At 61.4% G+C, this 115,343-nt stretch carries 99 protein-coding genes and 2 pseudogenes (2 of these 101 running past the window's edge); 43 read left to right on the top strand and 58 right to left on the bottom strand.

Going from position 1 to position 115,343, the window contains the following annotated elements:
• Positions 1–443, bottom strand: the 5' portion of a protein-coding gene (locus tag KFE19_11275) for a peptide chain release factor 3 (GenBank protein ID QUO36987.1). The gene continues 1,138 nt to the left of window position 1, outside the view; only the first 443 of its 1,581 coding nucleotides appear in the window; its start codon is at positions 441–443; its stop codon lies beyond the left edge, outside the window.
• A gap of 227 nt (positions 444–670) precedes the next feature.
• On the opposite strand from KFE19_11275, the gene KFE19_11270 reads away from it, so the two are divergent.
• Complete coding sequence (locus KFE19_11270) at positions 671–859, top strand: hypothetical protein (GenBank protein ID QUO36986.1); 189 nt, start codon at positions 671–673, stop codon at positions 857–859.
• Between the two features lie 55 nt (positions 860–914).
• Here the strand turns inward: KFE19_11270 and KFE19_11265 are convergent, their stop codons facing one another.
• A complete protein-coding gene (locus KFE19_11265) occupies positions 915–1,586 on the bottom strand; it encodes a P-II family nitrogen regulator (GenBank protein QUO36985.1) in 672 nt (223 codons plus the stop codon).
• A gap of 25 nt (positions 1,587–1,611) precedes the next feature.
• Positions 1,612–3,135 (bottom strand): DUF1538 domain-containing protein, encoded by a 1,524-nt coding sequence (locus KFE19_11260; protein ID QUO39607.1) that lies wholly within the window; start codon positions 3,133–3,135, stop codon positions 1,612–1,614.
• Positions 3,136–3,344: 209 nt separating this feature from the next.
• On the opposite strand from KFE19_11260, the gene KFE19_11255 reads away from it, so the two are divergent.
• The 7 genes from KFE19_11255 (at position 3,345) to KFE19_11225 (ending at position 11,182) form a co-directional block, all read left to right on the top strand.
• Positions 3,345–4,211, top strand: a complete 867-nt coding sequence (locus tag KFE19_11255) for a patatin family protein (GenBank protein ID QUO36984.1) — start codon at positions 3,345–3,347, stop codon at positions 4,209–4,211.
• Positions 4,212–4,439: 228 nt separating this feature from the next.
• Positions 4,440–6,191 carry a Na/Pi cotransporter family protein gene (locus KFE19_11250; GenBank protein QUO36983.1) on the top strand — a complete coding sequence of 584 codons (1,752 nt, stop codon included), beginning with the start codon at positions 4,440–4,442 and terminating at the stop codon, positions 6,189–6,191.
• 116 nt (positions 6,192–6,307) lie between these two features.
• Entirely contained in the window at positions 6,308–6,919 is a 612-nt protein-coding gene (locus KFE19_11245) for a rubrerythrin family protein (GenBank protein ID QUO36982.1), read from the top strand.
• A gap of 278 nt (positions 6,920–7,197) precedes the next feature.
• Positions 7,198–8,034: an amino acid ABC transporter substrate-binding protein gene (locus KFE19_11240; GenBank protein ID QUO36981.1), complete on the top strand. Its 837-nt coding sequence runs from the start codon at positions 7,198–7,200 to the stop codon at positions 8,032–8,034.
• Positions 8,035–8,128: 94 nt separating this feature from the next.
• Positions 8,129–8,896, top strand: coding sequence for an amino acid ABC transporter permease (locus KFE19_11235; GenBank protein QUO39606.1), 768 nt, complete (start codon positions 8,129–8,131; stop codon positions 8,894–8,896).
• Entirely contained in the window at positions 8,883–9,605 is a 723-nt protein-coding gene (locus KFE19_11230) for an amino acid ABC transporter ATP-binding protein (protein QUO36980.1), read from the top strand. Before KFE19_11235 ends, KFE19_11230 begins: the two co-directional genes overlap by 14 nt.
• Before the next feature lie 218 nt (positions 9,606–9,823).
• Positions 9,824–11,182, top strand: a complete 1,359-nt coding sequence (locus KFE19_11225; protein ID QUO36979.1) for a purine permease — start codon at positions 9,824–9,826, stop codon at positions 11,180–11,182.
• Positions 11,183–11,250: 68 nt separating this feature from the next.
• Here the strand turns inward: KFE19_11225 and KFE19_11220 are convergent, their stop codons facing one another.
• Both KFE19_11220 and KFE19_11215 read right to left on the bottom strand, forming a co-directional pair.
• Entirely contained in the window at positions 11,251–12,633 is a 1,383-nt protein-coding gene (locus KFE19_11220; GenBank protein QUO36978.1) for an MATE family efflux transporter, read from the bottom strand.
• Positions 12,633–13,082: a MarR family transcriptional regulator gene (locus KFE19_11215; GenBank protein QUO36977.1), complete on the bottom strand. Its 450-nt coding sequence runs from the start codon at positions 13,080–13,082 to the stop codon at positions 12,633–12,635. Before KFE19_11215 ends, KFE19_11220 begins: the two co-directional genes overlap by 1 nt.
• 171 nt (positions 13,083–13,253) lie before the next feature.
• On the opposite strand from KFE19_11215, the gene KFE19_11210 reads away from it, so the two are divergent.
• The 4 genes from KFE19_11210 to KFE19_11195 all read left to right on the top strand — a co-directional run bounded on the left by KFE19_11210 (position 13,254) and on the right by KFE19_11195 (position 18,404).
• Positions 13,254–14,099, top strand: coding sequence for a DegV family protein (locus tag KFE19_11210; protein ID QUO36976.1), 846 nt, complete (start codon positions 13,254–13,256; stop codon positions 14,097–14,099).
• A gap of 161 nt (positions 14,100–14,260) precedes the next feature.
• The gene (arcA, locus tag KFE19_11205) at positions 14,261–15,484 is read left to right on the top strand and encodes an arginine deiminase (protein QUO36975.1); all 1,224 of its coding nucleotides are present in this window, start codon (positions 14,261–14,263) and stop codon (positions 15,482–15,484) included.
• Between the two features lie 520 nt (positions 15,485–16,004).
• Positions 16,005–17,003 carry an ornithine carbamoyltransferase gene (gene argF / locus KFE19_11200; protein ID QUO36974.1) on the top strand — a complete coding sequence of 333 codons (999 nt, stop codon included), beginning with the start codon at positions 16,005–16,007 and terminating at the stop codon, positions 17,001–17,003.
• Between the two features lie 12 nt (positions 17,004–17,015).
• Positions 17,016–18,404, top strand: coding sequence for a YfcC family protein (locus KFE19_11195; protein ID QUO36973.1), 1,389 nt, complete (start codon positions 17,016–17,018; stop codon positions 18,402–18,404).
• 1,048 nt (positions 18,405–19,452) lie between these two features.
• On the opposite strand, the gene KFE19_11190 is transcribed toward KFE19_11195, so the two are convergent.
• A complete protein-coding gene (locus KFE19_11190; GenBank protein QUO36972.1) occupies positions 19,453–19,602 on the bottom strand; it encodes a hypothetical protein in 150 nt (49 codons plus the stop codon).
• A gap of 136 nt (positions 19,603–19,738) precedes the next feature.
• Here KFE19_11190 and KFE19_11185 point away from each other — a divergent pair, with 136 nt between their 5' ends.
• Positions 19,739–19,987: a helix-turn-helix transcriptional regulator gene (locus tag KFE19_11185; protein ID QUO36971.1), complete on the top strand. Its 249-nt coding sequence runs from the start codon at positions 19,739–19,741 to the stop codon at positions 19,985–19,987.
• A gap of 62 nt (positions 19,988–20,049) precedes the next feature.
• On the opposite strand, the gene KFE19_11180 is transcribed toward KFE19_11185, so the two are convergent.
• The 12 genes from KFE19_11180 to KFE19_11125 form a co-directional block, all read right to left on the bottom strand.
• A complete protein-coding gene (locus tag KFE19_11180; protein QUO36970.1) occupies positions 20,050–20,763 on the bottom strand; it encodes an ABC transporter ATP-binding protein in 714 nt (237 codons plus the stop codon).
• Complete coding sequence (locus tag KFE19_11175) at positions 20,756–21,598, bottom strand: ABC transporter ATP-binding protein (GenBank protein QUO36969.1); 843 nt, start codon at positions 21,596–21,598, stop codon at positions 20,756–20,758. Before KFE19_11175 ends, KFE19_11180 begins: the two co-directional genes overlap by 8 nt.
• On the bottom strand, positions 21,591–22,835 hold the full coding sequence (locus KFE19_11170; GenBank protein QUO39605.1) for a branched-chain amino acid ABC transporter permease: 1,245 nt from the start codon (positions 22,833–22,835) through the stop codon (positions 21,591–21,593). The genes KFE19_11175 and KFE19_11170 overlap by 8 nt, the downstream gene beginning before the upstream one ends.
• 107 nt (positions 22,836–22,942) lie before the next feature.
• Positions 22,943–23,818 carry a branched-chain amino acid ABC transporter permease gene (locus tag KFE19_11165; GenBank protein ID QUO36968.1) on the bottom strand — a complete coding sequence of 292 codons (876 nt, stop codon included), beginning with the start codon at positions 23,816–23,818 and terminating at the stop codon, positions 22,943–22,945.
• Positions 23,819–23,966: 148 nt separating this feature from the next.
• The gene (locus tag KFE19_11160; GenBank protein QUO36967.1) at positions 23,967–25,187 is read right to left on the bottom strand and encodes an ABC transporter substrate-binding protein; all 1,221 of its coding nucleotides are present in this window, start codon (positions 25,185–25,187) and stop codon (positions 23,967–23,969) included.
• 373 nt (positions 25,188–25,560) lie between these two features.
• A complete protein-coding gene (gene ftsH / locus KFE19_11155) occupies positions 25,561–27,426 on the bottom strand; it encodes an ATP-dependent zinc metalloprotease FtsH (protein ID QUO36966.1) in 1,866 nt (621 codons plus the stop codon).
• 65 nt (positions 27,427–27,491) lie between these two features.
• Entirely contained in the window at positions 27,492–28,046 is a 555-nt protein-coding gene (gene hpt / locus KFE19_11150) for a hypoxanthine phosphoribosyltransferase (protein ID QUO36965.1), read from the bottom strand.
• Positions 28,036–29,397, bottom strand: a complete 1,362-nt coding sequence (tilS, locus tag KFE19_11145; GenBank protein QUO36964.1) for a tRNA lysidine(34) synthetase TilS — start codon at positions 29,395–29,397, stop codon at positions 28,036–28,038. Before tilS ends, hpt begins: the two co-directional genes overlap by 11 nt.
• Positions 29,381–30,733: a replicative DNA helicase gene (gene dnaB, locus KFE19_11140; GenBank protein QUO36963.1), complete on the bottom strand. Its 1,353-nt coding sequence runs from the start codon at positions 30,731–30,733 to the stop codon at positions 29,381–29,383. Before dnaB ends, tilS begins: the two co-directional genes overlap by 17 nt.
• A 47-nt stretch (positions 30,734–30,780) precedes the next feature.
• Positions 30,781–31,230 carry a 50S ribosomal protein L9 gene (gene rplI / locus KFE19_11135; GenBank protein ID QUO36962.1) on the bottom strand — a complete coding sequence of 150 codons (450 nt, stop codon included), beginning with the start codon at positions 31,228–31,230 and terminating at the stop codon, positions 30,781–30,783.
• A 31-nt stretch (positions 31,231–31,261) separates the two neighbouring features.
• Entirely contained in the window at positions 31,262–33,256 is a 1,995-nt protein-coding gene (locus KFE19_11130) for a DHH family phosphoesterase (GenBank protein ID QUO36961.1), read from the bottom strand.
• Between the two features lie 135 nt (positions 33,257–33,391).
• Positions 33,392–34,417, bottom strand: a complete 1,026-nt coding sequence (locus KFE19_11125) for a substrate-binding domain-containing protein (protein QUO36960.1) — start codon at positions 34,415–34,417, stop codon at positions 33,392–33,394.
• Between the two features lie 432 nt (positions 34,418–34,849).
• On the opposite strand from KFE19_11125, the gene KFE19_11120 reads away from it, so the two are divergent.
• Positions 34,850–36,508 carry a ribonuclease J gene (locus KFE19_11120; GenBank protein ID QUO36959.1) on the top strand — a complete coding sequence of 553 codons (1,659 nt, stop codon included), beginning with the start codon at positions 34,850–34,852 and terminating at the stop codon, positions 36,506–36,508.
• A gap of 90 nt (positions 36,509–36,598) precedes the next feature.
• Positions 36,599–36,898, top strand: coding sequence for a hypothetical protein (locus KFE19_11115; GenBank protein QUO36958.1), 300 nt, complete (start codon positions 36,599–36,601; stop codon positions 36,896–36,898).
• A 42-nt stretch (positions 36,899–36,940) separates the two neighbouring features.
• On the opposite strand, the gene KFE19_11110 is transcribed toward KFE19_11115, so the two are convergent.
• From KFE19_11110 to KFE19_11095, 4 genes are all read right to left on the bottom strand, one after another.
• A complete protein-coding gene (locus KFE19_11110; GenBank protein QUO36957.1) occupies positions 36,941–37,918 on the bottom strand; it encodes an XRE family transcriptional regulator in 978 nt (325 codons plus the stop codon).
• Between the two features lie 178 nt (positions 37,919–38,096).
• Complete coding sequence (locus tag KFE19_11105; GenBank protein ID QUO36956.1) at positions 38,097–38,915, bottom strand: polysaccharide deacetylase family protein; 819 nt, start codon at positions 38,913–38,915, stop codon at positions 38,097–38,099.
• A gap of 202 nt (positions 38,916–39,117) precedes the next feature.
• Positions 39,118–40,068, bottom strand: coding sequence for an SPFH/Band 7/PHB domain protein (locus KFE19_11100; GenBank protein QUO39604.1), 951 nt, complete (start codon positions 40,066–40,068; stop codon positions 39,118–39,120).
• A gap of 2 nt (positions 40,069–40,070) precedes the next feature.
• Positions 40,071–40,520 (bottom strand): NfeD family protein, encoded by a 450-nt coding sequence (locus KFE19_11095; protein QUO39603.1) that lies wholly within the window; start codon positions 40,518–40,520, stop codon positions 40,071–40,073.
• Between the two features lie 219 nt (positions 40,521–40,739).
• Here KFE19_11095 and KFE19_11090 point away from each other — a divergent pair, with 219 nt between their 5' ends.
• The 4 genes from KFE19_11090 (at position 40,740) to groL (ending at position 45,171) form a co-directional block, all read left to right on the top strand.
• On the top strand, positions 40,740–41,849 hold the full coding sequence (locus KFE19_11090) for a class I SAM-dependent RNA methyltransferase (protein ID QUO36955.1): 1,110 nt from the start codon (positions 40,740–40,742) through the stop codon (positions 41,847–41,849).
• Positions 41,850–41,918: 69 nt separating this feature from the next.
• The gene (locus KFE19_11085; protein ID QUO36954.1) at positions 41,919–42,845 is read left to right on the top strand and encodes a BmrU protein; all 927 of its coding nucleotides are present in this window, start codon (positions 41,919–41,921) and stop codon (positions 42,843–42,845) included.
• Positions 42,846–43,007: 162 nt separating this feature from the next.
• Positions 43,008–43,292, top strand: a complete 285-nt coding sequence (locus KFE19_11080; GenBank protein QUO36953.1) for a co-chaperone GroES — start codon at positions 43,008–43,010, stop codon at positions 43,290–43,292.
• A gap of 253 nt (positions 43,293–43,545) precedes the next feature.
• Positions 43,546–45,171: a chaperonin GroEL gene (gene groL, locus KFE19_11075; protein QUO36952.1), complete on the top strand. Its 1,626-nt coding sequence runs from the start codon at positions 43,546–43,548 to the stop codon at positions 45,169–45,171.
• A 122-nt stretch (positions 45,172–45,293) separates the two neighbouring features.
• Here the strand turns inward: groL and KFE19_11070 are convergent, their stop codons facing one another.
• From KFE19_11070 to KFE19_11040, 7 genes are all read right to left on the bottom strand, one after another.
• Positions 45,294–46,517: a PatB family C-S lyase gene (locus KFE19_11070; protein ID QUO36951.1), complete on the bottom strand. Its 1,224-nt coding sequence runs from the start codon at positions 46,515–46,517 to the stop codon at positions 45,294–45,296.
• A 157-nt stretch (positions 46,518–46,674) separates the two neighbouring features.
• Complete coding sequence (locus KFE19_11065; GenBank protein ID QUO36950.1) at positions 46,675–47,562, bottom strand: prephenate dehydrogenase/arogenate dehydrogenase family protein; 888 nt, start codon at positions 47,560–47,562, stop codon at positions 46,675–46,677.
• Positions 47,563–47,598: 36 nt separating this feature from the next.
• Positions 47,599–49,326, bottom strand: coding sequence for a dihydrolipoyl dehydrogenase (lpdA, locus tag KFE19_11060; protein ID QUO36949.1), 1,728 nt, complete (start codon positions 49,324–49,326; stop codon positions 47,599–47,601).
• Between the two features lie 15 nt (positions 49,327–49,341).
• A complete protein-coding gene (locus KFE19_11055) occupies positions 49,342–50,571 on the bottom strand; it encodes a 2-oxo acid dehydrogenase subunit E2 (protein QUO36948.1) in 1,230 nt (409 codons plus the stop codon).
• 13 nt (positions 50,572–50,584) lie between these two features.
• The gene (locus tag KFE19_11050; GenBank protein ID QUO36947.1) at positions 50,585–51,565 is read right to left on the bottom strand and encodes an alpha-ketoacid dehydrogenase subunit beta; all 981 of its coding nucleotides are present in this window, start codon (positions 51,563–51,565) and stop codon (positions 50,585–50,587) included.
• Positions 51,562–52,524: a pyruvate dehydrogenase (acetyl-transferring) E1 component subunit alpha gene (locus KFE19_11045; protein ID QUO39602.1), complete on the bottom strand. Its 963-nt coding sequence runs from the start codon at positions 52,522–52,524 to the stop codon at positions 51,562–51,564. The genes KFE19_11050 and KFE19_11045 overlap by 4 nt, the downstream gene beginning before the upstream one ends.
• Before the next feature lie 53 nt (positions 52,525–52,577).
• Complete coding sequence (locus KFE19_11040) at positions 52,578–53,894, bottom strand: GntP family permease (protein ID QUO36946.1); 1,317 nt, start codon at positions 53,892–53,894, stop codon at positions 52,578–52,580.
• Between the two features lie 265 nt (positions 53,895–54,159).
• Here KFE19_11040 and KFE19_11035 point away from each other — a divergent pair, with 265 nt between their 5' ends.
• From KFE19_11035 to KFE19_11010, 6 genes are all read left to right on the top strand, one after another.
• A complete protein-coding gene (locus KFE19_11035; GenBank protein QUO36945.1) occupies positions 54,160–55,077 on the top strand; it encodes a LysR family transcriptional regulator in 918 nt (305 codons plus the stop codon).
• Positions 55,078–55,369: 292 nt separating this feature from the next.
• Positions 55,370–56,365: a LacI family DNA-binding transcriptional regulator gene (locus KFE19_11030; protein QUO36944.1), complete on the top strand. Its 996-nt coding sequence runs from the start codon at positions 55,370–55,372 to the stop codon at positions 56,363–56,365.
• 62 nt (positions 56,366–56,427) lie between these two features.
• Positions 56,428–57,411, top strand: a complete 984-nt coding sequence (locus tag KFE19_11025; GenBank protein QUO36943.1) for an MBL fold metallo-hydrolase — start codon at positions 56,428–56,430, stop codon at positions 57,409–57,411.
• A 37-nt stretch (positions 57,412–57,448) separates the two neighbouring features.
• Positions 57,449–58,441: a tripartite tricarboxylate transporter substrate binding protein gene (locus KFE19_11020; GenBank protein ID QUO39601.1), complete on the top strand. Its 993-nt coding sequence runs from the start codon at positions 57,449–57,451 to the stop codon at positions 58,439–58,441.
• Positions 58,442–58,508: 67 nt separating this feature from the next.
• Positions 58,509–58,973, top strand: coding sequence for a tripartite tricarboxylate transporter TctB family protein (locus tag KFE19_11015; GenBank protein ID QUO36942.1), 465 nt, complete (start codon positions 58,509–58,511; stop codon positions 58,971–58,973).
• Positions 58,974–58,991: 18 nt separating this feature from the next.
• Complete coding sequence (locus tag KFE19_11010; GenBank protein QUO36941.1) at positions 58,992–60,488, top strand: tripartite tricarboxylate transporter permease; 1,497 nt, start codon at positions 58,992–58,994, stop codon at positions 60,486–60,488.
• Between the two features lie 216 nt (positions 60,489–60,704).
• Here the strand turns inward: KFE19_11010 and KFE19_11005 are convergent, their stop codons facing one another.
• The 4 genes from KFE19_11005 to KFE19_10990 form a co-directional block, all read right to left on the bottom strand.
• Positions 60,705–61,820 (bottom strand): ABC transporter ATP-binding protein, encoded by a 1,116-nt coding sequence (locus tag KFE19_11005; GenBank protein ID QUO36940.1) that lies wholly within the window; start codon positions 61,818–61,820, stop codon positions 60,705–60,707.
• The gene (locus tag KFE19_11000; GenBank protein QUO36939.1) at positions 61,817–63,565 is read right to left on the bottom strand and encodes an iron ABC transporter permease; all 1,749 of its coding nucleotides are present in this window, start codon (positions 63,563–63,565) and stop codon (positions 61,817–61,819) included. The genes KFE19_11005 and KFE19_11000 overlap by 4 nt, the downstream gene beginning before the upstream one ends.
• 277 nt (positions 63,566–63,842) lie before the next feature.
• Entirely contained in the window at positions 63,843–64,922 is a 1,080-nt protein-coding gene (locus tag KFE19_10995) for an ABC transporter substrate-binding protein (protein QUO36938.1), read from the bottom strand.
• Positions 64,923–65,163: 241 nt separating this feature from the next.
• Complete coding sequence (locus KFE19_10990) at positions 65,164–65,319, bottom strand: hypothetical protein (protein QUO36937.1); 156 nt, start codon at positions 65,317–65,319, stop codon at positions 65,164–65,166.
• Positions 65,320–65,536: 217 nt separating this feature from the next.
• On the opposite strand from KFE19_10990, the gene KFE19_10985 reads away from it, so the two are divergent.
• From KFE19_10985 to ftsH (KFE19_10975), 3 genes are read left to right on the top strand one after another with little or no spacing between them, the layout of a single operon-like run.
• Positions 65,537–66,160 (top strand): TetR family transcriptional regulator, encoded by a 624-nt coding sequence (locus KFE19_10985; GenBank protein ID QUO36936.1) that lies wholly within the window; start codon positions 65,537–65,539, stop codon positions 66,158–66,160.
• On the top strand, positions 66,063–66,536 hold the full coding sequence (locus KFE19_10980; protein QUO36935.1) for a hypothetical protein: 474 nt from the start codon (positions 66,063–66,065) through the stop codon (positions 66,534–66,536). The genes KFE19_10985 and KFE19_10980 overlap by 98 nt, the downstream gene beginning before the upstream one ends.
• Entirely contained in the window at positions 66,533–68,344 is a 1,812-nt protein-coding gene (gene ftsH, locus KFE19_10975; protein QUO36934.1) for an ATP-dependent zinc metalloprotease FtsH, read from the top strand. The genes KFE19_10980 and ftsH (KFE19_10975) overlap by 4 nt, the downstream gene beginning before the upstream one ends.
• 68 nt (positions 68,345–68,412) lie before the next feature.
• On the opposite strand, the gene KFE19_10970 is transcribed toward ftsH (KFE19_10975), so the two are convergent.
• The 5 genes and pseudogenes from KFE19_10970 to KFE19_10950 form a co-directional block, all read right to left on the bottom strand.
• Positions 68,413–68,553 (bottom strand): hypothetical protein, encoded by a 141-nt coding sequence (locus tag KFE19_10970; protein ID QUO36933.1) that lies wholly within the window; start codon positions 68,551–68,553, stop codon positions 68,413–68,415.
• On the bottom strand, positions 68,553–69,395 hold the full coding sequence (locus KFE19_10965; GenBank protein ID QUO36932.1) for a TRAP transporter large permease subunit: 843 nt from the start codon (positions 69,393–69,395) through the stop codon (positions 68,553–68,555). The genes KFE19_10970 and KFE19_10965 overlap by 1 nt, the downstream gene beginning before the upstream one ends.
• A complete protein-coding gene (locus KFE19_10960; protein ID QUO36931.1) occupies positions 69,392–69,844 on the bottom strand; it encodes a GntP family permease in 453 nt (150 codons plus the stop codon). The genes KFE19_10965 and KFE19_10960 overlap by 4 nt, the downstream gene beginning before the upstream one ends.
• A 244-nt stretch (positions 69,845–70,088) precedes the next feature.
• Entirely contained in the window at positions 70,089–70,676 is a 588-nt protein-coding gene (locus KFE19_10955) for an acyclic terpene utilization AtuA family protein (GenBank protein QUO36930.1), read from the bottom strand.
• Positions 70,677–70,695: 19 nt separating this feature from the next.
• A pseudogene (locus tag KFE19_10950) lies at positions 70,696–71,109 on the bottom strand (SAM-dependent methyltransferase).
• A 406-nt stretch (positions 71,110–71,515) separates the two neighbouring features.
• On the opposite strand from KFE19_10950, the gene KFE19_10945 reads away from it, so the two are divergent.
• The 5 genes from KFE19_10945 to KFE19_10925 all read left to right on the top strand — a co-directional run bounded on the left by KFE19_10945 (position 71,516) and on the right by KFE19_10925 (position 75,201).
• Positions 71,516–71,812, top strand: a complete 297-nt coding sequence (locus tag KFE19_10945) for a hypothetical protein (protein QUO36929.1) — start codon at positions 71,516–71,518, stop codon at positions 71,810–71,812.
• A gap of 126 nt (positions 71,813–71,938) precedes the next feature.
• Positions 71,939–72,964, top strand: a complete 1,026-nt coding sequence (locus tag KFE19_10940; GenBank protein ID QUO36928.1) for a zinc ABC transporter substrate-binding protein — start codon at positions 71,939–71,941, stop codon at positions 72,962–72,964.
• 10 nt (positions 72,965–72,974) lie between these two features.
• Positions 72,975–73,697: an ABC transporter ATP-binding protein gene (locus KFE19_10935; GenBank protein ID QUO36927.1), complete on the top strand. Its 723-nt coding sequence runs from the start codon at positions 72,975–72,977 to the stop codon at positions 73,695–73,697.
• Positions 73,681–74,526, top strand: coding sequence for a metal ABC transporter permease (locus KFE19_10930; protein QUO36926.1), 846 nt, complete (start codon positions 73,681–73,683; stop codon positions 74,524–74,526). Before KFE19_10935 ends, KFE19_10930 begins: the two co-directional genes overlap by 17 nt.
• A gap of 3 nt (positions 74,527–74,529) precedes the next feature.
• Entirely contained in the window at positions 74,530–75,201 is a 672-nt protein-coding gene (locus KFE19_10925; GenBank protein ID QUO36925.1) for a hypothetical protein, read from the top strand.
• Between the two features lie 469 nt (positions 75,202–75,670).
• On the opposite strand, the gene KFE19_10920 is transcribed toward KFE19_10925, so the two are convergent.
• The 3 genes from KFE19_10920 to KFE19_10910 form a co-directional block, all read right to left on the bottom strand.
• Positions 75,671–79,108: a hypothetical protein gene (locus KFE19_10920; GenBank protein ID QUO36924.1), complete on the bottom strand. Its 3,438-nt coding sequence runs from the start codon at positions 79,106–79,108 to the stop codon at positions 75,671–75,673.
• Positions 79,095–81,524, bottom strand: coding sequence for an MMPL family transporter (locus tag KFE19_10915; protein QUO39600.1), 2,430 nt, complete (start codon positions 81,522–81,524; stop codon positions 79,095–79,097). Before KFE19_10915 ends, KFE19_10920 begins: the two co-directional genes overlap by 14 nt.
• 92 nt (positions 81,525–81,616) lie before the next feature.
• Complete coding sequence (locus tag KFE19_10910) at positions 81,617–81,970, bottom strand: hypothetical protein (GenBank protein QUO36923.1); 354 nt, start codon at positions 81,968–81,970, stop codon at positions 81,617–81,619.
• Positions 81,971–82,248: 278 nt separating this feature from the next.
• On the opposite strand from KFE19_10910, the gene KFE19_10905 reads away from it, so the two are divergent.
• Positions 82,249–82,896 (top strand): TetR/AcrR family transcriptional regulator C-terminal domain-containing protein, encoded by a 648-nt coding sequence (locus KFE19_10905; protein ID QUO36922.1) that lies wholly within the window; start codon positions 82,249–82,251, stop codon positions 82,894–82,896.
• 234 nt (positions 82,897–83,130) lie between these two features.
• Here KFE19_10905 and KFE19_10900 read toward each other — a convergent pair whose 3' ends face one another.
• The 11 genes and pseudogenes from KFE19_10900 to KFE19_10850 form a co-directional block, all read right to left on the bottom strand.
• A complete protein-coding gene (locus tag KFE19_10900) occupies positions 83,131–84,102 on the bottom strand; it encodes a polysaccharide biosynthesis C-terminal domain-containing protein (GenBank protein QUO36921.1) in 972 nt (323 codons plus the stop codon).
• Between the two features lie 16 nt (positions 84,103–84,118).
• Positions 84,119–84,400, bottom strand: a pseudogene (locus tag KFE19_10895) (MATE family efflux transporter).
• Between the two features lie 789 nt (positions 84,401–85,189).
• Positions 85,190–86,539 (bottom strand): NADP-specific glutamate dehydrogenase, encoded by a 1,350-nt coding sequence (gdhA, locus tag KFE19_10890; protein QUO36920.1) that lies wholly within the window; start codon positions 86,537–86,539, stop codon positions 85,190–85,192.
• Between the two features lie 15 nt (positions 86,540–86,554).
• Positions 86,555–87,739 carry a pyridoxal phosphate-dependent aminotransferase gene (locus tag KFE19_10885; protein QUO36919.1) on the bottom strand — a complete coding sequence of 395 codons (1,185 nt, stop codon included), beginning with the start codon at positions 87,737–87,739 and terminating at the stop codon, positions 86,555–86,557.
• A gap of 39 nt (positions 87,740–87,778) precedes the next feature.
• Complete coding sequence (locus KFE19_10880; GenBank protein ID QUO36918.1) at positions 87,779–89,113, bottom strand: butyryl-CoA:acetate CoA-transferase; 1,335 nt, start codon at positions 89,111–89,113, stop codon at positions 87,779–87,781.
• Between the two features lie 12 nt (positions 89,114–89,125).
• Positions 89,126–89,701 (bottom strand): indolepyruvate oxidoreductase subunit beta, encoded by a 576-nt coding sequence (locus KFE19_10875; protein QUO36917.1) that lies wholly within the window; start codon positions 89,699–89,701, stop codon positions 89,126–89,128.
• Between the two features lie 2 nt (positions 89,702–89,703).
• Positions 89,704–91,455, bottom strand: coding sequence for an indolepyruvate ferredoxin oxidoreductase subunit alpha (gene iorA, locus KFE19_10870; GenBank protein QUO36916.1), 1,752 nt, complete (start codon positions 91,453–91,455; stop codon positions 89,704–89,706).
• Between the two features lie 173 nt (positions 91,456–91,628).
• Positions 91,629–93,077 (bottom strand): aminoacyl-histidine dipeptidase, encoded by a 1,449-nt coding sequence (locus tag KFE19_10865; protein ID QUO36915.1) that lies wholly within the window; start codon positions 93,075–93,077, stop codon positions 91,629–91,631.
• Between the two features lie 35 nt (positions 93,078–93,112).
• A complete protein-coding gene (locus KFE19_10860) occupies positions 93,113–94,222 on the bottom strand; it encodes a DUF917 family protein (GenBank protein ID QUO36914.1) in 1,110 nt (369 codons plus the stop codon).
• 61 nt (positions 94,223–94,283) lie between these two features.
• On the bottom strand, positions 94,284–95,594 hold the full coding sequence (locus KFE19_10855) for a cytosine permease (protein QUO36913.1): 1,311 nt from the start codon (positions 95,592–95,594) through the stop codon (positions 94,284–94,286).
• A 166-nt stretch (positions 95,595–95,760) separates the two neighbouring features.
• Complete coding sequence (locus KFE19_10850) at positions 95,761–97,350, bottom strand: PucR family transcriptional regulator ligand-binding domain-containing protein (protein QUO36912.1); 1,590 nt, start codon at positions 97,348–97,350, stop codon at positions 95,761–95,763.
• 325 nt (positions 97,351–97,675) lie between these two features.
• Here KFE19_10850 and KFE19_10845 point away from each other — a divergent pair, with 325 nt between their 5' ends.
• The 9 genes from KFE19_10845 to KFE19_10805 all read left to right on the top strand — a co-directional run bounded on the left by KFE19_10845 (position 97,676) and on the right by KFE19_10805 (position 108,123).
• Positions 97,676–99,313 (top strand): tryptophanase, encoded by a 1,638-nt coding sequence (locus KFE19_10845; GenBank protein QUO36911.1) that lies wholly within the window; start codon positions 97,676–97,678, stop codon positions 99,311–99,313.
• A 783-nt stretch (positions 99,314–100,096) separates the two neighbouring features.
• Positions 100,097–100,522, top strand: a complete 426-nt coding sequence (locus KFE19_10840) for a hypothetical protein (protein QUO36910.1) — start codon at positions 100,097–100,099, stop codon at positions 100,520–100,522.
• 1 nt (position 100,523) lies between these two features.
• The gene (locus KFE19_10835) at positions 100,524–102,374 is read left to right on the top strand and encodes a protein kinase (GenBank protein QUO36909.1); all 1,851 of its coding nucleotides are present in this window, start codon (positions 100,524–100,526) and stop codon (positions 102,372–102,374) included.
• 262 nt (positions 102,375–102,636) lie between these two features.
• Positions 102,637–104,760 carry a right-handed parallel beta-helix repeat-containing protein gene (locus KFE19_10830; GenBank protein QUO36908.1) on the top strand — a complete coding sequence of 708 codons (2,124 nt, stop codon included), beginning with the start codon at positions 102,637–102,639 and terminating at the stop codon, positions 104,758–104,760.
• A gap of 92 nt (positions 104,761–104,852) precedes the next feature.
• Positions 104,853–105,248 (top strand): hypothetical protein, encoded by a 396-nt coding sequence (locus KFE19_10825; GenBank protein ID QUO36907.1) that lies wholly within the window; start codon positions 104,853–104,855, stop codon positions 105,246–105,248.
• A 30-nt stretch (positions 105,249–105,278) separates the two neighbouring features.
• Entirely contained in the window at positions 105,279–106,547 is a 1,269-nt protein-coding gene (locus KFE19_10820; protein QUO36906.1) for a hypothetical protein, read from the top strand.
• Between the two features lie 35 nt (positions 106,548–106,582).
• The gene (locus tag KFE19_10815) at positions 106,583–107,239 is read left to right on the top strand and encodes a hypothetical protein (GenBank protein QUO36905.1); all 657 of its coding nucleotides are present in this window, start codon (positions 106,583–106,585) and stop codon (positions 107,237–107,239) included.
• Between the two features lie 129 nt (positions 107,240–107,368).
• Positions 107,369–107,629 (top strand): hypothetical protein, encoded by a 261-nt coding sequence (locus tag KFE19_10810; GenBank protein ID QUO36904.1) that lies wholly within the window; start codon positions 107,369–107,371, stop codon positions 107,627–107,629.
• A gap of 98 nt (positions 107,630–107,727) precedes the next feature.
• Positions 107,728–108,123, top strand: coding sequence for a hypothetical protein (locus KFE19_10805; GenBank protein ID QUO36903.1), 396 nt, complete (start codon positions 107,728–107,730; stop codon positions 108,121–108,123).
• A gap of 350 nt (positions 108,124–108,473) precedes the next feature.
• Here KFE19_10805 and KFE19_10800 read toward each other — a convergent pair whose 3' ends face one another.
• The 6 genes from KFE19_10800 to KFE19_10775 form a co-directional block, all read right to left on the bottom strand.
• Entirely contained in the window at positions 108,474–110,705 is a 2,232-nt protein-coding gene (locus KFE19_10800; protein ID QUO36902.1) for a hypothetical protein, read from the bottom strand.
• Positions 110,706–110,715: 10 nt separating this feature from the next.
• A complete protein-coding gene (locus KFE19_10795) occupies positions 110,716–111,168 on the bottom strand; it encodes an RNA polymerase subunit sigma-24 (GenBank protein ID QUO36901.1) in 453 nt (150 codons plus the stop codon).
• Positions 111,169–111,271: 103 nt separating this feature from the next.
• Positions 111,272–111,685 (bottom strand): sigma-70 family RNA polymerase sigma factor, encoded by a 414-nt coding sequence (locus KFE19_10790; protein ID QUO36900.1) that lies wholly within the window; start codon positions 111,683–111,685, stop codon positions 111,272–111,274.
• Between the two features lie 477 nt (positions 111,686–112,162).
• Positions 112,163–112,534 carry a metal-dependent transcriptional regulator gene (locus KFE19_10785; GenBank protein QUO36899.1) on the bottom strand — a complete coding sequence of 124 codons (372 nt, stop codon included), beginning with the start codon at positions 112,532–112,534 and terminating at the stop codon, positions 112,163–112,165.
• A 20-nt stretch (positions 112,535–112,554) separates the two neighbouring features.
• Positions 112,555–114,303, bottom strand: coding sequence for an ABC transporter ATP-binding protein (locus KFE19_10780; protein ID QUO36898.1), 1,749 nt, complete (start codon positions 114,301–114,303; stop codon positions 112,555–112,557).
• Positions 114,296–115,343, bottom strand: the 3' portion of a protein-coding gene (locus KFE19_10775) for an ABC transporter ATP-binding protein (protein ID QUO39599.1). It continues 761 nt past the right edge of the window; 1,048 of the gene's 1,809 nt are visible here — the last part of the coding sequence; the start codon falls outside the window, past its right edge — the gene reads right to left on this strand; its stop codon occupies positions 114,296–114,298. Before KFE19_10775 ends, KFE19_10780 begins: the two co-directional genes overlap by 8 nt.

Raw genomic sequence — 115,343 nt, 5'->3', positions numbered from 1 at the left:
GGGTCCCGGGTCTCCCGGTCCATCTTGTTGATGAAGGTGAAGATGGGGATGTGCCGCAGGGCGCAGACCTTGAAGAGCTTGCGGGTCTGGGGCTCCACGCCCTTGGCCCCGTCGATGACCATGACGGCGCTGTCCGCCGCCATGAGGGTGCGGTAGGTGTCCTCGGAGAAGTCCTGGTGGCCGGGGGTATCCAGGATGTTGACGCAGAAGCCGTCGTGCTGGAACTGCAGTACCGAGGACGTGACGGAGATGCCGCGCTGCTTCTCGATCTCCATCCAGTCCGACGTGGCGGCCCGGGCCCGCTTGCCCTTGACCTCGCCGGCCTGGGCGATGGCCCCGCCGTACAGCAGGAATTTTTCCGTCAGGGTGGTCTTGCCGGCGTCGGGGTGGGAGATGATGGCGAAGGTCCGCCGCCGGGTGATCTCTTCATTCAGGGTGGGCATATGTTTCCTCCTCTTTCTCAGGAACCCGCTTTCACCGGCAGGGAAGACCCCGGGCGTTCCCTGCCCGTGAACACGGGTTCTCGACTGTTCAATGTATCATACTCCGCGGCGGTTTGCAAGATTTTCCCGTCTGTTCGGCATTGGAACAAAAAAACGGTGTTTTCATCTTCCCCACCCGGCCTCCCGGTGATACACTGGAAGCAGAATCGGAAAAAGGAGGACTGTACATGGCTTGCGACAACACCCGTCCCTGCCCCTGCACCTACAACTGCCCCCGGCACGGCAAGTGCTGTGAGTGCGTGGCCCACCATCGGGACCACGGCGAGGGGGTCCCCGGCTGCTTCTTCTCTCCGGAGGCGGAGGCCACCTACGACCGCAGCGTGGAGGCTCTGGCCCGGGACCGGGGGCTGCTGTGAAAAACGCGCTCCTGACGCAAGACCGGCCCGCCGCTGAAAGCGGCGGGCCGGTCTTTTATTCCTCCGTATCCAGGGTCCGCAGGCCGGCCAGTCCGCTGACCGGCAGGGAGAACACCAGGGACTGGGCCTTGCTGTTCATGCCTGCCTGGTCCATGACGGCCTTCATGATGGGCTTTTTGTCCTCCACCCGGGCCAGGATGAAGATCAACTCCCGCTCCGAGGCGATGGACACCCCGAAAAACCGCTTGGCCAGCTCCGTGCCGGTGCCCTTGGCGTGAACGGCGGTGCCGCCGGTGGCCCCGGCGGCCCTGGCAGCATCCATGACCTGGTCCGTATAGCCCTGATTGGTAATGACCACGATCAACTCGTGGGTTTTCTCTTGCTCCGTCATGGGGGACTCTCCCTCCTGCTGATGCAGCAGATATTCCTTGGCGGTCCGCCCGCCGATGCTGTCCACCGGCACCGCCATCAGTACGCCGTTGCCCGGCACGTCCAGCCACAGCTCCCGCGCCGCCCGGCGGATCAGGCGGGGGGACCGGGGCGCCACGCACAGCAGCACGGCCTTCTCTGAATCCTCCAGCCCCAGGCAGTCCAGGATCTCCGTGGTAGCGGTGCCCCGGCCCAGCGCCGTCAGCACCAGGGGAATGTCCTGGCTGCAAAACCAGGCGGTGAAGTCCTCGCACCGGTCCCGGTCGGTGATGGTGATGATGAGATCCACTCCCTGCATAGGCGTCCCTCCTCTCTTAAGGTTCTCACAGATCGATGATCTCCTCGTCCTGGACCTGCGCCTGGGCCTCCGCCCGGCGGAGCTTGCTCTGATACAGCAGGCCCAGCATCTGAATGGTCAGCAGCGGCGTCATAGCCACCATGGCCACCACGCCGAAGGCGTCGGTGACTACGTTGCCGCCCAGGGCCTCACAGGCGCCCATGGCAAAGGGCAGCAGGAAGGTGGCGGTCATGGGACCGGAGGCCACGCCGCCGGAGTCGAAGGCGATGGCCGTGAAGATCCGGGGCACGAAAAACGACATGACGATGGCCGCCAGATATCCCGGCACCAAAAAGGCGTAAATGGACACGCCGGTCATGACCCGCACCATGGCAAGGCCGATGGACACGGCCACGCCCACGGACAGGCTGGTGCTCATGGCCTTTCCGGGGATAGCACCGGAGGTGATCTCCTCCACCTGCTTGTTGAGCACATGGACCGCGGGCTCCGCCTGGACAATGAACCAGCCCATCAGCATGCCGATGGGCACAAGGATCCAGTTGTAGGGCAGGCCGGCGATCTGGCGGCCCAGATAGCTGCCCGCCGGCATGAAGCCCACGTTGACGCCGGTGAGAAACAGTACCAGCCCCAGATCAGTATATAGGATGCCCACGACGATTTTCAACACCTTTTTCCGCTTCAGCTTCAGGGCAAACACCTGAAACAGGGCGAAAAAGGCAGCAATGGGGGCAAGGCACACGGCCACCTCTTCCAGATAGGCGGGGAACCCCTCCTCAAACAGGCGCCACAGCGCCCGGCTGTCCGCCGCGTCGGGCAGGGCCACCGGGGTATAGGTCCCGGCAGCGGGATAGATCATGGCCAGGATCAGCACGGCCAAAATGGGACCGATGGAACACAGGGCCACCAGGCCGAAGCTGTCCTGCGAGGCATTCTCGTCGCTGCGGATGGAGGATACGCCCAGGCCCAGGGCCATGATGAAGGGCACGGTCATGGGGCCTGTGGTCACGCCGCCGGAGTCAAAGGCGATAGCCAGGAAATCCTCGGGCACCAGCAGCGTCAGACCGAACACCGCAATGTAAAACACGATCAGGATGCGGCTGAGGGGAATGCGGAAAAGGATGCGCAGCAGGGCGATCACCAAAAACACACCCACGCCCAGGGCCACGGCGCCGACCAGCAGGGCGTTGGGTACGCCGGGCACCTGGGTGGCCAGCACCTGCAGGTCCGGCTCCGACACGGTGACGATAACGCCGATCAAAAAGCCCACCAGGACCACCACCCACAGCTTCCGGGACCGGGTCATGTGGGCGCCCACCCGCTCGCCGATGGGGGTCATGGCGGTGTCCGCACCCAGGGTGAACAGCCCCATGCCCACGATCAGCAGCGCCGCGCCGACCAGAAAAGCCAGCAGCGTGGCCGTGGGAAGAGGGGCCACGGTAAAACTCAGCACCAGCACAATGGCGGTAATGGGCACCACGGAGGCCAGAGCCTCCCGAATCTTTTCCCCCAGGATGGTCCGGTTGCGGTCCAGCCGCTCCCGCCAGATCATTTTTTTCTTCCAGGGCAGCGCCATCGCCTCCTTTCCAGGTCTTAGAAAGTTTATTATACCGAACGCTTCACCCGCGTGGCAAGAAGAGAATCGCACCTTTCAAAATTTTTTACAGTTTCTTGGCAAGGTTTTCTTTCGGACCGACTCGTGCTATAATAGTTTTATTCCGGCGGAGGCCGGAAAGTCTCCATACAGGGAAGTGACCTCTCATGAAAACCGCTCTGGTGCTGGAGGGCGGCGCCTTCCGCACCATTTTCTCCTCCGGCGTGTGCGACGCCTTTCTGGACGCGGGACTGCCCATGCCCGACTATACGGTGGGCGTCTCCGCCGGCATGGCCTACGGCGTCAGCTACCTCTCCCGGCAAAAGCGCCGGAATCTGAAGCTGCTGATGCACTATGCCAACGACCGCCGCTACATGGGTCTGCGGAACTGGATCAACCCCCGCAACCGCTGCTACTTTGGCCTGGAATTCGCCTATGAGACCATTCCCAACCGGCTGGTACCCTTTGATTACGACACCTTCGCCGCCTATCCGGGCCTGGCGGAGGCCGTGGTCACAGACTTGACCTCCGGCCGGGCGGCCTATCTGCAGGTGCCCCGGCGGGATGATAAATTCCTGCTGCTCCAGGCCACCTGCGCCATCCCGCTGCTGTTTCCGCCCATCGTCATCGACGGCGTGCCCTACCTGGACGGCGGCTGCGCCGACGCCATCCCCTGGCGCCGGGCCCTGGAGCTGGGCTGCGACCGGCTGGTGGTAGTGCTGACCCGGGAGCGCGGCTACCGCAAGCAGCCGGACCATGCGGGGGCGGTGATGGAGCGCGCCTTCCGGAAGTACCCGGCGTTCCTCCACACCCTGTCCGACCGGGCGGAGCGATACAACCGGTGCCGGGAGGAGCTCTTTGCCCTGGAAAAGGCGGGGAAGGCGCTGGTGATTGCCCCCAAGAGCACCCAGGGCTTCTCCCGTATGGAACGGGACACCCGGAAGATCCTGGCGCTGTGGCAGGACGGCTATTTTGCCGGCCGGGACGCCGCCGGCGCGGTCCGGCAGCTATGGACCAGCGACTCCTCTGTTTGAACAGTTTTCCGAGACAGCACCTCCGCCAGGAGGTGCTGCTTCTCTTTTGCACAAATGCAAACGGTTTCGTTGTGCACTCTGCCGATCATTTTACGCAAATTTTGCGAAATCTTGTCCACCCCCCTTCCCAGCAGGTTTTTTTACATATATAATGGTGGCGCGCCATACATAGAATGGATCACCGCCGCCCCCCCTTGGGCGGCGCGAAAAACGGAGAGGATCGACGACATGGACATTTTTTCCATCTTTACCCTCTGCGGCGGCCTGGCTTTCTTCCTCTACGGCATGACCACCATGTCCAAGAGTCTGGAGAAGATGGCCGGCGGCAAGCTGGAGCGGATGCTCAAGCGCATGACCTCCAACCCCTTCAAAAGCCTGCTGCTGGGAGCGGGCATCACCATCGCCATCCAGTCCTCCTCGGCCATGACGGTGATGCTGGTGGGCCTGGTGAATTCCGGCGTCATGGAGCTGGGTCAGACCATCGGGGTCATCATGGGGTCCAACATCGGCACCACACTCACCGCCTGGATCCTGGCCCTGACGGGGATCGAGAGCGAGAATGTCTTTGTGAATCTCCTGAAGCCGGAGAACTTCTCCCCCCTGCTGGCTCTGGCGGGCATCATCCTCATCATGGGCTCCAAGAAGCAACGCCGCCGGGACATCGGACGGATCCTGGTGGGCTTCGCCATTTTGATGTACGGCATGGAGCTGATGAAGCAGGCCGTCAGTCCCCTGGCGGATATGCCGGAGTTCTCCAGCCTCCTCACCGCCTTCAACAATCCCCTTCTGGGCGTGGCCGTGGGCGCCGTCTTTACCGGCGTCATCCAGTCCTCCGCTGCCTCCGTGGGCATCTTGCAGGCCCTGGCCCTGACCGGCTCCATCACCTACGGCATGGCCATTCCCATCATCATGGGCCAGAACATCGGCACCTGCGTCACCGCCCTTTTGAGCTCCATCGGCGTCAACCGCAACGCCAAGCAGGTGGCCGTCATCCACATCTCCTTTAATATTATCGGCACCGTGGTGTGTCTGATCCTCTTTTACGGCGGCAATCTGCTGCTGGACTTCGCCTTCATGGACGCCGCTGTGGGTGCCGTGGGCATCGCCTTCTGCCACACCGTATTCAATGTGTTCACCACCCTCATTTTGCTGCCCTTCTCCCGCCAGCTGGAACAGCTGGCGCGGAGGGTGGTCCGCAGCGAACGCGCCGGCGAGCAGTTTGCCTTCCTGGATCCCCTGCTGCTGCGCACCCCCGGCGTGGCCATCAATGAGAGCGTGGCCATGGCCAACCGGATGGGCCAGCTGGCCCACGAAAACCTGCTGCTGGCTCTGGAACAGCTGGACCGCTGGAGCGAGGAGCGGGAGGCTCTGATTGTGGAAAATGAGGACAAGCTGGACATTTACGAGGACCACATCAGCAACTACCTGGTGGAGGTGTCCCAGCACGGCGTGTCCATGGACGACATCCGCACGGTCTCCCGGCTGCTCCACGCAGTGGGCGACTTTGAGCGTATCGGCGACCACGCCCTGAACATCCAGGACTCCGCCCGGGAGCTCCACGACAAGGACCTGGCCTTCTCCGGCAGCGCCGAGGCCGAGCTGGGCGTGCTGATCGCCGCCCTGCGGGATATCTTGGACAATGCCTTCCACTGTTTCCAGGCCGACGATCCTGCAGATGCCGCGGCGGTGGAGCCCCTGGAGGAAACCATCGACCAGCTGATCGAGGCCATCCGGGACCGGCATATCCGCCGGCTCCAGTCCGGTCAGTGTACCATTCAGATGGGCTTTGTGCTCAACGACCTGCTGACCAACTGCGAGCGCGTCTCCGACCACTGCTCCAACATCGCCGTGTCCGTGATTCAGGAGCACGACGGCGGTCTGGACAGCCATACCTATCTCCACAGCGTCAAAACCGGCAGCTCCTTCGACGAGGATCTGCGCAGGGATCTGCGCAAATACCGCCTGCCGGAGGAATCCTGACGGACAAGCCTCCGCGCCCCCGGTGAAAGCCGGGGGCGTCTTTTTGTTCGGCGCGCATAAAACCGTCCCCTCCGGCGGAAACTGTTCCCAACCAATTTGTACGGGAGGGAACCGCTATGTCTGTGGATTTCGCAAACAGCGAGACGCTGAAAAACCTTATGCGGGCCTTTGCCGGCGAGAGCCAGGCCCGCAACCGCTACACCTTCGCCGCCGCCCAGTGCCGCGCCCAGGGTCTGCATGTGCTGGAGGCGGTGTTTCAGTTCACCGCTCACCAGGAGAAGGAGCATGCGGAGATCTTCTACCGGCACATGAAGCCCTTTGCCGGAGGCACCGTCCACATTGACGGCGGCTATCCGGTGGACCTGACTGAGGACCCGGTGGTCCTGCTGCGCCGTGCCCGCCACGGAGAGTATCAGGAGCATCAGGAGATCTACCCGGCCTTCGCCGAAACCGCCCGGCAGGAGGGCTTTGACCGGATCGCCGCTTCTTTTCAGCTGATCGCCGCCATCGAACAGTCCCACGGTGACCGCTTCGGCGCCCTGGCCGATCTCCTGGAGCAGGGGAAGCTGTTCTCCGGCGGCGCGGGGCAGGGCTGGCTGTGTCTCAACTGCGGCCACATCCACCAGGGTCCCGCCGCTCCCGGCGCTTGCCCGGTCTGCGGACACAACCAGGGATTCTTTCTGCGGCTGGAGGCAGCCCCTTTCGGAAGTCCCGGCGGGGTGCAGTAAGTGCCCCGCGCCTGTATATTCACTCAAATATTCACGTTTTCCTCCCTTCTCTCTGCGGCTTGCTGCGGAGAGAAGGGCATTTTTGCCACTTTTTTTCAAATTCTCTTCCAGGTTTTTGGACTATTTCAAATATTTATTCACTTTTCTGTGAGAAAGTATTGACAAGCCCATAGGGAAGTGATAAGGTATGCGTGTTCCGAAGGCGGACCTGTCCCGCTCCGGTCCCATTGGAAAACGCCCCGCTCACCGCGGGAGCACATGAAAAGAAGGAAGATATCATGAAGAAGTTATTTGCTCTGCTGCTGACGCTGGCCATGGTCCTGAGCCTGGCTGCCTGCGGCGGCGACAGCACCGAGACCACCGAGGAGACCACTGAGGACACCCAGACCGAGGAGACCACCGACTCCACCGGTACTGCGGATTTCACCACCGTCGAAGAGGGGAAGCTCATCATGAGCACCAACGCCGCCTTCCCTCCCTATGAGATGACCGACGACTCCGGCGCCGTGGTGGGCATCGACGCCGACATTGCCGCCGCCATCGCTGAGAAGCTGGGCCTGGAGCTGCAGATCGACGACATGGACTTTGACTCCGCCCTCCTGGCCGTCCAGCAGGGCAAGAGCGACATCGTCATGGCCGGCGTGTCCATCACCGACGACCGCCTGCTGGTCATGGACTTCACCGACAGCTATGCCACCGGCGTGCAGGTGGTCATCGTCAAGGAGGGCTCCGACGTGACCATGGACAACCTGGGCGAGAAGATGATCGGCACCCAGCGCGGCACCACCGGCTACATCTATGCCTCCGACACCCCGGAGAACGGCGGTTACGGCGAGGACCATGTGGTGGCCTATGACAACGGCATCACCGCCGTCCAGGCCCTGATGAACGGCCAGGTGGACTGCGTCATCATTGACAACGGCCCCGCTCAGGAGTTTGTGGCTGCCAACGCCGGATTGACCATCCTGGAGACCCCCTGGGTGGAGGAGCAGTACTCCATCGGTGTCAACAAGGGCAACACCGCCCTGCTGGATGCCGTGAACGGCGCCCTCAATGAGCTGATCGCCGACGGCACCGTCCAGTCCATCATCGACAGCTATATCACCGCCGAGTAATCGGTCCCCGGCAAACCAAAAAGGGCGGCTCCTGCCGCCCTTTTTTCGGCATATCCCCAACCAAACAGAAAGAGAGAGGTGATCCCCTGTGGATCTGGCAGCCTATTACGAGCTGTGGAAGCCCATGCTGGCCGGCGGCGCGGACCTGGCCTGGTGGCAGGAGTTCTTTGTCAAGTTCTATCAGGCATTTTTGGAAGCGGACCGCTGGAAGCAGTACATCGGCGGCGTGGGCACCACCCTGGTGACGACCGCCCTGGCCCTTGCCATCGGCATCGCCCTGGGCGTGCTGGTGGCCATGATCCGCACTGCCCACGACCAGCAGCGCCCCGGTATCCACAATCCCACCCTGGGTGCGGCCAATGTCGTGGCAAAGGTATATGTCACCATCATCCGCGGCACTCCCATGATGGTACAGCTGCTCATCATGGGCCTGGTCATCTTCAAGTCCAGCCGGAACTTTACCGCCGTGGGCGCCCTGACCCTGGGCATCAACTCCGGCGCCTACGTGGCGGAGATTATCCGGGGCGGCCTCATGAGCCTGGACCCCGGCCAGAGCGAGGCGGGCCGGTCCCTGGGCCTCGGGTATCTGGACACCATGCGCTTTATCGTCATTCCCCAGGCCTTCAAGGCCATTCTGCCGGCCCTGGGCAATGAGTTCATCATCCTGCTCAAGGACACCTCTCTCATCACCTGCATCGGCGGCAAGGAACTGCTCTATGCCGCCCAGGGCATCTACGGCCGGACTTATGAGGCCATGTTCCCCCTGATCGGCACCGCCTGCATCTACCTGGTGCTGGTCATGGTGTTCTCCTGGCTGCAGGGCAAGCTGGAAAGGAGGCTGCGTCAAAGTGATCGACGTTAAAAACCTCAGCAAGTCCTTTGGGGACCACCTGGTACTGGACAACCTGAGCCAGCACATCTACCCCGGCGAGAAGGTAGTGGTCATCGGGCCCTCCGGCTCCGGCAAGTCCACCTTCCTGCGGTGTCTGAACCTGCTGGAGATCCCCACTGCCGGCACCATTACCTTCGACGGCCACGAGATCACCGACCCCAAGGCCGACATCGACAAGCTGCGCCAGCAGATGGGCATGGTGTTCCAGCACTTCAACCTGTTCCCCAACATGACCATCCGGAAGAACATCACCCTGGCCCCGGTGCGCACCAAGCTCATGACCCAGGCCGAGGCGGACGATACCGCCACCGCCCTGCTCAAACGGGTGGGCCTGGAGGAGAAGGCCGACGCCTACCCTGCCCAGCTCTCCGGCGGCCAGAAGCAGCGCATCGCCATCGTCCGTGCCCTGGCCATGAAACCCAAGGTCATGCTCTTTGACGAGCCCACCTCCGCCCTGGACCCCGAGATGGTGGGCGAGGTGCTGGACGTGATGAAGGAGCTGGCCCGGGACGGCATGACCATGGTGGTGGTCACCCACGAGATGGGCTTTGCCCGGGAGGTGGCCAGCCGGGTACTGTTTATGGACGAGGGCCATATTCTGGAAGAAGCTCCCCCGGAGCAGATCTTCTCCCATCCCCAAAATCCCAGACTGCAGGACTTCCTCAGCAAGGTGCTGTAACCCCTGGAGGACGCGCAGATATGCGCGTCCTCTTTTTTTGCGTGGTTTTTGCGTGAAGTTTGCCTGGAGTTTGCGCTGTGGCAGATGTTTCCATTTTAAAACAGCTAAAAATTTTTCTTCTTTCCAAAATTTTTGTTTGCTTTTATTAAAATACATGTTATGATAGAATCAACTTTAGAAAACCTCACAGTTCTGCCTGCCCGAAAGGAGTCCTGACTATGGATCGCCCCGCCACCGGCCGGGAGCTGCTTTTCCAGTTCCACGGCGTCCCTCCCATCGGCACCTCCGTTTCCCTGGCATTACAGCATCTGGTCGCCATGATCGTGGGCTGCGTCACGCCCCCTATCATGATCGCCAGCGCCATCGGACTGTCTTTATCGGATCAGGTCCTGCTGATCCAGGCGTCTCTGGTGATGTCCGCTGTATGTACGCTGCTGCAGCTCTACCCCATCGGCGGGCGGTTCGGCTCCGGCCTGCCGGTGATTTTGGGCGTCAGCTTTGCCTACGTGCCCAGCATGCAGGCCATTGCCGCCAGCGGCGGCGGCGTCGCGGCCATTGCCGGCGCCATGATCGTGGGCGGCATCGTTGCCGTCCTGGTTGGCCTTTTCGTCAAGAAGATCCGGCTGCTGTTCCCGCCGGTGATCACCGGCACGGTGGTATTCACCATCGGTCTGTCCCTGTATCCCACCGCCATCAACTACATGGCTGGCGGAACCGCCAACACCCTGGAGTCCGTCACCGCCAAGGGGCTGCCGGAGGCGCTGGCCTACGGCTCCTGGCAGAACTGGCTGATCGCCGCGCTGACCCTGGCGGCGGTGCTGATTCTCAACAACAAGGCCAAGGGCCTGTGCCGTCTGGCCTCCATTTTGATCGGCATGCTCTTCGGCTATGTGGTGGCTCTGTGCTTCGGCATGGTGAGCTTTGCCGACGTGGGCGGCGCTGCCTGGTTCTCCCTGCCCCGGTTCATGCACTTCGGCGTTTCCTTCGACCTGTCCTCCTGCGTGGCCATCGGGCTGCTGTTCGCCATCAACTCCATCCAGGCCATCGGCGACTTCACCGCTACCACCGTGGGCGGCATGAACCGGGAGCCCACCGACAAGGAGCTCCAGGGCGGCATCGTGGCCTACGGCGTCAGCAACATCCTGACCGCCCTCTTCGGCGGCCTGCCCACCGCTACATACTCCCAGAACGTGGGCATCGTCACCACCAATAAGGTGGTCAACCGGACCGTCTTTGCCCTGACCGGCGCCTTTTTGCTGCTGGCAGGCCTGTCTCCCAAGTTCGCCGCCGTGCTGACCACCATTCCCCAGTGCGTGCTGGGCGGCGCCACCATCACCGTGTTCTCCACCATTGCCATGACCGGCATGAAGCTGATCGCCTCCCAGGACCTGACGGCCCGGAACACCACCATCGTGGGCCTGTCTGCCGCTCTGGGCGTGGGCATCTCCCAGGCCAGCGCATCCCTGAGCCAGTTCCCCGACAGCTTCACCATGATCTTCGGCAAGTCCCCGGTGGTCATCGCCACCATCATGGCGGTGCTGCTGAACCTGATTCTGCCCAAGGATGGGAAACACTGAACCGCCGCATCTGCATATGCAAAACAACGCCGCCCTCTGGGCGGCGTTGTTCTATTCACCAGACTTCCTTATGTCCGCGGCGGCGTTTCCAGGGCCGCCATACTTTTCCGGAACTGCACGGAGAACATGACGGCGGTGGTGCAGACCGCCAGCAGATCCGCCACCGGCTCCGCCAAGAACACAGCGAATGCCTTGTCGGCGAAGAAATTGGGGAGAATGTAGATCAGGGGGATCAGCAGGATGATCTTGCGCAGCACGGCCAGAAACAGCGAGATCTTGGCGCTGCCCAGAGCCACGAACGTCTGCTGGCAGGCGATCTGGATACCGAAGATGCCGGTGGCCGCCATGTAGATGCGCAATGCCCATGCAGCATAGTCCACCAGGGCCGGGGAGTTGTTGAAGATCAGCACGAACATCTCCGGGAAGAGCTGCACCAGCACCCACAGTGTCAGCGAGTAGACCAGGCAGGCCTTCAGCAGACAGCGAAAGGCGGCCCGGACCCGGTCCGAATTCCGGGCGCCGTAATTATAGCTGATGATGGGCTGCGCTCCCTGCGTCAGGCCCTGGAGAGGCATCATGGCAAACTGCATGATACTGGTCAATACCGTCATGGCGCCTACGGCGGTATCGCCGCCGTACTTGAGCAGGGAGGAATTGAAGCACACGGCGATCAAACTCTCCGTGGACTGCATGATAAAGGGTGACAAGCCCAGCGCCAGACTGGGCAGCACCACCTTGGCCCGGGGCCGCAGGCAGTCCCTGCGCAGACGCCATTTGGTCTTGGGCCCCGTCAGGAACCGCAGCACCCAGGCGGCGCTGACCGCCTGGGACAAGATGGTAGCCAGGGCTGCACCCCGGACACCCATGCCGAAGGCGAAAATGAACACCGGATCCAGCACCGTGTTGAGCCCGGCGCCGATCAGCACGGTTTTCATGCCCACCACCGTGAAGCCCTGGGCGGTGATGAAGGCGTTCATGCCCAGTGTCACCTGGACGAAGATGGTCCCCAGGCAGTAGATCCGCATATAGTCCAAGGCGTAGCCGATGGTGTTGTCGCTGGCGCCGAAGATGCGAAGCATGGGCTCCGCAAACGCCATGAATACCGCCGTCAGCACCAGCGCCGCCGCCGCCAGCAGCGTGAAGCTGTTGCCCATGATCCGCTCGGAACCGGGCACGTTCCCCCGCCCCTCCTCAATGGAGGCCCGGGGCGCACCGCCCATGGCCATCAGGGCCGCAAAGGCGGAGATCACCATGATGATGGGCAGGCACACGCCCACGCCGGTCAGCGCCAGTTTTCCCACGGTCTCCACCGGCTGCATATGGCCGATATAGACTCGGTCCACCAAATTGTACAGCATATTGACAATTTGAGACGTAATAGTGGGCAGTGCCAGAGAAAACAGCAGCTTTCCTACCTTGCCGCTGCCAAGATCCACACCTTGTCGATTCATTACTCTACTCCTTCCCGCAATGTGCTTTCCGCACCCTTCAGAACTTTTTCCAGCAGGGCTTGAAATTGTTCGGCTTCCGCTGCCGTCAGCGGAGCAAACACCGCCTGCGCGCAGGCCGCCTGGATCTCCTGTGCCTCCCGTCCCAGAATGGTTCCGGACTCCGTCAATATCAAATGCACCACCCGCCGGTCCGCTTGGTCCGGCAGCCGCCGCAGAAGTCCCCGGGCCGCCAGCAGCTCCACCGCCCCGGAGACCTGGGATTTGGGAAGTCCCCGCAGCTCCGCCACATCCCGGGCTGTATCTCGGCCCGGATTATTGGCCAGAAACAGCAGCACGTGGAGATCTCGCATGGTCAGGGCTTCTCGGTCCAGGAAAGCAGAGAAGCACGCCTCGTAATACCGCTTGAACTGGCGGGAGACCTTCAGCAGCTGGGAACTGGTGATCGCCATAGTTGCCTCCCCTTTATTTGTTCTTTTTTTAATTGTTCTTTTCAGAACTTTTTGAGAATACCACTTTTCCGTCTGTTTGTCAACTTTTACGGGATTCTTCATTGACAAACCGGAGCAGGTATATTATGATAACTTATGTGATATCGAAAACCATATTTCGAGGTGTTTCGTATGATTTGGAATATTGTCAGCGACAGCAGCTGCGACCTGCGAACCTCCGCTTTCCACAGTGACCGCGTTCTGTTCCACTCTGTTCCCCTGCGCATCCAGGTGGGCGATCAGGAGTTTGTGGACAACGACGATCTTTCGGTGCCAGAGATGCTGCGGGCCATGGCAGCGGAGAAGTCCGCCTCCTCCTCCGCCTGCCCCTCTCCGGCGGATTTTGCCAAGGCCTTTGAGGCAGGGGACTGCACCGTCTGCTTCACCATCTCCTCCAATCTCTCCGGAACCTATAACTCCGCCATCATGGCCAGAGACATGGTGCTGGAGGAGTATCCCGAAAAGCGTGTCTGCGTCATTGATTCCCGTGCCACCGCCGGGGCCATGGTGCTGCTGATCCGCCGGGCCAAGGAGCTGATGGAGGCCGATGAGACCGGGGATTTCGACGGCATCTGCGCCCAGCTGCGGCTGTATCAGGCAGCGCTGCGGACCTGCTTCACCCTGGAGAATTTCGACAATCTCATCAAAAACGGCCGGATGCGGCCTCTGGTGGGCACATTGCTTCACTCTCTGGGCATCCACGTCATTGCCGACGCCACGCCCCAGGGCACCATTCATGTGGCCGACAAGGCCCGGGGAGAGGCCAAGACCTTCCGGTCCATTACTGCCCTCATGCGCGCCAGCAAGGAGTGCGACGGCGCGGAGGTGGTGATCTCCCACTGTGAAAATCTGGAGGGCGCCATGAAGCTCAAACAGCAGATCCTGGAGGACCTGCCGGTCAAGCAGGTGGAGATTATTTCCTGTCGGGGTCTCACCAGTTTTTATGCCATGGAAAAGGGTCTGATCGTGGGATACTGATTTCCAAACACAAATCAATATCAGCAAGAACGCCGGCGAGATCTCGCCGGCGTTCTTTTTTTGCAAAAAACAGGCTTTGCGGCGCATGAAACGAAAAAAAACAGGGACCCTAACAAAGAACGAATCCCCTGATCCTTTCAACCCAAAAAGGAGTGAGCGTTTTGGAAAGCGGAATTCACAACACCTCCGAAATCGGACGACTTCGGAAGGTGATGCTCCACCGCCCCGGCGGCGAACTGGAGAATCTGATGCCGGAATACCTGGAGCGGCTGTTGTTTGACGACATCCCCTATCTGCGGGAGGCCCAGCGGGAGCACGACTCCTTTGCCGCGTGCCTGCGGAGCCAAGGGGTGGAAGTCGTATACCTGGCGGATCTGGTGGTCCAGTCTCTCACCGACGGGCAGGTCCGGGAAGAGCTGATCCGCCAGTTTCTGGAGGAATCCGGCGTCAAGGACGACCGGACCCGGGAGAGCCTGGAGGACTTCTTCACCGCCCTGCCGGACAAGGAGATGGTCCAGGCCATGATGGCCGGCGTCCGCAAGAGCCAGCTGCGTGCCTCCAGCGCCCGGCTGGGAGACTATCTCTCCGCCGCCGGCGACGACTATCCCTTCGCAGTGGATCCCCTGCCCAACCTGTATTTCACCCGGGACCCCTTTGCCACCATCGGCACCGGCGTGTCCATCCACAAGATGCACACCGCCACCCGGAACCGGGAGACCCTCTTCGGCAAATTCATCTTCGAGCACCACCCCGACTACCGCACCGCCCCCCGCTGGTACGACCGGGGCGAGACCTCCTCCCTGGAGGGCGGCGACATCCTGATCCTCTCGCCCCAGGTGCTGGCGGTGGGCATCTCCCAGCGCACCCAGGAGGACTCCATCGACCAGCTGGCGGAGACGGTGCTCTCCCAGAGCAAGACCTTCCGCAAGCTCCTGGCTTTCGACATCCCCAAGACCCGCTCCTTCATGCACTTGGATACAGTGTTCACCATGGTGGACTATGACAAGTTCACCGTCCACCCCAACATCCTCCAGCAAATCACCGTATTCGTCATGGAGCTGGACGAGAACCGCCGCATGACCATCCGCCAGGAGGACGGCCGTCTGGAGGATATCCTCAAGGAGCACCTGGAGCTGGACCGGGTCCAGCTGATCCCCTGCGGCCAGGGCAGCGAGATCGACGCCGCCCGGGAGCAGTGGAGCGACGGGTCCAACACCCTGGCCATCGCCCCCGGCGAGGTGGTGGTCTACTCCCGGAACTACGTCACCAACCGCTCCCTGGAGGAGGCGGGCATCCGGGTCCACACCATCCCCAGCGCGGAGCTGAGCCGGGGCCGGGGCGGTCCCCGCTGTATGTCCATGCCCCTGTGGCGGGACGATCCCTGAGCGGCTGGGGCCGGAGCGAACCGCCCCACTATCCGCCGTTGGCGGGAGGACACGCATCTCCCGCTCCGCCGACCGGCAGAAACGGGCGCATACAGGATCCGCCCCTACGGGCATAACGGCCATCCGCGTATGCCAGGGCAGCGCCCAGCGACCATGCAGGTCATCAAGCGCCGGTTGACAGGCCTTCGGCATCTGCCAGACAAGCGGCAGCGAAAAGGGACGCTGGTCGATCCGTTGACCTCCCCGTGTATTCGCCGCAGTCGTCATGCGGGGACCAGATTCTTCAAGCACCGGGGTAAGGCGCAGGGACAACGGGGTTTCCGATGCCCGCTGCACCGATCCGCACGACCCCCGTATCTGCCAAACCTTGCGCCGACGGCGCAAGGTTTGGCACAGAGCGTTTTTTCTCTTCCACCGGGCGCGGCGCATTCTCTTTTTGACGCTTCAAAAAGAGAATGGGGGGCGCATCCCGCGGGGGACTCCCCGCACCATCCTGCAAACAAAAAAGGAGAATGACATTATGGCAGTCAATCTGAAAGGCCGCAGCTTCCTGACCCTGGAGGACTTCACTCCCGGGGAGATCCGCTATCTTCTGGACCTGGGCCACGACCTGAAGGCCAAGCGCCGCGCCGGTATCCCCGGCCGGGCCCTGGAGGGCAAGCACATCGTGCTGCTGTTTGAAAAGACCTCCACCCGCACCCGCTGCTCGTTCGAGGTGGCGGCCACCCAGGAGGGCGGCCACGTCACCTACCTGGACGCCGGCAGCTCTCAGATGGGCAAAAAGGAGTCCCTGGAGGACTCCGCCAAGGTCCTGGGCCGCTTCTTCGACGGCATCGAGTACCGGGGCTATGAGCAGAAGGTGGTGGAGGACCTGGCAAAATTTGCCGGCGTCCCTGTGTGGAACGGCCTGACCGACGCCGACCACCCCACCCAGATCCTGGCGGACATGATGACCATTGAGGAGCACTGCCCCAAGCCCCTGAACCGGGTAAAGGTGGTGTTCCCCGGCGACGTGCGCAACAACATGTGCTACGCCTGGATGATCGGCGCCGCCAAGATGGGCATGCACTTTGTGGGCCTCGGGCCCCAGGAGCTGGTCCGAGAGATGGACAAGGCCCTGGTGGACCGGGTCATGGCTATCGCCCGGGGCACCGGCGCCGTCATCGAGATCACCGATGACCGCAGCTCCCTCAAGGGCGCCGATGTGATCTACGGCGACATCTGGGCCTCCATGGGCGAGGAGGATCTGATCCCCAAGCGTGCGGAGCTGCTCTCCCCCTTCCGGGTGACGGAGGAGACCATCAAAGCCACCGGCAACCCCGCCGTGCTGTACCTCCACTGCCTGCCCTCCTTCCACGACTTTGAGACGAAGCTGGCCAAGGAGTGGCAGGGCAAGGGCGTGGACATCCGGGAGGTCACCGATGAGGTGTTCCGCAGCCGCCACAGTGTAGTCTTTGACGAGGCGGAGAACCGGATGCACTCCATCAAGGCCGTGCTGGTGGCCACAATCGGAAAATAAGGAGCTGATGGCGTGGATAAACCCAGATTCCGGATGCCCACGGCCTACACCATCCTCTTCCTGCTGATCGTGCTGGTGGCCCTGGCCACCTGGCTGATCCCGGCGGGCAGCTACGAGTACGCGGACGGCGTGCCGGTGGCGGGCACCTACCACGCCGTCCCGGCCAATCCCCGGGGCGTGGGCGACGTGCTCAAGGCGTCCTTCTCCGGCTTCTATGACGCCGTGGACGTGTGTCTGTTCATTCTGACGGTGGGCGGCTTTCTGGGCGTGGTCATGAAAACCGGCGCCATCGATGCCGGAGTGGCCGGGGTCATCCGGCTGCTGGGCGGCCGGGAGAAGTGGCTGATCCCCATTCTCATGATCTTCTTCGGCCTGGGCGGCACCACCTACGGGATGTGGGAGGAGACCATGGCCTTCTATCCCCTGCTGATCCCGGTGTTCCTGGCAGCGGGCTACGACGCGGTGGTGGGCATCAGCGTGATCCTGCTGGGAGCCGGGGCCGGCGTCATCGCCTCCACGGTGAATCCCTTCGCCACCGGCATCGCCGCGGGCTTTGCGGGAGTGTCCCTGGGAGACGGCATTTTGCTGCGGCTTTTGCAGTGGATCGTCTTTGAGGGCGCCGCCATCTGGTTCGTCTCCGCCTACGCCGCCCGGGTCAAGCGGGACCCCTCCCGGTCCGTGGTGGGCGTGGGCGCGGGCAAGCTCCAGGTCAGCATGGAGGCTCCGCCGCCCCTCACCGCCCGCCGCAAGGCCATCCTGGTCGTGTTCGCCCTGGTGTTCCTGACCATGACCTACGGCGTGATTCCCTTTGACGAGATGGGGCTGCCGTTGCCGTCTCTCGGCTGGTGGTTCCCGGAACTCAGCGCGCTGTTCCTGGTGGGCGGCGTGATCGTGGGGCTCATGGACCGCATGAGCGAGGAGACCCTGGTGGAGACCTTCGTGGCCGGCTGCGCGGACCTTTTAGGCGTGGCCTTCATCATCGGCATCAGCCGGGGCATCACCGTACTGATGAACGACGGCAACATCACCGACACGGTGCTCCACTGGGGCGAGACGGCCCTCAGCGGCGCCGGGCCCGTCAGCTTCGTGCTGCTGGTGTTTTTGATCTACCTGCCCCTGACCATCCTGATCCCCTCCTCCTCGGGGCTGGCCACGCTGTCCATCCCCATCATCGCGCCCCTGGGCCGGTTTGCCGGCGTGGGCGGCGACCTGGTGGTGACGGCTTTCCAGTCCGCCAGCGGCCTGGTGAACATCATCACCCCCACGGCGGCGGTGGTCATGGGCGCCCTGGCCCTGGGGCACGTGCCCTACGACCGGTGGGTCAAGTATGTGTGGAAGCTGATCCTTTACTTTCTGCTGTTGACCCTGGCGTTTTTGGTGCTGGGAGTCTGGCTGGGGTGATTGTCCCACGGAGCCCGTCCCCTCCGGGGAAGTCGGCATTTGTACCGCAAATCACGGATGAGGAGCCGCTTGCACCTCCCCGCCTTTTTCCGGCAGGCAGGGAAGGACCGCGGGTTCCCTGCAGGGATCCGCCCCCATTTTCTTTTGCTGGCGGCAAAAGAAAACGGCCGCGGCCGGTCAAAAGAAAACCGCTTGGACGAAAGGGCGGCCCTTTTGGGCCGCCCTTTCGTGTAACGGGGGTCGTGCGAATCGGTCCGGCAGGCGTCGGTGGCCCCGCCGTCCCTGCGCCGGACCCGTCCCGCGAAGAACTGCATCCCCGCATAACGGCCTTGGGTGGGCGGACGGGACGCAAAACCGAATTGGCGTATTTCTACTCCCGCGCGTTCCGCTCCGCTACGCGCTGCCCCGGTGGTCGCGGTGAGCTGTTCACGGCAGGCACAGGACCTGCCGCTGAGGCGGATGGGATGGAGAACCAAATTGGCGCAATTCTGCTCCCGCGCGTTCCGCTTCGCTGCGCGCTGCCCCGGCGGTCGCAGTGAGCCGTCCCCGTGGGGACGGGACCTGCCGTGAAAGCGGCAGCCGCTTTGGACCGCAGTCGTTTTCTCCCCTCGCAAAAACCGGCGCTTTATTTCCATCGAAAACGCCCACGGCAGCCGCCCAACCGGCGGCTTCTCCCCAAATGCCCCGGCAGTGCGCAGCGGAACGGAACGCGCGGAAAGAGAAGCAGAGGCAAATGCGTTCAGCACCCCAACGATCCGGCCAGGATGGTTATGTGGGAGCCAGGCTCTTCAACTGCCGGGGCGGGACGCAGGGACGCCGGGGCCGGCGGGGATAACCCGACCGATCCGCACGCCCCCGTCGTCACGAACAGGAGGGCCCGGCGGCCCTCCTGTTCGTCCCGGCGTTTTTCTCTTACACCGGGCGCGGCGCGGAAGGTGAATTGTCCCGAAGGGACAAGAGAAGCCCCTCTGGAGGGTTCTCTTTTGCCGCGGCAAAAGAGAATGGGGGCGCATCCCCGCAGGGAAGCTGCGTCCCCGGGACGGCGCCCTCACTTCCGCGCCCGCTCCATGGCCCCCGCGGCGGCCTCTCCGGCAAACCGGAACAGGGCGTCGGCCATGACCTGCTCGGTGCTCCGCCCGGCCTGCGCCGCCACTTTCTCGTAAAAGGCGTACAGGTACTCCTCCACGTTTAACTCCACAGTTTTCAAAAACCCACCCGCTTTCTGTTTTGATATCCACATTATATCTGCTATTTACATATATTTCAATGATTATAGCATATAAAAATTCTTTTCTGTCCATGATACCATGGAAAGCACAAAAGGTGGTGATTGGATGCGGACGAGCGAGAACAAAGAGGAATTCCGGGAACAATACCGGCTGCTGGGCCTGCGGATCGCCTATTATCGAAAGAGAAAGGGCTGGACTCAGGAGCAGCTGGCCGATGAGGTCGGATGCAGTTGGAGTTTTCTCAGTCAGTTGGAATCCAACAACAGCGACCGCATCCATGCGCCCTCTCTCTACATGCTGTTCAAGATCGCCCAGGTTCTGGACGTCCCCGCCTCCAAACTCTTTGAAGAATAACACCCGTTTGACAAATGAAACCCGCCCGGCCCCCTGTGGGACCGGGCGGGTCTTTGCGTTTCTCAGTTCCGGTGCTTGCCCAGATACGCTTCTTTCACTTTCTCGTTGGCAAGCAGCTCCGCGCCGGTGCCGGACATGGTGATGTGTCCCGTCTCCAGCACGTAGGCCAGGTCCGCGATCTTCAGCGCCATGTTGGCGTTCTGCTCGATCAGCAGCACGGTGACGCCCTGGCGGTTGATCTCCCGGATGATAGAGAAGATGTCCTGCACCACCAGGGGCGCAAGGCCCAGGGAGGGCTCATCCAGCATCATCAGCTTGGGGCGGGACATCAGCGCCCGGCCCACGGCCAGCATCTGCTGCTCGCCGCCGGAGAGGGTGCCGGCCAGCTGCCAGCTGCGCTCCTCCAGACGGGGGAACAGCTCGTAGACCCACTTGAGGTCCTTCTCGATCTCCGCCTTGTCCTTGCGGAGGTATGCGCCGATCTTCAGGTTCTCCACCACCGTCAGGTCCGCAAAGACCCGGCGCCCCTCGGGGCTCATGGCGATGCCGGCAGAGACGATCTTGTCGATGGGCTTGCCCAGCAGCTCCTGGCCGTTCCAGAGGATGGACCCGGCGCTGGCCTTCACCAGGCCGGTGATGGTGCGCAGGGTGGTGGACTTGCCGGCGCCGTTGGCGCCGATCAGCGTGACGATCTTGCCGTCGGGCACCTCCAGAGAGATGCCCCGGAGGGCCTGGATGCCGCCGTAGCTGACGTGGAGGTTTTCGATTTTAAGCATCTTCCGCCACCCCCAGATACGCGTCGATGACGCGCTGATTGTTCTGGATCTCCGCCGGCGTGCCCTCGGCGATCAGCTTGCCGAAGTCCAGCACGTAGATGCGGTCGGAGATGTCCATGACCAGATCCATGTGGTGCTCGATCAGGAACACCGTCAGGCCGAACTGATCCCGGATCTGGCCGATGAAGGCCGTCAGCTCGTCGGTCTCCTGGGGGTTCATGCCCGCCGCCGGCTCATCCAGCAGCAGCAGCTTCGGCTCCGCCGCCAGGGCCCGGGCGATCTCCAGCCGCCGCTGCTTGCCGTAGGGCAGGGAGGTGGCCAGTTCGTCCTTCACGTCCAGCAGTCCCACGGTCTCCAGCAGCTGCTCCACGTTCCGGCGCTGCTCCGCCTCCTCCTTCCGGTTGAGGCGGAAGGTGGCGGAGAGGAAGTTGGTGTGAGTGCAGCAGTGCTTGGCGATCAGGACGTTATCGAACACGGTCTGGGACTTCCACAGCCGGATGTTCTGGAAGGTCCGGGCCATGCCCAGCTGGGTGATCTTGTCGGGGGTAGGGGCGATGACGTGGGTGTACTCCCCGGCGTGCTCCCCCTTGTACATGGCGCGCATCTTGCCCTGGGGGTGATTCTCCACGATCTTCTCCCCCTGGAACCAGACGGCGCCGTTGGTGGGCTGGTATACGCCGGTGACCACGTTGAAGGCGGTGGTCTTGCCGGCGCCGTTGGGCCCGATCAATGCCACGATCTCCCCCTTGTCGATGGAGAGGTTCATATTGTCCACGGCCACCACGCCGCCGAACTGCATGGTGACATTTTCTACTTTCAGCACGTTCTCAGCCATTGGCGCCGCCTCCCTTCACCGCTTTGGCGGGTCTTTTTCTGCGGAACAGGTCCGGCAGCTCCTTGTCTCCCATGAGGCCGCGGCGGAAGAACAGCACCACCACCATGATGACCAGGGAGAACACCACCATGCGGAAGCCGTTGCGCAGGAAGGGCATGGTCATGGAACCGCCGGCCAGGTACATGGCGAGCCAGCCCATGAGGGCCAGGGCCACCACGCCTGTGACGATCTCCTTCCACAAAACCTTCTCGCCCCTGCGGTCCCGGAGGATCAGCAGCACGGCGCCGCCCACCACCACGATGGCATAGATGGCAATGAAGGCGATGCGCCGGGGATCGGCGGGAGAGGTGAAGGTGACGCTGGTGTCCAAAAACCGCAGCCACCACTCGCTGGCGGCCACGTACAGGAAGGCGGCGATGCAGCTGCCGGAGATGGAGCCGATGCCGCCGATGACCACGATCAGCAAAATCTCGTAGGTCATGGCCGTGGTGAAGGTCTTGGCCTGGGCCTGGTTGGCGAACATGGCGAACATGCCGCCGCCCACCCCGGCGAAGAAGGAGCTGATGCAGAAGGCCAGCCGCTTGTGGCGGGAGAGGTTGATGCCCATGGCCTCGGCGGCCACCTCATCGTCCCGGATGGCCTTGAAGGCCCGGCCGTAGGTGGAGTTGATGAGCAGCAGGATGCCGCCGATGCACAGCGCCCCCAGCAGGAAGGGCACGAAGGTGGACAGGCGCAGGGCGAAGCCCGGCAGCTCGATGTTGAAGCTGGAGAAGGTGGGGAAGCTCTTGAGGGCGTTGGCGCCGTTGGTGACGGGGCCCAGTTTGTCCCACTGGAAGATGGCCCGGATGATCTCGCCGAAGCCCAGGGTGGCGATGGCCAGATAGTCGGACTTCAGCCGCAGCACCGGCAAGCCGATCAGCCACGCCACGGCGGCCGCCACGATGCCGGAGAGGATCAGAGCCAGCAGCACGCCGATCACAAGGCCCACGGCGCCGCCGCCGAAGAGCTCCGGCAGGGAGAAGTTGATGGCGGAGCCCTGGTAGATATAGTACACACTCTCCCGGGCCGCCACAGGGATGGTCAGGATGGCGTAGGTGTAGGCGCCCAGCAGCATGAAGCCGGACTGGCCCAGAGAGAACAGGCCGGTAAAGCCGTTGAGCAGGTTCATGGAGGAAGCCACCACCGCGTATACCGCGCCCTTTTTCAGCACGGTGAAGAGCATGTGGGTGGACTTCATGGTGTTCTCCAGCAGGATCACCAGGGCCAGCAAGGCCACGGTGCACAGAAGGACCACCAGCGTGCCCCGCTTGCTTTTCTTTTCTTGCAGCACAGTTGATCCCTCCCTTACACTTTGTCGGTGATCTTCTCACCGAACAATCCGGTGGGCTTCACCACCAGAATGATGATCAGCAGCGCGAAGGTGAACGCATCGGAGAACACGGACCAGTCGGAGCCCTTGATGACGCTCTCGGAAATGCCGATCAGGAAGGCGCCCACCACGGCGCCGGGGATGGAGCCGATGCCGCCGAACACCGCCGCCACGAAGGCCCGCAGGCCCGGCAGGGCGCCGGACAGAGGCACGATGGACTGGTAGTTGGTGAAATACAGCATGGAGCCCACCGCCGCCAGGAAGGACCCGATAACGAAGGTGAAGGAGATCACGGAGTTGATCTTGATGCCCATGAGCTGCGCCGTCTCAAAGTCCCGGGAGGCCGCCCGCATGGCCATGCCGATCTTGGTGTGGTTGATGAGCTGGGTCAGGGCGATGACCAGCACCACCACCAGCACCGGGGTAACCACGGTGACCCACTTGGTGGACACGCCCGCGATGGTGACCTGGCCGGAGAGGCCGGGAATGGAGGGGTACATCTGGGGAAGGCCGCCGGTGATATAGGTAGCAAAGTTCTGGAGCAGATAGCTCACTCCGATGGCAGAGATCATGACGCTCATCCGGGGCGCGGTGCGCAGGGGCTTGTAGGCCGCCCGCTCGATGAAGAAGCCCAGGGCCACCACCAGCACGATCATCAGCGGCGCGGACACGGCCAGGGGCATGCTGGCGCTGAGATACACCATCATAAGGCCCGCGGCCATGAACACGTCGCCGTGGGCGAAGTTGATCAGGCGCAGGATGCCGTACACCAGCGTGTATCCAATGGCGATCAGGGCGTACTGGCCTCCCAGCGAAATGCCGGAGAGCAGGATGGAGATGCCGTATTGCACGGAAAATCCTCCCCTTTCTTTTTATCAGTTTACAAGTCAGGACCGTCTCGAAAAGGGCCGGGGAACACTCGGCTGCTTTCGAGGCGGCCCCAGCAAAGCAAGAACCGCCTGGCGGGGGCGCGCCCCCGCCAGGCGTCGGGTTCAGGGATCAGCCGGCAACGGTCTGCACCGTCTCCAGCGTCCAGGCCACATTGGCATTGTCCGCGGTCTTGATATAGGCGGTGTCGCGGATGGCGTCGCCGATCTCATCGAAGGCGATGGCGCCGGACACGCCGGTATAGGTGACGGAAGGCAGAGCGGCCTTCACGGCGGCGGGATCGGTGGAACCGGCGGCCTTCAGAGCCTCCAGCGCCACATAGTAGGCGTCATAGCCCATGGCGGTGACGGCGGCGATGGTGTCGTTGCCGCCGTTGTTGGTCATGGCGGTGGAATCCTCGTTCAGCCAGGCCTTGATGCCCTCGTCGAACTCAGGAGAACCGCCCTCCTGGTAGAAGGTGGAGCAGTAGATCTGCACGTTGGAATCGGCGGCGGCCTCCAGGACCATGTTGCTGTCCAGGGTGTCGGAGCCCAGAATGGGGATCTCCAGGTTCATGGACTTGGCCAGCGCCACGATCTGGGTGGAGTAGGCAATGGACACGGGGCAGAAGATGACCTCGCAGCCCTCGCTCTTGGCCTTGTTGAGATAGGTGGTGAAGTCAGAGGTGTTGGTGGGGAAGGAATCCTTCACCACGGAGCCGCCGGCGGCGGTAAAGGCCTGCTCGAAGTAGGTGATGAGGCCCTGGTCATACTCGTTGCCCAGCTCGCCCAGCAGATACGCCTTCTTGGCGGAGAACTTCTCCTGGGCGAAGTTGGCGAGGACGGTGCCCTGGAAGGGATCCAGGAAGCAGATGCGGAAGTAGTAGTCGTTGCCCGCGGTCACCTGGGGGTTGGTGCAGGTGACGCCGATGGCGGCCAGGCCCGCCTCGTCAAAGGTGGGACCGGCGGCGATGGACACGCCGGAGCCATAGGAGCCCAGGACCAGGGAAACGTCCTTGCTCACCAGCTCGGAAGCGGCGGTGATGGCCTTGGAAGAGTCGGAGCCGTTGTCGGCGTAGACCAGCTCGACCGTATAGGTCTCGCCGCCGATGTCCACGGTGGGGGTCTCCTTGTTGGCGTACTGCATGCCCAGCATCTCCTGCTTGCCGCCGGGGCCGGAGTCGCCGGTAGCGGGCTCGAACACGCCGATGCGGACAACCTTGTCGCCGGTGGCGGTCTCGCCGCTCTGGGCAGCATCGTCACTGGCAGCGGAATCGCCGGAAGTGCCGCCGCAGCCGGCCAGCAGACCCAGGACCATGGCCAGCGTCAGCAGCAGCGCAAAGATCTTTTTCATTCTTTTCATCCTCCTGTTTTTGGGTTGCGCGGGACTTCTCCCACAGCATGGGTATCATTTTACGAGGTTTTTCCATGCAATGCAAGATGAATAATCACCAGAAAGAAGCCGTCGCTTTTCCAAAAAACGGCTGATTTTCTCCGTCCAAGCCGTTCATTTGTCCCCGTACGGGAGACAGCCGCGAACTGGCAGGAAAAATCGGCGGTCAGCTGTCCGCGTATCAGAGACAGGCGTTTTGGTGATTCTGCCGGTCGGCCCCTTTTAAAAAAGATGGTTTTTTCCCGGTCTCTAGTCTTTTCCTTTGTTGTAGCCCTTATTCCGCAGGGAGCGCAAAAGCGCCGCCGGAAACTTCCGGCGGCGCTCTTATTCCTTCTTACCGTGTGCTTTCCGGCAGGGGCTTGGGCGTCTCACCAAAGACGGCCAGGAAGTCCTCCTGCTCCATGGTCTCATGCTCCAGCAGATACGACGCCACCGCCTCCAGCTTGTCGCGGCTGGCCTCCAGGATCTCCTGGCACCGGGCGTAGGCCTTGGCCACCAAGGCCTTGACCTCCTCGTCGATCTGAGCGGCCACCGCCTCGGAGTAGCTGCGGCCCTGGGTCATGGTGCGGCCGATGAACACCTCGTCGTGTCCGGACTCGAAGGAGACCGTGCCGATCTTGTCGCTCATGCCGTAGGAGGCCACCATCTTCCGGGCGATCTGGCTGGCCCGCTGGATGTCGTTGCTGGCTCCGGTGGAGATATCCCCCAGGCACAGCTTTTCGGCCACCCGGCCGCCCAGCAGCGCCACGATCTGGTCCTCCATATACCGCTTGGAGAGGTAGGACCGGTCCTCCTCCGGCAGGGAAATGGTCATGCCGCCGGCCTGCCCTCTGGGAACGATGCTGATTTGGGTGACGGGGTCGTGGTCCGGCAGGGCGTGCATGACCACGGCGTGGCCCGCCTCGTGATAGGCGGTCAGCTCCCGCTCGTGCTGGGGAATCACCCGGCTCTTCTTCTCCGGGCCGGCGATGACCTTGATCTCCGCCTCTTTCAGGTCCCCCATGGTGATGAATTTCCGCTTGCGGCGGGCGGCCAGCAGCGCGCCCTCATTGATGAGGTTCTCCAGGTCCGCACCGGTGAAGCCCGGCGTGCCCTGAGCCAGCTTGCGCAGGTCCACGTCCTCCGCCAGGGGCTTGCCCTTGGCGTGGACCTTCAGGATCTCCTCCCGTCCCTTGATGTCCGGCAGACCCACGTAGATCTGCCGGTCGAAGCGGCCGGGCCGCAGCAGCGCCGGGTCCAGCACGTCAGCGCGGTTGGTGGCCGCCAGGACCACCACGCCCTCGTTGGCGGCAAAGCCGTCCATCTCCACCAGCAGCTGGTTGAGGGTCTGCTCCCGCTCGTCGTGGCCGCCGCCCAGGCCCGTGCCTCTCTGGCGGCCCACGGCGTCGATTTCGTCGATGAACACGATGGCCGGGGCGGTCTTTTTGGCCTGGTCAAACAGGTCCCGGACGCGGCTGGCGCCCACGCCCACGTACAGCTCCACGAAGTCGGAGCCGGAGATGGACAAAAAGCCCACGCCGGCCTCTCCCGCCACGGCCTTGGCCAGCAGGGTCTTGCCGGTGCCCGGAGGGCCCACCAGCAGCACGCCCTTGGGGATCCGGGCCCCCAGTGCGATGAAGCGCTTGGGGTCCTTCAAAAACTCCACGATCTCCTGGAGCTCTTCCTTCTCCTCGTTGGCGCCGGCCACGTCCTCGAAGGTGACCTTCTTGTCCTTGTCCGTCAGGGTCCGGGTCCGGGCGGAGCCGAATTTGGCCATCTTGTCCGGCCCCATGCCCCCCTGAGCCCGGGCCATCATGAAGTACCAGAACACCGCCAGCACCGCCGCCACCAGCACATAGGGCAGCAGCAGAGCCAGCCAGTTGGTGCTCTCCGGGTCCGGGTAGTCGTAGGCGGTGATGACGCCCTTGGCGTATTGCTCCTGAACCAGATCGTTGAAGTCATCATAGAACAGCTGGAAGTCGTAGAGCTGGTAGCGGACGATCTCGCTGCCGTCCACCGCCTGACGCAGCTGCATGGTCAGCATGCCGCCGCTGTCGATGGTAAACGCCTCCACCTTCTCCTGCAAAAACAGCTGGCGCATCTGGGAGTAATCGACCTGCTGCTCCCGCATGTCCGCCTGCCACAGCCAGCTGACGCACAGCAAAATCACCAGCGCCAGCAGGGCGAAGCTCAGGTTGGAGCGCTTGTATTGTCTCGTCACAAATAATCCCCCTTTTCCTGCCGGCCCGTGCCGGCCGGAAAATCCGTTCCCTCTGCTGGAGCGGATCAGTGGTTGGAGTAGACCTCCGGTTTCAAAACGCCGATATAGGGCACGTTCCGGTACTGCTGGCAGTAATCCAGCCCATAGCCCACCACGAATTCGTCCGGCACCGTGAAGCCGGCCAGATCCGCGGTGATGGCCTTGGTGCGGCGGGAGGGCTTATCCAGCAGCGTCACGATGGTGATAGAGGCGGCACCCTTGGTCAGGAAGTAGTCCTTCAAAAAGGCCAGGGTGTTGCCGGAGTCCAGAATGTCCTCCACGATGATCAGATGGCGGCCGGTGATGTCCTGCTGGAGATCATGGGTGATCTGCACCCGGCCGGAGGACACGGTGGCGTTCTGATAGGAGCTGACGGCGATGAACTCCACGTCGCTTTTGACCTGGCAGGCCCGGACCAGATCCGCCATAAACACGAACGACCCCTTCAAGACACCCAAAAACAGCGGATCGCGGTCGTGGAACTGTTCGTACAGCGTCTCGCCCATCTCGGCAATACGGGCTTTGATCTCCTCCTCCGTGACCAGCACCTTCAGGATATCCTTCTCCATCTCACTTCTCATGGCTGTTCTCCTCTGTATGTTTCAAAATTTGAATGAACCGGCAGGGGCCCTCCCCCTCCGGCAGAAATTCCGTATCCACACCCAGCCGCCACACGGCGGCAAGCCGGTCTCCCGCGTAGACGGCGGGCAGCCGGTCCCGCTCCGCCAGGGAGATCCCCCGGTCCAGGCACAGCCGCTTCACCGTGCGGCCGCCGCCATGGGTCTCCGGCAGGGTCAGCCGCGCCCCACCGTCGCAGGGGCCCACGGCCACCCGCTCCGGCCCGGGCCGCAGGGGCAGTCCCGCCCCGGCTCTCCGGTCCAGCAGAGTCAGCGTGTAATCGCCCCATCGCAGGGGACAGCCCTCCACCAGCTCCGCCCGGGAAGGGGGCGGCGGCAGCGTCTCCAGGATCAGCCGGGAGGCTGCCAGGCGGGCTGTAACGCCGTGGGGCAGACTGATGCGGGCGTCGTTGCCATGGCTGTTCCACAGCGCCTGCAGCGCCTCCAGGTGGACGGCGCCGATGTCCTTCCGCCCCGCGCCCAGCAGGTCGAACAGCCCCAGCAGCACCTTCGGCCGCAGAAAGTCCGGCACCTCCGCCAGCTTTCCCAGGGGGACCGTCACCCGTCCCGGCTGGACCGAGGCGGCGCGCAGGTATCGCTCCGTCAGATCCGTCAGTCCCCCGTCCGTCTCCCGCAGGAGCGCGGCGGTGCGGGCCATATGGGCCTCGGCCCGGGGATTGAGCTGCCGCAGCAGCGGCAGCACCTTCAGCCGCAGCAGGTTCCGGGCGGCGGCGTCCGGGTCGGCGTTGGTCTCGTCCTCCACATGGGGGATGCCGTGGGCGGCGGCGTAGGCGGCCAGCTCCTCCCGGTTCAGGCCCAGAAAGGGCCGCAGGATGATGTCCCGCTCCGGCGGGATGCCGCAAAGGCCCTTGAGGCCCGTGCCCCGGATCAGGTTCAGTAGCATGGTCTCGGCGTTGTCGCCGGCGTGGTGGGCGGTGAGGACGGCTGAAAAGCCCTCCCGCTCCGCCGTCTTCCGCAGGAAGTCATACCGCAGCTTCCGCCCGGCCTCCTCCAGAGAGAGGCCCAGGTTTTCAGCCAGGCCGCGGACTTGGCCGGAACCATCGTAAAACGGGATGCTCCGCCCGGCGCACCAGTCCCGGACAAAGTCCTCGTCCCGGTCCGCGGCGGGCCGCAGGCGGTGGTTGAAGTGGGCGGCGCCCACGGAAAAGCCGTGCCGCCGTCCCCAGGTATCCAAATAGTGCAGCAGGCACATGGAGTCCAGCCCGCCGGAGACGGCGCACAGCACCCGCCCCCCCGCAGGCATCCGCTCCGCCAGGAAGGCCCCGGCAGCGGAGAGCTCACTCCTCGTCGTCATATCTCGTATCCAATGTGGAGAAGGTGGTATACTCCGGCATCCACCGCAGCTCCACCTTGCCGGTCTCGCCGTGGCGGTTCTTTGCCACGATGCACTCGGCAATATTATGCTTCTCCGAGTCCTCGTTATAATAGTCGTCCCGGTACAAAAACAGAACGATGTCCGCGTCCTGCTCGATGGCGCCGGACTCGCGCAGATCCGACAGCATGGGCCGCTTGTCCTCCCGCTTCTCGTTGGCACGGGAGAGCTGGCTCAGGCAGATCACGGGGACGTTGAGCTCCTTGGCCATGATCTTGAGCATTCGGGAGATATCGGAGACCACCTGCTGGCGGTTCTCGCCGCTGTATCCCCGGCCGCCGGCGGAGGTCATCAGCTGCAAATAGTCGATGACCACCAGGGCCAGGTTGTCCAGCCGCCGGCACTTGGCGTTCATGTCCGCCACCGACAGCATGGGGTTGTCGTCGATCCGGATGTCCACCCGGTTCAGCACCGTAGCGGCGCCGGCGATCTTCTCCCAGTCGGTCTCCCGCAGGGAGCCGGTCCGCAGGCGGTTGTTCTCCACCAGGGCCTCGGCGCTTAAAAGCCGCATGGCCAGCTGCTCCCGGGACATCTCCAGGGAGAACACCGCCACCGTCCGGTGGGTGCTCTTGGCCACGTTCAGCGCCATGTTCAGCGCCATGGAGGTCTTGCCCATGCCGGGCCGGGCGGCCAGCAGAATGAGGTCCGACTTGTTCAGGCCCGTGATCTTCTGGTCCACGGCGGACATACCGGTGGAAAGGCCGGGCAGGCGGGAGTCGCTCTCGCTCATCTCGCCCAGGCGGTCCAGCACCTCCGGCAGCACCTGCCGCAGGGGGACCATGTCCTGGGCGCTCTGGCCCCGGCGGACGGCGTAGACCTTCTGCTCCGCCGCCTCCAGGATCTCCCCGGCGCCGCCCACGCCCTCCTGCACCAGGGCTGTGATCTCCGCCGCCGCCTGGGCAACGCCCCGCAGCAGGGCCTTGTCCCGGACGATGGCCACGTACTCCATGACGTTGGCGCTGGTGGGGGTGATCTCCATCAGCTGGGCCAGATACGAGCGGGTGGTCTGGGGGTCGTAGGTGCCCAGCCGCTGCATCTCCTCGCAGACGGTGATGCCGTCGATGGGCTTGGCATAGGAGAACATGGAGTAGATGGTCTCAAAGATCTCCCGGTTCTGCCGCAGGTAGAAGTCGTCCGGCCGCAGCTTGTCCATGACGTCCTTGACGCAGCCGGCGTCGATCAGCATGGAGCCCAGGACCGCCTGCTCGCCCTCCAGGGAGTGGGGCATCTGCCGCAGCAGCAGATCTTCATTGGCCATGGACGTTCACCTCCCGGTATGGTCGTTCAGGGGCCCTGCGCCCCCGCTCACTTCTCCTCGAACACGGAGACGTACACCGTCCCCGTCACCTCAAAGCCCAGCTTGGCCTTCACCTGATAGCTGCCGAAGGACTTGATGGGGTCCTCCAGCACCAGCTTCTGCTTGGGGATGTCCAGTCCGAACTGGGCCTTGAGCCCGTCGGAGATCTCCTTGGTGGTGACGGCGCCGAAGAGCCGTCCGCCGCTGCCGGCCTTGGCGGTGAGCTTCACCATGCACTCCTTGAGCTTTTCAGCGGTGGCCTCCGCCTCCGCCTTCTGGCGGGCCTCCTCGGCCTTGCGGGCCTTCTCCTTGAGGTTCATGGTGTTGATGGCGTCCGTGGTGGCGGCGATGGCCAGCTTCCGGGGCAGAAGGAAGTTCCGGGCATAGCCCTCGGAGACCTCCACCATCTGGCCCTTCTTGCCCTGGCCCTTCACATCCTGCTGTAAAATCACTTTCATACTACTGTCTCCTTACCGTGATCCGGCCGGATCACTTCTCAAAATACGCGTCGATGGCCTCCGTCAGCTTTTCCCGGGCGGTGAGGACATCGCAGTTTTCCGCCTTGCCTCCGGCGGTGGTGGAATTTCCGCCGCCGCCCAGGGCCTCCAGGATCACCTGGACATTGATCTCACCCAAAGACCGGGCGGACATCTGCACATTGGGGCCGCTCTTGAACAGCACGAAGGAGGCCTTGACCCCCTTGAGGCCCAGCAGCTCGTCCGCCGCCTGGGCCGCCGCGACGCGGTCCACCCCGTCCTGGGGGATGACGGCGATGGCGAAGCTGTCCCGGTACATCTCCGCCCGGCGGATGATGTCGTAGCGGGAGACCATCTCGCTCAGGTCGTTCTGGAACAGGCGCTGGACATCGGTGGTGTCGGCGCCGGCCCGCCGCAGGAAGGCCGCCGCCTCAAAGGTGCGTCCGCCGGTGCGGAGCGTAAAGTGCTTGGTGTCCAGCACGATGCCGGCCAGCAGGCTCTCCGCCTCCTCCCGCAGCAGGTCTGTGGCGTCTACCAGATATTGCAGCAGCTCCGTCACCAGTTCCGAGGCGGAGGAGGCATAGGGCTCATGGAAGCTGAAGGCCGCGTTTTCAATGTAGGTGGCCGCCCGGCGGTGGTGGTCGATGACCGCCACCCGGTTGCAGGACTCCAGCAGCTGGGGATCCTCCACCAAATCGGGGCGGTTGGTATCCACCACGATCAGAAGGGCCCCGGGCTGCATCTTCAAAAAGGCGTCGCCGCCGGTGGTGAACACATTCTCATACTCCGGCAGGGCCCGCAGCTTCTGCAGAACCGGCTTGGCGGCGTTGCGCTCCAGATCGATGACCACCTGGGCCCGCTTGCCCCGCTTCCGGGCGATGCAGCAAAGGCCCGCCGCGGCGCCCACGGCGTCCATGTCCGCAAAGCTGTGACCCATGATATAGATTTGAGTGGCATCGGCGATCAGCTCGCTGAGGGCGTTGGCCATGACCCGGGACTTGACCTTGGTGCGCTTCTCCGTGGCCTTGCTGCGGCCGCCGTAGAACTCAAAGTCCACCTTGCCGCGGACCACCGCCTGGTCGCCGCCGCGGCTGAGGGCCATCTCCAGGGACAAGTTGGCGTTTTTGTACAGCTCCTCCATGCTCTCGGCGCTGCGGCCGATGCCGATGGAGAGGGTGGGGTGGACGCCCTCGCCCACCTTGATATCCCGGATGGCATCCAGAATGGAGAATTTCTCCTCCACGAAATGCTGATAGTGCTGCTCCTCGAAGAGGAACAGATACCGGTCCCGCTCGGTTTTCAGCAGCAGCCCCTGTCCGGCGGCGGCCCAGCTGTTGAGCTTTTCGTCGATCTGGGCCAGAACGGCGCTGCGGGCGGTGTCGGCGCAGGCCTTCATCAGGTCCTCGTAGTTGTCCAGCATCAAAATCGCCGCCACGGTCCGGGTGGCCGCGTACTTTTCCTGGATGGCGTCGGCCTCGGTGGTATCCACCCAGTAGGTGGTGGCCACCAGGTTCTGCTCTTCGCCCCGGCCCTTGGCCCGGACCAGGCTGCCGTAGACCCGGAAGCGGCGGCTGTTCATGTACACCCGCACCGGGCACTCCTGCTTGCCCTCCAGCAGCCACTGGACGGAGAAGTCCGGCACCGCGTCCTCCACCTTCATCTCAAAGAGGTGCTCCCGGACGCCGGCCAGCTGGAGGAAGTTCTCATTGCTCCAGATGACCTCCCCGGTGTCCGGCCGGAACACCATGATGGGCAGAGGAGAGTTGATGAGAGTGGACTTGCTGGCGGTGTCCACGCTGCCGGTCAGGTTATCAATGTACTGTATGATCCCCTGGCGGCGCTTTTTGCTGCTGCTGGTGAAATACAGGTACAGTCCGCCGATGGCGCACAGCTGGATCAGGCCCAGCAGCACATGCACCCAAGCGGTGGCGATGGCAAAGATCACCATACACAGAAAATACAGCTTCAGATTGGGCTCCAGCAGGCGGGAGAGCTTTTTGTTTGTCATAAGAGATTCTCCTTTGCCGCAAAAGCATATTTATAGATATATCAGTATATCAGTTTTCCCCGGAAGGTGCAACTGTTAAAACCGCCCGCTCCCGGGCGCGCAAAGCCCCGGAGAGCAGTGCCCTCCGGGGAAGGTTCAGCAGTTTTCTGCGGTGAGGATGGGACTGTCGGGATAGTAGCTGTCCTTTTGGGGACGCTTGTGCTCCAGCACGGCGTCGAACAGCACCGACAGGGCCTTCCGGGTCTGATAGGACAGGTTCTGATCGATGGTGAAATCCAACACGCCCTCCCGCAGCAGCGCCCGGATCTCCGGGCTGTTGTCGTGGGCCAGCAATCGCACCTTTCCGGCCAGGCCCGCCCGGCGCAGGGCCTCGGCGCAGGCGGTGACGCTGCGGTTGGCCATGTAGATGCACCGCAGCCCCGGGTCCTCCGCCAGGGCGGCGCTCACCGCCGCCAGCGTCTCATCATAGTCCTCGTGGGTGGCGGCGATCCGTACGCCCGCCCGGGGAAAGCCCAGCTCCCCCAACCGGTCCAAAAACCCGTCCGCCCGGCCCTTGTGGCCGGCGTACTCCGGCCCGGCGTAGACCAGCAGCACCCGGTCCTCCGGCCCCAGGAATTTGGAGGCGATCTCCCCGGCCAGGCGGCCGGCCCGGTGGGCGTTTTCCCCCACGAAGCACAGCCGCTCCGCCCCGGCGATATCAGAGTTGAAGGTCACCACCGGGATCCGCCGGCGGGACAGGTCCGCCAGCGCCTGGCGGACAGCGGGACAGTCCGAGGCGCACAGCGCGATGCCCTGAACGCCCTCTGCCGCCAGTTCCTCCAAATGCCGCAGGCACTCCGCCGTCCGGCCCTGGCGGTAGGTCCGCACCGCCACGGAGAGGTTGTAGTCCCGCCGCTCCTCCCGGAATTTACTGATGCCGGCGGCAATGGCGTCGCCCACGTAGCCTTCCCAAGCGGGCTGGACCACCGCGAAGCGGCGGCTGGTACCGCTGAGGGCCAGAGCGCTGGCCATACGGTTAGGGCGGTAGTCCAGCTCCTCCATCACCTGGAGGACCCGCTCCCGCACCTCCGGCTTCACATAAGGCCGGTTATGGAGCACCCGGTCCACGGTGCCGATGGAGACACCGGCCTGCTCCGCGATCATTTTGATGGTGGCGCGCATCCGGCCGCCTCCTCTCTCCGCAGGGAAAAACCGCTTCAAAAAATGATGTATACAAATTCGGTTTCCTGTGGTATAATAGTGCAAAGTATCATGTGGAAGCTCTTTCCTGCCGTTGGCAAAAGGCCCCGTCAGACGTGAGCGCCACACCTGACAGCATATCAAATTTCGCGTCGAGAAGCAACCGCTTTTCCGCACTTTTTCCGTATTTCACTGAAGCGGAGCGGACCTCTGCATCAGTTAAATAAAACCTCCATATGGAACGACTGCATGACGTGACCGAACCCCTGGCGGCGAAACGGGGCCGCACAGGCAACGGGCGTCTCTTCTTTGCGTGCGCCTTTTTGGCGTCTGCAGGGCGGATCGCGCCCACATGTCCGCGTACCAGGGAGGATATCTACATATTTTGTATTTCAAAGGAGTATTATCAACACTATGGCAGAAAAACTGAAAATCATTCCCCTGGGCGGTCTGGACGAGATTGGCAAGAACATGACCGCCTATGAGTACGGCGGCGAGATCATCGTGGTGGACTGCGGCATGGCCTTCCCCGGGGACGACATGTACGGCATCGACTGCATCATCCCCGACGTCACCTATCTCATCAAAAACCGCGCCCGGATCCGTGGTCTCTTCATCACCCACGGCCACGAGGACCATGTGGGCGCCATCCCCTACGTGCTCAAGCAGATCAACCTGCCCATCTACTGCACCCGTTTCACGGCAGGCCTCATCAAGCTGAAGCTGGAGGAGCACGGCCTGGTCAAATCCACCAAGCTCATCACCGTGGAGCCCGGCAAGACCGTCCGGGCCGGCAAGTTCAACGTGGAGTTCATCCATGTGAACCACTCCATCGCCGACTCCGTGGCCTTCGCCATCCACACCAAGATGGGCACCGTGGTCCACACCGGCGACTTCAAGATCGACTCCACCCCCATCGACGGGGAGGTCATCGATCTGGCCCGCCTGGGCGAACTGGGCAAGGAGGGCGTGCTGTGCCTGTGCGCCGACTCCACCAACGTGGAGCGGCCCGGCTTCACCCCCTCGGAAAAGACCGTGGGCGCCACCTTCGCCCGCCAGTTCCAGAACTGCGAGGAGCGGATCATCGTCACCACCTTCGCCTCCAACGTCCACCGGATCCAGCAGGTGCTGGACGCCGCCGCCGCCTGCGGCCGGAAGGTGGCCGTGACGGGCCGGTCCATGGAGAACATGATGAAGGTCTCCACGGAACTGGGCTACATGAAGGTGCCCAAAAACACCCTCATGGACATCAACAAGATCAAGGGTCTGCCCAAGAACAAGCAGGTCATCGTCACCACCGGCTCCCAGGGCGAGGAGATGAGCGCCCTGTACCGCATGGCCTTCTCTACCCACAAGCAGGTGGAGCTGGGCGCCGGGGACAAGGTCATCATCTCCGCCTCCGCCATCCCCGGCAACGAGGTCACCGTGGGCCGGGTCATCAACGAGCTGTTCCGCAAGGGCGTGAAGGTCATCTACGACCGGGCCGACATGCTCCATGTCTCCGGCCACGCCTGCCAGGAGGAGCTGAAGATCATCCACGCCCTGACGAAGCCCCGTTTCTTCGTCCCCCTCCACGGCGAGCAGCGGATGCTGCAGATCCACTCCCAGGTGGCCCAGCAGATGGGCATGGACCGCAACCACATCGCCATCGCGGAGAACGGCTCCGTCATCGAGATCACCGGCAAGACCATGAAGCTGGGCGGCACCGTTCCCGCCGGCGAGGTGTATGTGGACGGCTCCGGCGTGGGCGACGTGGGCGCCGTGGTCATGCGGGACCGCAAGCGCCTGGCCGAGGACGGCATGGTGGTGGTCGTGATGCCCGTCTCCAGCCACGACGGCGCGCTGCTGAGCCAGCCGGAGATCATCACCCGGGGCTTCATCTATGTCAAGGAGTCCGGGGACCTGATGAAGGAGCTGCAAAATGTGGCCATGGACGCCGCCGAGGGCGTGACCCGCAAGCGCAGCCGGGACGACGGGGAGCTCAAGGGCGCAGTGAAGTCCGCGGTCAGCAGCTACCTCTTCAAAACTACCAAGCGCAATCCTATGGTCATCCCCGTGGTGACCCGCCTGTAAGCAAACGCACCCTCCGGGGGCGCCCTCCGGCGCCCCCGGTTTTTCCGTACATCCGCTTACCGATCCGAATTTCGAAAGGAGCTGTTTGTTATGGCATTGGAGGCCGCGTTTCTTTTTCTGGCGGGCGACGCCGGTCCGGACACCCGGGCCGTGGTCCCCACCGGAAGCGTGAACCTCAACGTGGTGGGCTGCCGCAATTATGACGAGGCGGAAGCCGCCGCCCGGCAGCTGGCGGCCGCGGGCGTCACCGCCATCGAGCTGTGCGCCGGGTTCGGCAACGAGGGCATCGCCCGCATCCAGCGGGCCGTGGGGCCCCAGGTGGCCGTGGGCGCGGTGAAGTTCGACTTCCACCCGGGCCTGGGCTTCCAGAGCGGCGACCGGGTCTTTTGAGCCGGGCAAAAAAGCGGAGGGACTTTCGTCCCTCCGCTTTTCTCATGCCTTTGGCCGCCAGCGCGCCGTCAGGCCGGCATACTCCGGCAGTTCCCTCAGAAAGGCGCAGTCCGGGTCCGCCTCGATCTGCTCCAGCAGGCAGGGGATCAGAGCGCCCCGTCCCTCTCCGGCGTCCTCCTTGGTGTTCAGGTGGCGGTACAGCAGGGACCCGCTCAGGTCCCAGGGCGCCGTCAGGCTGCAAAAGAGCCGTTCCAGCAGGGCAAGGACCCGAGTGCCGTCCCGCTCCGCCACAGCCAGCTGAAAGGGCGCAGACACCACCGCGTAGTCCGACAGGTCCAGCACCGCTCCGGCCCGCTCCGCCGTATCCGTCAGCCCCTGGGCCCGGTCCCGATCGCCCTCCGCCATGGCCCAGTCCGCCATGGTCAGCAGGATGCTCTCGATGGCGTGGGCCCGGTCGAACAGCTCCCGCTCCAGCAGTGTCCAGCCCTCCTCCGTCCGCCCCTGTTTCCGCCGCAGGGACGCCAGGGCCTCCCGCTTGGACCGGTGGGTGTCGGACAGGCCGCTCAGCAGCTCCTCCGCCCGGTCCAGCTCTCCCTGGCCCATGCACCGGTTGGCCGCCGTGTAAGCGGCCCACTCCCGAAGCCGGGCGTCGGCGCTGTGGAGGACGCGGTCATAGAGGGCGTCGATCTTCCCCTGCCAGACGGTCCGCTCCGCCTCGTCCCCGCCGGGGTACAGGGCCAGAATGCCCGCCAGCAGCCCGGCTGCGCTGTACGCCAGGCGGTCGCTGCCGGGAAATTCCCGGAGCTTTTCCTCCGCCAGGGCAAAGGCGGCGCAGCCCCGCTGCCGCCCCTCCTGGTGGAGGCGGCACAGAAATTCTCCGATCTCCCGCTCCGTCAGATCCTCCTGAAAGGACAGCAGGGTGTTGAGATCCACTCCCAGGGTCCGGGCCAGTACCGGCAGCAGCGTGATATCAGGGTAAGAATTGCCCCGCTCCCACTTGTTGACCGCCGGGGCCGACACCCCCAGCTTTCCCGCCAGCTACTCCTGGGTCAGGCCCAGGGCCTGCCGCCGGGTACGGATGATCTGGTGAATCTTCATGCGGTAGCCCTCCTCTTCCGGATGGCTCCATCATAGCAGGCCCAAGCGCCCCCGGCAACCGACGGCTGTTCAACCCCTGCGGGCATTTCTTAACCTGGGGTTAAGTTCTCTTGAGCAGCTTCTCCAGCGGCGTGTCCATGGTCACCGTCAGCCGAAGCATCTGGCGGGTTCCCTTCCGCAGATCTGTGATACCGGGGCGGGTGACCGCCGTCACCGGGAAGAGTTCCGCAACCAGCTCCTCCGCCTCCGGCTCGACCACGCCGAAGGGATAGGCGAAAAAGGAGGGCCGCCCCACCTCCCAGGTAATGCGGTCGTAGCTTTTCTGGATATCATCCAGGACCCGGGCGCGGAACTCTTCGTCGCTCTCCGCCGGGTCCCGCTGGATGCCGTTGATCCCGTCCGGGTCGAAGCAGCCGCCCCGGTCTCCCAAATTGTGCAGGTGATTGGTATGGGAGCCGATCTCCACCAGGCCGGAATCGGTCATCTCCCGGCACATGTCCCAGGAGAGGAAATTGTCGGCAGGCAGGTCCGGCATGCAGGTGATAATGGAAATCACAGCCTTCATCCGGTATTTTTCCAACAGCGGGTAAAGCAGCTGATAGTTGCTGCGGTAGCCGTCGTCAAAGGTCAGCAGCACCGCCTTTTTCGGCGGGTCCTCCCCATCGGCCAGTTCCCGCGGCAGCACTGTGTGATATCCGTTGTCCCGGAGCCACTTGAGATCCTCCTCCATGCGGCCCGCGGTGACGGTCACATCGTTGCAAGGTTCCCCGTCCGCCACCAGATGATGGTACATCAGGACCGGCAGGGCGTATTTTGCCGGCACCGGCGCCTGGCGCAGGGCGGCGCTCCAGAAGGCCGCCGAAGCCAGCAGCAGCGCCGTCATCACCAGCGCCGCCCGCCGTGTTCCCTGTCTTTTCATGGCTGATCTCCTCTCCGAACCCGCCCCGCCGGGCGTGTTTTTTCGCCGCCGGTGCACTGGACGCGCCGGCGGATTTGCCTCATCATAGCCTGCCCCTTTTTTTCTTTCATGAACCAACTGTGAACAATTCCCCTATGCCGCCTCACGAGGTCTGCAAAAAAAGGCCGCCCCGCATGGGGCGGCCCTTTGCTGCCGGATGGATTCACTGTGCCTTGGGCTCCTCGCTTTCAAACACGGCCTTGGCGCTGGCGGCAAGGCCCGCCAGTCCCTGGAGCTCGCTGGGAATGATGATCTTGGTGGCCTTGCCGTCGGCCATCTTCTGCATGGTCTCCAGGGCTTTCAGCTTGACTACCTGATTGTTGGGGGCGGCCTCGTTCAGCAGCTTCAGGGAGTCGGCCAGGGCCTGCTGGACCTGCATGATGGCCTGGGCCTCGGCCTCGGCGGCCATGATGCGGGCCTCCTTCTCGCCCTGGGCCTTCAGGATGGCGGCCTGCTTGGCGGCGTCGGCCTTCAAAATGGCGGACTGCTTTTCACCCTCGGCCACCAGGATCTGGGACTGCTTGGTGCCCTCAGCCTGGAGGATGGACTCGCGGCGCTCCCGCTCCGCCTTCATCTGCTTCTCCATGGCGTTCTGGATCTCCTTGGGCGGGATGATGTTCTTCAGCTCCACCCGGTTGACCTTGATGCCCCAGGGGTCCGTGGCCTCGTCCAGGATGGCCCGCATCCGGGTGTTGATGGTGTCGCGGCTGGTCAGGGACTGGTCCAGCTCCATGTCGCCGATGATGTTGCGCAGGGTGGTGGCGGTCAGGTTCTCAATGGCGTTCATGGGGTGCTCCACGCCGTAGGTATACAGCTTGGGGTCCGTGATCTGGAAGTAGATGACGGTGTCGATCTGCATGGTGACGTTGTCCTTGGTGATGACCGGCTGGGGAGCAAAGTCCGCCACCTGTTCCTTCAAGGACACCTTCTTGGCCACCCGCATGATAAAGGGCACCTTGAAGTGAAGGCCCACGTTCCACACTGTGTGGAAGGCACCCAGGCGCTCCACCACATAGGCCCGGGACTGCTGGACGATGTGGATGTTGCTGATCAGCAGCACCAGCACCAGCAGCACCAGGATCACGACTACCGCGACGCTGATGAGATTTCCCATGTTCATACCTTCGCACCCTCCGTCTTTTCACATAATTTCACAAAGAGCTTCACGCCCTCCATGGCCGTTACCTCCACCCGCTCTCCGGCATGGATCACGCTGCCGTCGGCGCTGCGGGCGGTCCAGGTCTTGCCGTCCACATAGACGGCGCCCCGGGAGTTTTCATTGTCGATGGTCTCCGTCACCTTGGCGGCGGCGCCCAGCACACGGTCGGCGTTGGTGGCCACGGCCTTTCCGGCGGTCATGCGCCGCACCAGGGGCCGGGTGGCAGCCAGGGCCGCGGCGGACACCACGGCAAACACCACCACCTGCACCAGGATGCCGGCGCCGAACAGGCCCGCCAGCAGCGCCGCCAGGGCGCCCACGGCGAACCAGATGCACACCAGTCCCGCCGTGGCGGCCTCCACCACCGCGAACACCACCAGCGCGATCAGCCACAGCCACACCGGCAGGTCAATACTCTGCAAAAATCCGCTCAAAAAAACGCCTCCTCTCGTCCCGCGGTCCGCGGGCAATCCTTGTGTTTGGCAACAGTGTACCACAGCGCCGCCGCAAAAGCTATTTCATTTTGGTAACAATCCCTGGTCGATCATATGTGCATTGCGCCGGGGCGTTTTTCCTGCTATACTGCTCCTATATGAAATCGTTTCTTTAGGAAGGAGGCGGGCGCCATGACGTTGACGGTCCCGTGTCTTTTGGGGCTGGAGAGCCTGGTGGCGGAGGAAATGCGGCGGATGGGCCTTGCGGAGGTCCGGGCGGAGAACGGCCGGGTCCACTGCACCGGCACCATGGCCGACATCGCCCGGCTGAACATCGGCCTGCGCTGCGGCGCGCGGGTGCTGATGGAGCTGGGGTCCTTCCCGGCCCCGGACTTCGAGGCGCTGTTCCAGGGGACGGCCGCCCTGCCCTGGGAGGACTTCATCCCCCGGGACGGGGAGTTCCCAGTGAAGGGCTACTCCCTGAACTCCACTCTCCACTCGGTGCCCGCCTGCCAGGCCATCGTGAAGAAGGCCGCCGCCAGGCGGCTGGGCGGCGCCTACGGGCTGGAGACCCTGCCGGAGACCGGCAGCCGCTATCAGATCCAGTTCTCCATCATCAAGGACACCGCCACGCTGTATCTGGACACCTCCGGCGAGGGGCTGTACAAGCGGGGCTACCGGGCCAGGAACATGGGCGCGCCCCTGCGGGAGACCCTGGCGGCGGCGCTGGTGCTGCTGTCCCGCTACCGGGGGAAGGACCCCTTCTGCGACCCCTTCTGCGGAAGCGGCACCATCCCCATCGAGGCGGCGCTGATTGCCAAGAACCGGGCCCCGGGCCTGGACCGGCGCTTCGCCGCCCAGAAGTGGAAGAACATGGACAGCAGGCTCTGGATGGACGCCGCCGACGAGGCTCAGGACAAGGAGTTCCACGGCACCTACGACATCTGGGGCGGGGACATCGACCCGGCGGCGGTGGAGCTGTCTGGCCACAACGCGGCCCTGGCCGGGGTGGACGACTGCATCCGCTTTGAGGTGGCCGACGCCGCCAAATTCCACCGCGACAGCGAATACGGCCAGCTGGTGACCAACCCGCCCTACGGCGAGCGGCTGCTGGAAAAGCAGGAGGCCGGGGAGCTGTACCGGGCGTTCGGCCGGTCCATGGCCCAGATGCCGCCCAAATGGCGCATCCTGATCCTCTCGTCCCACACGGAGTTCGAGCAGTGCTTTGGCCGCGCCGCGGACAAGAAGCGCAAGCTCTACAACGGCATGATCAAGTGCGACCTGTTCATGTACGGCAAATAACCGCGAAACAGGCAGAGAGGGACGTTCTCTCCACGCATGACTCCTAACCTGAAAAAAGGTGGTGTATCCATGCGCCACATCTTCATCATCAACCCCGCCGCCGGAAAACGCGACCAGACCACCCGGATCTACGCCATGGCGGACCGGCTGCGGACAGCCCACGGCCTGGAGTGCCAGTGCCTGCTGACGGACCGGCCCGGCGGCGCAACGGAGATGGCCCGCCGTCTGGCGGAGAGCGGGGAGCCCCTGCGCTTTTATGCCTGCGGCGGCGACGGCACCATCCACGAGGTTGCCAACGGCCTGGCGGGCTTTTCCAACGCCGCCATGACCTGCATCCCCGCCGGCACCGGTAACGACTTTCTCAAGAACTTCGGCGCCAACATGACCAAGTTCGCCGACGCGGAAAACCTCTGGGACGGGGACCAGTTTCCCCTGGACCTCATCGACTGCAACGGCCGGTACTGCCTGACCATCGCCTGCAACGGCATCGACGCCCAGGTGGCCGAGAGCGTCCACCAGCTGGGGTCCTCCCCCCTGCTCAGCGGCCGGGGCAGCTACCTGGTTTCCGTGGCGGTGAACTTCCTGTTCCGCCGGCTCGGCCACCGCTGGACGGTCTTTCTGGACCAGGAGCGGCTGGAGGGGGACTACGCCCTGATCTCCATGTGCAACGGCCGGTACTACGGCGGCGGTTCCACCCCCGTCCCCGTTGCCCGGATGGACGACGGCAAGCTCCACACCATTTTGGTCCGCAGCGTCAGCCGCGCCACCTTTGCCCGGCTCTTCGGGGCCTACTCCGCCGGAAACGCCGACCGGCTGCCCCGGCTGGCCCGGATCTCCGACGCCCGGGAGGTGCGCATCCTGTCCCCCGGAGCGGACATCGTCACGTGCCTGGACGGGGAGTGCTTCCGGTCCCGGGAGGTGACCATGCGCCTGGCGGACAAACGGCTGAACTTCTTCGGCCCCAAGGGCTGCGATCCCAACGCCACCGCCCGGTGAGCCTCCTTTGGGAGGATTTACAAATTCTTCATAACTTTTGTGAATTTTCCCCTTTACAAACCGGATAGACTGTACTATGATAACAGCGTTAGCACTCGAGAGAGTTGAGTGCTAACGCTGAATTTCGTTTAACTTTTTGATAACTATAAGGAGGAACCCAACATGAAACTCACTCCGCTTGCAGACCGTGTCATCCTGAAGATGGTGGAGACCGAGGAGACCACCAAGGGCGGCATCATCCTCACCGGCTCCGCCAAGGAAAAGCCCTCCGTGGCCGAAGTCATCTCCGTGGGCCCCGGCGGTAACGTGGACGGCAAGGACGTGGTCATGACCGTGAAGCCCGGCGACAAGGTCATCACCAGCCAGTACGCCGGCACCAAGGTCACCCTGGAGGACGTGGAGTACGTGGTCGTCCGTCAGAACGACATTCTGGCCATCGTCGAATGACCTTCGGTCTTAAAGAGGGGACTGCGTCCCCCCTTTAAATCCCCCCTCACCAGTGACGTCGGTCACTGGTGTGCGCGTCCCCCGGACGCGCGGGTCGGGGTATTTTCGCCAGGTACACGCCCCGGCGAAAATGATCTCATTTTCTTGATTTGCCTCCGGCAAATCAACCGGGGAAACCGGAGGTTGCCCCTGGCCCTCTTCCGGGGGCCGCTGTAAAACGTAAACTCATCTTCAAATTGGAGGTTTGATTATCATGTCTAAGCTCATCAAGCGCGGCGACGAGGCCCGCAAGGCTCTGGAAGCCGGCGTCAACTCTCTGGCCGATACCGTCAAGATCACCCTGGGCCCCAAGGGCCGCAACGTGGTCCTGGACAAGAAGTACGGCGCTCCCCTGATCACCAACGACGGCGTGACCATCGCCAAGGAGATCGAACTGGACGATCCCTTTGAGAACATGGGCGCCCAGCTGGTGAAGGAAGTCTCCACCAAGACCAACGACGTGGCCGGCGACGGCACCACCACCGCCACCCTGCTGGCCCAGGCCATGATCCACGAGGGTCTGAAGAACCTGGCCGCCGGTGCCAATCCCATCGTGGTGAAGAAGGGCATGGCCAAGGCCGTGGAGGCCGCCGTGGCCGAGGTCAAGAAGCAGGCCAAGACCGTGGACGGTTCCAAGGACATCGCCCGTGTCGGCGCCGTCTCCAGCGGTGATGAGGCCATCGGCACCCTGATCGCCGACGCCATGGAGAAGGTCAGCGCCGACGGTGTCATCACCATCGAGGAGTCCAAGACCGCCGAGACCTATTCCGAGGTCGTCGAGGGCATGCAGTTCGACCGGGGCTACATCACCCCCTACATGGTCACCGACACTGAGAAGATGGAGGCCGTTCTGGACGATCCCTATATCCTGATCACCGACAAGAAGATCTCCGTCATCTCCGACATCCTGCCCATCCTGGAGCAGCTGGTCCAGGCCGGCAAGAAGCTGATGATCATTGCCGAGGATGTGGAGGGCGAGGCCCTCAGCACCCTGATCGTCAACCGTCTGCGCGGCACCCTGACCGTGGTGTGCGTCAAGGCCCCCGGCTTCGGCGACCGCCGCAAGGAGATGCTGCAGGATATCGCCACCCTGACCGGCGGCACCGTCATCAGCGAGGAGGTCGGTCTGGAGCTCAAGACCGCCACCATCGACATGCTGGGCCGTGCCCGTCAGGTGAAGGTCACCAAGGAGAACACCACCATCGTCGACGGCGCCGGCGATTCCCAGGCCATCAAGGACCGGGTCGCTCAGATCCGCTCCCAGATCGCCGTCACCACCAGCGACTACGACAAGGAGAAGCTGCAGGAGCGCCTGGCCAAGCTGGCCGGCGGTGTGGCCGTCATCAAGGTCGGCGCCGCTACCGAGACCGAGATGAAGGAGAAGAAGCTGCGCATCGAGGACGCCCTGAACGCCACCCGCGCCGCTGTTGAGGAGGGCGTTGTCGCCGGCGGCGGCACCATCTTCGTCAACGTGATCCCCGCCGTGGAGGCTCTGCTGAGCACCGTGGAGGGCGACGAGAAGACCGGCGTCCAGATCATCGCCAAGGCCCTGGAGGCCCCCATCCGTCAGATCGCCGCCAACGCCGGCCTGGACGGCTCCGTGATCCTGGAGAAGGTCCGCTCCTCCGGCAAGAACGGCTACGGCTTCGACGCCTACAAGGAGGAGTACTGCGACATGGTGTCCTCCGGCATCATCGACCCCGCCAAGGTGACCCGCAGCGCCCTGGAGAACGCCGCCAGCGTCTCCGCCATGGTGCTGACCACCGAGTCCCTGGTGGCCGACAAGCCCGAGCCCCCCGCACCCGCTCCCGCTGCTCCCGACATGGGCGGCATGTACTAAGCAAGTACTTTCCATTCCCCGCAGGCCAATGGCCTGCGGGGAATTTTTTGACCAGACAGCAAGGCCCGGCGCCCCATTGTGGGGCGCCGGGCCTTGTTCCGTAATATGACGGCCGGAACCGCTCATGCCTTGCGCAGGTACGGCTCCCGGTGCCTGGTGTTGACCGCCTCGCAGATGCGGCGCAGGCCCTCCTCCAGAATGGAGCGGGGGCAGGCCAGGTTCAGCCGGATGAAGCAGTCGGAGTTCTGGACGAACATGTTCCCGCCCTCCAGCAGCACCCCCGCCTCGTAGGCGAAGAACATGGTCAGGGACTCCTCCGGCCGGAAGTACGCACTCAGGTCCACCCAGGCCAGATACGTGGCCTCGGAGATCCGGTATCCGGCCCGGGGCAGGTGCTCCGCCAGGTACTTCCCGGTGAAGACGAAGTTTTCGTCCAGATAGGCCTGGAGTTCCTTCAGCCAGGGCTCCCCCTCCTCGTAGGCCGCCTGGGCGGCGGCGATGCTGAGGGGGTTGTCAAAGTTGTAGTGGCGGCTGAGCCACTTGGCCCGGAGGCCCTCGTCCCGGATGAGGACGTTGGAGATCATGAGGCCCGCCATGTTGAAGGTCTTGCTGGGGGCCATACAGGTGACGAGCCGCCCGTAGTCGGCCATGACCTTGCCCATGGGCGTGTGGGTCAGGTGGGACCGGGTCAGGTCGCAGTGGATCTCGTCGGAGATCACCCACAGGCCGTACCGCTCCGCGATGGCGGCGATCCGCTCCAGCTCCTCCCGCCGCCAGACCCGGCCGGTGGGGTTGTGGGGATTGCAGAAGATGAACAGCGTGGTCCTGGGATCCGCGGCCTTTCGCTCCAGATCGTCAAAGTCCACGGCATAACTGCCGTCCTCTGCCCGGACCAGGTCGCAGCACACGCAGCTGCGGTGGTTGTGGTCGGCAGCGTACTTGAAATAGGCGTAGGAGGGCGTCAGGAACAGCACCTGCTCGTCCGGCGCGCTGATGTACTCCACCAGCTCATACAGCGCCGGGATGATGCCGTTGGACATGACCAGCTGCTCCCTGGGGAAGTCCCAGCCGTAGCGGCGGCGGCACCAGGCGGCGAATGCCTGGTAATAGGCGTCCTCAAACACCCGGGTGTAGCCGAAGATCCGCCGGTCCAGACGGCGGCGGATGCCGTCGATCACCACGTCCGGAGTGGCGAACTCCATGTCGGCCACCCACATGCGGATGAACTCCTCGTCCTTGTAGGGGAAGGTCATGGAGTCGTCGGCGTGGAAGATGTAGTCCCGGAAGCCGTCGGTATTCAGGGCATTGGTGTGGCGGCGGTCGATGATCTCGTCAAAATCATACATGGTGCGGTCCCTCCCATCGCGGTCTGTCCGCGTGTTTTTTCTCTATTGATTGTACCAGCGGCGGCGTCATCCGTCAAACGGTCCGGCCCCGCCGGGGCAAAAAATCGCCCCGCCTGCCGGGCGCGGGGCCTGACAGGCGGGGCGGTTGCTGATCAGATCACCGGTCGGACCGGATCTCCACGCCCATGGCGTCCTCGTAGTACTTCACCAGGGCGCACTGATCCTCGTCGATCATGCCGTGGGCATCCATCCAGTCCATCTGCTCCTTGACGATTTTGGTCATGGGCAGATCCACGCCCAGATGGCCGGCCAGCTCCATGGCGTTGTTCACGTCCTTGAGGTGGACGGCGATGCGGGCGCTGGCGGAGAAGTCCCGGCTGAGGGTCTTGGGCACCTTCACGTCCATAACGGCGCTCTGGGCAAAGCCGCCCTTGATGGCGTCGAAGAGGGTCTGGGGATCCAGGCCCGCCTTCTTGGCAAAGGCGAAGGCCTCGCCCATGGCCAGCAGGTGGATGCCCACCATCATGTTGTTGGCCACCTTGGCGGTGCTGCCGCAGCCGGAGGGCCCCATGTAGGTCACGGTCTTGCCCATCATCTGCAAATAGGGCTTCACGGTCTCAAAGACCTCCCGCTCGCCGCCGCACATGATGACCAGGGAGCCGCCGTTGGCGCCGATCTCGCCGCCGCTGACGGGGGAGTCCAGCAGATGGAACCCCTTTTCCAGAGCGGTCTTGTGCAGGTCCTGGATCACGTAGGGAGAGGTGGAGCCCATGTCCACCAGAATGGTCCCGGGTCGGGCGATCTCCATGATCTCCGTGATGGTGGCCTTGACGATGGCGTTGGTGGGCAGGCACATGAAGATGATGTCGCAGGTCTCATAGAGGGTCCGGGCCTGGTCCAGGGCCTTGCCGCCCCGGGCGGCGAACCGCTCCCGCAGGGCGGGCACCGGGTCGTAGCCATAGACATCGCCGCCGCTCTTATCGATCAGGTTGGACGTCATGCCGTAGCCCATGACGCCCAGGCCCAGATATCCGATGGTTTTCATGCTCGCGTTCCTCCTGTTGTCAAGATAATGGGGCTCTTATTTCTTCTTCCGGGGCGGGATGTGGACCGCCCGGCCCAGGGCGTCCAGGGCGCACTCCCGCATGGTCTCGGTGACGGTGGGGTGGGAGTGGATGGTGGCGATGATCTCGTCCAGGGTCATCTCTCCGCCGATGGCCAGGGCGCCCTCGGCGATGAGATCCGTGGCCCGGGGCCCGATGATGTGCATGCCCAAAACCTCGCCGTACTCCGCCCCGGCGATGATCTTCACCAGGCCCTCGCCGCCGTTGAGGATCAGGGCCTTGCCGTTGGCGCTCATGGGGAACTTGCCCACCTTGTAGTCGATGCCCTTGGCCTTGGCCTGCTCCTCGGTGAGGCCCACGGAGGCGGCCTCCGGCTCGATGTACACGCAGGTGGGGTTGGTGGACTCGTCGTACTTGGCATCCATGCCCATAATGTTCTCAGCGGCCACCTCGCCCATGGCGCTGGCGGTGTGGGCCAGCTGGGCGCGGCCGAACACGCAGTCGCCGATGGCGTACACGCCGGGGACGTTGGTCTCCATCCTGTCGTTGACCAGGATGCGGCCGCGGTCGTTGTTCAGCCCGCCGGCCTCCAGGTTCAGGCTGGCGGTGTTGGCCTTGCGGCCGATGGCCACCAGGACCTTCTCCGCCTCAAAGCTGACGGTCTCGCCGGCCTTGTTCCGGCAAGTGACCTTGGCGCCCACAGGGGAGGCCTCCACGGACTGCACGGGGCACTCCAGGTTGAACTCCATGCCCATCTTCTTCATGTGGGCCACACCGATCTTGGTAAGCTCCCCGTCCAGCATGGGCAGCATGTGGTCCATGGCCTCCACCACCGTGATCTTGGTGCCGAAGGCGGCGTAGGCGCAGGCCAGCTCCAGGCCGATGACGCCGCCGCCGATGACCACCATGGACTTGGGCAGGGCCTCCAGGCTCAGGGCGCCGGTGGAGTCGATGCAGTTGGGGTTTTCCTTGATGCCGGGGATGGGAGGCACGGCGTTGACGGAGCCGGTAGCCACGATGATGGCGTCGGCGGTCATGGCCTCCACGGTGCCGTCGGCCTTCTTCACGGACAGTTTACCCGGGGCGGTGAAGCTGGCCTCGCCGTCGATCTTCGCCACCTTGTTGGCCTTCAGCAGGGCGGCAATGCCGCCGGTCAGCTGCTTGGAGACGGCGTTCTTGTGGGCGATGACCTGGGGGAAGTTCACCTTCACACCCTCCACCTCAATGCCGATCTCCCTGCCCTGGGTCCGGATGTCCTCCATCAGCTCGGCGCTGTGGAGCAGGCACTTGGTGGGGATGCAGCCGATGTTCAAACAGGTGCCGCCCAGGTGCTCCTTCTCCACCACGGTGACGGAGGCGCCCAGCTGGGCGGCGCGGATGGCGGCCACGTAGCCGCCGGGGCCGCCGCCCACCACGATGACGGTCTTGGGTCCTGCCGCGGCAGAGACCGCAGCGGGCGCAGGGGCCGCCGCAGAAGCGGCAGGCGCGGCGCCGGGCACGGCCTCGCCGCTCTGGCCGATCCAGCCCAGGGTGCCCTTTACGGGCACGTCGTCGCCCTCCCGGGCCACGATCTTCAAAAGGACGCCGCTCTGCTCGCTGGCGACCTCGTTGGTCAGCTTGTCGGTGGTGATCTCCAGGACGGCCTCCCCGGCCGCCACGGCGTCGCCCTCCCGCTTGAGCCACTTGGAGACGGTGCCCTCCTCCATGGTCAGCCCCAGCTGGGGCATTTTCAGTTCATAAGCCATTGCACGCGCCCTCCGTCACAGCAGGATCCGCATGGGCGCCTGCAGCAGGTCCCGCAGGTCCAGGGCGAACTTGGCCGCCACGGCGCCGTCGATCAGCCGGTGGTCAAAGGTGAAGGACACCCGCATGACCTGGTGCTTGGAGATGGTCCCCTCGTCGTCCATGACCAGCTCGTCCTCCACGGCGCACACGCCCAGGATCCCGGCGTCCGGCTGGTTGATGATGGGCGTGAAGCTCTCCACGCCGAACATACCCAGGTTGGAGACGGTGAAGGTGGAGCCCTTGTACTCGTCCGCCGTGAGATGGTTGTTCTTGGCCCGCTCCGCCAGGTCCCGGGCGGCGGCGGACAGGGCGTCCAGGCTCAGCCGGTCGGCGTCCCGGATCACGGGGACGATGAGCCCCGCGTCCAGGGCCACGGCCATGCCCAAATTCACATGGGCCCGCTGGATCATCTGGCCGCCGTCGTAGCTGACCAGGATCTCCGGGTGCTGGCGCAGGACCTTGGCAACGGCCTTGAGGATCAGATCGTTGACGGAGTACTTGGTGCCGCTCTCCTGCTGGAGGAGCTTGCGGAACCGCATCAGCTCCGTCACGTCCACCTTGGTGGTCTGGGTCACGGAGGGGATCTCGCTGTGGGACCGGGACATCCGCTCCGCCACCACCTTGCGCATGCCGGTGAGCTTCGTCACGGTGTCGCCCTCCATCAGCTCCAGCCCAGCAGACGCCGGGGCGGGCGCAGGCGCGGGCACAGGGGCCGCAGCGGTCTCCTTTTGGGCCTGGGCCGCGGCCAGGATATCCCGCTGGACGATCCGGCCGGAGGGGCCGGTGCCCCGGAGGGCCGTGTAGTCCACGCCCAGCTTGGCCGCAGTCTTGCGGGCCAGGGGGGAGATGCGGATCCGGGCGCCGTTGGGCGCGGCCGCAGGCGCGGGCGCGGCAGGCGCGGCAGCCGCAGGGGCAGCCGCGGGTGCGGCGGGTGCGGCATCCGGGGCGGCGCCGCCCACGGCCTCGCCGCTCTGGCCGATGTAAGCAAGCAGACCCTTGACGGGGATGTCCTCCCCCTCCTGGGCCACGATCTTCAAAAGGACGCCGTCGTGCTCGCTGAGGACCTCATTGGTCAGCTTGTCGGTGGTGATCTCCAGGATGGCCTCCCCGGCCTTCACGGCCTCGCCCTCCTGTTTGAGCCACTTGGAGACGGTGCCCTCCTCCATGGTCAGCCCCAGCTGGGGCATCAACACTTCATATGCCATGCTCGTCCCCTCCTTACTTGTTCAGAACCCGCTTGACCGCCCGGACGATGTCCTCCGGGTGGGGGAAGTTCTGATCCTCCAGCACCGGGCTGAAGGGCGAGCAGATGTTCAGGCCGCATACCCGCTCCACCGGGGCGTCCAGCTCGTCGAAGAGCTCCTCGGCGATCTGGGCGGAGAGTTCGCCGGCGTAGCTGCCGCGCTTGACCTCCTCGGAGACGATGACCACGTTGTGGGTCTTGGACACGGAGCGGACGATGGCGTCCCAGTCCAGAGGCACCAGGCTCCGCAGATCCAGGACCTCCACGCTGATGCCCTGGGCGGCCAGGGTCTCCGCGGCCTCCAGAGAGAAGTTCACCTCCCGGCTCCAGGTGATGACGGTCAGGTCGGTGCCCTCCCGCTTGACCTCCGCCTGGCCCAGGGGGATCACGTACTCGCCCTCGGGGATCTCCTCCTTGCGGGCGTAGAGCAGCTTGTGCTCCAGGAAAATGACGGGGTCGTCGTCCCGGATGGCGGCCTTCAGCATGCCCTTGGCGTCCTTGGCGGTGCAGGGGGCCACCACCTTCAAGCCCGGGAAGTGGCAGAAGAAGTTTTCCAGGGACTGGGAGTGCTGGCCGGCGTTGCGGCGGCCGGCGCCCATGGGGGCCCGCAGGACCATGGGCACGTTGCACTGGCCGCCGGTCATGTAGCGGATCTTGGCGGCCTGGTTGAACAGGGGATCGGCGCACTCGGTGGCGAAGTCGTCGTACATCAGTTCCACCACGGGCCGCATGCCGCGGACAGCGGCGCCCACGGCCATGCCCACGAAGCCCTCCTCGGAAATGGGGGTGTCAATGACCCGGTTGGGGCCGAATTCCTCCAGGAAGCCCTTGGTGATGGCGAACACGTTGCCCATGACCGCCATGTCCTCGCCCATGATAAAGACCTTCTCGTCCCGGAGCATCTCCTCGTGCAAAGCCTCGCCGATGGCCTTGCTGACAGTGATCTTCTTGCTCATCTCGCCACACACCTTTCGTTGTCGCTCACATACATGTCATCCAGCACCGTGGCAGGATCGGGATAGGGGGACTCGTCGGCGAACTTCACCGCCGCGGCCATCTCCTCCTCTGCCGCCTGCTTGACGGTCTCCAGCTCCTCCGCCGTCGCACCGGCGTCCAGCAGGCGCCGGCCCAGCTTCTCGATGCCGTCCTTTTCCAGGGCCTCCTCCATGTACTCCTTGGGCCGGTATACCGCCGGGTCGCCGCAGTAGTGGCCCTGATAGCGGTACACCTTGGCCTCCACCACGTAGGGGCCCTGGCCGGAGCGGGCGTGGTCCATGGCGGTGACCATGGCCTCGTAGACTGCGGTGGCGTCGGTGCCGTCCACTACGGCGTAGGGCACGCCGTAGGCCGCGGCACGGGAGGCCAGGTCCGGCGTGTTGGTGACCCGGTGGATCTCCGTGGACACGCCGTAGCAGTTGTTCTCAATGAACCACACCAGGGGCAGCTTCCAGGCGGCCGCCATGTTCAGCGCCTCGTGGAAGGAGCCCTCGTTTGTGGAGCCGTCGCCGAAGCACCCCACGGTGACCGCGCCGTCGCCCATGATCTTGGAGGCCAGGGCGCTGCCGGCGGAGATAGGCTGGCCCGCGCCCACGATGCCGTTGGCGCCCAGGTGGTTCATCTTCTCCATGTCCGCGATGTGCATGGAGCCGCCCTTGCCCTTGCAGTAGCCGGTGGCCTTGCCGAACAGCTCCGCCATGGCCAGATTGGGGTCCGCGCCCCGGGCAATGGCGTGGCCGTGGCCCCGGTGGGTGGAGGTGAAGTAGTCCTGGGGACCGATGGCCGCAAAGGCGCCGGCCTCCGCCGCCTCCTGCCCGATGCTCAGGTGGATGTTGCCCGCCAGCATTCCCTTGGTGAAGCACTCGGCGGCCTTCTCCTCAAAGGCGCGGATGCGGACCATGGTGCGGTAGAGCTGCATCAGGAAGTCTTTTTCATAGGTTGCCACGATTTCACACGACCTTTCTCGTTACTTCAGTGGGTGATGGAATAGTAAAGGAACACAGGGATCAGGGACAGCAGCGGCAGGATCACCGTCTCCACCGCCACGTGCTTGTAGCCCTTCTTGTAGGACACGCCGGACAGGGCAAACAGCATGACCACGGTGCCGTTCCAGGGCAGGGTATCCAGGCCGCCGCAGGCGATGGAGGCCACCCGGTGGATGATCTCCGGGGTGTAGCCCCAGGACATGAAGGTCTCGCCGAACAGCTCCAGGGCGATGGTCAGACCGCCGGAGGCGGAGCCGGTGATGCCGGCGATGATGGTGGTGATGGCCGCCACCTTCAGGAGGCCCGGCAGAGGCAGGTTGATGATGTTGCCCTGGATCAGGGCGAACACGTCCGTGGCGGAGATGACCTTGCCCACGCCCACCACGGAGGCGATGATGATGCAGGGGAAGATGCCGTTGTTGAAGCCCTCGGACACCACGTCCCGGATACCGGTGAGGCCGCCCAGGGACTTCCAGAACATCAGCACCGACAGCACGCAGCCGGCGCCCAGACCGTAGAGCAGCTCCACCTTCACGCCGTTGATGAGAACGAAGGCCACCACCATGGGGATCAGGGACACCCAGAAGCCCGGGGCCCGCCCCTCCAGCTCCGCCTCGTCCAGGGTGCCGCCCTGGACCTGATAGAGCTCAATGGCCGCCTCGGGGGTATCCCGGCCCTTCTTGGCCTCCCAGGAGAGATAGCCCACGCCGAACACCACCATGAACAGCGTGGCCAGCACGCCCTCCACCGGGGCGGCGGTCAGGGACGTGCCCAGGATCTGAGAGGGAATGATGTTCTGCATCTGCAGACTGCCGGGCATCTGGCCCATGGCAAAGGTGGCGATGGCCAGGCCGGTGATGCCGGGGAACAAGTACCAGGGGATGCCCGCCTTGGGGAAGAGGATCTTGGCGAAGGGCAGCAGCACGAAGATCATAACAGTGACCTGGATGCCGCCGTAGACCAGGAGGCCGCCCACCAGCACGTAGATCAGCAGGGTCCACTGGGTGCCCGCCTTGTTGATGAGGGTGCTGCTGATGCGCCAGGTGGCGCCGCTCTTGTCATACAGCGCGCCCAGCAGGGCACCCATGGCGAAGATGACCAGCCAGCTGCCCACGAAGTCCTTCATGCCGATCAGGAAGGGGCCCTCCGCACCCACCATGGACGCCGCCACCGGCAGGCCGCTGAACAGCGCCACCAGGGACGCCGCAATGACCGCCGCCAGGAACATGCTGATTTTTTTGTACGCCGCAAAGACCAGGACGCCAAATGCCAGGAGAATTCCTACCACGCTCAGTACGATCATATCTCTCTTCCTTTCGATCTTTGTTGGTCCCGGCTCACGCCGGTTCGGGATATGCCTCCTTTTTGAATTCAATTTCCCTATGTCGTATTGTAGAGCGTGGCGAGCTTATAGTAAAATACCGATAAATTATCCATAAATAACAAGAATTTATGGTTGGCTTGTGAAAAATTTATCCATAGTATCCACTAGCATAAGGTCGTCTTGACTTTTTTATAACTCTATCTTATTCTTTAGTCAAGAAAATTCCGGAAAGGCGGGTACGGCAATGTTCAATCTGCGGCACCTCCAGTATCTCAACGCGGTATATCGGTATAAGAATTTCACCAAGGCCAGCGAGGCCCTCTATGTCTCCCAGCCGGCCATCTCCAGCGCCATCAGCGCTTTGGAGACGGAGCTGGGCGCCAAGCTGATCGTACGCAACTCCAAAAAGGTGGCCTTTACCTATGAGGGCGAGCAGTTCATGGTCTGGGCCCAGCGGATCCTGCGGCTGTGCACGGAGACAGAGAACGCCATGCAGGATCTTGCCAACTCCGCAGAGCAGCGGCTGCGGCTGGGGATGTCCCACGCCTTCACCGACCTGGTCCCCCGGATCTTCTCCACCTTCACCGAGCAGCATCCCCGGGCCCAGATCTATCTGGACGAAGGCTCCATGAACAAGCATGTGGAGATGGTGCGAAGCGAGCAGCTGGATCTGGCCTACAATGGTTTTCCCGAGGGACCCGGCGCGGAGGACTTCGAGCGGATCCCCATTGTCAAGGCGGAGATCCACGCGGTGCTGCATCCCGACTCCCCTCTGGCGGAGCTGGAGCGGATCCCCCTGCGGCTCCTGGCCCAGGAGAAGCTGATCATGATGGACGTGCAGTCCAAGGTGTGCCGGGTCATGACCCAGGAATTTGAACGGTATCAGATCACCCCCAACATCGTGCTCAATTACAACCAGATCCTCTGCATGGTAAACCTGGTGTGGTCCTGCCGCCACGTGGGCATTATCAGCGCCGTGGAGGGCCAGCGGGTGCCCGGTTGCGAGGGGCTGGTCCTGCGCCCCTTTCAGGAGCCGCTGGTCTTTGACGTAGGAATTTTTATGAAAAAGGGACGGTATCTGCCCAAGCTGGGCTGGGAGCTGATCCGCTTTCTCCGGCAGACCTGCCCGGCATCCCCCGCAGCCTCTGGTGAGGGATGCTGAACTGCTCCGCCGGAGCGCCATGCCGCGGGTCTGCCCGCTTCAAAACCAGGTCCGGGCGTCTGCTCTGCGCGTGAGAGCAGGCGCCCCTTTTCTTTACCCCGCTTATGGCACCGCACAGAAAAACGGCTGTTTTTTGCTTCTTTATCGCCCAAATTGTAGAAAATTTCCCGCCCCGTTTGTCTAATCATACAAAATCATTCGTTTTTTTAAAGTCAATATTGACTTTTCCTCCAATATCCATTTATGATGGTCTCAACAGATGAGAACGTTCTCAAAGCGTTAGGAGAACCCTATGGCAGCAACGATCATTGATGTGGCAAAGCTGTGCGGCTACTCCAAGGCCACCGTGTCCCGAGCCTACGCCTCGCCGGAGACGGTCAGCGAAAAGACCCGGGAGAAGGTATACGCCGCGGCGAAAAAGCTGAACTACGCCCCAAACGCCATCGCCAGAGCGATGGTCCGTCAGCAGACGGAGAACATCGCCTTTATCATCCACGAAAAGCAGTATCCCGCCATTTTGAACCCCTTCTACTCCCCGCTGCTGGAGGCGGCCATGCAGGAGGGGACCCGCCGTAATTACAGCCTCTTCGTCACCACCAGTCAGGACATCCGGCTGCCCAATGGCGACGTGTGCATCAAAAAGCACATGGACGGCGTGATCTTTGCCGGCGAGGCCGACCTCCAGGCCATCGAGGCCTACCGCAGGCAGAACATCCCCGTGGTGCTGGTAAACAACCGGCTGGACCTGGAGGGTCTGCTGTGTGTCTCGGCGGACCACTACCACGGCGCCGTCCTGGCCACCGCCCACCTGTGTGAGCGGGGCCACCGCAAAATCGGCCTGCTGGCGGGCCGGTTCTCTCCCCAGGTCCGGGATGCCCGGGCGGAGGGGTTCTTTCGGACCCTGTCTGATCACGGTCTCACTGCAGATCCCCGGTTCGTGGTGGAACTGGATCCCACCCTGGAGGACAGCGAAGAGACCGCAGCCCGGCTGCTGCGCCAGCCGGACCGCCCCACGGCCTTCTTCTGTACCAACGACACCATCGCAGCCGGCGCCATGAAGGCGGCCTTCCGGGCGGGGCTGAGAATCCCCGAGGACCTGGCCATCGTCGGCTTTGACGACAGCTTTATCAGCCGTGTGGTAGCGCCGGAGCTGACCACCGTGCGGATCGACGTGGATCAGATGGGCCGCCTGGCGGCCCAGAAACTCTTCGACCTGATCGGCGGAGAGGAGATCCGTGAGACGCAGATCGAGATTCCAACTGAGCTGGTGATCCGGGGGACCACCTGACGGCGAAGCCGCCGGGACCCCGGATTCCGATAGAAGCTATTTGACAGAAAAGAGGTGAATGGATGCACGTTACAGTGATCAACGTGGGATACGGCGACGCGATCCTGGTGGAACCCTCCGACCGCTTCCGGCTGCTGCTGGACGGCGGAAGCGCCCTCCCCTCGGAATTTGAGGGGGACCCCTACCGGATCCGGGCGGCGTCGTATTTGAAGACCCGGGGGATCCGGCAGCTGGACGCCGTGGTGATCTCCCATATCCACGAAGACCACGTCTGCGGCCTGGAGGCCGTTCTGGAGCAGACAGAGGTGGGCCGCATTTACGTGCCCTACCCGGTGGAGCCCTTCCTGGCCGGCTGCGAGCTGACCCCTGCCGCCGGCGCCGCCCGGAGCGTCCCGCTCTACACCAACGCGCTGAATGCATACCGGCGGATCCTGCTGCGGGCCCGGGAAGCGCACATCCCCATCACAGTGGTGCGGGCCGGGGACACCCTGGACCTGGACGGTGACGCCCGGCTGCGGGTGCTGGCGCCGCAGGAGGAGGTCCTGTCCGACTATATGGACCTGGTGGAGCAGGCCTATCGCCAAAGGGAGGATGCATCGGCCGTCACGGCCTGTCTGACACGGCTGGATGCCCTGTCCAACCGGACCAGCCTGCTGCTGCGCTTTGAATTGGGGACACACGTCCTGCTCAGCGCCGCGGACAGCTGTCCCAAGGAGTGGTCCCAGGTCCCGAAATTTTTACTCGAAAATGTAAACGTTCTCAAATTGCCGCATCACGGTCAGATTGATTCAATTTCCGAACAATTCATGGCGAATATGCCCTTGGCGTTCGTTATTACCACCTCCGCCTCCGACCGGCGCTACAACAGCGCCAACCCGGCGGTCTACCAGCGGCTGGCCGCCCTGTTTCCGCCGGAGCGGGCCCCGCAGTTCCTGTTTTCCGACGAGCGGGAATACCCCCCCTATTTCTCCCGCCCCGAGGGATTCCAGGCCATCACCCTGGCAATGGATTCCGGTGGGATCATTCCGGAATTCGTGAAAGTATAAAAATTCAGAAAAAGGAGAATTCACGATGAAGAAACTGATGTCTCTGGCTCTCGCCCTTCTCATGGTCCTCAGCCTTGCGGCCTGCGGCGGCAAGGACACCGCCTCCGACGGCGGCTCCCAGGACGCCCAGCAGACCGCTGACGCCTCCTGGCCCGAGAAAGAAATCACGATCATCCAGCCCTGGAGCCTGGGCGGCGGTCCCGACGTCATCACCCGACAGATCGCCTCTTACAGCCAGGAGTACCTGGGCGTGCCCATGATCGTGGAGAACCACACCGGCGGCTCCGGCACCATCGGCATGAACGACTTCCTGGACGCGGCGGACGACGGCTATACCCTGTTCTGCTGCAACGGTCCCCTGTTCTCCCTGACCCCCAGCTTCATCGACGTGGACTACACCATTGACGACATCACGCCTCTGGCCGGTATCCGCATCACCGAGTTCGTGGTCCTGGCCAACGCCTCCAGCGGCATCACCAACATCCAGGAGCTGGTGGACTACGCCAACGCCGGACACACCGTCACCTACGCCACCACCGGCGGTCCCGGCAACGACAGCTACACCATGATCTCCGCCCTGTTCGCCATTCTGGACATCCCCTCCGAGCCCGTGGTCTATGATGGCGGCCAGGAGGCCATCAACGCCCTGATGGGCGGCCACGTGGACGTGGCCATCGGCTCTCCTCCGACCTACCGCGACTACGTTATCAGCGGCGACCTCAACTGCCTGGGCACCTTCATCCCCGAGGGCCTGGACGTGGAGGGCATCGGCCACATCGACTCCTTCAAGGACCAGGGCATCGACGTGGAGTTCACCGGCATGGACTACTTCGCCGTCCGCTCCACCGTGGACGAGAGCAAGCAGGAGATCCTGCGGGAGTTCATCCAGAAGGTCTACGCCGATCCCGAGTTCCAGGAGTTCATGGAGGGCATGGGCAACGCCGTGTGGAACGCCGGCTCTGAAGAGATCCTCAGCATGGTGGACGCTCAGTCCGAGGCCATGACCAAGTACATCCCCCTGATCCAGTAATCCTTCGGCGCCCCATGGTCGCATCGGGCATGGGGCGCCTCCTTCCTCAACATGGAGGTGCATCGACATGAAGATCAAATACAATACGGAGATGATCTCCGGCACTGTGTTCACTATTTTGGGTGCGGTGATGTGGTTCCTGATCCCCTCCCAGATCCGGACCATGGAAAAAACCGCCATCAATGCCCAGACCCTGCCCCGCATCGCCATCGGCGGGATTTTTCTCTTCGCCGTCTGCCTGCTGCTGGAGGGGATCTTTGCCCGGGAGAAAAAAGAGCTGGTCATCACCCGGGAGAGCTTCCGCTCCGAGGGGTTCCGCAAGGAGATGCGCTCCGTCCTGTACGCGCTGTTCCTGGTGGCGTACTGCTTTGCCGTGGAGCCGTTGGGCTTCATCCTCTCGACCGTCATCCTGGTGGTCGCGATCATGATCTACTTCGGCGCGCGCAAATGGTATTATTACGCGATCCCCCTTGCCATGGTCGGCGTGGTGTACTATGTGTTCGCCGTGTTCCTCCATGTCTCGCTGCCGTGATGAGAAAGGAGAATGCTTGTGGAACAATTTTTAGGCGGGCTTGAGATTCTGGCCCAGTGGCAGAACTTCCTAGTCATCCCCCTGGGTCTGGCCATCGGCATCGTGGTGGGCGCCATCCCCGGTCTGACCTCAGACCTGGGACTGATTTTGTGCATCCCGCTGACGTACAGCATGGATCCCACCATGGCGATTTTGATGCTGCTGGCCATCTACTGCGGCGGCACCTACGGCGGGTCCATCACCGCCATTCTCATCAACACCCCCGGCACCTCCGCCAACGCGGCGACGCTCTTTGACGGCTATCCCATGACCGTCAAGGGCAAGGCTTTCAAGGCGCTGCAGATGGCGCTGTATGCCTCCACCGTGGGCGGTCTTATCAGCGCCCTGGCGCTGCTGTTCCTGGCGCCCCCCATTGCCAAGATCACCCTGCTGTTCGGCCCCGCGGAGTATTTCGCCCTGGCGGTGTTCGGCCTGTCGGTCATCGCCGGCGTGTCCAACAACAGCATCTTCAAGGGCCTGATCGGCGCGTGCATCGGCCTGTTCATGGCCACGGTGGGCACGGACGCCATCAGCGGCACGGCCCGGTTCATCTTCGGCCAGCGCAAGCTCATGGCCGGCATCGACCTGATCATCGCCCTGATCGGCCTGTTCGCCATCTCGGAGATCCTGATGAAGTCCCAGTACAACCCCAAGACAGACCACAAGACCATCAGTGCCTCCGCCATCACCAAGGACAAGATCACCAAGGACGAGTACCGCCGCTGCCGCAAGCCCATTGCCATCGGCTCTCTGATCGGCGTGATCATCGGCGCCACGCCCGGCACCGGCGGCGGCCTGGCGGCGTTCATCGCCTACAACCAGACCAAGCAGCTGTCCAAGCACCCGGAGACCTTCGGCCACGGCGAGATCGAGGGCGTGGCGGCCTCCGAGTCCGCCAACAACGGCGCCTGCGGCGCCACCATGATCCCCATGCTGACCCTGGGCGTCCCCGGTGACGGGTCCACCGCCATCCTCATGGGCGCCTTCATGCTCCATGGCATGGTGCCCGGCCCCACGCTGTTCTCTGAACACGGGAACGTACTGTACGCCATCATGCTGGGCCTGATCGTGGTGAACGTGTTTATGTACATCCTGGGCAGCGGCTTCACCCGCTTTTACGCCCACATCACCCGGATCCCCTATGAGATCCTGGCGCCCATCGTGCTGACCTTCTGCATTGCGGGCTCCTACTCCACCAACAACCGGGTGTATGACATCTACATCATCCTGATCTTCGGCATCGTGTCCTATTTCCTGCGCCGCATGGACTTCCAGCTGGTGCCCATCCTGCTGGGCATGGTGCTGGGCCCCCTGGCCGAGAAGAACTTCCGGCGGGCCATGGTGGTCTCCGGCGGCAGCGCCGAGATCTTCTTCACCCGCCCCATCAGCTGCGCCTTCATCCTGATCGCCGTGGGTTCCGTGCTGCTGTTTGCCTGGCGGAACTACAAGGCAAGGAGCAAAGCCAAGCAGGCGTAAGCGCCCCGCATCTCCACACCTGGACCCCTGGGATCCTCTGGATCCCGGGGGTTCATCATGGTTTCGAAGTCCCGCGCTGCGCAAGGGGGCTTTGCTCCCCGGGCCCTTCCGGACCGCTCCGGAAGGGCGGATCCCCTTTTCCGCTTCCATCCAGCAGAATTCCGCATCCGCAGCAAGAGCCGGCGCCGCATCAGCGGCGCCGGCTCTTGTTTTCTCTCAGCGAAGGACCCGCACGCAGCGGTCGATCAGAGTCATATAGACCTCGTCTCCCTCGGTGAAGCGCTCTGTCAGCTGGGGGTTGTAGACCTCCACAATGGTGGGCTGGTCACCCAGCATGACCTCGTACTCCACCTTGGCACCGTAGTAGGTGGCCCGGGATACCCGGCCCGGCAGCTGGCCCTGGTCGGCGGAGAGCTGGATGGACTCCGGCCGAACCGCCAGGCAGCAGGGGCCGTCCTTCTGGACATCCTGCATCTTGCCGGGAACGGGGATGGAGATGGTCTTGCCCCCCACCTCCACCAGGGCGGTCTGGCCGTCCAGTCCGCGGAAGGTGCCGTCGATGAAGTTGGCCTTTCCGATGAAGTTGGCCACAAAGCGGCTGTTGGGCTGCTCATAGATCTCCGTGGGGGAGCCCTGCTGGCAAATGACGCCGTCCTTCATGATGACCACCCGGTCGGAGATGGCCATGGCCTCGGACTGATCGTGGGTCACGTACAGGGAGGTGATGCCCAGCCGCTTCTGGAGCGCCCGCAGGTCATCCCGCATGCTCTCCCGCAGCTTGGCGTCTAAGTTGGACAAAGGCTCGTCAAACAGCAGCACGCTGGGCTCGATCACGACAGCACGGGCCAGGGCCACCCGCTGCTGCTGGCCGCCGGATAGCTGGTTGGGGAACCGCCGTTCCAGCCCCTTGAGCTGCATCATCTCCACCACGCCGTTGGTCCGCTCCACCAGCTCGCTCTGGGAGACCTTGGCCACCTTCAGCCCGTAGGCGATGTTCTCCCAGATGTTCAGGTGGGGAAACAGGGCGTAGCTCTGGAACACCATGGAGATGCCCCGCTTGTTGGGGGGGACCTTGGCCACGTCCCGGTCGCCGATCAGAACGCTGCCGCTGGTGGGATACTCAAAGCCGGAGATCATCCGCAGGGTGGTGGTCTTGCCGCAGCCCGAGGGGCCCAGCAGCGTCACCATCTCCCCGTCCTGGATGTGGAGGTTGATGTGATCCACCGCCACAAAGTCCTTGCCGGTGTCCGGCTGCTGGAAGATCTTGGTCACATCTTTCAAAATTACGCTGGAGCTCTTCTTGCCCAGGCGTTCCGTGGTCTGATTGCTCATTTCGTTTCCTCCGTTTTCTCAGGGTTTGCGCCGACGCCCTTGGGCACCCGGGACCGCGGTGCCAGCAGCAGGTTGATCAGGCCGTTGAAGATGCCGATGAATACCAGCAGAATGACCACCATCATGGTGACGAAGGCCGCCGCCTGGCTGTACTTGGCCTGGTCGAACAGGGTATAGATCTTGCTGGTGACCAGGTTCCACCGGGGCGAGACCAAGAAGATGACCGCGCTGACGGCGGTGATGGCCTTCACAAAGGAGTACACGATACCGGAGAAAAAGGCATTGCGCAGCATAGGCAGCGTGATGCGGCGGAAGGAGTAGCCGCTGCCGGCGCCCAGGATGGTGGAGGCCTCCTCAATGGAGTTGTCGATCTGCAGCAGCGTGGTGGTACCAGACTCGATGGCCACCGGCATGTTGCGGAACACGAACACGATCACCAGAATGGCGGCGGTGCCGGTCAGCACCAGGAAGCCGGTGTTGAAGGCCAGGATATAGGCGATGCCCAGCACGGTGCCGGGAACCGCGAACATCAGCACGGAGGACACCTCGATGAACCGCTTGCCGTAGTAATTGCGCTTGGCGGTGATGTAGGCGATGACCATGCCCAGAAGTCCGCCCAGCAGCGCGGCCACAAGACCCAGGATCATGGAGTTTTTCAGGCTGTCCCAGCCCTGCTGCAGGGCCCGGCTGTACTGGTCCAGGGTCAGGGAGTAGTTGTAGCCCCACGTCTGGACAAAGGAGCCGAAGACCACGGTGCCGTAAAAGAGAATGATGACGGCAGCCACCAGCATACAGAAGATGAACAGGGGCCACTTGATGTGGGCCTCGTCCATCAGCTTGCGGGCCTGAGTGGGCTTGCCGGTGACGGTGACGAAGCTCTTCTTGTTGACCCAGTACTTGTTCAGCAAAAAGGCCACCATGGCAGGCACCAGCATCAAAAGGGCCAGGGCGGAGCCCTTGCGCATATCGTAGCTGCCGTTGATGATCTGGTAGACCTCCACGGAGAGGGTGGTGAAGTCGCCGCCGATGGTGGCGGGGTTGGAGAAGTCCTCCAGGGACTGGATGAACACCAGCAGGCACCCGGAGATGATGCCCGGCAGGGACAGGGGGAAGGTCACCGTCCAGAAGGTATGCCACCGGCTCGCGCCCATGTTGCAGGCGGCGTCCTCCACCGAGGCGTCAATGGAGGAGAGAATGCCGGATAGGGTCATGTAGGCGATGGGGAAGAAGCTGATGACCTGCACCACCACCAGACTGCCCATACCGTAGACGTTATTGCCCGTGATCCCCAGCAGCTCCTTGGTGATGAGCCCCTGCTTGCCAAAGAGGAAAATGATGGACAGGGACAAAATGAAGGGCGGGGACAGGATGGGCAGTGTGGCAATGGTTTTGAGAAAGCCCTTGCAGGGCACGTTGGTGCGGGTGATGGTGAAAGCGAAAATATAGCCGATAAAGGTGGAGATCACCGCCACCACCACGCCCAGGGCCATGGTGCGGCCGAAGGTCTTGAGATACCGGGTGGTGGTGAACAGCTGCTTCAGGGAGGCCAGGGAGACCGCGCCGGACTCATCCGTGACGCTGAAGAGCAGCACCTTGGCCAGGGGGAAGATGACGAAAAGCACCAGAAGGGCAATGGTGGCCAATACGGCGATCAGCAGCACCGGCTGGCGCAGAATCATTTTCGTCTCATTGCGCTTTTTCAGACGGGCGGCACTCTTTCCGCCCGTTCCGGGAGAATTTGCCATGTATGTTCCTCCTGCGTTTGATGGATTCCCTTGGAAAGGGGCCTTCCCCCCGTGAAGGGGGGAAGGCCGAAGCTTTCGAAAAAGCGAAAAATCTTGTGCGGCGGGAAGGAAGAGAGTTACGAGAGGAACCCAGGAAGGGTTCCTTTCGTTTTCAATCGTCCGTTTTTGCGCCTTTTGGAAAGGCGCAAAAACCTTACCCAGCCCGTTGAAAAAATTTTTTCAACGGGCTGGGCCTTCCCCCCGTGAAGGGGGGAAGGCCGTCAGGTATTTCAAAGAATTATTCCGCGGGAGCGCCGGCGATGTTGGCCTCGAACTGCTCGGTGAAGGCGGTCTTGTTCTCGGCGGCCCAGACGGCGTCATAGTCGATGACGGCCACAGAGTCCAGGGTCACCAGGCCCTCGGCCGGGGTGGCCTGGGTGTTGACGGGCACCCGGAAGGAGTTGTTCTCGGCGTACAGGTTCTGACCCTCAGCGGAGCACATGAAGTCGATGAACTTCTTGGCGTTCTCCTGCTGATCGGCGGGGCCGCCCTTGATCAGAGCCATGGCGCCCACCTCGTAACCGGTGCCGTCAGTGGGGAAGCTCAGCTCGATGGGATAGCCCTCCACGGTGGGCTGCAGGCCGTCGTGAGAGAAGGTCAGAGCAATGGCAGCCTCGCCCAGCGCCACGGAGTTGGGGGCGTTGGCGCCGGATTTGGTGTACTGGGACATGTTCTTGTCCAGTTCCTTCAGGTAATCCCACACAGCGTCCTCGCCCTTGAGCTGGATCAGCGTGGCCAGCACGGTGTAGGCGGTGCCGGAGGTGGCGGGGTGGGCCATGATGACCATGTTCTCATACTTGGGATCCAGCAGGTCGTCCCAGCTGGTGGGATAGTCGTAGCCCTTCTCGGCAAACCACTCCTTGTTGCAGGCAAAGGCGATGGCGCCCACATAGATGGGGTTCCAGGTGCCGGTGGGGTCGATGTAGGTCTCAGGGGCGTTTTCCAGCTCCGGAGACTGATAGGGCTCCAGCAGGCCCTGGTCCACAGCGGCGATGTAGTTGTCGGTGGAACCGCCGAACATCAGCGCAGCCTGAGGATTGTCCTTCTCAGCCGCCACGCGGGTGAGCATTTCACCGGCGGACAGGCGCAGGGCGTTGACCTTGATGCCGGTTGCCTCCTCAAAGGCGTTGAAGTAGTAGGCCACCTCGGCCTCGGGGAACGCGGTGTAGACGGTCAGCTCATTGCTGCCGGAGGCCTGTGCCTCGCCGCCGTCGCTGTCGCCGGCAGGCGCCGTGTCTCCGCCGCCTCCGCAGGCAGCCAGGGCCAGCAGCATCATCGCAGAGAGGAGCAGTGCCAAAAAGCGCTTCGTTTTTTTCATCGTACAGCCTTCCTTTCTTGTCCGTTGGGGGTAAAGTGGGATGTGGTATCCACGACCGCATGGATCGGAAACCGTTGTGGTACCGTCCTCTCCCGGAGGGCGGCAAAGCGGTCCGCCGCAAATGCGCAAATGTAAGCGGATACATTGAAGATTCCGCAGCAAAAACGGCGGGAAGGGGCAATGCAATGGGTACTCGGTGCTTTTTGATGGACCCAACCAGATTCAACGCAAGGAAATCCTTCTATTTTCCGGCATCAAGAACTCCGGCAGCATTTAAAAAAAGCGCCCGAAGTTGAGTGGAAACGCAAGAAAAAGTCTTTAAAAATTCAGATCGCTTTACTTTTTCTTCGTTTTTCCCGAAAAAAGGAATTTCAACTAAAAAGTTTTGTTTTTTCAATCGCCCTCCCCTTCTACTGTGAAAATATACAAAAAATAGCAAATTAAAGCGCTTTTTTGTGTGTCTTTATCATAGCAGATAACAGAAAGCAATGCAAGCCTATCTTTTCCTTGAAACCGCTTACATTTCCAGTTGGCTTTTATCTGTCCGCAGCGTTTCTGGACAGGCGGCCGGTTCTTGTGGTAAACTGTCCCCATCAGCTGAAGGAGGTGCCGCCATGCCGGTGAATGTCAAAGGGATGATCGCCGATACGTTCATGCAGCTGTCCCGGGAGAAAAATGTGGACAAGATCACAGTCAAGGACCTGGTGGAACGGTGCGGCATTTCCCGGCAGACCTTTTACTATCACTTCCAGGACCTTCTGGAGGTCATCGAGTGGTCCATGCAGCAGGCCTTTCAGACCCTGCTGACACGCAGCCTGTCCTCCGACGACCCGGAGGCGGTCCTCCGGGACTTCATCTCCGCCTCCGCCGAGGCGGACGTGCTGCTGCAAAAGCTGCTGCATTCTCAGCGTCGGGAGCAGATTGAGGGGATCATGGTGCGCTCTGTCCGGACCTACCTCCAGGAGCTGCTGCGCAGCAAGGGGGCCCGGAACAATCTCTCCTATGAGGACACAGAGATCGCCCTGAGCTTCTGCGCCTGCGGTATCGTGGGGCTGCTGCTGGAATACGGCGGGATCTGCCCATGGCGGTCCCGCCGTCCGTCTGCTATAACCATATATCAAAGGAAGCCGCTGAGAGGAGATGGGGCCAACGTATCCCAAGGAAGAGATTTTTTCCGGCAAGCTCCGGGAGCTGGCGCGGCAGCAGCAGCAGACGGCAGCGCAGTTCCGCCGGTATGAACAGGCAGATCTGCAGCAGATCCGCCTGGAGCTGGAGCAGCTGCAACAGGAGGAAGCGGATGCGGAGCGGCGCCTGCGGCAAAGCGCCGACACCGGCCGCTCCCCGGCGGTAGCGGCCCTGTCCCGGGCCCAGCTGGACTACCTGCGCCGGGTCCGAATCATCTTGCAGGAAAAGCTGCCCGGATATCTCCACAGCGAGGGAGCCGACGCGCTGGAGGACCAGGCGGAGGCGGCGTGCCTCTATGGTGAATACGCCATGGACGCGGCCGCCCAGGCCATACACCATGCCCTGTTTGCGGCGCTGCGGGCCAAGGAGCTGCGGATGCGCTGCCAGGAGCAGGCATCATCAAACCACACCGAGGAGGAATCCACATGAACGAAGTGAAGTCACCCAAAAAGCCTCTGCTGTACTATTACGGCATCGTACTGCTGGTACTGATGCTCTTCAACTTTCTGGCCATGCCCTGGCTGGCCCAGCGGCAGGTGCGGGAGGTGGACTACGGCACCTTTATGACCATGACCGAGGAAAAGCAGATCGGCCAGGTGGAGGTGCAGGAGAGTCAGATCCTTTTCACCGACAAGGACAGCGGCCAGATCTACAAGACCGGCGTCATGGACGATCCGGACCTGATCTACCGGCTGAAGGACTCCGGCGCGGTGTTTGCCAGCGAGATCGTGGAGCAGATGTCCCCCTTCCTCTCCTTCCTGCTGAGCTGGCTGCTGCCCATCCTGATCTTCGTGGGGCTGGGGCAGCTGATGTCCCGGCGGATGATGAACAAGGCCGGCGGCCCCAACTCCATGATGTTCGGCGCGGGCCGCTCCAGCGCCAAGATCTACGTAAAATCCGCCGAGGGCATCAAGTTCTCCGACGTGGCCGGTGAGGACGAGGCCAAGGAGAGCCTCACCGAGATCGTGGAATACCTCCACAACCCCGGCAAGTACAGGGAGATCGGCGCTTCCATGCCCAAGGGCATTTTGCTGGTGGGCCCTCCGGGCACCGGCAAGACCATGCTGGCCAAGGCCGTGGCCGGCGAGGCCAGCGTCCCCTTCTTCTCCATCTCCGGCTCCGAGTTTGTGGAGATGTTCGTGGGCATGGGCGCCAGCAAGGTCCGGGACCTGTTCCGCCAGGCCAAGGAGAAGGCCCCCTGCATCGTCTTTATCGATGAGATCGACGCCATCGGCAAAAAGCGGGACGGCCAGATGGGCGGCAACGACGAGCGGGAGCAAACGTTGAACCAGCTGCTCACCGAGATGGACGGCTTTGAGGGCAACACCGGCGTCATCATCCTGGCCGCCACCAACCGTCCCGAGTCCCTGGATCCGGCCCTGACTCGTCCCGGCCGCTTCGACCGCCGGGTGCCGGTGGAGCTGCCGGACCTGAAGGGCCGGGAGGAGATCTTAAAGGTCCACGCCAAAAAGATCAAAGTGGCGGACGACGTGGATTTCCGCCAGATCGCCCGGATGGCCTCCGGCGCCTCCGGCGCGGAGCTGGCCAACATCATCAACGAAGCGGCCCTGCGGGCTGTCCGGGACGGGCGGCGCTTTGCCACCCAGTCCGATCTGGAGGAGAGCATCGAGGTGGTCATCGCCGGCTACCAGAAGAAAAACGCCATCCTCACGGACAAGGAGAAGTGGACCGTGGCCTACCACGAGATCGGCCATGCCCTGGTGGCCGCCAAGCAGAACCACTCCGCCCCGGTCCAGAAGATCACCATTATCCCCCGGACCTCCGGTGCCCTGGGCTACACCATGCAGGTGGAGGAGGGCAACCACTACCTGATGACCAAGGAGGAGATCGAAAACAAGATCGCCACCTACACCGGCGGCCGCGCAGCGGAGGAAGTGGTGTTTGGCACCATCTCCACCGGCGCCTCCAACGACATTGAACAGGCCACCAAACTGGCCCGGGCCATGATCACCCGGTATGGCATGAGCCGGGACTTCGACATGGTGGCCCTGGAGACGGTACACAACCAGTACCTGGGCGGCGACGCCTCCCTGACCTGCTCCGGCGAGACTGCGGCGGAGGTGGACCGGCAGGTGGTGGACCTGGTGAAAAAGCAGCATGAAAAGGCGGCGTCCATCCTGCTGGAGAACCGGGAGAAGCTGGACGAGCTGGCCAAATTCCTCTACGAAAAGGAAACCATTACCGGCGAGGAGTTCATGCAGATCCTGAACAAGTAAGACGGCAGTCAAAGCCGGTGCCAGGCGCCCAAAGCATCTGGCCGGGCCCCAGTTTCGGAGGTCCCGTGTCAAAAAATTCGCGGCAGCATCCGGCACCCGCCGGCCGGAGTCGTGCCAAACGGCAGCCCGTCGATATTTTTTCCTTGTCCGGCGCGATCCCAAATGCAGAAATAAATTGCAGCCTGGAATATCCAGGCTGCAATTTTCATTACGCCAGTCCGAACAAGGCGCACAGCGGGATCAGCAGCAGCGTCTCCACGATAGGCGCGATGACCGACACCACGCACACGTGCCAGTAGCCCTGCCGGTGCGTGGTATGGCTGTGGTTGAGGATATTGCACATAAAGCCGCTCTGGGGGGTAGAATCCAGGGTGCTGGAGGCCTCCACGATCACCCGGTGCAGTGCCTCGGCGTTGACGCCCATAGCCAGGAACCGCTCGCCCAGGATGGGACAGACAATCGCCATGCTGCCGGAGGAGGAGTTCATGACGCCTGCCATGAGCATGGTCGCAATGCCGGCGATCAGCAGAGGGTTCCCATCCAGGTTCAGCACGAAATCCGTGATCTCCTGGAAGGCGGGGGTCGCAGCCACCACCGCGCCGTAGCCCGCGGCAGCGGCGGTGATGGAGATGGTCTTTAATCCCGCAAAGACACTGCCCTGCACCTCGGCGCTGATCTCCTTCAGGCTGTGAGGCATGTGCTTGAAGTAAAAGATGAAGGCGGCCACCACCCCGGCCAGCAGAGAGGTAACGATGGGCTGCTTGACCACATTCAGCACCACCAGGATGACCAGCATCGGCAGGACAGAGGCCAGCACAGAGGGGCCGGCGGCTTCTCTCGTCACTTCTGCCGCGGCGTTCTCCCCCTCCAGTTCCTCAAAGTGTTCGCCGCGGTTCTTGGCCCGCTTGACCACCCACATCACATAGGCCGTGCAAAGGGTCAGCTTCAGCACCGTGGAGATCATGCCCGGAACTGTTGCTGCGGCCACTGTGGTACCCAGGTAGACGGTGGGCGTGGCGTTCTGGATGGAGGGCGTGAAGGGGGCGGTCATGGTACGCCCACACAGCCGGCAAAAGAAGCGGCCGGGAAAAATTTGCGGGGGATGTCCGCCTTGCGGAACATGGCCAGAGGGTGCATGGTAAACATGGCCACAAACAGGTTCACGCTGTCCAAGGTCAGGATGATACCCATAATAATCAGGCCGACGATCGCAAAGCGGTCGCCAAAGGCCCGGAAAATAAAGGTGGAAAAGCTGTTGGCCGCGCCGCTGATCTCCACCAGCTTTCCGAAGAGCGCGCCCAGCATAAACAGCAGGAAGAAGTCCCGCACGTAGTTCCCGAAGCCTGTCATATAGGGGGCAGTGATGCCCTCATACAATCCCATCCGCCGGGTCAGCAGCAGGAAGATGGATGACAGGATGGCGGCAATGACAATGGGGACGTTTTTCAAAACCAGCGCGATGAACAGCGCAATAGCCAGCAATAAAAACAGAATGTTCATTCAGCAGCCTCCTGGTTTGACACTGGGTAGACCCTGTGTTCCAGTGCATGCACGCCATGACCGGGGATGATTTTGATGTGCCCGGATCGCTCCAGCGCTTCGATCTTTTCGTAGGTTTTGAAGTAAGCCTTCACATCGGAATGCAGTCCGCCGATGATGTGCGGAAGTTTTCCGTTGCCCTCCCAGTTTTCATATATTCACCTTGTCACCGGCGGGGGAGTGTGCGATTTCCAGCAGCTTCATCTTACAGGACCTCCTCCACATAAGAGGTTTCAATGTCCTCACGGGGGAACAGAACGGACAGCACGGCCACCAGCTCTGTAATGTGGCGCTCCATTCCGCCGCAGTTGGCGGGCCTGTCGATGGTAAAAGCATCCACCTCGTTGAAGATCATGGTGAGCGTCTCCTTGTCGGCGTCGCGCTCGGCAACCCGCAGCCGCAGTTCCAGCGGCTCGGTGCCGCCGGGGAAGCCCTCGGACAGATCCCTGGGATACAGGGAGTTGTAGCCGATGATGTCCACCCGATGCTCGGCGGGATGATAGTAGGTCTCGCTGATCTTCTCCACCGTCTGCACCGCCAGCACAGTGCGCTCAAAGCACTTGGGTCCGCCGAAGCTCAGTCCGCAGCTGCCGATGTAGCCGTCCTTGTATCCCACGCTCGCCTCCAGCGTGTCAGTCCGGGGACGACCCGCGGCGCCGCTTACCCGGACGCGGTCTTTTCCAACCTGCTCAGAGGAGACGTTGAAAAAGTCCGCCACGCAGTCGGGAGTATAATAGCAGGCCGGAGCACGGATCTCATAGATCAGCTGCTCGGAGCAGGTCTGCACCTTCACGCGGCCGCCGGTCCCCTCCAGCTCCCCAGTAATCCACGCCCATCGCCCTGGTTTCCGGCCAGGTCAAAGCCGCCCGGATCGAGAGTGCTCCGGATCCGCCCCCCACCTCCAGCATGGAGCCCTCTCTCTGGCAATCAAGATGGGAGAGCACGGTCCGGTGTACCTGTTCCATGATTCCGCCGCCCCCAAAGGCATACTGCCGCCGGATCCACGTGATCCAGCCCAGCAATCCCAGCAGGGCCGCCGTAATCACCGCGCATACAGCGCCCGCAGCGGTCACCCGGAAAACCGCAAAGGAGATGACCGTCAAAGCGGCAGCCAGTATAGTTATGCCGCCGAGGATATAAAATACCGGATTTGACATCCAGTTTCCATAGTCCTCTCCGTGGGTACCCAGGGAAATCCTCTCCTGTTCCGCTTTTGTTGTCCTCAAACGTAACTCCTGCTTTCCAAAACAAAAAATTTATTCGTTTGCCATGTTGTCTTGCCAAACACGGCAACATCTGCTATAATTATAGTTAGCTTTAACTAACACATCAAGCAACTGATTTTTGAAGCCGCACGCATCCCCATAAGTGATCATTGACGGCTGATCGCGTACGTGCTATATTGATTTGCAAATCATTCGCAAATTGGAGCAGGGCACGCCGGCCAACAGCGCCGTGCTCAGGTCCCGCGCCCGATGCGTGCCCTTTTGGCATGGCCCTCCCGCAAAGCGGATATCCCGCGCCGCGAGAGCCGAAGAGCTTTGAGCCGGTCATCTCCAATCCCATCCCGCACGGCACGTGTCAGTGCCGTGCGCGGTCCATAAGTATATCGTACAGAGGAGGGAGAAGAACTTGACAAAACGAATGCGTTTTGCTGCCGTCTGTGGAGCGGCGCTGCTGATCGCAGCCCTGATCTTCTCCGCATTCTTTGTGGCCGCTGAGGCTGACCACGACTGCAGCGGCGATCATTGCACCATATGCCACCAGGTCCAAATCTGCCAGGTCCTGCTGGAGCAGCTCTCCACGGCTCATGCGGCATCTGCCGCTGCGGCGGTGCTCTGCTTCTTTACCCTGCTTCTCGCCCCGCGGCCGCAGAATGCGATTGTCGTACCTTCGCCGGTCTTGCTGCGGGTAAAACTGCTGAATTAAACAGAAACCACAGACAAGGGGACGAGTCTGCCCAATCGGGGCAGGCTCTCTTGGCGCACGCCTGGATCCCCTTGTATTTTTGCGCCCTTTTTTCAGTTTCTGTATCAATTCGGAGGTTTTATCGATATGAAAAAAATAGTCTGCATGTCCCTTTCTCTCGCGCTGGCAATGGGAGCGCTGACCGGCTGTCAAACCCCTTCCGCTTCCAAAAGCAGCGGTGAAAAGCTGCGGATCGTCACCACCATCTTTCCCGAATATGACTGGGTCCGGGAAATTCTAGGGGATCAGGCCGACCGCGTGGAACTCACCATGCTCCTGGATGACGGCGTGGATCTCCACAGCTTTCAGCCCACGGCCGACGACATGGTGGTTATCTCCAACTGCGACCTGTTCCTCTATACAGGGGGAGAGTCGGACGACTGGGTGGAGGACGCTTTGACCAACTCCGCCAACCCCAACCGGGCAACAATGGATCTGATGGACATTCTGGGGGACGCTGTAAAAGCAGAGGAGATGGTTGAAGGGATGCAGGAAACCGAGCATCATCACAGCCATGAGGAGGACCACGAGGAAGACCACGATCATGAAGAAGACCATGATCACGAGGAACACGACCATGATGACGAGCACATCTGGCTCTCCCTGCGGAACGCCGCTGTGCTCTGCGGCGCCATTGCCGATACTCTGGGAGCCATTGACCACGAGCATCAGACCACCTACGCAGAAAATGCCGCCGCATACATTCAAAAACTGATCGACCTTGATGGGCGGTATCAGGCTGCTGTGGACGCCTCTTCCACCCGCACGCTGCTCTTTGCCGACCGTTTTCCGTTCCGGTATCTGGTAGACGACTACGGGCTCACTTACTATGCGGCATTTTCCGGCTGCTCGGCGGAAACGGAGGCCAGCTTTGAAACGGTGGTCTTCCTGGCCGGCAAGGCGGACGAGCTGTCGCTGCCCTGCGTGCTGACCATCGAGGGGACTACCCACGGCATTGCCGAGACGGTGGTCGGCAATACCAGCGGGAAGAACCAGGAGATTCTCACGCTGGATTCCATGCAGTCGGTGACAGCCGCCGATGTTGCGGCCGGAGCCAGCTACCTCTCCATTATGGAACAAAACCTGGAAACCCTGAAGGCTGCGCTGCGCTGAGAGGAATTCCATGATCCAGATGAACTGCCAGGGCCTGACCCTGGGCTATGATTCCGTCCTGGTCCGGGATCTGAGCTTTACCATCCACGCCGGAGACTATCTGTACATCCTGGGGGAGAACGGAACGGGGAAATCCACACTGATGCGGACCATCCTGGGCCTTCTGCCCCCCTTGGAGGGGTCCGTGGTCCTGGGCGGAGGCGTGCTCCCCGCTGAAATCGGCTATCTGCCCCAGCAGACCCAAGCCCAGCGGGACTTTCCCGCCACAGTTTGGGAGGTGGCCCTTTCCGGCTGTCAGGGCCGGTGCGGCCTGCGCCCCTTTTACACCCGGGCGGAAAAGGACCTGGCCCGGCAGTCCCTCCGGCGTATGGATATGGAGCGTCTTTCCGGGCGCTGTTATCGGGAGCTGTCGGGAGGCCAGCAGCAGCGGGTGCTGCTGGCCCGGGCTCTTTGCGCGGCCCAAAAAATGCTGCTGCTGGACGAGCCGGTATCCGGCCTGGATCCGTCCGCCAGCCGGGAGCTGTATCAGGTGATCTCCCAGCTTAACAAACACGACGGCGTCACGATCCTTATGATCTCCCACGACGTGCAGGCCGCGCTTTGTCACGCCAGCCATATTCTCTGTCTGGGGGAGCAGGTGTTTTTTGGCCCCCGGGACGCCTTTGTCCGGTCCGCACCCGGCCAAAGGTATTTGAAGCAGAGAGGAGGGGTCTGCCTTGGCGGCGCTGATTGAGAAGCTGGTCCAGTACTGGGCTTATCCCTTTGTGCGGTACGCCCTTGCGGTGGGGGTGCTGGTGGCCCTGTGCGCCTCCCTGCTGGGGGTGACCCTGGTCCTCAGGCGATTTTCCTTTATCGGAGACGGCTTGTCCCATGTGGCCTTTGGCGCCATGTCGGTGGCATCCGTTTTGAATCTGACTTCCGACATGCCCCTGGTCATGGGTGTCACCGTGCTGTGCGCCGTCCTGCTGCTGGGCACGGGCCGCAGCGCCAGGGTCAAGGGCGACGCCGCCATGGCCATGCTCTCGGTGGGCGCCTTGGCGGTAGGCTACCTGGTGATGAACGTGTTTTCCGCCTCCGCAAATCTGTCCGGAGACGTGTGTACGACTTTGTTCGGCTCCACATCCATCCTCACCCTCACGGAAACAGAGGTATGGCTGTGCGTGATCCTGTCGGTTTTGGTCGTGCTTTTGTTTCTCTTCTTTTATCACAAGATCTTTGCCGTCACCTTTGACGAGAGCTTTGCCTCCGCCACCGGAACCAGGGCGAAGCGATACAACCTGATCCTTGCCGTGGTGACGGCGGTGGTCATCGTAATGGCCATGAATCTGGTGGGATCTCTGCTGATTTCGGCTCTAGTGATCTTTCCGGCCATGTCCGCCATGCGGCTGTTCAAAAGCTTCCGCGCCGTCACGCTCTGCGCCGCCGTTTTCTCTGTCTGCTGCACTGCCGCCGGGATCCTCACGTCTATTCTGGCGGGCACACCAGTGGGATCCACCATCGTTGCCGTGCAGATCCTGCTCTTTGCCCTTTGTTCTCTGGCCGCACGGATCGGAAGGAGGTAAGCCATGAAGCGATGGACCATACTGATTCTCACAGGGGCGTTGCTTCTGTCCTGCACTGCATGCGGAGGCAGCAAAAAGCCCCCGCAGAATACGGCGCCGCTCACCTCCCCTGTTTCCCAAGAGGCAGAGCCTCTTCCGGGGGAAGATGCGCCCGCCGCGCCTGATACCGCCCCCCAGCAGTCTTTCGTGGAGCCGATTCTCTCCGAACGGGAAGACGCGTTGGAAACTCCTCTGCCCCCACAGGCCTCCACCCCCGGCGCCGGGGCGGAACAGGAAACTCCGGCCAACGGCCCGCAGCCGGATCCTTTGGAAGGCCCTCCCACTCCCGTGGATCTGGATTTAACGCCCCTCAGCAGTACCATGATATACGCAGAACTATTCAACATGATGTCGGCGCCGGATGATTATATCGGAAAGACTATCCGAATGAAGGGGAGTTTTTTCGTGTATCAGGACCCTAATACGCAGCAGGTCTACTGTGGCGTAATCGTACAGGACGCCACCGCCTGCTGCGCCCAAGGATTTGACATTGTAATGCCCGCTCAGGCCCGCTACCCTGAGGACTATCCGCCCGCCCAATCGGAGGTGACCGTCGTCGGCACGATTCAAGCAGATCGAACCCGGGAGGAATACGGTATTCTGGTCCTCCGCCTGGAGGACGTCAGTTTTGATTGACCGTGCGCTGTCACGGATCTCCCGGCGGATATGGAGCGCCGGCGGCCTCAGCCAAGCGGGAGAAGGCGCCGTGCCCCTTCCGCGGGATCGTCCGGCGCACAGGGGAAGCAGTCAGCAGCGGGCAGACGGTTTCCGCCCGCTGCTGTCGTGTTCCAACAGAGCCTGTCGCCATATGGGCCGGCACAAAAGCGGAGATTTAAAAAAGTTCCTGATTTCTCACGAAATCAGGAACTTTTTGGTAAAAAGTGCCGGGTTCTAAGCAGCAGTTCCCCGCACACAAGCAAACGCCAGAAAATTTCCCCATGGTTCTTGCTGACTTCCGCCTGTTTTTCATGTTCATAGGCACTTTTGAAGAAATATTCCGGCGCACCCTCCACTGTTCCACATGCCTGCGCGGCGCAAGCTGCGGGCATAACCTGTTGCGGCCGCCGAAGGCTTGCCCTCCGGACAGCACGTTCGGTCCTGCCGATTACGGCAAATGGGATTTTGGATCAGCTGTCCCCCGCTCCTCCGGGTTTCCCTTTATGCACCGTTTCTTCCACAGGAGCGCCAAGCCGGCCGCAACAACACCGATGGAAATTCCAAGGATCAATACTCCCGGATTTGCCGTGCGCTCCTGAACGGCGAAGGTAACGGAGTCCCCGTCCGCCCGGAACACCAGGTAGCGCCCGTCGGTCTGCGCCTCCTGCTGCACCCACCCCTCCGGGGTGCTGATCCACACGGTGCCGCCGGAGCCGCCGGACAGTCTGTACTGGATCTGGAAATCGGCGACAGGCTGAACCGGGTCGGTGACCGTCACGGTGTAGACCGTGCCGGTGTGGGAGGCCCCGTGGGCATCCGCCCAGGTGTCCTCCTCCGCGGAGACGGCCAGGGTGCTGCCGGAGCTGAAGGTCCCCTCCGCCACGATCTGCGGCGGGTCTCCCAGGGCGGTCAGGGCGGTGGAATAGGCGGTATACTCCGCCTCCAGCGTCTGGGAGAAGGTCAGGTGGCCGTAGTCGATCTCAGGCCAGCTGGCGCTGTACCCCTCCTTCTTCGGAATGTCCGGCAGCCGGGTCAGGGCGTCGCCGTAGGAGAAGTCGTAGGTCTCCACCACCTTGCCGTCGGCAATGAACACCAGCCGGAACCGGATGAAGGCGGCGGGAGCACCCTGGGAGAGGGTCTCAAAGTCCACCGGCTCCGCCTGCCCCAGGTAGCTGATGCCGTCGATGCCCCCCAGGGTGTCGTGGGTGAAGAGGTTACCGGACACCGTTCCGTTCTCCTCCGCGTCTCCCAGCACGGCGCCCAGGCAGGCGGAGCCCTCGTCGACCTCCACCAGGGCGCGGCAGCCGGTGACGGTCTTGCCCAGGCCCGCCACGCCGCCGATGCAGTCGTTCCCGCTCAGGGCGCAGCGTGCCCAGCAGTCCCGGATGGAGGACCAGGCCGCTCCCGCGATGCCGCCCACATAGTCGCCTCCGGTGCTCTCCACGGCGGCGTAGCTCTCGCACCGGGACACGGTGCCCAGATCCATACGACCCACGATGCCGCCCACGTAGTCCTTCTTGCCGGTGACCGTCCCGCTGTTGACGCACCCCTCGGTCAGGGCGGCGGCCTGATAGCGGAAGTTCAGGGACCGGTCGCCGGAGGTGGTCAGGTCGTCCTCGGGGTCATAGTCGTACTCGATGGCCATGGACCCCACGATGCCCGCCACGTTCACGTCTCCCTCCACCGCGCCGGTATTCCGGGCGTTGGTGATGCGCCCGGCGTCCTCGTCGGTCTCCGTGGCCTGGTCGGACACGTCCTCCAGCAGCTCTTCGTCCTCCTCCGCCTCCTCGCTGTCGCTGTGCCGGCGGAGCACATCGATAACCCGCCCGAACTGGGCGTTGATGGCCCGCAGATCCGACAGGAGCAGATCGGAGGAGGCCGACAGGGTGTCGTTCAGGCTCTGCATGGCGTCGCTCAGTCCGCCCATGGCGTCGTCCAGCACGTCGCCCGTTTCGCCGACCGCCTCCCCCACGGGGCAGAAGGAGATCTCCGGCTCATCCGCCAGGTCGGACATGACGCCGCTGAAGGTCTCACCGGCATCCTGGAGCTGTCCGCAGGCGTCTCCCAGGGTCTGGGCCGCTTTTTTGAACAGCGCGGCGGCGCTCTCCCCCAGGGGGGCAATGGCCTCCAGATGGTCCAGGGCGTCCTGGAGGTGCCCGCCGGCCTGGCCCATGCCGCCAAACCCGGCCCGCAGGTTCTCCGCCGCGGCGGCGATCTCCTCCAGCGCCTCCCGGAGATAGCCGTCCGCCACGGTTCCCGCGCCCTCCAGGGCCAGGCGCAGCGCCGCAAGGGCGCTCTCGACCTGATCCGCTGCGTCGCGCATCTCGCTCAGCGCCGCCAGGACCCCGTCCCAGTCGGAGCCGCCCTGGCCGTAGTGTTCGCCTAGGGCCGCCATCAGATCGCCGAAGGCGTCGGAGAGCAGGCCGAAGGCGTCCATCAGCTCATCCAGGGCCGCCTCCACATCCTCCATGGCCGCGGCCATGTCCTGGCTGCTGCCCAGGGAGGCTCCCAGCTTCTCCAGCGCGGCCCGGACATCGTCCAGGGCGTCGGAGCAGGCCTGCGCGGCGCTCTTCACCTGCGCCAGGGCCAGGCGCACATCCGCCAGGGCGTCCTCGGACAGGCCGCCGATCCGGCCGGCCGCGTCCAGGGCGTCGTCCGCCAGATCCGCGGCGTCCCGGATCCGCTCCAGGGCGGCGTCCGCCGCGTCGGAGATGGGCTCCAGCCGGTCCAGGACCCAGGAGACCCGGGCGGAGGCGTCGTTGATGGTCTCGATATTCCCGTCGGCCCAGTCGGCCATGGCGTCCGAGAGGTCGGAGGCCGCGTCCTTCACCGCGTCCGCGCTGTCGGTCAGGCCGGTCATCCGGCCGGAGAGGTCGTCGGAGACCCCCTCCGCGTGGGAGATGGCCTGGTCCATGAGGGCCTGGAGGGTGTCCAGCTCCTCCCAGAGGTCATCCAGGCTGTCGGCGTCGAAGAGCAGCGTCAGCCGGGGCTCCATCTGTCCGCAGATGCCGCCCACGTCCTTCCGGCCCCGGACGGTGCCGTTGTTGACGCAGCTGTCCAGCCAGCCGGACTGCCGGCCGGCGATGCCGCCCACGTTGTAGCCCACGTGCTCGTACCCCACGTCGCCGTTGTTGGTGCAGCTCTGGAGGATACCGGAGGAGGCCCCGGCGATGCCGCCGATGTCGGTGCAGGCGGGGACACTCTCCGTGGAGCGGATGGTGCTGAGATCCATCTCCTGGATGGCCACCGTGGTCTTGACCTCGGTGATGTTGACGTCGCCGTCGTTCCGGCAGCGGATCACGCTGCCCTCGTTCTGGCCCGCGATGCCGCCCACATAGTGCTCGCCCAGAAGCGTGCCGGAGTAGGTGCAGTTGATGATCTGCCCGGCGGGCCGGTTGCAGCCCACCAGGCCGCCCGCGTTGGTCCCGGCCTTCACGTTGCCGTAAAAGGCGCAGTTGAGCAGACTGCCGCTGTTGACGCCCACCAGGCCGCCGATGTTGTCCTTCCGGTCGCTGGGGGATACGGAGCCGCTGACCGTCAGGTCCTGGACGACAGCGCCGTCCCGGACATAGCGGAAGAAGCCCCGGTCGTCCCCGCTCCCCGTGAGGGAAAAGCCGGAGACGGTGTGGCCCTGGCCGTAAAAGGTGCCGCAGAAGATGGGGATGGGCCGGAACTCCGTTCCGGACAGGTCGATGTCCGCATCCAGATAGACCATCTTTCCCACGGACCAGCCGTCCACGGAGCAGCTCCGGGACAGGTCCGCCAGATCCTGGGCGGTCCGGATGTGGACCGTGCCGCTCTCCGCCGCCAGGGCGGGGGCCGCCAGGGACCCCGCCAGGAGCAGGGCCAGCAGCAGCGCGATCACGCGCTGTTTATTTCTGGTCATGTCCGTCCGCCTCCTTTCCCGTCTCTTCCGTGCCGGCCGGCAGCCGGTCGGGCTCCGGCGCCGGACTGATGTTGCCGGTGTCCAGTACCGCGGACACGTCGCCGCGGATGATGCCGTGGACAGTGGCGTCCACGATGCCGTTGACCCGGCCCCGGATGCGGCCGTTGACGTAGACCGTGCCGGTGACCGTGCGGGTCACCTCCGGGACCTTGATGTTGAACCGGGTCTTTTCCACGATCAGGTCGCCCAGCAGCAGGATCTGGGGCAGGACGAACATGACCAGGATGATGGAGATGAGGGTGCCCCGGCTCAGGTTCTCGCCGATGCCCACGATGGCGGGCTCCGAGGAGAGCTTGCCGATCAGGTAGGCCGCCACGGTCAGGATGGTGCCGGAGGTCAGCACCGTGGGGAAGGCCAGGTCCAGGGCCTTGATGATGGCCTTTCTGGGCGGCATGAGTTCCTTCATCTCGCCGTACCGGGAGGAGATGACGATGGCGTAGTCGATGTTGGCGCCCATCTGGATGGAGGTGACCACCAGGTAGCCCATGAAGAAGATGGGCTCGTCAAAGACGGTGGGGAAGGAGAAATTGATCCAGATACTGCCCTGAATGACGCAGATCAGCAGGATCGGCAGACCCACCGACTGGAAGGTGAACAGCAGCACCAGAATGACAAACACCGCCGACAGCACGCTGATGAGAATGTTGTCCCGCTCAAAGGAGGCGGACAGATCATAGTCGCTGGTGGAGTTGCCCACCAGATAGACCTGGCGGGCCGGGTAGTACCGCTCTGCCTCCCGGTGGATGGTCTGGAGGAAGGCAAAAGTCTCCTCCCCCTCCTCGGGAAGGTTCAGGTTCAGGATCATGCGGGTGTAGTTGTCGCCCAGCATCTGGGCCTGGGCTTCGGTGAGGGCCTCATAGAGGTCGTTGATGTCGGCCTCCGTCTCCTCGTCCAGGGTGACGAAGCCCTCGTCCACCTGGTCGTGGAGGAAAAAGAACATATCCATCAGGGGCACCGCGTAGGTGTCCACGCCGCTGACCGCCTTGCCCAGCTCGTCATCCCTGGCGGCGTAGGCGGTGTACAAAAGCTCGATGATCTCATAGTCCATATCGGTCATCTCGGCAAACTGGCGGGGCGTAAGCTTGTCGGTGAGAGTGTAGCCGTCCAGGGCCTCGATGTTGGAAAGGCCCATGGCGTAGTCCACCTCGTCGTACTGCTCCAGATGGCGCAGCAGCGCCTTCTCGCTCTCGTAGTCCCCCTTTGGCACCAGCAGGGCCATGATGTTCTGGGCGCCGAAGGTCTCGTTGACCCGCTGCTCGGCGATCTGGTTCTCGTTCTGCTTGGTGGTCACCAGCTCCGAGTAGCCGTAGACGTAGGGGCACTTCTGGGACAGCACGAAACCCGCCGCCAGCAGCAGCGCAAAGACCGGCACCCCGATGTAGCGGAGCTTCACCACCAGGCTGCCCCACTTGTCGATGTGGGGGACGAAGCTGCGGTGCTGGGTCTTGCGGATGGCATTGGAGAACAGCATCAGCAGGCCCGGCATCAATGTGAACACGGAGAGCATGCTGAAGCAGATGGCCTTGATGAGCACCAGGCCCATGTCGAAGCCCAGGCCGAACTGCATGAACATCATGGCGGCCAGGCCGGAGATGGTGGTCAGGGAGCTGGAGGAGATGGCGGGGATGGAGTAGGACAGCGCGGCGATGCAGGCCGCCCGGTCCTCCCCCAGCCGCTCCCGCTCCTCGGTAAAGCGGTGGAGCAGGATGATGGCGTAGTCGATGGCGAGAGCCAGCTGCAGCACCACCGTCACCGAGTTGGAGACAAAGGAGATGGTGCCGAAGATGAAGTTGGTGCCCATGTTCAAAAGAGCGGCCGAGCCGAAGGTCAGCATCAGCACCGGCAGCTCCGCGTAGGACCGGGAGGTGAACAGCAGCACCAGTACGATGACGATGAAGGCGATGACCAGGATGACCTGCATCTCCGAGGCCAGGTTCCCGGCGGCGTCGTTGCCCACGTCGCTGCTGATGTAGGCGTCGTAGGGTTCCAGCAGGGCTTTGAGTTCATCCATGGCGGTCAGACTGATCTCGTCCTCCGCCTCGCCGTCAAAGGTAACACTGATCAGCACATCGGAGCCGCGGATGTAGTCGGAGAGGTCCTCCTCATCGTCCTCCCCGCCGGGCAGGCCGGAGCCCACGACGGCGGAGGTGACGCCCTCGATCTGCCCCATCCGGTCCGCCAGCCGCTCCGCCAGTTCTCCGGACGTGTGGGAGACCACGACGCGGGCCGTTCCGTAGGTGGTCAGCTCATCTTCCATAATGGACAGTCCCTGTCGGGTCTCGGTGTCATCGGGCAGGTACGCGGTGATGTCGTTCTCCACTTGGACCCAGCCCTGAGAAAACACGGAGAAGATCATAGCGGCAATATAAAAGAAAAAAATCAGGTTCCGCTTGTCGACGATAAACGCCGCCAGCGATTCAATGAGCGACCTGCGCTCCTTTTCCGGGTTCAATGGCTCTCCGCCTCCGTTTCTTCAAATTGCTCTCCGCTCCAGGTCATGATCACTTCTGGCTGCGGTTTTCCTCCACTCCAGGGGGCCTTTGAAGGATCCATCCGGAGTTCTCCCGACAAGGGTTCCCCCGTATCCCTCAAAACGGACCGGCAGGGATAGGTGCTGACGGCCGTTACCACCTGATGGTCCAGATACAGCCGCCCGTCCGGCGCGCGGCTGCCGCTGACGGGAAGCTCGCGAGAGAGGAGGCAGAGCGTTCCTGTAATCGCTCCACGGTCCTCCTTCAGCATCAGGGCTCCCTTCTTGGGCCCCATCTGACTGTGGAGGGTTACATGGTATTTTCTGAACATTACGTTCGCCTCCGCCGATATATACGCGCGTTGCGCACACACCCGATTTTTGTTCCGATCTCATACCTCTCCCGCCGAAGCCCGCAGGCACATCACAAAAGATAGAGAAACCGGCAGGACTCCTCAATACACAAAGGGGAGAAACTGTGTCATTTTTCACACTTCGGCATATCTGCCGCAGAAAAGCCGCGTCTTTTAAAAACGGCCGGAGGCTTGCGCTTTTTTTCAAGACTTGTTATACTAGCCACAAAATCCCGGTTCTGTCTGAGGTGAAAACGATGGCAAACAGCGCCTCGGAGCGTACAAAACGAAATCTGGCCGCCGCACTCAAGGAGAAGATGGCAAAAAAGCCCCTGGAGCAGATCACCATTCAGGAGCTCACAGAGGCGTGCGGCATGCAGCGCCGCGCCTTTTATTATCATTTTGAGGATATCTATGCCCTGGTGCGATGGATGTTTCAGGAGGAGGCCCTCTCTCTTCTGCAGCAGCAGGAGGGCGCGCTCCTCTGGCAGGAGGGGCTGCTGCAGCTGTTCCACTATCTGCAGGAAAACAAGGCCGTGTGCCTGTGCGCCCTGCGCTCCTCAGGCCACGACGCGCTCAAGCGCTTTTTCGGGGCCGACCTGGAGGGGATTTTCAGCAAGGAACTGAAAAAAATGGCCCAGCGGCTGGAGCTCGACCTGGATCCGGATGGCATCCCGCTCTTTGTGAGCGCGCTGGGCGGCATTATAGAGGCTTGGCTGCTGGACCTCTTTCCTGATACGCCGGAGAAAATGGTCAGCAGGATCAACAGCTTTCTGCAAAGCCACATCTATGGCCTGCAGGTCCTGCAGCACCACCCCGAGTGGATCTGCACCGCCGGAAACGGCTTTATCGGAGATGCGGATTTGCCGGCGCAGCAAGGCGATGATGGAGATATAAAAGAGTAAAAAAGCCAAACAGGCGCCCTTAGCAATTGGTCTGCTTTTGCGGATCTGTGATTTGCGGCGTTCCTCGGCATCAGACAAGCTGTGCCCATGCGGCTCGTGCGCGCAGCTCCCCGGCCCAAGGGGCTTCCCGCACCGAGGACCCGCAATCGTATCCCGAAAATGAATTGCACGCCATTTGCCAAGCAGCCCGACATGCTGCATAACAAATGGCGTGCACTTTCGTTTTTGATGCGATCAGCAAGGGGAGAGGCTGCGGCGCAGATGCCGGTCGTAGATCAGGCAGGCCAGCAGATTCACCACGGCGGAGATTGGGACTGCCAGACTGATGACCAGCATATCTGCACCGGGCATCAGGCTGAGAAGATAGGATAGGGGAACCCGCACCAGAAAAGCGGAGGCCAGGCCCTGGATCATAACGAACGGTGTGCGTTCCATACCATTGAAGTACCCCAGCGTACAGAAGATGGCGGGAGTGAGCAGATATTCCAGGGAGCTGCCTCTGAGATAGGCAGCGGTGGCGGCAATGACGGCTGGGTCGTTTTCAAAGATTGCAGCCAGCAGGCCTCCGCCGAAGAAGGTGAGCAGAAAGATGCCAGCACCAAATACCACAGAGATGCGGCGGGCAATCAGCAGGGATTTTCTGGCACGCTCAGGCTGCCCGGCCCCCATGTTTTGGGCCACAAAAGTGGAAAGGGCAGACATGAACGCCATGGGGATGATGGAGAGGAATACGAAAAGCTTCTCTGAAATGCCGATGCCGGCAGACTCTGCCACGCCCAGGCGGTTGACGATGCTGGTGATCATCAAAAAGGAGATGTTTACCAGAAAATCCTGCAGGGCGATCGGCGCGCCCAGGGCGGCGATCCGCAGAACGCAGCCGCGGGCACGAAAGCTCTCCCGGGTGAGGACAAAGGGGAGCGGACGGCGCCGGATATAGAGAGCGGAGAACAGGACGCTGCATGCCTGGGCGGCCACTGTGGCCAGCGCGGCACCGGCGGCATCCATATGGAAAACGCCCACCAGAAGAAGGTCCAGGAACACATTGACGATGCAGGCGATCAGGACGAACAGCAGAGGGCTTTTGGAGTTGCCCAGTCCGCGGAAGATGCCGCTGATGCCATTGTAGGCCGTGATAAACACCATACCCCCGGCGCAGATGCGGATATAGGCGATCGTCTGCTCCAAGGCGTTGGCAGGGACGTTCATCCATCGGCCAGCTAAGAGGCGCAAAAACAGTAACCAGCCCGGTCAGAAGGATTGCCGCTGCCGAAAAAAGTTTGATCTGTCCGGCGGCGATCCGCCCTGCCTGCTGGAAATCACCAGCTCCCACAGCCTTTCCCACCAGAATGGTCACGCCCATGGTCAAACCGGTGACCAAAGACGTGACGGACTGCATCATCTGGCTGCCGGTGGCCACAGCCGCAGTGCTGGCCGTGGAGGAGAATTTTCCCACTACGGCAAGATCCACGGCTCCGTAAAGCGCCTGGAGCAGCAGCGAGAGCATCAGGGGCAGAGCAAACCGGATCAGCGGGGATAAGATGGGACCTTGTAAAATCTCGTTATGAGCGGACGTTGTCTGGCTCACTGCAGCATTCCTCCTTGCACAGGATCGACACAAAAAGAAAAATCGCCAACAAGCATACACTTGTTAGCGATAATGTACCAAACGAAGCGTTCCCAACGCGATATAAATTATAGCAGTTTATTTTTGCTCAGTCAAGCACGAGGAAGGGAGGGGCGCGACGGCCCGGAAGATACTTCTCGGGGAGAAAGACTGCCAGAACATCTATTTCTCTGAAAAGCAAAGCAAAAGTATGCATTTTTCAAAATCAGGAATTTTTTGACGGAGACTACCGTACTCAAGCCAGCGGCCTGCTGCGTGTGAAGATCCGTTTGGACATCAAATATCTGCCATCAGGCCCTTTCCGGCAGGGTTTGCTCCGTTTTTTCATAACAGGCAAGAGGTCGTTGTCCGCTGTGTCCCCCCGCTGATATCCGGATATTGGTCATCGCATTGGTCAAGTCCCCAGCTCCGCTCATCAGGCGGAGCCGGGGACTCTTTCCACAAAAAGCAATCTTGCTGTCGTGATCGCAGCTTGCTATTGGGAGAATGTCAAGAGCTGTTTTCGGTTCAGGCAATTTTCCATGCACGGCCCCTGCTGCACCGCGTGGTGGGGAAATGTATCAATAAAACGAATCATAACAAAAAATTTCCGGAAGCATTTAGGGGTGATACCATTGGTATCTTTTGCTTTGCTGTAAACAACCAGGATTCCATCTGTTTTCATCCCGATCAGAAGATGCCCTGGGCCATCATGGCGTCGGCCACTCTCTGGAAGCCCGCGATGTTGGCGCCGGCCACCAGGTTATAGCCCAGGCCGTATTTCTCGGCGGCGTCCACGCTCATCTGATAGATGGTGTTCATGATCTGCTTGAGCTGCTTGTCGACTTCCTCGGCGGTCCACACCAGCCGCTCGCTGTTCTGGGCCATCTCCAGGGCGGAGGTCGCCACGCCGCCGGCGTTGACGGCCTTGCTGGGCGCCACGATGACGCCGGGCTGGTCCATCAGGAACTTCAGCGCGTCGTTGGTGGTGGGCATGTTGGCCACCTCGATGTAATACTTCACGCCGGCCTGGGCAATCTTCTGGGCGTGTTCCATATGGACGTCATTCTGCATGGCGGAGGGCATGCAGATATCCACCTTCACGCCCCAGGGCTTCTCGCCCGGGTGGAACTCCACGCCGAACTTGTCCGCGTAGTCCTTCACCAGGTTCCGGCCGCTGCCGCGCATCTCCACCAGATAGTCGATCTTCTCCTGCGTCGCCACGCCGTCGGGATCGTAGATGTAGCCGTCGGGGCCGGAGAGGGTGACCACCTTGGCGCCCAGCTCCGTGGCCTTCTTGCAGATGCCCCAGGTCACGTTGCCGAAGCCCGCGCAGGCGATGGTCTTGCCCTTGATATCCTCGCCCTCGTGCTTGAGGACGTTCTCCAGATAGTACACCGCGCCGAAGCCCGTGGCCTCCGGGCGGATCAGGCTGCCGCCGTAGGAGAACCCCTTGCCGGTGAGGACGCCGTTTTCAAAGCTGCCCTTCAGGCGCCGGTACTCGCCGTAAAGATATCCGATCTCCCGGGCACCCACGCCCATGTCGCCGGCGGGCACGTCCACGTCGGGCCCGATATAGCGATAGAGCGCCTGCATGTAGCTCTGGCAGAAGCGCATGACCTCGGCGTCGGACTTGCCGGCGGGGTCGAAGTCAGAGCCGCCCTTGCCGCCGCCGATGGGCAGGCCGGTCAGGGAGTTCTTGAAGATCTGCTCAAAGCCCAGGAACTTGATGATGCCGGGGTATACGTTCTTCTGGAACCGCAGGCCGCCCTTGTAGGGGCCGATGGCGCCGTTGAACTGGCAGCGGTAGCCGATATTGGTATGCCAGGAGCCGTCGTCGGCCATCCACACCACGCGGAAGGTGAACATCCGCTCCGGCTCCACCATCCGGTTCAGAAGGTCGGCCTTCTCATACTCCGGATGCTTTTCGATCACAGGCTCCAGGGAGGAAAAGACCTCCTCCACGGTCTGGACAAATTCAGGCTCGCCCGCATGCTTGGTCTTAACGTTCTCAATCACACTGGCAAGATATGCGTTCATATTTATAATCCTCCTTCATCTGTATGCTTGTATCAATTCTTTAAAAACAGGCAGACTTTTCAGGATCATGTCGTGACTGACGCAGGTGCTGGCCCGGAAATAGTCCGGGCAGCCGAAGTCGCCGCCGGGGACGATCAGGAGGTTCTTCTCCTTGGCCCGGTCCGAGAAGGCCTGGGCGTCGCCGCCGGGGGCCTGGACGAACAGGTAGAAGGCGCCCTGAGGCCGCACGCACCGGTAGCCGTAACCGGTCAGGGCGTCGTACAGAGTCTTGCGGTTCTCGTCGTAGGCCGCCAGGTCCGGCCGCACCGCCGCGCACAGCCCCGCCACCAGCTGCTGCATGGAGGGCGCGCACACATGGCCCAAAGCCCGGGCGGCACCGGCCACGGCGGCGTAGAGATCCTTGCTGTCCGCCGCCTGGTCCGGCACGCAGACGTACCCGATGCGCTCGCCGGGCAGGGACAGGGATTTGGACCAGGAGTAGCAGACGATGGTGTTGGGATACAGGTTGGGGATGAAAGGCACCTCCGCCCCGTCGTACACCAGCTCCCGGTAGGGCTCGTCGGCAATGATGTAGATGGGGTGGCCGTACTCCGCGCCCTTGCGGGTCAGCGCCTCTCCCAAGGCCAGCAGGTTCTCCCGGGAGTAGACGGCGCCGGAGGGGTTGTTGGGGGAGTTGACGATGATGGCCTGGGTGTGGGGCGTCAGGCGCCGCTCCACCTCCGCCACCGGGATCTGGAAGGTCGACCTGTCGGCGGGCACCACCACGAATTTCGCCCCGTTGCTCTCCGCAAAGGGCCGGTACTCCGGGAAGAAGGGGGCGATGGCCATGATCTCCGCCCCCTCCACCGCCAGCGCCCGGATCACGGAGATCAGGGCCGGGGCGGCGCCGCAGGTGAGAAACAGGTTCTCCGGCCGGATGTCCGCCTGGAAGCGCGCATTCAGGTCCGCCGCCACGGCGGAGCGGGCCTCCATGCTGCCGGGGGCGGGGGTGTAGCCGTGGACGCCGAGGCTGTCCTCCCGGGCGATGAGGGAAGAAAAGGCCTGCCGCACCTCCTCCGGCGCGGGGATGGAGGGATTGCCCAGGGAGAAGTCATAGACGTTCTCCTTTCCCACCACCGCCGCCTGGCGGAGGCCGTACTCAAACAGCTCCCGGATGCAGGAGCGGCTGGCTCCCAGCTGATACATCTCTTGCGCGATCATAGGCGAAAGTCCCCTTTCCAAATTTTCAGAATGTGTCGGTCAGCGCCGGTTGGACCGGCGCCAGATCTTCTGCCGCTCCGCCGCGGCGATCAGCTCCTCCCGGAAGTCCGGGTGGGCGATGGAGATCAGCAGCTCCGCCCGCTCCCAGGTGGACCGGCCCGCCAGATTGACGGCGCCGAACTCGGTGACGATATAATAGGCCTGGCTCCGGGGGTCTGTGACGATGTCGCCTTCAAAGTGGGGCAGGATGCGGGAGCGGCGGACCCCCGCCTTGTCCACAAAGGAGGACGTCATGCAGATGAAGGCCTTGCCCCCCTTGGCGTCCGCCGCGCCGGTCAGGTAGTCCAGCTGGCCGCCGGTGCCGCTGATGTGCCGCAGCCCCGCGCTCTCGGCGCAGACCTGGCCGTAGAGGTCGGCGGAAATGCAGCTGTTGATGGACACCATGTTCTCCAGCTGCGCGATGGTGGCCGGGGCGTTGATGTACTCCAGGGGCGCCGCCGTCACGGCCGGGTTCCGGTCCACCCAGTCGTACAGCGCCCGTGACCCGAACACGATGCCGGTGAGGCCCTTTCGTGGATGAAGGGCGCAGCGGGCATTGGTCAGCTTTCCGGCTTCATACAGCCGGAAGTAGGCATCGCCGCACAGCTCCGTGTGCATGGTCAGATCCTTCACGTCGGATTGGGCCAGCAATGACCCCACCACGTTGGGCATGGACCCGATGCCCAGCTGCAAGGCCGCCCCGTCCCGGACATAGGGCACCAGCAGCTCCGCGATGCGGCGGTCCTCCTCTGTGGCCTCCGCCACCGGGAACTCCGGCAGGGGATCATGGGGACCCTCCACGATGTAGTCCACCTCCGAGAGGTGAATGGACTCGTCGAAGCCGCCGTAGATGTAAGGTAGGTGCTCGTTGACCTCCAGGATCACGATATCGGCCTTGTCCAGGATCCCCCGGGCCACGCCGGTGGCGCAGGAGAGGTTGAAGTATCCGTGCTTGTCCATGGGCGGCACGCACATCATGGCCACGTTCACCGTGAGAAAATGGCGGTAGTAGGGCACCACATTTCGGAAGATCATGGGGATGTAGCTGCAAAGGCCTCGATCAGAGAGCTTGCGCTCATAGGCAGAGCAGTGCCAGGAGTTGTAGCAGAAATGCTCTCTTGTGGGGTCGCACTCCACGATCTGAAGCGGCCCGAACAGGAGGTTTCCCCGCACCTTCACGTCTGTCAGCTCGTCCCGGCGCTCTGCCAGGGCGGCGTCCAGCAGGGGCGGGAAGCAGACGTTGGTGGTGTAGTCCACCCAGTCCCCGCTTTTGACGGCCTTCACCGCCTCCTCCGGCGTCCGCAGCTTTGTCTGGTATTCCTGATGGAGATTCACGCATTTCCTCCTTTACGCCACGGCCTCCCGGCCGGCACGGTACGCCCGCAGGTTCAGCTCCAGGGAAGCGGCGGGCACTGTCCTGCGGATGACGGCCTCCCAGTCGATATTGTCCATTCCCAGGGCACGGGTCATAGCCCCGAACAACACCACGTTCATGCACTTGGCATTTCCCAGCTCCAGGGCGATGCCCCCGGCGTTGAGGGTCAAACAGCGGAAATGGCTCTTCATGGCCTCCAGGCAGCCCTGGGGATATTCCGCCAGTCCGGCCGCCACGGTAGAGGATGGGATCTCGTAGTCGTTGATGACCGCCACGCCCTCGGGCTTGAGGAATTCCGCGTAGCGGACCGCCTCCATCTTTTCAAAGGCCACCATCACATCCGCCGCGCCGGGGCCGATCACCGGAGAGTAGACTTTTTCCCCCCAGTGGACCTGGGTGGAGACGCTGCCGCCCCGTTGGCTCATGCCGTGGACCTCGCTCATTTTCACATCATACCCGGCCTCCATGAGACCCGCCACCAGGATCTTGGCCGCCAGAATGGCTCCTTGGCCGCCTACGCCCACCAGCAACGCGCTTTTTCGCTCCATGATCACAGCTCCTTTCTTGTGATGGCGCCCACAGGACAGACCTGGGCGCAGACGGTGCAGCCCACGCACTGGGTGGGATCAATAAAGGATCTGCCGTCTTTCATCATGACCGCAGGACAGCCCACTTTCAGGCATTTCTTACAGCCGATACATTTGTTGGTGTCCACCCGGCACAATCCGATGTCGTGATGCTCACGCTTAATCAGCAGGCAGGGCCGCCGGGCAATGATCGCCGCCGGCGTCTCGGAGGCCAGGGCGTCGTCCACCGCCTTCTGCATGGCGCTGAGGTCCTGGGGATCCACGATGATGATGTTCTGGTAGCCGTAGGCCCGCAGCACATCCTCGATCCGGATGGCGGCGGCCGCCTCTCCCTGGAGCGTATAGCCGCTGCCGGGGTTGTCCTGATGACCGGTCATGCCGGTGATGTGGTTGTCCAGCACCACCGGGATCACGCTGCCCTTGTTGTAGAGGATCTCCACCGCGCCGGTCATGCCGCTGTGGAAGAATGTGGAGTCGCCCATGACGCCAACGACCTTTTTGGATGCGCCGGCCGCCTCGAAGCCCCTGGCGAGCCCCATGGCCACGGAGAAGCCGCCGCCCATGCACACGCAGGTATCCATGGCGCTCAGGGGAGCGGAGGCGCCCAGTGTGTAGCAGCCGATATCCCCGCTGACGACGAAATCCTTTCCCTTGGACATGGTGTAGAAGAATCCCCGATGGGGGCAGCCCGGACACAGCGTGGGCGGACGGGACACCGCCTGCACCGGCAGCTCCACAGTCTTCGGCTTCTCGCCGAGGATCCGCTGGCGCAGCAGCTGCGGGTTCAGCTCATAAAGCCGGCCCGTCAGGTCCTTGCCTGTGCAAGGAATTCCAGCGGCTTTGATCTGCTCTTCCATGAAGGGTTCCAGTTCTTCAATGACGTACAGGGTCTCCACCCAGGAGGCAAACTCCCGGATTAGATCCATGGGCAGCGGATAGGTCAATCCCAGTTTCAAAAAGGAGGTGTCCTCCGGGAAGGCATCCTTGGCATATTGGTAAGCGGCGGAAGCCGTAATCACGCCCAGCTTCCTCCCCCGCCGCTCCACTTTGTTGAGGGGACTGGTATTTCCGTAGCGCTCCAGTTCCATCAGGTTTCGCTCCACTTTGGGATGATTCCGGTAGGCATTGGCCGGAGAACTGACATTTTTGGCGGCGTTCCGGGTATAGGCCACCGCAGGCACCGATTCCCGATCCCCAAGGACCGTCAGGCTCTTGGAGTGAGAGATCCGGGTGGTGGTACGGAACAGGACCGGCATATCGAACCGCTCCGAGATCCGGTATGCCTCTTTTAAAAAGTCGATGCATTCCTGGGAATCCGAGGGCTCCACCAGGGCCATCCGGGCAGCTCTGGCGTAATGCCGGTTATCCTGCTCGTTTTGGGAGGAGTGCATACTGGGGTCGTCGGCGGTGATGACCACAAAACCGCCGGCCACACCGTTGTAAGCGGCGGTGAACAGGGGATCAGCCGCCACGTTCACGCCCACGTGCTTCATGGCGCAGAGGCTGCGCACGCCGGAGATGGCAGCGCCGTAAGCCACCTCCGCAGCCACCTTCTCGTTGGGCGCCCACTCACAGTAAAGGTCGCCCGCATACTGGGGCAGTGCTTCAAAAATCTCTGTGCTGGGGGTGCCGGGATAGGCCGAACACACCCGGACGCCTGCCTCCCAGGCGCCCCGGGCAATGGCTTCGTTGCCGGATAACAGGTGCTTTTCCATGCCGTTCTCTCCTTCTTTCCTCTGGATGATTTGAAAGGCGTCTGCTTTAAAGGGCAAAAGAACACTGCCCTTCGGTTTTCCGACCGAAGGGCAGTGTTTTGGAAAACAGGGGACGTTCCGCGACTGCCCAAACAGTCACAGAGGCATCCGTATGCCGCGTATTTGATTGCCGGTCATTTGCTCCGGGCCAGGACTTCGCGCAGCAGCGCGTAGGTCCGGGCGGTGGAGGAAATGCTCAGATGTTCTCTGGGCGTGTGGACATCGGCCATCTCCGGGCCGATGGACACGCAGTCCAGATTGGGAATGCTGTCGGCGAAGAGACCGCACTCGATGCCGGCGTGGACAGCGTCCACCGTGGCCTCCTTGCCGAAGAGGTCCTTGTAGACCGACAGGATCGTGTCCTTCACCACGGAGTTGGGATTGTAGGACCAGCCGGGATAGCTGCCGGTGACCTCCGTGGTACCACCGGCCAGAGCCGCGATGGAGCGGACCTTGTCCAGGATCCACAGCTTCTGGGTGGTCATGGAACTGCGGACCGTGTTGGCGCAGTAAAGCTCCGCCTCCCGCAGCTGCAAAATGCCGAAGTTCAAAGAGGTCTGCACCAGACCGGGCATATCCATGCTCATGGCCTGAACGCCGTCGGGCAGGGCCTGCAGCACCCGGGTCACCAGAGCGGTGCTCTCCGCCGTCAGGGCACTGACCGTCTCAGAGTTCAGCACCTTGGCGGTCACGGTCAGGCCCGGCTCCGTGGCGGCGTACTCCTTGGCAAACACAGTGCCGCAGCTGTCTGCAATTTTCGCTGCCGCCTCCCCGCTGTCTGCCGCCACGCCAATCACCGCCGTTGCGGTGGCCGCGATGGCGGTCTCCCGGGAGCCGCCCTCCAGCTTTACCAGCTGATAGGACAGTTTCTCTCCCAGCGCACCCAGCAGGCGGCCCATCAGCACATTGGCATTGGCCCGACCCTTGTGGATCTCCACGCCGGAGTGGCCGCTGGCCAGGCCGGAAATCGCCACTTCCACCAGCTGGAGCGCAGTATTTTCCCGCTGAACGGGGATGGTGGAATAGGCGTTGGCGCCGCCGGCGCAGCTGCACATCAGCACGCCCTCATACTCCGAGTCCAGGTTGATGAGCTTGTGGCCGGTGATGTGGGCACAGTCGAAAGCGAAGGCGCCCAGCATGCCGATCTCCTCGTCGGTGGTCAGCAGGGCCTCGATCTTGGGATGCTTCAGCTCCGGATCGTCCAGCAGGGCCAGGATCATGGCCACGGAGATGCCGTCGTCGGCGCCCAGGGTGGTGCCGTCGGCCCGGAGGGTGTCGCCCTCCACGATGGGCCGAATGGCGTCCTTGGTGAAATCAAACTCCACGCCGGGGGCTTTCTCGCACACCATGTCCGTGTGGGCCTGCAAAATCACCGTGTCCGCTGCTTCGTAGCCCAGGCTGGCGGGTTTGGTCAGCACCACGTTGTTGGCCTCGTCGCGGTACCAACCAAGGCCCCGGTCCTGAGCAAACTTCACCAGATAGTCGGCGATGGGGCCGGTGTTTCCGGAGCCGTGGGGGATACCGCAGATGGTTTCAAAATAGCTGAATACCGCCTTGGGTTCCAGCTGATCCAATACGCCCATAGGATTTCCTCCTTATCAGCACGATTGTCGCCGACTCAGTAGCGGACCTGATCGCCCTTCATGCCCACACGCTCCAGCTCCGGCAGCCAGCAGGTATAGGCCTTGTGGCCCTCATCCCACCAGTTGGGATGGGCGGGCGTCATGGTGACCAGCAGACGCATGCCGACCTTGGTATCGGCGTTGGTCAGCGGCGTCAGCGTGTCCAGATCCAGCAGGCCGATGCCCTCCGGCGCGGTCAGGCAGGTCTTGCCGGCCTCGTCCCGCAGGATCAGGTTCTCGTTCTTGAAGTCGATGTAATAGAGGTGGCCGTCGTCGCCCTTGACCACGGTGGTACCGAAATCGAAGCCGCCCTCGGCCTTGATGTCCAGCTTTTCAATGGTGCCCCGGCAGAATTCCCGGACCTCCATGGCCTTTTTCAGTTCCTCCATGACGTCAGTGCCCTTCTCCCGGGCTGCCAGGATGGCCTTGCCGATGTTCTGGGCCTTGGTGACGCAGCCGATGTCCAGAGCCTCCTCCATCTCTGCCTTGTTCATGCCCCAGGTGGCAAAGCCGATGCGCATTTTATAGAGCATGCACATCTGCCGGGCGATCTGCTCGCCGGAGTGGTCGTTGATGGGGTCCACGATGATCTCGTCGCCGTAAAGGCTGCCAAGGCCCATGGGCTTGGGGGGATGGCCGTAATAGGCGTTGAGGGTGGTGTTCAGCTCCGGCACGGCGCGGCCGTTGCTGTCCACGTCCAGGAACTTGATGCGCTTGGCGGGGTCCTTGTCGGACAGGATGGCCACCAGCATGGGGGTGAAGGTGTTGAAGCCGCCCATCTCACCGGAGTACAGGTACTTGCACTCCTTGCCCTCCGCCCGGAATGCCTTCTGGAACGCGCGATAGGCGTGGACGGCATCGGGGCCGAACATGGGCATATCGGGATCCAGCATGGCCACGGGGGAGCCCAAGCCAGCCACCATGGCGGCGTACTCGTTGTCGCCGATCTCGCTGAGGTCCAGCAGGTCCAGCTCGATGACCTCACCGGAGGCCTCAAGACCGTCCAGCATGCCCAGGCCCTGGGACAACGACCCGCCGCCGCCGGCGCCCAGCAGGGTGGCTCCGTACAAAATCTCAATAATGTCCTGTTTGTGCAGCTTTCTCATGGTGACTCCTCCTTAATATAATCTGTTGAAAGCAGTTGCTTCTTTGTTGTGGGGCCTATTTTCATACGGGGTCCGTCTTATTATCGGCTGGTTCTTCCGATGCTTTTTTGCCCAGCAGAGGGAACAGAATCAGGTACAGGATACAGGCCACCACAATTCCATTGACCGTTGGCACCAGCACCGTCGGAAAAGCCAGCGCTACTACAGAGCCCACCAGCCAGGACAGGATACCCGCAAGATTCACTCCGGCCGTGGGTTTCCAGGCCTCAGGGTCGGCCTTGCTGATGATAAAGTAATCCACAATGACCACACCAGCCACTGGGGGAATAAACGCAGCCAGGACATTGAGGAAGCTGTTGAAGTAATTAGTGATGCCCAGTACCGCCAACAGCGTGCCCAGCACACCGGCCAACAAGGTGAAGAAGGCTCGCTTTTCATCCTTGGCCTGGGTCAGGCTCAGAAGGGCAAAGCCGGCGGAGTAGGCATTTGAAACATTGGTCGTCCATGTAGCCAACACCAGTACCAGCAGTCCCAGGACAGGAGAGCCGATGCTGGAGAGCATATTGACAATGCTGCTGGTATCCATACCCACCGCGCCGGAATGAATCGCCAGCACTCCGCCAGCCAGCATAGTGCCTACGCCCATGGGAATGACACCAATGATACTGGAGAGGATGACATCCCGGCGGCTCTTGCAGTAACGGGTCACATCTCCGGAGAGTACACTGCCGGTGGCAAAACCGCCCACCGCTGTGCCAACGGCGACCACCATGGGGGCGTTGGCTGCAGGGGCATAGTTGGAAATGGCGGCCACCGACTCCGGATCCTGAAACACTACGATCATGGCATATACCAGAATCAGAATCAGCGCCGGTACCGACACCAGGTTCAAAATCTTGATCCAGTTGATACCCACCACGGCGGTGATGCACATGACCAGGCCCCACAAAATGGTAGAGGCCACCCCCGGAAGAGGAATGCCATAAGTATTGAGAATGGCAGCGAAAGCCTCACCGCAGATGACCGCCTGGAATCCGAACCAGCAGATAAAGCAGAACGCGATGATGAAGGAAACCACATAGCCCGATCCAATTTTTCCGAAAGCGCCAGAGGCTGCCACCACTGTCGGGATTCCCTTGTCGGCAGAGAGAATACTCATCAGGATCATCAAAAGCACACATATCCCGTATCCAATGCACATGGCCAGGGCCGCCTGACCGAAGGTCAGGCCCATGGTGATACCGGCGCCCACCATCAGCGCGGGAACACAGCACACAGAACCCGCCCAGATAAAGGCAATGCTGAGCCAGCTTTTGCGATCTTCCGGCCGGACCTGACCGAGTCCGGAGGCCTCGATTGTTTTCTTTGCCATTTCTTCTTCCCTCCCATAAAGTCGTCATTAATCGCTGTGTGATTTGCACAAATCTTATAGGAATATTGTAAAGCAACTTGTGCTCTTTGTAATTGTCCGCTGAGACAAAAAAAGAACAGGCCCGCTTATCCGAACAGGACAAGCGGGCCCAGGAGAAACTGTTGTTTTAAGTTTCCTCACCGGAGATCCGGTTGATTGCAGCGCCAATGTACAGGGAATACGCTCCCGGCAGCTGGGTAGGAGAAAAGCCGGTCAGCTCCTGTACCTGCCGTAACCGGTACTTCACCGTATTCAGATGAACGTACAGCAAGCGGGCAGTCTCCGCCATGCTGGAACCGGCATCCAGCAGATAGACGGTCAATGTGGGAATCAGTTCTGCGTTGGCGCTGCGCAGGCTGGAGATGATTTTCAGGTATTGATCCAAATTCTCTCGGCTAGACATAATTTCCTGACACAGCTTAGCAAACATCACATCCTCTGTCCTTAACACCTTGGCTCTGGGGTAGGTTTTCCTGGCGGCCCGCCAGTGCGCCATGCTGACCAGATACGCTTGGCGGGCGTCCGTGCTGTTGTCAAGACAATCGCAGCAGATGATTTCGTATCTCCGGAGAACACAGTCCAGCCGCTCTGGAGATCCAAACAGTTCTCCCTCATCCTGTTTGCCGTTCCGGAGAGCACGAGTAAACACCACCAGTGTATCCTCGTAATAGCTGACCAACACAGGATCGGAGAACGCGGAAAAGTAATCGGTACAACTGCGCAGCAGCTGTTCGTCATGTTCTGTCTGTTCCTGGCGGGGAATGAACAGCCACATCTGGTTCAGATCCTCGATTCGTACCCGAAACATCTGGGCCAACTGCTGTTTGTGGACTGGCTCGTCATTGATAATGGCGCGAACCAGTTCGGAGATCACAAATTTCCCATGGTTTTTGTTCCAGATATGAATAAACAGCCGCACACATTCGCTGGCCTGCCAGAGCATGTCCTCCGATAAGGGCTCGCGGTATTTGAGAATAAACAGCCGCAGATTGTCGGAATCCCCGGACAGATAGGGACAGCTTTGGAGATAGCCCTCGCCGTCACCTAGAGGAACCCGGATCTGGTTGCTGCCGCCCAGTTCTTTCAGCCAGACGGGCAGCTGGTCAGTGATGACTGGACTCAGAGACCGGGGCCAGAAAACGGCGGTATTGAGTACCTGGCGCCGTTCCGTCAGGATCACGGACACCCGCAGATGCTCGCTGAGCATCTGCAATAGCGTCTCCATGCTGCGCTGCTGGGCTGGCAGGCCGGAGATTCGATCCAGCAGGGTGCTGACGAAAAACTGTTCCCGCTGCTGCTCCCGGTAAACCTCAAACAGCACCTCGCGAATGACCTCACTATACCGCAGGCTACTCTGACCCCGGGGCATACAAATCAGCGGAAATCCCAGCTCGTTACACAGGTCCATCAGCCGCTGGTCGATCTCCGGGACGATGATACCTACATAATACAGCACCAGTCCCACTGAGCCCACGGCATGGTAGCGGCGGACGTTTTCACACTGGGCATCCACATCACCGGCAATAGAGGCCAGGGCGGAGATCAGCAGTTCGTTGCCGTCAAATGTATTGGAACGAAAGAAGTGATTCAAAAGCTCCGTGGGCCAGCCGTACTCCAGCACGTTCACCGACTCCACCGGATGACCCAGTCCGTCTCGACCGGCCACGACTTCAGCCCCTACCATGCAGGGCAGTTTCATCACATCGCCCACGGTCATATCTGTCGCCCCCTGTCCTTTATGATCATCCCAGTATAAATTCCTATTCAACACTATATAAAATTGCCTGCGCCTTTGCAACCGTTTTTGACCTTTGACTTCACTCCGCTTTGTCCGGCAGGACAGAATTTTTTCAGATCCCTTGTCCGGCGCAACAATTACACCAGTGAGGCTTTCCGCTATAATGAAAAAAGAACCACTCCCCTCTTTGGCCTCTTGGGAAAGGCCGCGGCAGTCATACCGTCCGCCAGCCGGCACCAGCCGGTGACCGGGGTATCTCCAAATCTGACAGTGCACAGCACCAAAACATGGAGGTAAAAGGTCTATGAAAATGTATCCGCTGAATGTTCCCACCCCCCGCCACTGCGCCTTTGCCGTCCGCGACCTGCCTACGGTTACCGTGGAACAACGGGAGCGGGCCCTGAAAGCCACCCACTATAATGAATTTGCTTTCCCCTCCGGCCTTTTGACAGTGGACATGTTGTCGGACTCCGGCACCACCGCTATGACCAATCATCAATGGGCCGCGCTGTTCCTGGGAGACGAGGCATACGGCCGTAACACCGGCTACTATGTTTTGCTGGACACCTTCCGGGACATCTTTGAGCGGGGCGGCGAGAAGAATTGGAAGAAGTCCATCGATCTGGTCCGCACTGACTGCCGGGATGTGGAAAAGATGATGGACGAGCTGTACCTTTGCGAGTACGAGGGCGGCCTGTTCAACGGCGGCGCTGCCCAGATGGAGCGGCCCAACACCTTTATCATCCAGCAGGGACGGGCCGCCGAGTCGGTACTGATGGAAATCGTACGGAATATCCTCTCCGCCCGGCATCCGGGCAAGGTGTTCACTATCCCCTCTAACGGCCATTTCGATACCACGGAGGGCAACATCAAGCAGATGGGCTCCATTCCCCGGAACCTGTACGACAAGGAACTGCTCTACCAGGTGCCCGAGGGCGGCCGGTACGAGAAGAACCCCTTCAAGGGCAACATGGACATCGAGAAGCTGGAGCAGCTGATTCAGGGCGTGGGGCCGGAGAACGTACCCCTGGTCTTCGCCTGCATCACCAACAATCCCATCTGCGGTCAGGCGGTGTCCATGGCCAACCTGCGGGAGATCAATCGGGTGGCCCACAAGTACAACATCCCCCTGGTCTTTGACGCCGCCCGCTGGGCGGAGAACGCCTACTTTATCAAGACCAGTGAGGAGGGCTACGCCGACAAGTCCATCGCCGAGATCGCAACGGAGATGTTCTCCTATTGCGACGCCTTCACCATGTCCGCTAAGAAGGACGGCCACGCCAACATGGGCGGCATGCTGGCCTTCCGGGACCGCGGACTGTTCTGGAAGAACTTCTCCGACTTCAACGCCGACGGCACCGTCAAGACCGACGTGGGCGTGCTGCTGAAGGTCAAGCAGATCTCCTGCTACGGCAACGACTCCTACGGCGGCATGTCCGGCCGGGATATCATGGCCCTGGCCGTGGGCCTGTACGAAAGCTGCAACTTCGGCTACATGAGCGAACGTGTAGCGCAGTGCAACTACCTGGCCGAGGGATTCTACAAGGCCGGGATCAAGGGCGTGGTGCTGCCTGCCGGCGGCCATGCTGTGTACATCAACATGGACGAATTCTTTGACGGAAAGCGGGGCCACGACACCTTCGCCGGCGAGGGCTTCTCCCTGGAGCTGATCCGCCGGTACGGTATCCGGGTCTCAGAGCTTGGCGACTACTCCATGGAGTACGACCTGAAGACCCCGGAGCAGCAGGCGGAGCTGGCCAATGTGGTGCGCTTTGCCATCGACCGCAGCCGCCTGACCCAGGAGCATCTGGACTATGTGATTGCTGCGGTGAAAGCCCTGTATGAGGATCGGGAGAATATCCCCAACATGCGCATTGTCTGGGGCCATAATCTGCCCATGCGCCATTTCCACGCCTTCCTGGAGCCTTATCCAAACGAATAATCTTCCTCCCAATTATCTGATACAGAAGGGTATCAACGATACGAAGGATAACAAAATCAAAACCTTTACAGCAAAGAAAGCCTGTCTCTTTCGGGACAGGCTTCTTGCTTTCTCATTGAGGCAAACTTTTTGGTGGAGACTGCTGGACTCGAACCAGTAACCTCCTGCGAGTGAAGATCCGTCTGTGCGTCAAAGCCCTGCTATCAGGCGCTTTCCGGCGCTTTTGGTTTCACTTTTTCAGAACGAGCAAAAGGTCATTGTTCACTGTGTCCACCCGCTGATATCCGGATATTGGTCATCGCATTGGTCAAGTCCCCGGCTCCGCTCATTGGGCGGAGCCGGGAACTCTTTCCGCAAGTGGTGGACTTGTTTCCGTGATGGTAGCTTGCAATCGAGAAAATGTCAAGTGCTGCTTGCAGGCCAGACAATTCATCCTGCACTGCCCCTACTGCGCCAAGTGGTGGGGAAATATATCAAGAAGACGAATGATAACAAAGGTCGGGTAGGGCAATGGATTTGGAGATTGTTTCTTCCCTCTGGCGCAATTTTTATTTTTACGGTAAAATGAAAAATAAAAGTGTATGTAGCATAGATTTACAAAAAACAAAGGCCTCAAGAACATTCAGACATCCGCAAAAACGCTGTTCGCTTGAACTTCATTGAAATCGGATATTACTTTTTGGACACTGATCATCCGAGTCAGAATAGGGATCAGACAATTCTGTCTCTTTAGCCCGATTAGCTGGGATAGGCTTGCGGCAATGATGGAGAGGAGAGGGGTATATGCCCGAAACCACAAGCAAGTTGTTCCATAGGCTGCGCGGCCGAGAGAGCGGCAAGGCCTTTTTAAGCCAGGAGCGGACGGAGCCCACCTGCGCGCAGGTTCTTCAGGAGCTGTTGGAGCTGGCGGGGGTATCGGCTCCAGAGTGGATCGCTGCTGCCGACATCAGCAAATCCTACGCATATCAGGTTTTGCGCGGTGAGCGGATCCCGGGCCGGGATATCCTGCTGCGCACAGCACTGTCCCTGTCCCTGAATGTAAAAGAGGCCCAACGGTTGCTGATGGTGGGCGGCTGCGGGGCGCTCTACCCGAAAATACGCCGGGACGCAGCGGTGATTTTTGCCCTGAACCAGCACATGACCCTACTGGAAACAGAGGACCTGCTTGCCTCCCTGCCCGAGCGAAGCCTCTATGCCAGGGAGAGTTGATATGGAGGCACGGGAACAGTTTTTGCGGGAGTATCAGACTCAGGTGCTGGATGATCTTTTGCTGCCTCCCTGTCTGAGTGCCCAATATATTCCCCAGGCTTGCCTGAAAGACGGGGAACGGCAGGTGTACCTGGTCCGAGATCGGGCTGGTTTGCCAGCGGTTCTGAAACTCCAACCTGCGGGACGGGAGGATGCCCTAAAACAGGAGTATGAACTGCTACGCAGATTGCGGCATCCGCAGCTTCCCCAGCCCATGGCCTATTTGGAATGGGAAGGAATGGAATACCTGGTTCGGGAGTATGTGGACGGTGTCAGCCTCCATGAGCTGGTAACGGCCCAAGGTCCCCTTGCCCCGGACAAAGTGCGGGAAGCAGCATTATCCCTGTGCCAGGTGCTAGGCTATCTGCACAGTCAAAATCCGTCGGTCATCTGTCGGGATGTCAAGCCCCAGAATGTGGTTTTAGATCCATTAGGCTGCTGCCATCTGATCGACCTGGGCACCGCACGGCGCCACCGGCCGGAACAGCAGGGAGACACCGTGTTCCTTGGGACCGAGGTCACTGCTCCGCCGGAGCAATTCGGCTATCAGCAGACGGATCAGCGTTCCGACCTTTACAGTCTGGGCATCCTGATGCACTTTTTGCTCACGGGCAGCTTTGACCTCTCCAAGCAGGATATGGGCCCCGGATACCTGCGCCGTGTGATCCGGCGGTGCACCGCCTTCGATCCGAAAAACCGCTATTCCTCTGTCCGTGCGGTGTACCGGGCGCTGAAATACCGCTGGCTGCGCTGGGGCGCCGCAGCTGCCGCCGTCGTGACAGGTGCGGCGATCATCCTCGGCATTTTGTGGGGCTCCGCCACTGAGGCGCAGCCGCAGTCATCTCTGCTGGAGGATGCCCTTCGTCAGGAGTTACAGCTGGAGGACGGAGAACCCATCCCCGTGGAGCGGCTGGGTGAGGTGGAGCAACTGCTGGTATGCGGAGAGGCTCTGATGGGCACTCTTCAGGAGCACGAGGACCGAGTTGGCTTCGCCCACGACCGCTATGCGGTGGAGATCGCCCATGGGGACATCAGTGACGGCGACCTGGAGCTTTTGGCACAGTGCACCAACCTGCGGGTACTGATCCTGGACTACCAGCAGATCTCGGATGTATCCTTCCTGGCGGAGCTGCCCTTGGAGTATCTCAGTCTCACAGGAAACCAGATTTCCGATCTGAGCCCGCTGGCAGGCCAGACGGAGCTGCGTGTGCTGGACCTGGGGGAAAACCCTGTGCGATCCGCGGAGGTACTGGCCCAGATGACCGCATTGCAGGAGGTGACATTGGAAGCGACCGGCATCACCTCGGTGGAGGTCTTTGAGGGGAGCGGTATCCAGTCCCTGAACGCGCGGGGCACCTGGGTCACGGACTTCTCCCCGCTGGAGTCCTGTCCCAATCTCACCCGACTGATTGTAGGGGAGCTGCCCGGCGGGGCGGCGGATACCCTGGCGGGACTGACCGGACTGGTGGAACTGCGGCTGTACGCTACACAGGATGTAGACCTCTCTCATTTTACAGGTCTTCAAGCCCTGCGGGATCTGGATCTGTACGGCAGCGCCGTCTCTCACCCGGAGGCGCTTACCCTTCTGTCCAGTCTGCGCTATTTGAATCTCGGGGAAACAGGGGTGAGCGGCCTGTCTTTTCTGCCCGAAATGCCCGTAATGACGGATGTGGACTTGCGAAACAATCCTCTTACCGACCTCACCCCGCTGCTGGACTGTCCCTGGCTTTCGCTTCTAACCCTGAGCAAGCAGCATCAGCCCTTGGTACAGGAGCAGTTGTCTCAAGCGGCGTTTCAGATCCAGTATCAGTGAAAAGATTCGGTGCGCAGACTGCGCACCCGATATTCAGGCGTGTATGATAAACTATTCCCCAAAGAGGAGCATACGGCCCTCTTTGGGGAATTTCTCTTTTTTAACCTATCCCGCGAGAAAGGATCACGGCATCATGAGACGATTTTCTGCTCTTCTTCTGGCAATTTGCCTTCTGGTTTCCCTGTCTGCCTGCGGCACAGAGAAACAGTCTATTGCTCCGACTGCCACTGTGGAAGCGGAGGAGTTATCTGCGGAAATCCCTATGGACGAGTGGGAGCGTACCGCCTGGTATGGCTTTTTGCCGGAGGATGCGGGAGATCCGGACAGCGCCGTTACCTGGGCCCAGTTTTGCGCCATGCTCGGGAAGGCAATTTCCCTGTATGACAAGAGCAGGCTGCCGGCGTGGGAGGAGGAGACCGCTGACGCGCCGGAGGAAGAAATGCGGCGGGACGGCGGCATGGTGGCGCTGCTGTTTGGGGCAAAGGCCATGGGGCTGGCCTCCTTTAACGCATTGGCCGGAGACTGTTTTGGGGCATACGCCGGCCGGGTGTGGGAGGTGGTCACCATGGACTATCCCCTCTTCGACTGGGACACCCCCATTGATCTGGGAGAAGGCTGCGCGGACAACAACCATGTGGGTCCGGCCTATGACTTCTCCCAGCGGCGGGTCTCCCTGGTGTCCGGCCTTCCCCTGCTGGAGTTTGACGAGGCCGGGGATCTGCGGCTGGAGCAGCCCTTTACCATCGAGGAGGCGGCGCTGGCAGTCCTGCGGCTGTATGAGTCGGAGGAGAGCTGTGCCGCACCGGCCATAGAGGCCCGGGACGAGGCCTTCTTTTCCACACCGGAGGTGCAGGCAATTTTAACTCAGGCGGACAAGCGCCGGGAAGCCATCCGGAGCAGTGAAACGGCCATCGTCAAAAGCGATACCTTCGTCAAGGGTGAGACCTACACCGGCACGGCCTACTATATTTCCAACGGCGGCAGCGACGACCAGGACGGCCGCAGCCCGGAAACCGCCTTTGCCACCCCGGCGGCCCTGGATCACGTGACGCTTCGATACGGCGACGCGGTGTTCTTTGAGCGGGGCAGCGTGTGGCGCGGGGTCAGTCTGCCCAGCTCGGCCGTGTGGACAGAGGGGATCACCTTCTCTGCCTACGGGGAGGGAGAAAAGCCCCGGTTTCTGGGCTCCCTGGAAAATGGTGCCGGCAAAGAGAAGTGGACCCTCGCCTATGAGGGGGCGGACGGGAGAAAGATCTGGGTCTATTCCACGGAGATGACCGAGGTGGCCGGTATCGTGTTAAACGAGGAGACTGTGGCAAACCGGGACAAAGCCTATTGGAACGGCAGCGAATATCAGGTGGTGGACGAGAACTACTGGCCTCTGGAGGAGGGGACCGTCTACTCGGTGGAAGAGCACCTGCCCGACGGGTACTGCTTCCCGGACCTGCGCTACCCGGAGGACCGGCAGGGGCTCTACAACGACCGCATTTTCCATACCTGGAATGAGGCGGACAGCCGCTACGACTATGTGACAGGGAAGCTGTACTTCCGCTGCGACGCGGGAAATCCGGGGGAACTCTACGAGAGCATCGAGTTCATTCAGCCCTTCCCCCTGGTGGACGGCTTTGCCGACAACCAGGTATACGACAATCTGTGTATCCTGTTTTCTTCCATGACCTTCGTCAGCGGCAGCGCCAACGGCATTCCCACCGGCAACCACAGCCTTCTTCAAAACATGGAGGTGGGCTTCATGGGAGGCAATGTCACCGGGTACAGACCTGCCTCCGGATCGGATGACCACATCTCCTACAACTGCGGCTCCATGGGCTGCAACGGCGGCGGCATGGCCTTCAACGGCAGCGGCATCACCGTGCGGAATAACTATGTCCACCACACCTTTCAGGAGGGAATCGCCTTGGAGTTGTTTGAGGACTGCCCCGCCATGGAAGGCTGTACCATCTCCGGCAATCTCATAGAATACTGTACCCAGGCCATTCTCCTGTGCAACTGGGACGAGAAGGCAGTGGACGGGCACATCTTCCGGAATATGGCGGTGGAGGACAATCTGGTGCTGTACTCCGGTCAGGACAACTGGTTCAACAGCATCTGGGAGGAGGCCTTCTGTGACGCAGTCGTTCTCCAGGGCGGGCCCTGCGCCCATGACGGCACCGTGCAGGTGCGGAACAACACCTTTGCCTTTGCCTCGGGAGCGCTGATCCTGGTGGACCGGTACTCAGAGGAATACAGCCGTATTTTTACGGGCAACACCTATGTACAGAGCCCCGGCGGCACCGGTCTTTATCTGGCGGACAGCGGCACCGCCCTCACGCTGACAGAGGGCCTCGAGCTTCTGGGCGATGACAGAGGGGTGGTGATCGAAGGATGACGGTGTCTGTGTGCCGTTTGCGGCACGGGCGAAAGCAAAGTCACCGCCGGTTTCCACTGTCCCCACGCAACATTCTGAACAGGGGGGGCTTTATGATGAGAAAACGACAGGGTATGTCCATTCTATTGGGGCTGACCGTTGTCCTCTTGCTGTCCGGATGTACCGCAGGTGCGGGAGCGGGTCACCAGGGCGGAAGTGCAGGCAGCTCCGCTGGTCCCATGGATGAGGCCGTGGCCGCCGCCACGGCTTTGCTGGAGGAGGCGGTGGAGCGACGGGAAACCATCCTGACCAGTGAAACCCAAATTGTGTGGGATGAGACGCTTGTTCCCGGTGAGACCTACACCGGTACTGCCTACTACGTGTCCAACAAGGGCGATGATGGAAATGACGGGCTCAGCCCCGAGACCGCCTGGGCCACGCTGGACCGGGTCAACAAGGCTGCGCTGGAGCACGGCGACGCGGTGTTCTTGGAGCGGGGCGGTGTCTAGCGGAACACCACCGTAGAAACAAAAGAGGGTGTGACCTACTCCGCTTACGGGGAGGGAGCAAAGCCCCGTATCTGTGCGTCCCCGGAGAACGGAGGAGATTCGGCTCTCTGGTCCCTCTGGTGGGAGGGAGAAAACGGGGAGAAGATCTGGCTTTACCACCGGGATATGCCAGACTGCGGCGCTATGGTGCTCAATGAGGAGATCGTCGCCCAGAAGGTATTGGGCTACTGGAGCGGCACGGAGTTTCTCCACTACATCGGTCCCGCCAACTGGACCCCGGAAGACTTTGACCTGGAGGAGCAGCTCTCCCAGGCACCCTTCGATGTGACAACGGAGCTGACGGAAAACCTGACCTTCTTCTCCCAGGCGAACAGCACCCTGCCGGACACTCTGCCCGTTTTTCTCACCGGCTGGGAGTGGGATGGGAATATTCCCGTGGGAGCGCTGTACTTCCGCTGTGACGAGGGAAACCCTGGGGAGCTCTATGAGAGTATTGAGTTCCAGACTCAGTGCCCCCTCTTTGATAACATTGCCGATGGCTGCGTGCTGGACAACCTGTTCATCGGTTTTGCCGGAGACGGAGTGGTGAACGCGGGCGAGGGCCGGGACATCATCATCCAGAACTGTGAGGTAGGCTGGGTAGGTGGAGTGATCGGTGCCTATAACACCGGTGATGCAGTAACCGGCTACGGTGGGGGTATTCAGCGTCTGGCCAGAGATCTGGGTGGTGGTACAGAGAACATCCAAATCCGGAACAACTATGTCCATCACATGTATCACGCTGGCGCGGGCATGGAGATTTTCGACCAACAGGGGGAAACGCGGCAGTTGATGGTGGGGAAGCAGTTTACAGGAAATCTTTTCTATCAGTGCGCTTCCGGCTTGACGTTTTTTAACTGGGATGAGGAGCCGGACCCGGATCATCAGTTCATTGACTGCCTGTATGAAGACAACTTCGTGTTCTTTACCGGCTTGGAGGATTGGATGGACCAGAGCTTTTCTCCCGCTTTTGCCCATGAGGGTGGTCCCAATCTTCAGGAGGGATGCGCTATCCGGAACAACGTGTTCTTCGTGGCCCGGTCGGCCCTCGTTTACATCCAGACGTATGCAGAGGAGTACTTTCCCGATTTTGAGGGCAATACCTATGTGCAGTACGCTGACATTCCGCTGATCCACAGCGACAGCGCCAATCTGGAAACAGACATCTATGATCCCAAGGCCGCTATGGAGGTACTGGGGGACGAGTCCGGCACGGTCATTTTATTGGATGAGGACATCTGGGGCAACCGACTGGGATGACCAGTCATTAAATACGCAAGAAGAAAGGAAATTTGATGATGAAGAAACTGTTTGCATTTCTTATGGCAGCCATGCTGCTGGCGCTTTGCGCCTGTTCCGGCGCAGACCCCTCTGCACCCACCAATGATTCCAATGCACCCCAGGGAGATGACTCCAACGGCGATGCTGCCGAAGTACAGTACGATTATCAACTGAAAGCAGGCGAAACGATCGAAGTCTATGATGTGACATTTGATGAGATGGTCACCGTAACGGTTGATCCCGCCAGTACACGGGATGGCTCCATTGAGTTGCGCAGCGGCATCTATTTTGACAACTGCACTTTCAACGGCGGCCTTACGATCCTGGGCGACTATCACGCTATGGTCATCTTAGGCGGCGGCTGTTCCTTTGGGGATGGGGCCACTGTAACCTGTAAGGAGGTTACGCCCGGAGCCGGAGAGGACATGGGGCTGGAGGACAACTTCGTTAAAGTGCTCCTTTCCTGTGAAGATGTCACAGTGGAGACGGAATACGCCGTCGGTGTGGTGACCGATGGTCCCGATTTCGTCTTTAACGGCACGACTTACAGTAAAGAAGAGCTTGCGCCGGATACCGCCTTCTTGGGCGTATACAGTATTTATGAAAATGACAGCATGACCTATATGAAGCTGGCCATTGGTGAAGATGACAGTGTAGAAGTTTTAGATTGATTCCTTAATCATGCAACAGGCCCTCTGCCGCTTAAGTCGGCAGAGGGCCTGTTAATTTTTTTCGCTTTTAATACGAACCACAGCGGCACCTACACGAAGCAGGTAACACGCACCAAGGGAGAACTGGTGGTGAGCCAGCCCAAGACCCGCAATTTCATCCACGTCCTGCCGGTCTCGCAGCAGGCGGTAAACCTGCTGGTGGAGGAGCACAACAAGCATCGGGAAAATCCCTACATGTTCCCGTTATCCAAGACGGGTAAAATGTTTCATTCGGATTCCTTACGGCATACCCACCAGAAGATCGTCAAGGCCATCGGCACGGGACGTACTCGATTCCACGGCCTCAGGCATATTTTCGCAGCGCTGTCTCGAAATATGGTGTGGATGTAAAGACCCTGTCCGGCACCCTGGGACACTACTCGGCAAGGTTCACACTTAGTACCTACACCCACGCCACACCGGACATAATGTAGGAGACGACGGATAGCATGGAGGGAGGTGATTGGGAACGGCAATGTAACCGCCAAAAGCATAGGGCAGCGCCCGAAGGGAAATTCCTGTCTGGCGATGCTGCCTCCTATCCCAAACTATCGCCGTATTGGTCGGAGAAGAAGCGGAAAGTTGAAGCAAATCTTTTTGCCATAAAGCAAAAAGTTCCTGATTTCGCAAGAAATCAGGAACTTTTTGGTAAGACTACTGGACTCCGAGCCAGTGACCCTCTGCGTGTGAAGATCCGTCTGGATGGGAAACGGCATGCGTTTGAGTCGTTTCCCATCCTGTTTGACGCCGTTTGCTGGAGGCTGCGCATTCATCCTGGCCTGACCGCTCCGTTGTTTCCGCTTCGGTTTTTCCTGCTCTGGGTCACTCAAATAAATATCGTTTGATAGGCTAAAGCAGGCAGATGATATCCTCTAATCGGCATTGAAATACTTGAACAGCGTACAGTGCAGCAAATGAATACAGACTCCATGAAGAAGGCCCGCGATTGGACGATCCAACCAGAGCCGCACTTCTACTGGAACCGGTACCCGCGATCCTGCAGGGAACAGAGAAAACTCATGAAATGGTCGTGGCAGGAAAAGGAACAATCTTTAAAGTTTTTTACATAGTGAAAAGACGCAATTTTTTCCACGGCACCAATCCAGACTGTATAAGTTTCCAAAGATACCTCTGCTTGATCGCTCTTTGCAGATGTGCCCCCAGTGAAAACCATCATATCACTCCTGCCGTGTACTCAGGGTGCAAGACCTGCCGCAATTGCCTCTTTTGCCTCTTCTATGGTCATGCCGCCGCTGAAATGCCCGCCGCAGTCAACAGCGAATTCACCGATGACTTCGCCCTCGGAATCGTAGAGGGGGACCATAAACTCGTGTGGGCACTCCTCAGCGGAAAGATCTGGGATGACATCCGTGTCTGCGTCCCGAATATAGCCGGACTCACCGTGAGTGCCGACAGCCGCAATCAAATCTGGGGAATAACCAACATAGTTTGCCAAGGCAGAAGATCCATAGCTCTCTCCATGGCTGTTTTTGGGGTACTCGCCGTTTACCAGGGTTTCGCTGGCAATCTTCTGTTCGGAAGAATTCAGAATTTCCCAATTTCCAACGTCATATTCTGCCATCACACGCACCACATTAGGGGTGCTTCCTTTGGCTGCAAAAAGTTTATAAAAGGTGCCGTTAACCTCACGGTAGGACCCCAGATCGTTGTCCGGCAGCAGCGTGCCCCCTCGGGCCAGAATCAACTCCGTGTCGCCCCGGACGGCGTCTGCATAGATGGAAGTGTCTGCCGTATGGTCATCCGCGGGCTCTATGCTCTGCGCATTTTGTCCATCCGCATCGTCCTGCGATCCGGCGGCATTGGAAGAAGCCGGGGCGCGCTCCTGCTCGGCCCTCGCCGGCGGATCAGATGCCTCGTCCTCCTGAACTTCACCGTAGTCTTCCTGGGGCGCAGCAGGAACCGGATCCTTTTGTTCCATCGTGTCGGACGCCGTTCCCTGCGAACTGGCGAAATCGGATGTCTGCCCGGCGGCTTTCGATTCCTCCCGGATGACAACGGGGCTCTGTACAGCCAGAGCCGCTGCCGAACCGCAGACCAGCAGGGCCAAGATGACGCCTGCGGAGATCATTTTCTGCTTTTTCGTAAGATTCCTGGTGTGAAACATTCTCGATAGCCTCCTTTGAAGCAGTTTTGTTGTGGAGATCGATGTGGTCAGTCCCTCCGGTATCGCCGCAGCGCAGGCCGTTTTCAGCAGGACCCGGCCGTAATCGATCCGTTCCTGGGAGGGCCAATCCAGCACGACCCGCTCATCGCAGCTCTCTTCGCTCAGCTCCACCATCTTCCGGTTCCACAGGTAAATGGCCGGATTCCACCAGTGCACTGCTGCCGCCAACATAGAGATCCAGCGGACCCACAGGTCTCCGGATTTGATGTGCGTCAGCTCATGGAGCAAAATGTACTGCAGTTCCCGCTGGGAAAATGCCCGGTCCGGCAGAACAATACGCGGATGCAGCAGTCCTGTGGCGAAGGGGCCCGGCGCTGCCGAACTGATCCAGAGCTGAACCGGTTTCCGGACGCCGAGTTTTTGACGACAGTTCTGGAGGAGAAGCTGCGTGTTAGCTCCTGGTTCCACCAGTCCCGCTTGCCGCAGACGCCGCCTGAATCCCGCAAATCGCACAAATTTCCAGACCAGAACGGCTGCCGCGCACACACCCCACAGCGTGATGAGGACCTGATGGGCGGTAGGTGAAATCGCCAACTGCGGAAACGCCTGGGGGGCTGCTGTAGCGGTATGGGAGACAACTTCAGGAAGCCCCCCGTGGGATGCCTCCGGCAAGATCAGCGGCAGTTGCATTTCAGGAAGCTGGGCCGCACTTTTCAGGGCGTCGCCCAAGTACTGCAGCCACGACCCCACCGGAAACAGTAAGAATACCGGCACAAGTTTCATAGCGGTATACTGCCACCGGGCGCTGAGCCGGTTTCCCGCCAGCCTGCACGCCAGCCAACATAGGCCGCCTGTCCATTTCCGGCGTATGAAGTACCGGCGCAGCCGCCGAAGCGCCGCATGGATGGACTTCCCCGCCTGGGATGGGGTGATACCCTCCATCGCGGCAATGTCCTTCACTTTCATCCCCAGCATATACCGGGCATGGACGCGGCGGGCCTGCGCTGGGGGCAAAGAGGAAATGGCCTCATAGAGCCGCCGGATCAGCTCGGCGTGTTCGGCCTGTTCCTCTTTCTGCACGATGTAGTCCTCCGGCGATGGCTGCGCCCAGCCGATGGCAGCCTTCTCAATCCCGTCGTCACAGTCAAGGGAGTAGTGGGCCTTGTAGCGGTACATCTTGCGCTCCCTGGCGGCCTCGGCCCGCTTGTCCAGCAGGAATGCCTCAACGATTTCATCCGACACCTCCACAAGGGTGTCCTCAGTGCAGAACGGATAATATTGCTTGAGGTTGATGGTCTGCATAGGCCCGCCCTCATTCTGACGGGAAAAGGCCGTCATAGCAGCGGCGCATATTCCGCAGGCCCCGCCGGATGGCAATGCTGACCTTGCTGCTGTGTACGCCCTCCATCCGGGCAATTTTCGGCTGGTTGATACCGGCGATGTAGTAGGCCCGGACACGGCGGGCCTGGGTTGGAGTGGTATGAGACAGTGCCTCCGGCAAGGCGGCAACCAGCCGCAGGCGGGCGGCCCGTTCCTCGCGCTCCAAAAGGATTTCCTCCGGCGATCTCCCGTGTTCCAGCGCGTAGTTCTCCGTCCAGCTATATGCGTCCAGGGAGTAGTAGGCGCGGTGGTAGACCTTCCGGCGCTCATAGTTGTTCATCTCGCGCTGGGCCTGCTGTATGGCCTCCCAGACCTCATCGCTGACCTCCACAAACTCGTTGTGCCGGTAGTGGGGATAAATCCACCGCAGATTGATGGTTTTCATAGGCTTACCTCCTGAAAATGGGGGAGGCGGGCAGCTTGTCCGCTGTCCGCCTCCCGCTGGGATAAGGGAGACAATCCCTTTCACTTGGTAGCCCGAAAAGGGGTCATTCGTATGGGTGGTTTCTCAAAATTTTTTTGAAAATTTTTCTGACCGCTTCAATGGAGCCTTGCACCGAACTCTTGGAGCAGCCGCACAGGGCAGCGATCTCCGAAAAACTCAGCCCGTCCAGGGCATAGAGCAGGAACCGGCGGCGCTGGGTCTCGGTGCAGGTGTCCAGGACGGCCATCAGCTCGCCCAGCGTTTCCATGCGGCAAAGGTAGTCCTCCGGCGTTTCGCCGTAGATACCCACGCCCTCGGTGGCAACTATGTACTCGTCAAACTCCCGGCCATCCCAATGCCGCCGCTGCTCATGAGACAGGTTTTCGGCTTTGTGGTCGGCCCGGTCAAGAAATTCATAGACTTCCAGCGTGACCTCCACGGCCACAGCTTGTCCGTTGTAATTGATGGTGACTTCCATCGGCCTTTCCTCCGTTCAGATTTTTGCGGGAAAATCTGAACGGGGCGGCGGGGAACGACACCGGGGGCAAGGTTCGGGCCATGTTGGCCCGATGTTCCGGCCCCACAGGTATGAAAAAGCGCCCGGACAGCATGAAGCTATTCGAGCGCAAAAAACACGGTATTCAGTTACATTGTGACAATTTTCGCACTGGCTGCCAGACGGGGCCTGTTCGGTGGCCGGGATTTTTTTGACGATAGTGCAAATATCGTCTGAATTTGTCGGCGGTCAGTGTGCTTCATGGCGGCTCCCTCCTAAAGCCGCCGTGTCAGCGTGTAGGCGTCACTCCTTTGTCGAGGGCATAAGGAACGGCGGCCTTGATGTACTCAAAACCGCCGCAGTCCCTGAAAATCCATTATGGGCGCACGAAGTTGCCTGCCCTGCAACGGTTTTTTTCTTTTCCCGTCTTGCGGGGCAGGATCGCTTGGCTTATTCGGTTTAGGTTTGTTCCTGTCCGGCTGCCTCTTTCAGCCGTGAAAAGCTTTCATCGCTGATAATGTGTTCAATCCGGCAGGCATCGGCCTCCGCAGTTTTTGGGTCAACGCCTGCGGCGATAAGCTGCTCGGTAAAGAAGCAGTGACGCTCATAGATTTTTTCAGCCACCTCGCGGCCCACATCGGTCAGATGGAGAAAGTGATCTTCGTCCATCGTGAGAAAGCCGCCGTCCCGCAAGGTAGCCACTGCATGGCACACGCTGGGCTTTGACACCTCCATGTGCCGGGCCACATCTACGGAGCGTACCATACCGAGTTTCTTTTGGAGAACAAGGATGGTTTCCAGGTAGTCCTCCCCGGACGCATGAAGTTTCATCAGTACCTCCTTATTACGAATTAAACGCTTAACTTCCAATTTGCAGAAGCTGTCTGTAAATCGACCAGTCTATGATAGAGGCCATTTTCTTTCATAAGTTCTTCGTGAGTCCCGTTTTCGGCTACAATACCATCTGACAATACAACAATGTTATCGGCAGCCTCCACCGTCCTCATTCGATGAGCGATAATAAGAACCGTCTTGCCTTTTACCAGCCTGGATATTGCGTTTTGAATTTCAGTTTCGTTATCTACATCAAGAGAAGCAGTAGCTTCATCGAGAAGAATAACAGGAGCATCTTTCAAAAGAGCGCGTGCGATGGAAAGCCGCTGGCATTCACCGCCTGATAGCGTAGAGCCGTTTTCTCCAATCACTGTCTGATAGCCGTCAGGTAATTTTGAAATAAATTCATCACACTGCGCTGCTTTAGCTGCGACAATCACTTCCTCGTCCGTAGCGTCCTTTTTGCCAACGCGAATATTTTCCATGATGGTGTTATTAAACAGCACAACATCTTGAAAAACGATAGAGAAGTTTTTCATCAACATGGTTGAATTTAGCGGAGCAATATCGGTTCCGCCCAACAATATTCTTCCTCCGTCCAGAGGATAAAATTTGGCTGCCAGTTTTGCGACTGTACTTTTGCCGCCGCCGGACGGGGCAACCAATGCCGTGACCTGTCCCTGTTTTGCAGTAAACGAAACATCCTTCAGTACCGGTTTGCCCTTTTCGTAAGAAAACTGGACATGATCGAATGTAATATCGTACCCGTTTGTATGGATATTCTTCTCGCCGGTTTCTTCCGGGTATTCCTCTATTTCTTTCAAACGGTTTACCTGAAGCTGTACAGAGAACAGCTCCGCCATATTTGACATCGCCCCGGAAAGCGGATCATAAAGGCGGGAGGCAGCAATCAAAAACAGAATATAGGTAAACAGAGAGGTACCTCCACTTACCACAAGACCGTTACCTACTACAATCACCGTTGCCAAACCGAGCCGTAAAAACATCTGGCCGGTTGTCAGCAGACTTGCCGTTGTCATTTCGGATGAAATTTGTGCTTTTTCTGCGGCATCCATCTTTGCGTCCAATTTGCGAAGATAATCTTCTTCCTGATTGCAGGCTTTTATATCCTGTACAGTTTCCAAACACTCCTGAATACCCTCTGCAAGCTCAAGTCTGGCGTTCATGTGTTTTTGGTTGAGTTTTTCCTGCCATTTCCGTGACAGAATAACGATTGCAAATGAAATCGGAGCTACCCAGAGAAGAGCCAGGCCCATTTGCCAGTTGAAAATCAGCAGGCCGATACAAACAATCCCCGTAGAGATAACTGCTCCAAAGAATTGTGGAACCGTATGGGAAAATGCGTGCTCAAAGTTTGCACAGTCTCCCATAATAGTGCTTGTCAGGTCAGCAAGATCACGCTGGTGGAAGAAGGTCAGCGGAAGGGTGCGCAATTTTTCCGCAAGTCCGATACGCCGCCTTGCGCTTTCGTCATACGTTCCGAGATATGCTGCGGTGTACTGGCAATAATGAAAAATAAATACAACGGCTAAAATCACAATTCCAATCACAGTGTAAACGGCGGCACTGATCTCTGGCGCACTCGTTCCCAAAACAGGCGCAAGAAGCTGATTGAGGACGATAGCCAGAAGAATAACAGGAAACATAAGGCTGATATTAGCCAGTACCGAATAAACGATCCCTTTTAACAGGTCTTTTGCACCCTGATTGCTTAACGCATACTTCTTTTTTAACGCCTTAATCATGCTGCTCGTCCTCCTTTCCGACCTTCCAGGCAATCGAAGTCTGGTAATCCTTCCACATGGAAGAATAAATACCATTTAAGGCTACTAATTCTTCGTGTGTACCTCTTTCTGCAATCTGCCCATCCTTGAACACCAGAATAAGGTCTGCGTCTTGTATCGTAGAAAGTCGATGAGCAATCATCAGAACCGTTTTGTTTTGGGTCAGCCGCTCAAAAGCGAGCTGTATCTGATGTTCGTTTTCGGCATCTGCAAATGCTGTGGCTTCATCCAGCACAATAATAGGGGCGTCTTTTAAGATTGCCCTTGCAAGAGCAATCCTTTGATTTTCACCTCCTGAGAGATATGTGCCTCCTGTTCCAACGAGCGTATCAAGCCCATCCGGGAGGCGGTCAATAATGTCCTTGCATTGTGCTTCATCAGCCGCTTTCAGGACTTCTTCCCTGGTAGCGTCCGGGCGGGCCGCTTTAATATTATTCAGTAAAGTATCCTTGAACAGACGGGTATTCTGAAACACGAAAGCAACCCTTTCCATCAGTTCCTGCTTCTCAATATTGCGTACATCCACGCCGCCAATCGTAACAGAACCTGACTGAACATCATAAAATCGGGGAATGAGACTTGCTGCTGTACTTTTACCGCTGCCAGAGGCACCAACAAGCGCAACTGTTTTTCCTGCCGGAACCTCAAAGCTGATATAGTCTAAGGCCTTCTCTTTGGCCCCTGGATAGGCGAAGGAAACATCCGAAAACACAATCGAAGCATCTACCGGGATCAGGGGATGTTCCGGCTCTTTCAATGGCTTTTCCTGCAAAATTTCATCCACCCGGCTGACTGCACTTTTAGCCGCCATAAGCTGCTCGCTGGCAAACATGATACGGTTCATCATAGTTGCACAGACCGGAGTAAACAAACTGTAAAACAGAAAATCCAGCACAACATTTTCATAAGCCGCCTGGCCGCTGACCCCGGACAAAATAAACATGGCGACTGGAATAAGTAAAACAAATGTGCCGTTCAGTGTTACTGTAAATCCAGTAAGA

Source organism: Dysosmobacter sp. Marseille-Q4140, assembly GCA_018228705.1.
Lineage (GTDB): Bacteria > Bacillota > Clostridia > Oscillospirales > Oscillospiraceae > Oscillibacter.
This window is presented reverse-complemented; position numbering and strand designations above follow the sequence as displayed.

Coding starts and splice junctions, on each gene's coding strand:
- KFE19_11270 (QUO36986.1), top strand. CDS start 671: ATGGCTTGCGACAACACCCGTCCCTGCCCCTGCACCTACAACTGCCCC.
- KFE19_11265 (QUO36985.1), bottom strand. CDS start 1,586: ATGCAGGGAGTGGATCTCATCATCACCATCACCGACCGGGACCGGTGC.
- KFE19_11260 (QUO39607.1), bottom strand. CDS start 3,135: ATGATCTGGCGGGAGCGGCTGGACCGCAACCGGACCATCCTGGGGGAA.
- KFE19_11255 (QUO36984.1), top strand. CDS start 3,345: ATGAAAACCGCTCTGGTGCTGGAGGGCGGCGCCTTCCGCACCATTTTC.
- KFE19_11250 (QUO36983.1), top strand. CDS start 4,440: ATGGACATTTTTTCCATCTTTACCCTCTGCGGCGGCCTGGCTTTCTTC.
- KFE19_11245 (QUO36982.1), top strand. CDS start 6,308: ATGTCTGTGGATTTCGCAAACAGCGAGACGCTGAAAAACCTTATGCGG.
- KFE19_11240 (QUO36981.1), top strand. CDS start 7,198: ATGAAGAAGTTATTTGCTCTGCTGCTGACGCTGGCCATGGTCCTGAGC.
- KFE19_11225 (QUO36979.1), top strand. CDS start 9,824: ATGGATCGCCCCGCCACCGGCCGGGAGCTGCTTTTCCAGTTCCACGGC.
- KFE19_11220 (QUO36978.1), bottom strand. CDS start 12,633: ATGAATCGACAAGGTGTGGATCTTGGCAGCGGCAAGGTAGGAAAGCTG.
- KFE19_11215 (QUO36977.1), bottom strand. CDS start 13,082: ATGGCGATCACCAGTTCCCAGCTGCTGAAGGTCTCCCGCCAGTTCAAG.
- KFE19_11210 (QUO36976.1), top strand. CDS start 13,254: ATGATTTGGAATATTGTCAGCGACAGCAGCTGCGACCTGCGAACCTCC.
- argF (QUO36974.1), top strand. CDS start 16,005: ATGGCAGTCAATCTGAAAGGCCGCAGCTTCCTGACCCTGGAGGACTTC.
- KFE19_11185 (QUO36971.1), top strand. CDS start 19,739: ATGCGGACGAGCGAGAACAAAGAGGAATTCCGGGAACAATACCGGCTG.
- KFE19_11180 (QUO36970.1), bottom strand. CDS start 20,763: ATGCTTAAAATCGAAAACCTCCACGTCAGCTACGGCGGCATCCAGGCC.
- KFE19_11175 (QUO36969.1), bottom strand. CDS start 21,598: ATGGCTGAGAACGTGCTGAAAGTAGAAAATGTCACCATGCAGTTCGGC.
- KFE19_11170 (QUO39605.1), bottom strand. CDS start 22,835: ATGAAGTCCACCCACATGCTCTTCACCGTGCTGAAAAAGGGCGCGGTA.
- KFE19_11160 (QUO36967.1), bottom strand. CDS start 25,187: ATGAAAAAGATCTTTGCGCTGCTGCTGACGCTGGCCATGGTCCTGGGT.
- hpt (QUO36965.1), bottom strand. CDS start 28,046: ATGAGAAGTGAGATGGAGAAGGATATCCTGAAGGTGCTGGTCACGGAG.
- tilS (QUO36964.1), bottom strand. CDS start 29,397: ATGACGACGAGGAGTGAGCTCTCCGCTGCCGGGGCCTTCCTGGCGGAG.
- dnaB (QUO36963.1), bottom strand. CDS start 30,733: ATGGCCAATGAAGATCTGCTGCTGCGGCAGATGCCCCACTCCCTGGAG.
- rplI (QUO36962.1), bottom strand. CDS start 31,230: ATGAAAGTGATTTTACAGCAGGATGTGAAGGGCCAGGGCAAGAAGGGC.
- KFE19_11130 (QUO36961.1), bottom strand. CDS start 33,256: ATGACAAACAAAAAGCTCTCCCGCCTGCTGGAGCCCAATCTGAAGCTG.
- KFE19_11125 (QUO36960.1), bottom strand. CDS start 34,417: ATGCGCGCCACCATCAAAATGATCGCGGAGCAGGCCGGTGTCTCCATC.
- KFE19_11120 (QUO36959.1), top strand. CDS start 34,850: ATGGCAGAAAAACTGAAAATCATTCCCCTGGGCGGTCTGGACGAGATT.
- KFE19_11115 (QUO36958.1), top strand. CDS start 36,599: ATGGCATTGGAGGCCGCGTTTCTTTTTCTGGCGGGCGACGCCGGTCCG.
- KFE19_11105 (QUO36956.1), bottom strand. CDS start 38,915: ATGAAAAGACAGGGAACACGGCGGGCGGCGCTGGTGATGACGGCGCTG.
- KFE19_11100 (QUO39604.1), bottom strand. CDS start 40,068: ATGGGAAATCTCATCAGCGTCGCGGTAGTCGTGATCCTGGTGCTGCTG.
- KFE19_11090 (QUO36955.1), top strand. CDS start 40,740: ATGACGTTGACGGTCCCGTGTCTTTTGGGGCTGGAGAGCCTGGTGGCG.
- KFE19_11085 (QUO36954.1), top strand. CDS start 41,919: ATGCGCCACATCTTCATCATCAACCCCGCCGCCGGAAAACGCGACCAG.
- KFE19_11080 (QUO36953.1), top strand. CDS start 43,008: ATGAAACTCACTCCGCTTGCAGACCGTGTCATCCTGAAGATGGTGGAG.
- groL (QUO36952.1), top strand. CDS start 43,546: ATGTCTAAGCTCATCAAGCGCGGCGACGAGGCCCGCAAGGCTCTGGAA.
- KFE19_11070 (QUO36951.1), bottom strand. CDS start 46,517: ATGTATGATTTTGACGAGATCATCGACCGCCGCCACACCAATGCCCTG.
- KFE19_11065 (QUO36950.1), bottom strand. CDS start 47,562: ATGAAAACCATCGGATATCTGGGCCTGGGCGTCATGGGCTACGGCATG.
- lpdA (QUO36949.1), bottom strand. CDS start 49,326: ATGGCTTATGAACTGAAAATGCCCCAGCTGGGGCTGACCATGGAGGAG.
- KFE19_11055 (QUO36948.1), bottom strand. CDS start 50,571: ATGGCATATGAAGTGTTGATGCCCCAGCTGGGGCTGACCATGGAGGAG.
- KFE19_11050 (QUO36947.1), bottom strand. CDS start 51,565: ATGAGCAAGAAGATCACTGTCAGCAAGGCCATCGGCGAGGCTTTGCAC.
- KFE19_11045 (QUO39602.1), bottom strand. CDS start 52,524: ATGCAGCTCTACCGCACCATGGTCCGCATCCGCGCCTTTGAGGAGAAG.
- KFE19_11040 (QUO36946.1), bottom strand. CDS start 53,894: ATGATCGTACTGAGCGTGGTAGGAATTCTCCTGGCATTTGGCGTCCTG.
- KFE19_11035 (QUO36945.1), top strand. CDS start 54,160: ATGTTCAATCTGCGGCACCTCCAGTATCTCAACGCGGTATATCGGTAT.
- KFE19_11030 (QUO36944.1), top strand. CDS start 55,370: ATGGCAGCAACGATCATTGATGTGGCAAAGCTGTGCGGCTACTCCAAG.
- KFE19_11025 (QUO36943.1), top strand. CDS start 56,428: ATGCACGTTACAGTGATCAACGTGGGATACGGCGACGCGATCCTGGTG.
- KFE19_11020 (QUO39601.1), top strand. CDS start 57,449: ATGTCTCTGGCTCTCGCCCTTCTCATGGTCCTCAGCCTTGCGGCCTGC.
- KFE19_11015 (QUO36942.1), top strand. CDS start 58,509: ATGAAGATCAAATACAATACGGAGATGATCTCCGGCACTGTGTTCACT.
- KFE19_11005 (QUO36940.1), bottom strand. CDS start 61,820: ATGAGCAATCAGACCACGGAACGCCTGGGCAAGAAGAGCTCCAGCGTA.
- KFE19_11000 (QUO36939.1), bottom strand. CDS start 63,565: ATGGCAAATTCTCCCGGAACGGGCGGAAAGAGTGCCGCCCGTCTGAAA.
- KFE19_10995 (QUO36938.1), bottom strand. CDS start 64,922: ATGAAAAAAACGAAGCGCTTTTTGGCACTGCTCCTCTCTGCGATGATG.
- KFE19_10985 (QUO36936.1), top strand. CDS start 65,537: ATGCCGGTGAATGTCAAAGGGATGATCGCCGATACGTTCATGCAGCTG.
- KFE19_10980 (QUO36935.1), top strand. CDS start 66,063: ATGGGGCCAACGTATCCCAAGGAAGAGATTTTTTCCGGCAAGCTCCGG.
- ftsH (QUO36934.1), top strand. CDS start 66,533: ATGAACGAAGTGAAGTCACCCAAAAAGCCTCTGCTGTACTATTACGGC.
- KFE19_10970 (QUO36933.1), bottom strand. CDS start 68,553: ATGAAAATTGCAGCCTGGATATTCCAGGCTGCAATTTATTTCTGCATT.
- KFE19_10965 (QUO36932.1), bottom strand. CDS start 69,395: ATGACCGCCCCCTTCACGCCCTCCATCCAGAACGCCACGCCCACCGTC.
- KFE19_10960 (QUO36931.1), bottom strand. CDS start 69,844: ATGAACATTCTGTTTTTATTGCTGGCTATTGCGCTGTTCATCGCGCTG.
- KFE19_10940 (QUO36928.1), top strand. CDS start 71,939: ATGAAAAAAATAGTCTGCATGTCCCTTTCTCTCGCGCTGGCAATGGGA.
- KFE19_10935 (QUO36927.1), top strand. CDS start 72,975: ATGATCCAGATGAACTGCCAGGGCCTGACCCTGGGCTATGATTCCGTC.
- KFE19_10925 (QUO36925.1), top strand. CDS start 74,530: ATGAAGCGATGGACCATACTGATTCTCACAGGGGCGTTGCTTCTGTCC.
- KFE19_10920 (QUO36924.1), bottom strand. CDS start 79,108: ATGACCAGAAATAAACAGCGCGTGATCGCGCTGCTGCTGGCCCTGCTC.
- KFE19_10915 (QUO39600.1), bottom strand. CDS start 81,524: ATGATCTTCTCCGTGTTTTCTCAGGGCTGGGTCCAAGTGGAGAACGAC.
- KFE19_10910 (QUO36923.1), bottom strand. CDS start 81,970: ATGTTCAGAAAATACCATGTAACCCTCCACAGTCAGATGGGGCCCAAG.
- KFE19_10905 (QUO36922.1), top strand. CDS start 82,249: ATGGCAAACAGCGCCTCGGAGCGTACAAAACGAAATCTGGCCGCCGCA.
- KFE19_10900 (QUO36921.1), bottom strand. CDS start 84,102: ATGAACGTCCCTGCCAACGCCTTGGAGCAGACGATCGCCTATATCCGC.
- gdhA (QUO36920.1), bottom strand. CDS start 86,539: ATGAACGCATATCTTGCCAGTGTGATTGAGAACGTTAAGACCAAGCAT.
- KFE19_10885 (QUO36919.1), bottom strand. CDS start 87,739: ATGATCGCGCAAGAGATGTATCAGCTGGGAGCCAGCCGCTCCTGCATC.
- KFE19_10875 (QUO36917.1), bottom strand. CDS start 89,701: ATGGAGCGAAAAAGCGCGTTGCTGGTGGGCGTAGGCGGCCAAGGAGCC.
- iorA (QUO36916.1), bottom strand. CDS start 91,455: ATGGAAAAGCACCTGTTATCCGGCAACGAAGCCATTGCCCGGGGCGCC.
- KFE19_10865 (QUO36915.1), bottom strand. CDS start 93,077: ATGGGCGTATTGGATCAGCTGGAACCCAAGGCGGTATTCAGCTATTTT.
- KFE19_10860 (QUO36914.1), bottom strand. CDS start 94,222: ATGAGAAAGCTGCACAAACAGGACATTATTGAGATTTTGTACGGAGCC.
- KFE19_10855 (QUO36913.1), bottom strand. CDS start 95,594: ATGGCAAAGAAAACAATCGAGGCCTCCGGACTCGGTCAGGTCCGGCCG.
- KFE19_10850 (QUO36912.1), bottom strand. CDS start 97,350: ATGACCGTGGGCGATGTGATGAAACTGCCCTGCATGGTAGGGGCTGAA.
- KFE19_10845 (QUO36911.1), top strand. CDS start 97,676: ATGAAAATGTATCCGCTGAATGTTCCCACCCCCCGCCACTGCGCCTTT.
- KFE19_10840 (QUO36910.1), top strand. CDS start 100,097: ATGCCCGAAACCACAAGCAAGTTGTTCCATAGGCTGCGCGGCCGAGAG.
- KFE19_10835 (QUO36909.1), top strand. CDS start 100,524: ATGGAGGCACGGGAACAGTTTTTGCGGGAGTATCAGACTCAGGTGCTG.
- KFE19_10830 (QUO36908.1), top strand. CDS start 102,637: ATGGACGAGTGGGAGCGTACCGCCTGGTATGGCTTTTTGCCGGAGGAT.
- KFE19_10825 (QUO36907.1), top strand. CDS start 104,853: ATGATGAGAAAACGACAGGGTATGTCCATTCTATTGGGGCTGACCGTT.
- KFE19_10815 (QUO36905.1), top strand. CDS start 106,583: ATGATGAAGAAACTGTTTGCATTTCTTATGGCAGCCATGCTGCTGGCG.
- KFE19_10805 (QUO36903.1), top strand. CDS start 107,728: ATGGAGGGAGGTGATTGGGAACGGCAATGTAACCGCCAAAAGCATAGG.
- KFE19_10800 (QUO36902.1), bottom strand. CDS start 110,705: ATGCAGACCATCAACCTCAAGCAATATTATCCGTTCTGCACTGAGGAC.
- KFE19_10795 (QUO36901.1), bottom strand. CDS start 111,168: ATGAAAACCATCAATCTGCGGTGGATTTATCCCCACTACCGGCACAAC.
- KFE19_10790 (QUO36900.1), bottom strand. CDS start 111,685: ATGGAAGTCACCATCAATTACAACGGACAAGCTGTGGCCGTGGAGGTC.
- KFE19_10785 (QUO36899.1), bottom strand. CDS start 112,534: ATGAAACTTCATGCGTCCGGGGAGGACTACCTGGAAACCATCCTTGTT.
- KFE19_10780 (QUO36898.1), bottom strand. CDS start 114,303: ATGATTAAGGCGTTAAAAAAGAAGTATGCGTTAAGCAATCAGGGTGCA.